Source organism: Streptomyces sp. NPDC048270 (assembly GCF_040652335.1).
In the GTDB taxonomy this organism is placed as follows: Bacteria; Actinomycetota; Actinomycetes; order Streptomycetales; family Streptomycetaceae; genus Streptomyces.
The window spans coordinates 1-107,872 of the sequence record NZ_JBEZLV010000007.1; the positions used below are offsets into that span (position 1 = coordinate 1).

Genomic DNA, 107,872 nt, shown 5'->3' on the forward strand with positions numbered 1-107,872 from the left:
CCCGCCGCGCCCCCCCCCCCCCCCGCCCCGCTGGACGCCGCCCGGTCCCCGGGGGCGCCCGGGCGGCCGGCGGCCGGCCTGGCCGCCCCCCCCCCCCCCCCCGGCGGTGGGGGTGCGTTACCGGAAGACACCCCCGGAGGGACTGACCGGGGAGGTCGGCCGGTCAGACCCGGCCGCGGAGCGGGCGGCGACGGCGCAGCACGTGCGCACCGGCGCCGAGGGCCGCCGCGCCGACGAGGCTCGCGCCGATGGCGGTCTCGGCGGTGGACGGGCCGAGGGACCCGCCGATGCCGCCCTGCGAGGGACGGCCCTCGAGGATCCTGAAGCGGGCCGTGGCGACCAGGCTGTTGTCGTTGCACTTGACCGACAGCGTGTGGTTGCCGGGCGAGGCGTGGTTGAAGATCCGGACGGTGGCGAAGCCGATGGACCCCGCGGACAGGTTGGCCGGCGGAAAATTGCCGTGCGAGGTGACGGTGCCGCCGTGCCCGCAGCCCGACGCGCTCACCTGCATCGTGGAGCCCTGGTGCACGGCGAACGGGTTGACCGAGACGTTGCTCGGTCCGCCGCCCCCGCCGAGCGGTGGGTTCGCGGAGGCGAGCGGAGTGCTGAGGCCGATCGCGGCGCAGGTTGCCGCCGTCACGGTGAGAGCGCGCAAGACACGCATGGTGGAACCTCCAGCGGGAAGCGCCCCGGAGCGTCGGCCCCGGATGATCGACGAGAACGCCTCCCATCTCGAACCCTCGGGGCGGTCCGCAACCTCCGCATTTCCGCCTTTGGGCCGCCCGGTTGAGCGACACGCCGAAGCAGCGGCGCCGGAACTGACGGATCCGCAGGTCACGACCCGTCAGGCATTTATGTGACGATTACCTGTATGGGCGCACCCCTTCCGGCCCCCTACCGGCCCCCTCCCGGCCGCGGCCACCCGTTCGCCCCTCCCCTCTCGCCGTCCCGCCGGGGCGGCCTTAGCGTGCGTGGAGTAGGGCGTACAGGGGTGGGACAGGATCGCGGGTCGGGACCCCCGCGTCGGGAAGGGAGAACGATGGGCGAGGACGAGACCGGGCAGTCACGCAAGTTCTCACCGTGGGGCGTACTCGCCCTGGTCATGCTCAGCGGCCTCGCGATGGTGCGCAACGGCGTGGACATCGACGACGGGCCGCCCCAGCCCACCGCGGCCTCGGCCGTCGCGGTGACGGCCGACCAGTTGCCGGCGAACCCTCCGCAGGCGCCGGCGGACCTGGAGGTACTGGAGCACTCGTCGGTGCAGCGCATCCGGATCCCCACGATCAACGTGGACGCGCCGGTGATGACGGTCGGGCTGGACGCGGAGGGCTGGATCGACGCCCCGCCGCCGCAGGACCGCAACCTGGCCGGCTGGTACCTCAACGGCATCTCGCCGGGCCAGCGGGGCTCGGCGGTGATCGTGGGGCACGTGGACAACGCGCAGGGCCCGGCGGTCTTCTACGGCCTGGGCTCGGTCAAGCCGGGCAACCACGTCGAGGTGGAGCGGTACGACGGCCGCACGGCGGTGTTCGAGGTGTACGGCGTGGAGGTGTTCTCCAAGGACGCCTTCCCCGGAGCCCGGGTGTACGGGGACACCGGGCACGCGGAACTCCGGGTGATCACGTGCGGCGGGGGCTACTCGAAGTCCCGGGGCTACGAGGGCAACGTGGTGGTCTTCGCCCGGATGGTGGAGACCCGCTGAGCGGAGCCGGACGCCGCCCCGCCGGTCGGGACGTCAGCGGGGCGGCAGCGCGGGCAGGGTCATCCGGTAGCCGCGGGCCAGCAGTTGGGGAAGGTAGGAGCCGATCGCGCGGACGCTCTGCGACCGGTCGCCGCCCGCGTCGTGCGACAGCACGATCACGCCGGGCCCGGCGCCCTCCAGGACCCGGGAGATGATCGTGGTGGTCCCGGGCTCCTTCCAGTCCAGGGTGTCCACGGTCCAGGCGAGCGGTTCCATGCCGAGTTCGGCCCCGATCTCGAAGGCGGCGCGGTTCCACGCCCCGAACGGCGCGCGGAACCACACGGGCGCCTCGCCCACGGTCTGCTGCACGACCTCGCTGGTGCGGCCGATCTCGGAGACGAGGGCGGGCCGGCTGAGCCGGGGGATGAGCGGGTGGGTCCAGGTGTGGTTGCCGATGACATGGCCCTCGTCGGCCATCCGGCGCAGCAGGTCGCGGTTCTCGGTGGCCATCTCCCCGCAGACGAAGAACACGGCGCGCACCCCGTAGCGGGCGAGGGTGTCGAGGATCCCGGGGGTGTAGCGGGGGTCGGGCCCGTCGTCGAAGGTGAGCACCATCGCGTTCCCCGAGGCCGCGCCGGCGGGCAGTTCGAGGATCGGGCGGGTGCGGACGGCCGGCTTGGCGAGGGGCGGCCGGGCGGGGGCCTCGGCGGTCATCGGCCGCAGGCGGTAGGACTTCTCGAGTCTGCCGTCGGGGAGCATCCCGGGGGGTCCCGCCGCGGGCCGGGCGCCCGGCCCGCCCGCGGGGGCGGGGCCGGATCCGGCCCGGGGCGTGCCGCCCTCGCCGCCCGCGTCGATCAGCCCGGCGGCGGCCGCGACTCCGAGGAAGACGGCGGTGCGCAGGAGCACGCGTCGCCCTACTGTCGGCTCGTCATTTTTCATTATTACTACGTATCAACGACCTTGCCGCTGATGTCGAGAGGCGCGGACGCGCCCCGCTCCCCTCACCCGATCAGCCGCGCCTCACCAGGGGGAACGGGAGCGTCTCGCGGATCGTCAGGCCCGTGAGGAACATGACGAGGCGGTCCACGCCGATGCCGAGCCCGCCGGTCGGCGGCATCGCGTACTCGAGGGCGTCCAGGAAGTCGTTGTCGAGCTCCATCGCCTCCGGGTCTCCGCCCGCCGCCAGCAGGGACTGGGCGGTGAGGCGGCGGCGCTGCTCGACGGGGTCGGTCAGCTCCGAGTAGGCGGTGCCCAGTTCGGTGCCGAAGGCCACCAGGTCCCAGCGCTCCGCGAGCCGCGGGTCCTTGCGGTGCTGGCGGGTGAGCGGGGAGACGTCGGTCGGGAAGTCCTTGTAGAAGGTGGGCAGCTTGGTCCGCTCCTCCACCAGCCGCTCGTACATCTCCAGGACCACGTCGCCGCGGGTGTCCTCGGGGGCGTGCGGGACGGATGCCCGGTCGCACAGCCTGCGCAGGACGTGCTCCTCGGTGTCGGCGTCGACCTCCTCGCCGAGAGCCTCGCTGATCGCCCCGTACATCGTCTTGACCGGCCAGGGCCCGGAGATGTCGTGGACGACGAGCTTCCCGTCCGGTCCCGCCTTGTGGGCGACGGGTGAGCCGAAGGCGGCGGTGGCGGCGCCCTGGATCAGCTCGCGGGTGAGGTCGAGCATCACGTCGTAGTCGGCGAAGGCCTGGTAGGCCTCCAGCATCGTGAACTCGGGGTTGTGCTTGTAGGAGACGCCCTCGTTGCGGAAGGTGCGGCCCATCTCGAAGACCTTCTCCATGCCGCCGACGCACAGCCGTTTGAGGTACAGCTCGGGCGCGATGCGCAGGTACAGGTCCAGGTCGTAGGCGTTGATGTGGGTGCGGAAGGGGCGGGCGTTGGCGCCGCCGTGGATCTGCTGGAGCATCGGGGTCTCGACCTCGAGGTAGCCGCGCTCCAGCAGCCCCTGGCGCAGGGCCTGCACCGCGCTGGAGCGGGCCCGTACGACGTCGCGCGCCTCGGGGCTCGCGACGAGGTCGAGGTAGCGGCGCCGGACGCGGGCCTCCGGGTCGGCGAGGCCCTTGCGCTTGTCGGGCAGGGGGCGCAGGCACTTGCCGGTCAGCTGCCAGGAGCGGACGACGAGGGAGGGTTCGCCGCTCCTGCTGGTGCCGACCTCGCCGCTCGCGACCACGTGGTCGCCGAAGTCGACCTGCGAGGTGAAGGAGTCCAGTACCGCGGCCCCCGCCTCGTCGCGGGTGAGCATCAGCTGCATGTCCCCGGACCAGTCGCGCAGGACGGCGAAGACCACGCCGCCGAGGTCGCGTACGACCATCACGCGTCCGGCGAGGGTGGCCTCGTCCCCCGACCGGGTGCCGGGCGGGCGTTCGGGGAGGGTGCTGCGCAGCTCGGCCACGGTGTGGGTGCGCTGGCGGATGCCGACGGGGTAGGGGTCGGTACCGGAGGCCCGGATGCGCTCCATCTTCTCGTGGCGCACGCGCACCTGGTCGGGGAGGCGCTCGGCCCGCGCGGCCGCGGCCTCCTCCCCCACGGCCTCCAGGTTCAGGGAGGCGAGGGAGGGCAGCCCCTCGGTGGTGGCGGGGGCGGTGAGGCCCTTGGGGTGTCCGTTGCCCCACAGGGTGCGCAGGCTCGGCACCGAGACGAAGCCCTCGGCGATGCCGGAGGCGAGGCTGACCCGGGCGAGCGAGCCGGCGTCCTGGTAGCAGAGGAACCGCGGGTACCACTCGGGGCCGTACTTGACGTTCGAGCGGTAGAGGGCCTCCAGCTGCCACCAGCGCGAGAAGAAGAGCAGCAGCTTGCGCCACAGCTTCAGGACGGGGCCGGCGCCGATCCGGCCGCCCTCCTCGAAGGCGGAGCGGAAGACGGCGAAGTTGAGGGAGATCCGGCGCACGCCGAGGCCCGGGGCGGCGGCGCAGAGCTGGGCGACCATGAACTCCATGACCCCGTTGGGGGCGGTGCGGTCGCGGCGCATCAGGTCGAGGGAGATGCCGTCCCTGCCCCACGGGACGAAGGACAGCAGGGCGATCAGCTCCCCTTCGGCGTCGAAGGCCTCGACGAGCAGGCAGTCTCCGTCGGCGGCGTCGCCGAGCCGGTCCAGGGCCATGGAGAAGCCGCGCTCGGTCTCGGTGTCGCGCCACCGGTCGGCCCGGTCCACGATCATCTGCATCTCGTCCTCGGAGAGGGCGGAGTGGCGCCGGATGAGGGTGGTGGCGCCGGTGCGCTGGACGCGGTTGACGGCCTGGCGGGTGACGCGCATGTCGCGGCCGTCGAGGTCGAAGTGCGCGACGTGCAGGATGGCCTCGTCGCCGAGCTGCAGGGCGCTGAGTCCGGAGCGGGCGTAGGCGGTGGCGCCGTCCTCGGAGGCGCCCATGACGGCGGGCTGCCAGCCGTAGCGGCGGGCCACCGCCAGCCAGGCGTCGATGGCGGGGGTCCAGGCGGCGGGATCGCCCACCGGGTCGCCGCTGGCGAGGCAGACGCCGGCTTCGACGCGGTAGGTGACGGCGGCCATGCCGTTGGGGGCGAAGACGACGGCCTTGTCGCGCCGGGTGGCGAAGTAGCCGAGGGAGTCGCCCCGTCCGTAGGCGCCGAGCAGGGCGCGGATGCGCGGCTCCTCGTCCCCGTGCAGGGCGGCGGTCAGGCGCTGGGAGCGGAAGAGCGTCGCGGCGGCGTTCAGCAGGGCGAGGGCGCCGAACAGGCCGAGCAGGAAGTACAGCGGGCGGGGCGGTCGGCCGTCGAACTGGCGGGCGGAGAAGAGGCCGCCGAAGACCTGCTTGGCTGCCCAGTCCAGCCACTGGCCCCTGGGCAGGGTGCCGGGGAAGAGGGCGACGAGGCCCCAGCCGGCGAGCACGGCCGCGAGCAGGCCGAGGCCGAGCACCATCAGGGCGCGCCACAGGGCGCCGGGCCGGGAGGCGGCGTAGAACTCGTTCCGGGCGGCGATCAGCAGTCCCATGGCGGCGACGGCCAGCGCCAGGGAGGTGAAGCCGATCCAGTAGTCGCCGATGGCGATGTCGATGACGTCGTCGAGGATCAGCAGGGCCAGATAGGTGACGACGATCCACCAGGCGACCTTCTTGCGGGTGCCGAGTGCCGCGGCGAGCAGGAAGAGGAAGACGGCGTAGGCGAGGTTGGCGCTGACCGGCACCACGAACAGGTCGAGGAAGCGGACGACGTGTCTCAGCAGGCGCCGCAGCGTCGGGGAGAGCGCCAGCAGGGCACACAGCAGACCGAGCGCTCCGAAGAACGCGCCGAATCCGTCGGGTACCCGGTTCAGGAAGCGGTTCCGGGTTCCGCGCGTCTGCTCCACGGTGGCACTCATGGTTCGCACTGTAGGGAGGGCGGCGGCGGTCCGCGCGGCGAGCCGACTGGCCTCGGGAGGGTGACGGAGCACGTGAACACTGGATTCGAGCGGGGCCCGGACGGTCCGCAGGTGATCCTCGCCGGGGTTGACGGATCGGAGTCCTCGCTGCGGGCGGCGGCCTACGCGGCGGGGCCGGCCCGGCGGCAGAACGCGCTGCGGGCGCTGGTGTACGTCCAGCCGGTGATGCCGGCCGGCGCCGCACCGGGCGCGCCGGTGGCCGACACCACCGGGGAGATCGCGCGAGGCGGCGCCGAGACGCCCCGGAGGCGGGGCGCCCGGAAGCGAGGCGGGGGCCGAGGCGCGGCTACTTCGCCATCGTCAGGCCGTCCTTGGCCGCGCCGCGGCTGAGCACGGCCTCGGTGATGGCGTCCCGGGCCGTCTCGTACTCGCCGTCGCCGGGGTTCTCGGCGAGGGCCGCGGGCAGGTTGACGACCCGGCCGATGGAGAGGTCCATCATCTGCGGGACGAACTCGGCCTTGGCGACCTGCCAGCGCTGTCCCGGGGCGGCCGGCGGGGCGAAGGTGAAGCGGCCGATCGAGCCGTAGTTGCCGCGCATGTCCCGCGCGCCGGAGTAGTTGAACATCTCGCCCGCGACCTGGTCCCCCATGCCGTAGACGATCCACGTCCCGTTGACCTTCTCGTAGGCCTGCGGGATGTGCGCGTGCGTGCCGAGGATCATGTCGATGTCGGGGCGGCCGCCCGTCTGCGAGGCAGTCAGCGCCTTGCCGAGCGAGAGCTGGTTCTCGTCGGGGGCGGTCTGCCACTCCGTGCCCCAGTGGAGGCTGACCAGGACCACGTCGGCGCCCGCCTTCCGGGCCGCCCGCGCGTCCGCGACGATCTTCTCCTGTTCCATCAGGTTGACCGCCCACGGCTGTCCCTGCGGCATCGGGTACCCGTTGGTGTCGTAGGTGTACGCGAGGTGCGCGACCTTGGCGGAGCCGGCCGTGTACGTGGTCACCGCGGCCGCCTCCGCCGCCGTACGGGCCGACCCGGCGTGCTTCAGGCCGACCTTGTCGAAGCGGTCCAGGGTGCGGCGCAGGCCGTCGGCCCCGTCGTCCAGGGTGTGGTTGGAGGCCGTGGAGCAGCCGTCGTAGCCGGTCTCCTTGAGGGCGTCGGCGACGCTCGGCGGGGAGACGAAGGCCGGGTAGCCGGAGAAGGGGCCGCCCTCCTCCCCGTAGATGGTCTCCATGTGGCAGAGGGCCAGGTCGGCGCCGGAGACCACGGGCTTGACGCCGGAGAACATCGGCCGGAAGTCGTGCCCGTCGCCGCCCGCGTCGTTCGCCGCCCGCTGGATGACCGAGGTGTGCGGCAGCACGTCGCCGCTCGCGACCAGCGTGAAGCCCTTGGCCGCCGGGGCCCCGGCGGCGCTGGACGCGGGTCCGCCGGACTCTCCGAGGCGTGCCGTCGCCGGTTCCCCCGCGGCCGAGCAGCCGACGGCGGCCGACAGCAGGAGGGCCGAGAGGAGGGCGGCGGCCTGTCGGGTGCGCTTGGTCATCTCGGGCCCGGCTCTCATTAGTACGACTATCTGATCTCTCGTAATCCACAGAACAAGACGCCGATAGTCAAGGAACGGATCCGTCCGCCCGGCACGCGCCCACCCGATCGGCCGCGTTCCGGCCCGCCCTGCCGTTCGCCGCGCCGTTCGACCGTTCACCGCCCGGCCCGGCCGCCCACCGGATGACCGGGGTGCTTGGGCGCACCGGCCGGACCGGACGGTTCCCGTCGGGCCTCCGTGCAGGTCAGGGTGAAGGCGTCGGCCTCCCCCACGGCCCCCGCACCCCCCGGAAGGAGCCCCTCGTGCCGCTCTCCCCCGCCCTTCGGCGCACCGACCCCGAGACGCTGGCCGAACTCCAGCGCGACCACGGGCGGGCCCTGTTCGGATTCCTGGTCGGCCTCACCGCCGGGGACGCCCAGCGCGCGGAGGACCTCGTGCAGGAGACCCTGGTACGGGTCTGGCAGCACCCGGAGGTCCTCTCGACCGAGCACGAGTCCATGCGGCCCTGGCTGTTCACGGTGGCCCGGCGGCTCGCGATCGACGCGCGGCGCGCCCGCCTGTCACGGCCGCAGGAGGTGGACCCCGAGGGCCTGGAGCACGCGCCCGCTCCCGTGGACGCGGTGGCCGGGTCGGTCACGGCGATCGACGTCCGGCGGGCCGTCGGCTCCCTGGGCCCCGAGCACCGCGCGGTGCTGATGCAGGTGTACTTCCAGGACCGCTCGGTGGCCGAGGCCGCCGCAGAGCTCGGCATCCCGGCCGGGACCGTCAAATCCCGTACGCACTACGCCCTGCGCGCCCTGCGCAAGGACCTCCAGGGGTACGGGTACGGGCTCGGCGCCTGAGCCTGGCCGCGAAGAGAGCGAGTACCGCCTCGAATGCGCGCTAACCGGACAGGAATCGCATGGATTGAGGCATCGATGCGTGCAAGTTGAGTAAACATCCCCCGCCCGGTGAGCCGCTCGGTGAAGGCTCAGGGCTGACGGCGGGACGCTGAACGCGCGGGAGAAGGTGGAACGGTGCAGCCCGAGGGTATGAACGGCACCAGTGACGGCGGGCTCGCGGTGCCCATGGCTTGGCTCTACGCCGAGTACATCGCAGACGAACTGCTGCGCACCGGCCGGCTGATCCCGGTCAGCACCCTGGAGTTCCGGGCCGGGCGGGACACGCTCGCGCTGACGATCTACCTCTCGGACGCGGCCGGGGAGCTGTCCGGGATCCGGGTGGTCTCCCAGCTCGACGAGTGGCTCTCGCTGACGGCGTACGGCCACCCCTGGCGCGACTGGGTGCACACCCGGTTCCTCGCGCTGGGCGAGGAGGCCCGGGAGCGCGGCCGCGCCGAGGAACCGGACCTGGAACTGGCCCGGGCGGCCTGGCGCTGGCTCGACCACACGGAGCTGTTCGCCACCAATCTCGACCCGGGGCGGCACGGCCACGCCGACACCCCGCCGGGACTGGACGAGAACGCGCGGGTGTGGACCCCGGCCTGGCAGCTCGGCCTGCCGCTGGGCCACTTGGCGATGCACCTGTTCTGAGAAGCCACCGAGCACTAGGCCGGACGGCGGGGCCCCGGGGCCTCGGCCGGGTCCGTCACCAGGCCGGTGAAGTCCGCCTCGTTGCGCTCGGCGCGCAGGACGTACCAGCGGGCGATCAGCCACATCACCGGATACACCAGCAGGCCCAGCGCCAGCCACACCAGCGGCCCGGACGCCGCCCGCGGGAGCAGCAGCACCAGCGGCAGCGTCCCGACCGCCAGCGCGAGTCCGGCCAGCGCGCGCATCCCCGCGCGGAGCTGGCTGCGCATGAGGGCCCGTACGTAGGTGGCGCCCAGGGTGGTCTGCTCGGAGATCTCCGAGCGGGCCGGGGTGTGCGCGGGCGGCCGGCGGCGGGTGCCGCGCGGCACCCCGGTGACGATCTCGCGCCGCGGCGGCTGGTGCTGGTCCTCGGGCATGGGGCCGGAGTCTACGCAGGGCCCCGCTATTTGAGGAGGCGCGAGAGCCGCCGGTCCGCGAGCGGCTTCCCGCCGGTCTGGCAGGTGGGGCAGTACTCGAGGGAGGAGTCGGCGAAGGAGACGGAGCGGACGGTGTCCCCGCACACGGGGCACGGCTCCCCGGCCCGGCCGTGCACCCGCAGCCCGCTCTTCTTCTCGGCCTTGAGCTTCCCGGCGGCCACCCCGTGCGCCCGGCCGACGGCCTCGCGCAGGGTGTCCTCGACGGCCGTGTACAGCCGGGTGGTCTGCTCCTCGTCGAAGGAGGCGGCCAGCTTGAAGGGCGAGACCTTGGCGCGGTGCAGGATCTCGTCGCTGTAGGCGTTGCCGATCCCGGCGATGACGCCCTGGTCGCGCAGCACGCCCTTGATCTGGCGGCGCTCCCCCGCCAGCAGCGCGGCGAAGGCGTCCCGGTCGAAGGCCGGGTCGAGGGGATCGGGGCCGAGGCGGGCGATGCCGGGCACCTCGCTCGGATCCCGTACGACGTAGACCGCGAGGCGCTTTTGGGTGCCGGCCTCGGTGAGGTCGAAACCGCTGCCGTCGGTCAGGGCCACGCGCAGCGCGAGCGGCCCCTTGCCGGGGCGGGGCGGCTGCGCGGGCAGGGCGTCCTGCCAGCGCAGCCAGCCGGCCCGGGCCAGGTGGGTGACGAGGTGGAGCTCGCCGATGCGCAGGGCCAGGAACTTGCCGTACCGGGCGGTGGCGCCCGCCGTCTGCCCTTCGAGGGCGGTCAGCGGGGGGTCGTACGTCTTGAGCACGCTCACCGCGAGCGGGTGGACGCGCTCCACCACCCGCCCCGTGAGGTGCTCGTCGAGGTACTCCCGCAGGGCCTCGACCTCGGGCAGCTCCGGCATGGTCCCAGCCTCCTCAGCCCACCACGAACTCGCACCACACGCACTTGCCGCTGCCCCGCGACTCCACGCCCCACACGTCCGCCAGCCGGTCCACCAGCATCAGCCCGCGCCCCGACACCCCGGACTCCCCGGCCTCGCGCCGCCTCGGCAGGGCGCTGGAGCGGTCCTCCACCTCCACCCGCAGGCGCCGTTCGGGGCCGCTCAGCACCCGCAGGGTCACGATCGCCGGGCCGTCCGTGTGCATCAGGGCGTTCACGATCAGCTCGTCCGCGACGAGCTCGATCTCGTCGGACCGCTCCCGCGCACCCCACGCCCGGACCGCCGCCCCGATCATGTGGCGCGCCGCCACCAGGGCCTCCGGGTCGGCCGGCGCCACGTGCTGCTGGAGCCGGCCGCCGCCCTGCGGGCTGTCCGCCACCTGGCGGCGCAGCAGGAGCAGCGCCATGTCGTCGTCCCCGCCACGCTCCTCGACGACCCCGCACAGCCGGTCGGCGAGCAGCGACAGGTCCGCGGGGCCGCTGCGGACCAGGGAGGTGAGCAGCTCGATCCCGTCGTCCAGGTCGGCGCCGGGCTGCTCCACCAGGCCGTCCGTGCACAGCAGAATCGTTTCCCCAGGGTCCAGCTCCACCGTGGTCACCGGATACTCCAGGTGGCCGAACTCCGCCGAGAGGCCCAGCGGCATCCCGCCCCCCACCGGGAGCCTGCGGCAGTCCCCGCCCCGCGTGCGCAGCAGCGGGTCGATGTGGCCCGCGCGGACCAGCTGGAGCACTCCTGTCGACAGGTCGGCCTCCACGTACGTGCACGTCGCGAAGCGGTCGGTGTCCAGTTCGTGCAGGAAGACCGAGGCCCGCGCCATCACGGTGCCCGGCGAGTGGCCCTCGGCGGCGTACGCGCGCAGCACGATCCGCAGCTGGCCCATGACCGCCGCCGCGTGCGTGTCGTGGCCCTGGACGTCCCCGATGACGGCGCCGACCCGCCCGCCGGGCAGCGGGATGACGTCGTACCAGTCGCCGCCGATGTCCTGGCCCATCCGGGCGGAGCGGTACCGGACGGCGATCTCCGCGCCCGGCACCGAGGGGATCCGGCGCGGCAGCATGGCCTGCTGGAGGCCCTCGGCCAGGTCGTGCTCCTGCTCCAGCAGCATGGCCCGCTGAAGGCTCTGCGCGATGCTGCTGCCCAGGGCGACGAGCAGGTTCCGCTCGTCCTGGCTGAAGCCGTCCTTGTCCTGGTAGAGCAGGCCGATCGCGCCGATCGGGCGGGCCTGGGCGATGAGCGGCAGGTAGGCGGCCGCCGAGATCCGCATGTACTCGATCTTCGCCCAGAGGGCGGGGTAGTCCGTGGCGAACTCCTGCGCCGAGTCCAGGAACCGCGGCTGGAGCGAGCGGACGACCTCACTCATCGGGTAGTGCTCGTCCACGCGGGTGTAGCGCGTCCCCGGCACGAAGCTGCCCTGCGGCCCTTCGGCGACGAGGTGGATCCGCCCGGCCTCGACCAGGCCCATCACCATGCCCATCGAGCCGAGCCGTTCCAGGCCGTGGGCGTCGCCGAGCGCGTCGATGACGTCCTGGACGGTCCGGGCGTGGGCGAGGGCGGCCGTGGTGCTCTCGACCACCGAGGTCTGGCGGCGCCGCGCCTCGTCGAGGCCGAGGCGCTCCGCCGAGTGGCTGAGCTCGTCGGTGGCGTCCCGGACTATGCCGATGATCCGGTAGGGGCGCCCGTCGGGGCCGCGCATGACGCGGCCCTGCGTGTGCGTCCAGCGCAGCCTGCCGTCGTGGCAGCGGATGCGGAAGTAGGCACCGTAGCTGTCCTCGCTGCTCTTGAGGGCGCTGGAGACGAGTGCGTCCAGCCGGGTGGCCTCGACGGCCGGCACCCGCGGCGACAGGGATTCGGGCCGGCCGTCGTACTCGTGGGGGGCCGTGTCGAACACGTCCAGTGCCGCCGCGTCCAGGTGCATGAGGCCGGTGACCAGGTCCCAGTCGAAACTGCCCATGCGGTTCAGTGCCAGCGACCGGTCCGGGTGCGCGGGCCAGTCGTCCGGCAGCGATACGGAGCTCGGCACCGGTCCACCATGACACATGGGCCGGTCAGGCGCTCTCCAGCGAGTAGCCGGGGTCGGAGGGCGACACCTGCTCCCCGTCCGGGACGGCATAGGGGTCGGAGGGGTCGGACGGCTCGACGGGATCAGCGGGGCCGAAGGGGTCGTAGGGATCGCCCAGGTCCTCCGTCCCGTCGGAGGGGACGTCCGACGGCAGGTCGTTCGGGTCCTCGGGCGGCAGGTCGGACGGCGGGTCCTGCGGTGCGGCCGGGTCCGACGGCGGCAGGCCCGGGTTCTGCCGCGGCCCGTCGCCCGGAGCGGACGGCGTGGAGGGGGTGCTCGGCGCATCCGGCGGGCAGTCGGTGGCCGCGGGGCCCGGAACGCCCGGCCTGCCGTCGCGGGGCGCCGGCGGGGCGGTGCGGGCGAGGCTGTTGCGGGCGGGGCTCGGACAGGGGTCGGCGGGTGTGGTGCCGGGCGGGGTGACGGGCCCCTCGGGGATGCCGTCGGCCGGGTCGAACGGGGGCATCACCTGCGGGGTCCGGTCCTGGGCCCCGTCGTCGCCCCGCTTGCGCTCGATCCAGGTGTTGTCGGCGATGTTGACGATGACCAGGTTGTTGATCACGTGGGGGGTGGGCTCGATGACGACCACCTGATTGGGCTGGTAGCCGTTCCACGGGTCGCCCTTGTGCACCGGGGAGCCCTTGGGGGCGCGGGGCGACAGGAGCGGATTGCCGCAGGCGCAGCGGACCCGGGGCATGCCGTGCTCGTCGACGAGGACGGCGGTGCCGGCCTGGAGCACGGACTGGAAGCTGTCGGCGGCGCCGTCGCGGAAGCCGTGGCTGGTGACCCGGGTGTCGGCGCGGAGCACGACGGGGGTGAGGCCGCGAAGGAAGTCGGGGATCTTCGCCTGTTCGATGTCGGAGGCCTCGGCGAAGGCGCGGGCCTTGGCGGCGTCCTCGGTCAGGTAGCGGACCTGCTGTTCCACGTCGCAGCTGCCGAGCCGCTGGGTGCCGCCGTAGAGCCCGGGAGTCGCCGCGTTGACCGTGCGGATGCCCTGTCCGGTCGGGTTGGGCAGCGGGGGCTGCACGGGGGCGGACTCGGCGGTGGCCGAGGAGGCGGTGAAGGGGGCGGGGCCCGCGGAGGCCACGGGCTGGAGGTAGAGGTCCTTGCTCTCGGCTCCCGCGGTCCCGCGCTTCTCCTCGGAGCCGCCGCAGCCCGCGGCGAACAGGCCGAGGGCGGCCAACAGAGCGGCGCCGGCCGGTGCATGACGACGCGGCGCCTGACGAGGTGTCGGAGGTGTCGGTGCGTGCACGTTGATCTCCCTTTTCGCCCCGGTTGCTCCCTCTTGTCTGCCCCATGCGCGCGGGAGCCGCAACCGGAGCACTTCTTGAACATGTTCAACGAACCCCGTAGAGTCGCCCTTGCGAGTTGAACACGTTCAACGCATTCGGAGGGAGTCCGTCGTGACGGTACTGGTGAACGTGATCGTCATCTTGGGCATGCTCTACGTGGTTCCGGCCGGCCTGCGCCTGATCGACCCGGCCGGGCTCCGCCGGACCGCCCGCCTGTGGTCGCTGCCCGCCGCCCTCGGGGCGGTGAGCCTGTGGCTGCCGCGGGGCGGGGCCGCCACCGCCCTGGCCGCACTCTACGCGGCGGCCTGCCTGGCCCTCGCCGCCCGCGCCCCGGCCGCCCTCCTGCGGGGCGGGACGCCCGGCCCCGCCGAGGTCGCCGTGGCGACCGCGCTGGCCTCGCCGGCCGTCGCCGGGACCGCCCTGGTCGCCGAGCGGGCCGGCCACCGGCTCTTCGGCTTCGACCTCGACATCCTGGCGCTGACCGTGCCGCACTTCCACTTCGCCGGATTCACGGCCGCCCTGGTGGCCGGGCTGGTGTGCCGGGCCGCGGCGCCGGGGCCGGGCGCCCGCTGGGCCGCGTACAGCGTCCCGGCCGGCACCCTGCTCGTCCTCCTCGGCTACTTCGTCGACGACTGGGCCGAGCTGGCCGGCGCGGTGGTCCTGACCGGCGGGATGTGGGCGGTGGCCCTGACGACCTGGCGGGAGATCCGCCCCGCCGGGCGCGACCGGACCACCCGCGCCCTGCTCGCCGTCTCGGCAGCGGTCCTGGGGGCCACCATGCTGCTCGCCCTGTGGTGGGCGGCCGGCGAGGCCACCGGGATCCCGCACCCCACCCTGACCTGGATGGCCGCGACCCACGGCCTCGGGAACGCCCTCGGATTCGCCCTCTGCTCGGTGCTGGCCTGGCGCCGGCTGACCGCGGACCACCCGCCCACCGCGGGCCGCTCGCGCACCGCCGAGCACCCGCGGGCCGCAGACCACCCGCAGACCGCCCGACAGGAGACCACGCCATGACCCGCCTCATCAGCGCCGGCCGGGACGCCCTCAGCTACCCCGACCGGGGTGCGACGGCCCGCCGCCCGCTGCCCGCCGGCTACCACCACCTGCACCACCGCACCCGGGTCGGGCGCGGGCGGGCCGCCTTCGAGGCCGCCGGCGTCGCGGTGACCACCTTCCAGGCCCACCGGACCTCCGGAATGCTGGTGCGGGCGGACGCCGGAGCCGTCCGCCCCGGCAGCCGCGTGGTGGTCGGGATCGGGCTCGGACCGCTGCGGATCAGCGCCCCGTGCGAGGTGATCTGGACGGCGTACGAGCCCGCCCGGGTGGGCTTCGCCTACGGGACGCTGGCCGGCCACCCCGAGAGCGGGGAGGAGTCCTTCGTCGTGGACATGGACGCCGACGGCACGGTGTGGTTCACCGTGACCGCCTCCAGTCGCCCGGCCTGCTGGTACACCCGGCTCGCGGGCCCGGTGGTCCCCGTCCTGCAGCGGAGCTACGCCCGCTGGCTCGGCCGCCACGTGCGCAGGCTGGCCGCCGCCGCCTGACCGGGCCGATACTGGAGGCGATGGACTGGTTCACAGCGCCGGGGTACTGGCTCGGCCGGCTGGTCTTCCAGCGGGCCCTGGCCGGTGTCTACCTCTTCGCCTTCGTGGGGGCCGCCCTGCAGTTCCGGGCCCTGATCGGAGCGCGGGGCATGCTGCCCGTGCCGCGCTACGTGCGGTACGTGCCCTTCCGGCGCGCCCCCAGCCTGTTCCAACTACGCTATTCCGACCGGCTCTTCGCCGGGTGCGCCTGGACCGGGGCGCTGCTGGCGGCGGCGCTGGCCGCAGGGGCCGGGGACCGGGTGCCGCTGGCCGTCGCCATGGCGATGTGGGCGCTGCTGTGGCTGCTCTACCTCTCCATCGTGAACGTGGGGCAGACCTGGTACTCCTTCGGCTGGGAGTCCCTGCTGCTGGAGGTGGGCTTCCTCGCCGTCTTCCTGGGCAACGCGCGGACCGGGCCGCCGGTGCTGGTGCTCTGGCTGCTGCGCTGGGTGCTGTTCCGGGTGGAGTTCGGAGCCGGGCTGATCAAGATCCGCGGCGACTCCTGCTGGCGCAAGCTCACCTGCCTCTACTACCACCACGAGACGCAGCCGATGCCCGGGCCGCTGAGCTGGTTCTTCCACCATCTGCCCCGGCCGTTGCACCGGGTGGAGTGCGCGGCCAACCACGTGACCCAACTGGCCGTCCCCGTGCTGCTCTTCACCCCGCAGCCGGTGGCCTCGTACGCCGCCGGGGCGATCGTGGCGACGCAGCTGTGGCTGGTGCTGTCCGGCAACTTCGCCTGGCTGAACTGGCTGACGATCACCCTGGCGCTGTCGGCCGTCGACTTCACCGGGCTCGCGGGCGCGCCCCCGGCCGCCGCCTCGCGGGCGGCGCCGGTCTGGTTCGCGGTGCTGGTCTGCGCCGTGACCGTGCTGGTGCTGGTGCTCAGCCGCCATCCGGTGCTGAACATGATCTCGCGCCGGCAGGTGATGAACCGCTCCTTCGACTCGCTCCACCTGGTGAACACCTACGGCGCGTTCGGCACGGTGGGCCGGATCCGCGAGGAGGTGGTGGTCGAGGGCACCGCCGACCGCGTGCCGCACGCGGACGGGGACTGGCGGGAGTACGGGTTCAGGGGGAAGCCGGGGGAACCGCGCGGGGTGCCGCGCCAGTTCGCCCCGTACCACCTGCGCCTGGACTGGCTGATGTGGTTCGCGGCCCTCTCCCCCGGCTATGCGCGGGACTGGTTCGGGCCGTTCGTGGAGCGGCTGCTGGCGGGCGACCGGGACACACTGCGGCTCCTGCGGCACAACCCCTTCCCTGACGCCCCGCCGCGCTATGTCCGCGCCCTGCTGTACCGCTACCGGTTCACCACCTGGCGGGAGCTGCGCGAGACGGGTGCGTGGTGGCACCGCACCCTGGTGCGCGAGTACCTGCCGCCCACCCGTCTCGCCGACGCCGCCCGGTCAGAGCCCGAGTAGCGCCGCTTCCCGCGCCGCGTCGATACCGGGAGACGGGCGGTCGGAGCGCTGCGGGGCCTGACCGCCGAGCGAGCGGAGCCACGCCCAGGTGTCGGCCACGGTCTCCTCCACCGGGCGGCACTTCAGGCCGGCGGCCAGGGCCTTGGAGACGTCCCCGGCGTGCATGTAGTCGTGCGGCTCGCCCGTACCCGTCCAGATCGGAAGCTCCGTCCACGGCTGGACGCCGGCCTCCGCGATCACGGCCGGGTCGGTCCAGCGCAGTTCGGCCGCGCCGCCGGTGGCGGTGGCGCAGGCTTCCAGGAGGCTTGCCATCGTGGCGTGCCCGGCCGGGGAGACCACGTTGAACGCGCCGTGGTGTCCGGCGGTCGCCGCGTCGAGGGTCCAGCGCGCGAGGTCGCGCACGTCGATGTACTGGAGCGGCAGGTCCCGCGGCCCGGGGGCGAGGACCGGCCCGCCGCGGGCGGTGCGGTTCAGCCACCAGGGCAGCCGGCCGACGTTCTCGTACGGGCCGAGGATCAGGCCTGCGCGCGCCAGCAGGGCGCGGTCGCCGAAGGCGTCGAGGACGGCGAGCTCGGCGCCGCGCTTGTCCTCGGCGTAGGCGGTGGACTCGGCGTCGGGCGAGCCTTCCACCAGGGGGCCCTCCTCGCCGGTTCCGGCCGGGGAGGGGTAGGTGTACACGGACCGGCTGGAGACGTACGCGTACCGGCCGACCCTGTCGCGCAGCAGGCGGGCGCTGTCGCGTACGGCGGTGGGGGCGCCGCCCCACGTGTCGACGACGAGGTCCCATTCCCCTTCGGCCAGGGCGTCCAGGCCGCCGGGGGCGGTGCGGTCCCCGTGCAGGGCCGAGGTGCCCGGCGGGGGCGCGTGGTGGCCCCGGTGGAAGACGGTCACCTCCCAGCCCCGGTCGAGGGCGTCCTCGGTGATCGCGCGTCCGACGAATTCGGTCCCGCCCAGCATCAGCAGCTTCATGTCCCTCAGCCTGCCCGGGCCGCCGGAGCCGCGGAAGTCATGATCGCCCTCAGCGATGACGCTCACGGCGTAGGCGGTTCGGGAACCCCGGGGCTGCCGGCAGGCGCCCCCGGTGCGGGTGGGCACGGGGGCGCGCGTACCGCTCTTGCGGGCTAGTCGATGCCGGGCAGGATGTGCGCCTCCGCCAGGTCGTCCTCGTACCCCGCCAGCCTGATCGGGGCGGACCGCGCCCAGACCTCAAGGCTTCCGAGCTCGTCGTTCCGCGGTTTGGCCCGCGTCCCCGTCCGCTCCAGCAACGTCGGTTCGGGCTTCGTCGTTTCAGTCACCGCGCACTCCTCTGTGTCGCGTAACCCGGCTGGCGTGCCGCGCCGGGCTGGGAGGAAAGGGTTTCCGGACGCGGTGGCGCCTTGGTGGAGCGTGGCCCGGGTGGGGCCTTCTGATGCCCCAGGTTACACATATGAGCGGGCCCCCGCTCGATAGAAAGGCAAAAACCACGTCGCCCTCTTGTTTTCGCCGCGAGTTCAGCAAGTCGTCGGCCCGCGGGTGCGACAAGCATGGTCCGCTCGAGCCCGGATGCGCGCGGGGGCGAGGGAGGGAGCGGCGGTGGCGAGGTCCGCGGTGCGGGGGTTCGAAGTGCCCCACGTCTCGAGTGTTCCGGAGCTGATGGATCTTCTGCACGCCTGCCGCGGCGGCCGCGGACTGCGGACCGCGGCCCTGCTGCGGCGCGCCCGCCCGTCCGACAAGGAGCTCCAGATCGCGGGGCTGGTACTGGATCTCGGCGAGCTGCTCCGTCCGGGTGACGCAGCGTCCCCGTGCGATCACGATGTGGCGGAAGCTGTCCGTCCGTTGCTCGGTGAGCGGGTCGCCCGGCTGATCCGCCTGCACGCGCGGGCCGGGGACGGGAACGGGTCCGGCGCCCTGGCGGCGGCCGGCCCGGACGGCGAGGCCGCGGCCACCCTGCGCCAGACCCACGACGGCGCGCTGGCGCCGGGACCGGAGGCGGGCGTGCTGGCGGACTGGCAGCCGGTGCTGGAACTGGTCGCGGCAGGGGCCTACCGGGCCGCGACCGGGCGGCCCTTCCCACCCCGGACGTGACCGGCCCCCTCGGTGTGCCGAGGGGGCCGGTCGACGGGGTGAGGGGATGCGGGGGCCACTGCCCCCGGGTGGCTACCAGTTCGCGGGGGCGTAATCCTTGAGGAAGACGCCGAACAGGTCTTCGCCCGCCTCGCCGCGGACGACGGGGTCGTAGACCCGGGCCGCGCCGTCGATCAGGTCGAGAGGGGCGTGGAAACCCTCCTCGGCGAGGCGCAGCTTGTCGAAGTGCGGGCGCTCGTCGGTGATCCAGCCGGTGTCGACCGAGGTCATCAGGATGCGGTCGGTCTGGAACATCTCCTGGCCGCTGGTCCGCGTCACCATGTTCATCGCGGCCTTGGCGGCATTGGTGTTCGGGTGGCCCGCACCCTTGTAGCCACGGCTGAAGACGCCCTCCATCGCCGAGACGTTCACGACGTAGGCACGCCCGCTGGACGCCTTCCGGGCGGCCTCGGCCATGGCCGGCCGGAGCGCGCTGATCAGGATGAAGGGCGACGTGTAGTTGCACAGCTGGGTCTCGAGCAGCTCCACCGGGGAGATCTGGTCGATGGTCTGCACCCAGGTGTTGCTCTCGACGACGTCGGGCAGCAGGCCGCCCGCGTCGATGGCGGTTCCGGCGAGGTGCCGCTCCAGGCTGGCGTTGCCCGCCACCAGGGCGAGGTCGGCGACCTTCTGCGCCTCGAGGCCGCTGACACCGACGGGCAGCGCCGCCAAGCCGTCGACCGCACCGGAGTTGAAGGCGCCGATGACGTGGTGGGCGGGGAGCTCGCCGGCCGGCAGCGGGGCACCCTCCCCCTCGACCAGGGCGGCGTACGCGGTGGGCAGGCGGCGCACGGTCTGCGTCGCGTTGTTGATCAGGATGTCCAGCGGGCCGGCCCCGGCCACCTGGTCGGCGAGCTCGACGGCCTGGCCCGGGTCGCGCAGGTCGATGCCGACGACCTCCAGGCGGTGGATCCAGTCCGCCGAGTCCTCCATCGCCTTGAAGCGGCGGATGGCGTCCTTGGGGAAGCGGGTGGTGATCGTGGTGTGGGCGCCGTCGCGCAGCAGCCGCAGCGCGATGTACATGCCGATCTTGGCCCGGCCGCCGGTGAGCAGCGCACGCTTGCCGGTGAGGTCGGCGCGGGCCTCCCGCCTGGTCCGGTTCTCGGCGGCGCACGGCGGGCAGAGCTGGTGGTAGAAGTAGTCGACCTCGACGTACCGCGTCTTGCAGATGTAGCAGGAGCGCGGGCGCTGGAGTATCCCGGCGATCCGGCCGGCCTCCGTGACCGAGGAGGGCAGGATGCCTTCGGTCTCGTCGTCGATGCGCTCGGCGGAGCCGGTGGCGGTGGCCTCGGTGACGGCCCTGTCGTTGGCGGTCTTGGCGGCGCGGCGCTCCTGGCGGCGGCGCTGCTTGACCGTGCGGTAGAGACCGGCGGTCGCGCGGCGTACGGTGATCGCGTCGGGGTGGTCGACGTCGAGCTTGTCCAGCTCGTCGAGCACACTGAGGCAGAGGGCCAGCCGCTCGGGGTCGATGCCGGGTCCGTATGCGTGCCCCTGGTCCTGGCTGTCTTCGGTCACCGTCATGGCCGCTGCCGTTCCTTGATCACTCGTCCGCATCCGCCTGCTGCGGAAGTCCTCAAAAGGGAAACTGTACGGATCGGACGCGCCGGGGTCCAAACCCGGTGCCGCGTACGTGACTCAGCGCGATCGCGGCGCGACTCTGCGCACCCGCCGGGCTCGTTCGCGCGCAGACTCGGGTACTCCCGTACTACGCCGGGAGTATGACTCGTGACCGCCCGTGGGCTGAGGAATAGCGAAGTCGGGTCGGGCATTGTGGACTTCATGAGTGCACTGGCGCTGTCGGTCCTGCTCTGTCTCGTGTCCGCCCTGGCGTACGCGGGCGGCGCGATCGTCCAGGAGCGGGTCGCGGCGACCACGCCGGACCGCCCGTACGCACCGCTGCGGCGGGGCGGCTGGTGGGTCGCGGTGGGGCTCAACGGACTCGGCGCCCTGCTGCACGTCGCGGCCCTCGCCTACGGGCCGCTGAGCCTGGTCCAGCCGCTGGGCGCGCTGACCATCGTCTTCGCCCTCCCGATGGCGGCCGTGTTCGTACGGCGCCGGGCGGGCGCGGCGGCCTGGCGCGGTGCGGTGCTGGCCACCGCGGGCCTGGCCGGCCTGCTGGCCCTGACCGGCGGCGACGGCCGGGCGGAGCCCTCCCTCGCGGGCGGTGAGCGCGGCCTGCTGCTCGCGGTGACCGGGGCGGCGGTGGCGGCGCTGTTCGCGGCCTCGCACCGGATGCACCAGGCGGTGCTGCGCAGTGTGCTCATGGCCGCGGCGGCCGGCACCTCCTTCGGCATGGCCTCGGTGTTCACCAAGTCGGTGGCCGAGGGCTTCACCGGGGGGTCGCCGGGCGGCGCCCGGTGGCCCGACCTCGCGGCGATAGCGCTGCTGGCCTGCGGCGGGCTGCTGCTCTCGCAGGCGGCCTACCGGGGTGCCGGGCTGACCGCGCCGCTGGCCACGGTGACCGTGGTCAATCCCGTGGTCGCGGCGACGGTCGGCATCTCGCTCTTCGACGAGGGCTTCCGGTACGGGGCGGCCGGCACGGCGGCGGCGCTGGCCAGCGCCGTGCTGGCGGCGGCCGGGCTGGTCCTGCTCACCGCCGTGCCCCCGCACGCGCGGGGGTCAGATGTCGACCCCGTGGGCGCGGAGGTACTTCAACGGGTCGATGTCGGTGCCGTAGCCGGCGCCCGTGCGCATCTCGAAGTGCAGGTGCGGTCCGCTGGAGTTGCCGGTCGAGCCGGACCGGCCGATCCGCTGCCCTCCGGACACCTGCTGGCCGGCCTTGACGCCGAGCGCCGACAGGTGGGCGTACTGGGAGAAGCGGCCGTCGGTGTGCCTGATGACGACCTGGTAGCCGTACGCACCGGCCCAGCCGGCGGAGACGACCTGGCCGGCTCCGACGGACTTGACGGCGGTGCCGGTCGCCACCGGGAAGTCGACCCCCGTGTGGTAGCCGCTGGACCAGGAGGAGCCCGCGACGCGGTAGGCGGTGCCGAGGCCGGCGTCGACGGGGGCGGAGTAGCCCCCGGAGACCGGCTTCTGCTGCGCTGAGGCCGGCTGCTGGGCGGGCTTCTCGGCGGGTTGGGCGGCGGGCTTCTCGGCCTGCTTCCCCGGCGGCTTCGCGGCCGGCTTCTGAGCGGGCTCGACGGGCTTCTCCGCCGCCGGCTCCACGGGCTTGACCGGCTCGGCCGTGCGCGGCGGCTTCTCCGGGTTCTGGGCGGGCGGCGCGGCGGTGATCCGCAGGGTGAGCCGCTGCCCCGGGAAGATCAGGTTCGGGTTGCCGCCCACGGTGGCGCGGTTGGTCTCGTACAGCGCCTGCCAGCCGCCCTCGACGTGCTGCTCGGTGGCGATGGCCGAGAGCGAGTCGCCGGGCGCGACGACGTACGGGTTCGGCAGGACGGACGTCCCGGTGGGGCGGGGCGCGGCGGCCGGCTGCCCGGTCGCCGCCTTGGCCTGCTGCGGCAGGATCTGCTTCGGGGTCTGGGGCTGGGTCTGCTGCTGCGCCTGCTTCCCCGGCGCGACGGCGGGGGCCGGGCCGCTGCGGCTGAGGCCGGCCTTCTTCCCGCACTGGGGCCAGGCCTGCGGCCCCTGGCCCTTGAGGACCTTCTCCGCGACCGCGATCTGCTGGTCCTTGGTGGCCAGGTCGGCGCGGGGGGCGTAGGCGGCGCCGCCGAAGGCCCGCCAGGTGCTCTGGCTGAACTGGAGGCCGCCGTAGTAGCCGTTGCCGGTGTTGATGCGCCAGTTGCCGGTGGACTCGCAGGCGGCGACCTTGTTCCAGGTGTCCACGGACGCGGCCTGCGCGGTTCCGGCGCCGATGAACGGGAGCGCGATCCCGGCGCCACCGGCGGTGACGACGAGCGAGGCCCGGTTGATGCTGCTCGGCTGATACCGGCGGTGCCGGCCCCGTACACCCATGGGAGCCCCCCAGGAAGACATCAGGAACCGCACAACCTAACGTGCCGTTCAGAGCATGACAAGGGGCGCAACGGGGCGCTCCCCAGCGGAAATTGACGCTGATTCGGCCGGCGGCGCCGCGCCGGGCGGCAGCCCGGAGGTAGCGTCGGCCGTCCCCGCACACCGAAGCACTCAGGAGCGCAGCGATGAGCACCAGCAAGGCCCACATCGGCGTCACCGGACTCGCGGTGATGGGCGGCAACCTCGCCCGCAACTTCGCCCGCAACGGATTCACCGTGGCCGTCCACAACCGCACCGCCGCGAAGACCCGTGCGCTGGTGGAGGAGTTCGGCCACGAGGGCGCCTTCGTGGCGGCCGAATCCGCCAAGGAGTTCGTCGACGCGCTGGAGCGCCCCCGCCGCATCGTCGTCATGGTGAAGGCCGGCGATCCGACCGATGCGGTGATCCGCGCGTTCACCCCGCTCCTGGAGGAGGGCGACGTCGTCATCGACGGCGGCAACGCGCACTTCCAGGACACTCGGCGCCGCGAGAGGGAACTGCGCGAGCGGGGCATCCACTTCGTGGGCGTGGGCATCTCGGGCGGCGAGGAGGGCGCGCTGCTCGGCCCGAGCATCATGCCCGGCGGCTCACAGGAGTCGTACGCGTCGCTCGGCCCGCTGCTGGAGAAGATCGCCGCGAAGGCCGCGGACGGCACGCCGTGCACCTCGCACATGGGACCGGACGGCGCCGGACACTTCGTCAAGATGGTGCACAACGGCATCGAGTACGCCGACATGCAGCTGATCGCCGAGGCCTACCACCTGCTGCGCGAGGTCGCGGGCTACTCCCCGGCGCGGATCGCGGAGACCTTCCGGGCCTGGAACCGGGGACGCCTGGACTCGTACCTGATCGAGATCACGGCGGAGGTGCTCGCGCACGCGGACGCCTCGACGGGCCGGCCCTTCGTGGACGTGGTGGCCGACGCCGCCGAGCAGAAGGGCACCGGCCGCTGGACCGTGCAGACCGCCCTGGACCTCGGGGTGCCGGTGTCGGGGATCGCCGAGGCGGTCTTCGCCCGATCGGTCTCGGGCCACACCGCTCTGCGCACCGCCGCCCGCGGGCTCGCGGGCCCGGCGGCCGCGGCCCTGTCCCCGCAGGAGGCCGACGCGTTCGCCGCCCGGGTGGAGCAGGCCCTGTACGCCTCGAAGATCGTCTCCTACACCCAGGGCTTCCACCAGATCCGGGCCGGCAGCGAGGAGTACGGCTGGGGCGTGGACCTGGGCGCCGTGGCCTCGCTGTGGCGCGGCGGCTGCATCATCCGGGCGGCGTTCCTGGACCGGATCCGGACCGCCTACGACACGCAGCCCGCGCTGGCGAGCCTGCTGGCGGACCCGGGGTTCGCGGACGAGATCGGCGCGGCCCAGCAGGACTGGCGGGACGTCGTGGTGGCGGCGGTGCGCCACGGCATCCCGGTGCCCGCGTTCTCCGCCTCGCTGGCGTACTACGACGCGCTGCGCGCGCAGCGGCTGCCCGCCGCCCTCACGCAGGGGCAGCGCGACTTCTTCGGGGCGCACACCTACCGTCGCACCGACCGCGAGGGCTCGTACCACACCCTCTGGAGCGGTGACCGCTCCGAGGTCCGGACGGGCTGAGGCCGGTCAGCTCCAGGGCCCGGGCTGCGGCACCGGTGCGGGCCCGGGCGGCGGGGGCACCGGGTCCGGCTCCGGGACGGGGCCGGGCACGGGCGGCGCCGGGCGCGGCATCGGGGCGGGGTCCGGGAAGGGGGTGGGGTCCGGATTCGGCTCGGGCTCGGGGACGGGCGGCTGCGTCTCTTCTGCTTTTCGCACCATGCAGCCCATTTTCCCGCGATCACGCGAGGAATGCCCTGCGACGCCTTCCGGGCCGCCCGCATCTCCGCCGGGCTACGCCGCCCCCTCCAGCCGCAGGCCCGCCGCCAGGCCCGGGGCCGGGCTGGACAGGACCGGGATCCGCGTCGTGGCGAGGTCCGCGGCGCTGGCCATGGAGGCCTGGGCCAGCACGATGACGTCCGTGTCGCGGACGGCGTCGGCGGCTTCGGCCACGCGGGCCAGGTACCCGGCGGTGTCACCCGCCTCGAAGCGCTCCCAGGCCCCGTCCACCAGGTGCCCGCGGATCTCCGTCGGCCGCCCGCCCGCCTCCTCGGCCAGCAGCTCCGCGGTCGGCGCGAGCGTCGACTCCACCGTGGCCAGTACGGCGATCCGCGCGCCGGTGCGCACAGCGGCGGCCGCCATCGGCCGGTCCACGCGCAGCACCGGCGCGCCGAGCGCGGGCGCCAGGGCCTCGGCGGCCGCCCCGATCGTCGAGCAGGTGACCAGTACGGGCCCGGGCCCGGCCGCGGCGAGTACCTCCAGCACGGCCGGAGCCGCCGCCCGCGGCCCTTCGGCGCGGGCCCGGGCGAGCAGCTCCGGAGCGACCAGGTGGCGCAGGACCGCCCCCGGGTGGTTCCGGTCCCGCAGCGCGTCGAAGACGGGGACGTGCGCGGGCGAGGTGTGCAGCAGCACGAGCCCGGGGCCGGTCACCACGAGGAGCGGTCAGTGTCCAGCCGGGCCTTGGCCGCCGCCACCGCCTCGGCCGGAGCCTGCGGCGCCTCGTCGGGGTGTTTGGCCGCCCAGGCCGCCGCGTACGGGCACAGCGGCACCACGGGCACGCCTTCGGCGGCGGCGATCCCGTAGAAGGTCCTGACCAGCCCGCCGGCGATGCCCCGGCCCTCGTGGCCCGGCTCGACGACGGTGTGCACCGCCACCAGGGCGTGGGGCGGCTCGGCGAGCACGAAGTAGGCGATGTACCCGACCACCGTCCCGTCCTCGGCCGCCAGCAGCCGTCCGGCCTTGCGCTCGTCCTCGAACTCGACCGCCACGATCCGACTCCTCTCAGACAGCCACCGCGTGGGGGCTGCGCTCCTGATCCGTGCCCGGCACCGGGGCGGAGGCGTCCGCGCCCAGCTCGACGATCCGGTTGTCCGCGTCCACGTGCACGACCCGGGGTGTGAGCACCCGCGCCTCGGCGTCCTCGACCTGCGCGTAGCTGATGAGGATGACCAGGTCTCCGGGGTGCACCAGGTGGGCGGCGGCGCCGTTGATGCCGATGACCCCGGACCCGCGCTCCCCCTCGATGACATAGGTCTCGAGCCGAGCCCCGTTGGTGACGTCCACGATGTGGACGAGCTCCCCGGGCAGCAGATCGGCCGCGTCCAGCAGATCGGCGTCGATGGTCACGGACCCGACGTAGTGCAGATCGGCCTGGGTGACCGTGGCCCGGTGGATCTTCGACTTGAACATGGTGCGAAGCATGAATTAACTCCCGGAATGTCTGCTCCCTGCCCGCTTTCTGCAGGTCAGGGGCGGTCTCACTCTACACTGACACGCCTTAGATCGAAGATTAAAAGGACCATCGATCCCCGTCGGCGAGAAGGCTCCCTGCCTGGGCATCCGTGCGGGCCAGGCTGCTGTGGCGCCTCCGACCAGGCGTCGAATCGGACAGCCACTTCAACATATTCGGGGACCGGTGCCGACCAGATGCCGACTTACCTGACGATTCATCAGGCACGCCAGGGATACCGGACAACTCGCTGCGCGGACCCGGGCGCCGAAGGCAGAAACTTGATCGCCGTGGTTACGGACGAACCGGGGGTCCCGGTGGGGTGGTCCGGGACTCGGACGAGGCCCGCTTGCTCGGGAACCGGAGCCTGCACCAAGGCCTCGTCTTCTCTTACCCCAAGTCGCCGACGCCGCCTCTCTGATCAAGGAGGTCGCGTCCCTTCTCAGCGTCCAGCCAGAACAGCAAGTAGCGTTGCGTGCAGCCCGTCAGGCGCGTGCGACGGACACCGGACGACATCACCCTGAGACCGCAGGACACACTGATGCCATGGTCGAGATGAGCCCCGGGCAGGCACGCAAGTTTTGGAAGGCGTTGATGGACAACGCCTCCGCGCTGATTGCCGACGCCCACACCCTGGTGGCCGCCGGCTCACACGGGCGGGCGCGATCTCTCACCGTCCTGGCGCAGGAAGAGCTCGGGAAAGCGCTCTGGGTCTACGACGTCTTCCAGGACGCCTGGAGTCAGGGCGATGAGGCGCCACGCAGAGTGGATGCGCTGGCCACGTATGGCCGCAGCCACACGAAGAAGTACCTCGAGGCTGTCGTCTTCGGCGATGAGCTCGCGGCATTCTGGGGTGACTACAGCCGCGTGCGCGCGATGGGATCCGACGTGCCGTGGGAGGAGGCCCACCAGCAGCGGCAGGCGGAAGCCGAGAGCGCGGCGCGCGAGGCCAACCTCGCCAAGCAGCGAGGCTTCTACGTTGACCGCGATGACGACGGAGCCATCCTGTCTCCGCCGGCCATTCCGGCCGGGACGACGGCAAACGACCTGCAGACTGCGGCCCAGGTGATCGAGATGCTACTCATCCAGGATCACAGCCGTATGAAGTTCGATGCTGTGACTCCTTACGACAGCACCCACCAGCAGCAGTTCCGCCTGCTGCCCGTCTCCCATCCAGAGGACTGGGCCGCCGCCTCCGGAGCACCCGATCGGGAGGCGGAGCACGGTGGCCGCCAGTAGGGCTCAGCGGGCTCGGGGCGTCAGAGGTGACTCAACGGGCCGCTCCGCGTGCCGAAGGTCCCCGAACGTCGCGCCGCCGACCTGCAGCTGTTCTTGCATTGCGGACGACGCGGCGAGAGCTGACTCCGACTGGAGGCGTGGAGGGCAGCGCGGGGGAGGGCCGAATTCGAGCCGGCTCGGATGGTCCTGGGCTTCGTCCGACCCAAGGGCCGGCTACGTCTGCGCAAGACGGTGGCCAACGCGGGCGTCCTGAAGCTCGGGCACATGAGCCTCGAGGACGACTGGTCGAGAGTGCTTACCTCTTCAGGAGGGCGCAGTCAGTTTGCCGTGCATCCCCGCCAGGACGACTCCCACCCTCCACGGAAGCGAAGCAGAGCAATCCACGATCAGAGGCCCGCATCCCAGGGGCGTCTGCGCGCGAGGTGGAGGTGGGCGAGGTCCTGATGAAGCCACTCGTATGCGTAATCGATGGCTGGCGTGTCCCGGAATACCTGGGGTTCCGACTCGACAACTGCCGTGTACGGGCGACTCCAGCTTCCATTTTCGAGAGGCCGCACGACTCGCGTTCCCAGGTCGAATTTAGGCTGGTACGTTTGGAGGTCATCAGCCGTGACAAGGCGCAGATTGACTCGATTGGCGTGCTGGACTCGCGGTTCCAATCGGACGTGAAGAGTAGGGGCCTGATCGTACCCGGATGCACGGGAAGCCAGAAGGTTTCCATCGATACAGACTGGCATGATGCTGGCAAGGCCAAGATTCGGACGCAAGGCGGGAAACCACTGCTCAACCAAACATGTATAGATTTCCAGAGCAGCAGTCAAAACTTGCTCTGTCAGCAGCCGGAGCCGGACAGGACTGTAATGCTCCCATATCCAGTCGACGTACATCCGATCACAGTCGGGCAGTTCGTAGGGACGGTGAATCGAGCCGTCAGACCTTACCCATCGGCCTCCATCCAATTGATCGGCCAGGCGGATCAGCTCCTCCCCGGTGGTGTCCACCCCTTTGATGGTGGAGCGGATCGGCGGGACCGTTGGCTTGAACCGCCTCAGGTGCTGACGCAAGGCTCCGAGGACCTGCTCTGCCGGTAGAGGAGTGTGGTTGGTTGCGTATTGACCGAGGAGGGCTTTCCCGATCGCCCAGGTTCGCTCGGCGTCATAAGACGGACAGTCAGAAACTCTCAGAACCTGGGCCTCACACACCCAGTCCAATGCACTTTCAATTTGCGTCAGAGGCCATTGCCAGGGCCATGCACCATAGTCGACGGCGACGGTTCCGTGAAAGGTCCGGACAGGGGTGACCCGCCGATCCTCGTTCTCCCGCGCATATCGCTTCGTGAAGGGAACGCTCAGTGCGGGAACGGCGCCCTCATCTCTCTGCAACAGTTGTGCTGACAGAGTCGGACCGTCGAGCTGGGCATCAACAACCAAGTCCAACGGCCGATAACCGAACATTCGGTGAGAGACCGGCTGCAGCGCAGCCATCCACGCTTCCCAGGTCCCCTTCAACCTCTGAGCAGCGGCGTCTGAGGCAACGTGCGGCGCATTGGGATCCCCGCGTGGGAAAGGGATCGCCTCGCGCACCACCCACGCAGCCACACCAGGGTAGGACGCGACCAGCGGAGCTACCAGTTCCTGTGTCTGCTCCCAGCTGCATGATGCAACAGCAAGAGCGAGCGCGTAGCGCCACTTTCCCAACAGAGTAGGGTCGCCCAGTGTTCCGCTAGGTACCCAACCCCGGAGGGCAGCCTGGCCGGCGAAGTACTGCTCCAAGACCGGCAGGGCGAAGGCCAGGCAACGTCCCTGACGGACGACCAGCCGAGTGTCCAGGAGGGCATCAGCAACACCTTCATCTCCAACGTCAGCCACTAGGGCCCGCCCGCCCCCCGACACGGTTGCTGCGGCAAGGCGAAGGAGGTAGTGCCGCACCTCGCCCTCAGGTCCACGGGCCCGACGGATGGCTGTCCTCGCCAGCGCCTCCAGGAAAGCGACCGACTGGTTGGGTAGTTGCTCATCGTTTCGGCTCAGTTCAGCAGCGATGAGGGCAAAAAGCGGACGGCGTAGCGCGTCACGCACCTCAGCTGTGGTTTGCCTTACTACCCCGGCCTGTCCACCCAGCTGACCGATAAGTACCGCAGCTTCATCGTGGGTGAGAAGCGGAGCAACTCGGCGTTCCTGCTCGTAGAGATCCAGTCCGGGACGTGTGGTCGCCAGCACCCGCCACTCCGGGTTGACTGCGGTCAGTGTCCGGGCTTGCACCAGCAGCTGGTAGCCACGAGCGAGGCCAGGTTCATCGAGTCCATCAAGGACCACACTGACCGCGTGCGTCTTTGGATCCCCGACACGAAGTGCAGCTGCCGTTACGGCTTTGCTGAGGCTCTCGTGAACCTGGCCGGCAGTGAGGTAGACGGGCAGGGGCGCTGCACTGTCAACGCGCGCAGCATCAATGTCGGCGAGATGGTATCTCTCCGCGATGAGGGACTTTCCAGACCCGTAGTCTCCTTCGATCACGAACGTGCCATGCCGCGGGAGAACGGCCATACCACGCTGAGGGGCCCCGATCAGCGGGTTCCCGGCGAAATTGAGAGCCATGGCCGGTGGAACCCCGGCCGCCACCCAGCGGTTGACCATGCGCTCCTGACTGCACTGGAACATCGCTTCGAGGTCAGGCCGCTCGAGGCGTTGCCGAAACGGCGCCAAGCTGGCGTGGTCAATCCGCTTTGACCGATTCCAACCGACGGGCTCGGGCAGCCCAAGCCACTCCGCCCACCGAGGGCCGTGCTGTCCGACCATCGCTCTGCCCACTATGCCCACAATCTCCGAGTACAGGGCTTTGAGGGCTCCTTGGGAGATATCGGGGCGAGTCAGCTCCCCGAGCGCCGCAGCGTAGCGCAACTCGATGTCGCCACGGCGCGGCAGGGTCCTGACACGGATGAGCTTGAGAAATACGGCGACGGCCTCTGGATCGGCTCCAAGCCGGACGGCAACGCGGCTCAGGCATCCTCTGTCGTGTGCGCCTTCCCCGCGTGCCAGCAGTCTGAGCAGCGGATCCTTCGCGCTGATATCACCCTCTAGAGCCGCAGTCAGCTGGTACGTAAGGGAGTGGTCGTTCAAGGTTTGATGGGTACGCCACAGGCTCTCCAGCGGGCCTTTGTCCAAAACGTCCGCCAGCCTCCATGGAGACGGGTCATCGCGTGTCTTCACCTGCTGGAAGTCCCACAGAAGGCCAGCCCCAGGGCCACGCCGAGCGACTGTCACATCCTCAATGTGCTCGCACGTCACGTGCTGCACGGGAGCGCCTGCGAGCATCTCCAGCACGACCCCAACGGCTACGTGAGTTTGGTACTCGTAACGTTTTGCAGTCTGTGAGCCCGTGTCATCCGGAGCCTCGACCTCAATCGGATCCGCCATGTGCTCTCAGCTCCTCCGACCAGTGCGACAGGCAAGCCCAACCCAAGTTCAAAACGGAAGCTTACTGTCGCTCTGACAGCCTTGAGGTCGTCCTGCCGGGGAACCCGCTCAGTCATCCTCAGCTGGCGGCTGATGGATGGCAGCTCGCAGAGTGATCTGCCAGATCTCCAGGTTGCGAGAGTTGAAGAGGGTGCCCATCTTGCGGCCGTAGACGCAGGGGTGCCGCCCGCCGTTCACCCGATGGATCACGAACACTGTGCCGAGGCGATGCAGAAAGAGTTCGACAGCGCCCCGCCGTCGGTGAACGGCGGGCTGGACACCCCCGACAACCATCTCGATCAACCCGTCGGCGACGAGAACATCGACCCGGCAATCTAGCGGCCTTCCCAGGGCGACGAACCGCCAGTGCCCGAGCCAGGGTTCCACGTCCAGCCCGAGCACTATCCGTGGTACGCCTACGACGAGGCAGGCAACCAGACGACAGCCTCTTGGCCGTCCGCCCACCCCGGCCAGGACGCCGTAGGCCCTCGCGAGTACACCGGCACAACGATCACGCGCGCGGGCAGGATGCACTACGAGCACGACGCATTGGGTCGTGTCACCCTGCGCCGGCGAACCCACCTGTCCGGCAAACCGAACACCTGGCGCTACGAGTGGGACGCCGAGGATCGCTTGCGTGCGGTGACCACCCCCGACGGCGCTGTATGGCGCTACACGTACGACGCCCTCGGCCGCCGCACTTCCAAGCAGCGCCTCGCCGCCGACGGCACGACGGTCCTCGAACAAGTCACGTTCACCTGGGACGGCGCAACCCTGTGCGAACAGACGACAGAATCGCCGGACCTCGCCCATTCGATAGTCCTCACCTGGGACCACAAGGGCCTACAGCCCCTCACCCAACGAGAACGCCTCCTGGACCGCGAAACACCACAAGAGGTCATAAACACCCGCTTCTTCACCATCATCACCGACCTGGTGGGCGCCCCCACAGAACTGCTCGACGAGTCCGGCGAACTGGCCTGGCGCACCCGCACCACCCTGTGGGGCACCACGACCTGGGCGTCCACCAGCACGGCGTACACCCCACTTCGCTTCCCAGGCCAGTACTTCGACCCGGAATCGGGCCTCCACTACAACCACTTCCGCCACTACGAACCCGAGACCGCCCGGTATCTGAGCCATGACCCGCTGGGCCTCACCCCGGCGCCCAACCCTGTGGCGTATGTCCCCAATCCCCACGCGTGGGTCGACCCCATGGGGCTGGCAGGCTGCCCGGCCTTCACCCCGGGAGAAACGCTGGGGGACGTGAACAATGTTCCCGGATGGATACCCAAGTCCATTCCGGAAGAGTCCATGGCAGTCCTCCGGGACAGGAAAGAATACGGCATCGGCTGGTGGGGCGGGCCGGAGCCATACCATGGGCCGAGGTGGTTCACCGAGCCATTCGCGAATGACGGACGGAACAACGGCTACATACTCCCCACCCGCGACCCCTCGGGTAATCCGATCACCTATCAGGAACATGGCACCTACCCATCACCGGACAATCCCAAGCCAGGCGGTGAGCGCTGGGTGTTCGGCAACGATGGATCCGCCTACTACACTCCAACTCACTATCAGACATACATTGTGGCCGACAGCCCCAGATGGGTGAATTGATGAAGGAAGAGACGTCAGCTATCCATATCGCACCGTGGATGCATGTCATCACGCCAGGCGGTAGCGTACCTGTCGATGAACTCCTGCCCGCATCAGGCAGCGTGTACGTAGCCCGTCTCAACGGTCAGGAAATGCCCGACGAGGTGTCGGCGTTCCACCACTTCTCGGAGGTACTCAAATTCCCTGATTACTTTGGATGGAACTGGAACGCCTTCTACGATTGCGTGCGTGACCTTAATTGGCTTTCGGCAGAATATCGCATCCTCGTCATCGAATCCGCCGAGAGCGCCCTTTCGGAGGACAGCGAAGCCCGCGGAATCTTCTTCGGATGCCTGTGGCGCGCTGGTCAGCGGTGGTCCTACACCAAGCGACCCGAAGGCGTGACACTCACGAAACTCTCCGTCATCCTGTCATGCGACAAGGATTCCGTATCCACCCTTGCGAATCAACTGGAAGAATGGCAGGAACAGCCCAATTGGTGAGCTGACCCAGTCCGCCACCTACAGCCATCGTCTAGCATCAGCGATACCCAAGAGCGGCTGCCAATTTGGCATCAGAGAAGTCGGAACGCCCGGAGGAAGGCGTGAGCGAGTCGAAACACGGGCTGCTCTTCACCGAAGGAGTGACTGCGGCGCGGCTGAAACGGGATCTGGGCCAAGAGCTGTCCCGCACATGCTGGTCACAGGTGGGTGGGGACGTGCGTTCGTGTCATTGGGTGTCCATCTCGGCACCCTGGCGCCTACGGAGCGGAGTGCGTGGCCCAGGCCCCCGGTGAGGATGTGGGGGTGTCGCCGCCGCGCCCGGGGTCAGCGCCCTGCGCACGACGGGCAGGGGGGAGGGTCAGTGGCCCGCGGCTGTTTTCACCGCCGCGACGGCCGTGCCGATCAACGCGTCGATGGCGCCGGCCAGGAGGGCGAAGGCCGTACCGCCGCCCATGCGGATGCCGCCGTAGCAGCCCCACGCGAACAGGGTGGCGACGTTGACCCCGGCGGCCGTGAGCAGGGCCGTCCGCAGGCTCATCGCTCCCGTCGCCGAGACGCCGATCAGTACGAGCGGGCCCACCGCGGACAGCAGCAGCGGGCTGCTGACGAAGAGCATCGCGCGCAGTTCCCGCCCCCGTGCGAGGGCGCCGTGCATCACCCGGTGGGCCTGCTGATCGGCCACCAGCGCCGCCAGCCACAGGCCCACCGAGGCGGTCAGGACCGTCGCGGCGGCGCCGAGGACGTCCGCGTGTTCACTGGCCGCCAGTCCGATGACGACGGAGATCATGGTGATCGTCGCGTACAGCCGTTCCTTGAGATGGGCGGCGGCCGTCTCCGCTCCCGCCCCGGCCGCCCCGGCCTCCTGGTGTTCCGTCACAGGTTCTTTGTGCCCGCGCCGTTCCGGGTGTGGCCGCCGTGCGTTCGCCGACGCGCCTGGTCTTCACTCGTCCGCAGCAGCCCGTACCTCCCGTGCCGGGGCCGCCGCGTCAGGTCCGCTTCGCCGCCAGGAACCTCCGCAGCCTCGTCAGCGGCCATGTGTTGACGACGTCGTCCTTGGTCAGCCAGCCCCGCTGGGCCGTCGCCACCCCGTAGCGCATGTACGGCAGGTGGGTGGTGGCGTGGGCGTCGGAGTTCACGGCGAACTTCACGCCGTAGCGCCTCGCGCGCAGGACGTCCTCGTCGCACAGGTCGAGCCGCTCGGGGTGCGCGTTGATCTCCAGCACGGTGCCCGTGCGCGCGCAGGCCTCGAAGACGGCGTCGAAGTCGGCGTCGATGCCCGGGCGTTTGCCGATCCGGCGCGTGGTGGGGTGGCCGATCACGGCGACGTACGGGTTCTCGCAGGCGCGGACCAGGCGGCGGGTGAGCTCCTGCCGGCTCTGGTTGAAGTGGGAGTGGACGGAGGCCACGCACAGGTCGAAGTCCGCGAGGAACTCGTCGGGCCAGTCCAGGGTGCCGTCCGGGCCGATGTTGAGTTCCGTGCCGTGCAGCAGCCGCATCCCGTGGTGCGCGCCGTCCAGTGCGCGGACCCGCTCGCGCTGGGCGAGGATCTTCTCGCTGGTCATGCGCTGCATGGACAGGTTCGGGGCGTGGTCGGTGACCGCGTAGTACGCGTAGCCGCGGGCGGCAGCGGCGGCGGCCATGTCCTCCAGCGGGGCCAGCCCGTCGGTGAGGTCGGTGTGGGTGTGCAGATCGCCGCGGATGTCCTTCTCCGTGAGCAGCTCGGGGAGTTCGCCGCGCAGCCCGGCCGCGATCTCGCCGCGGTCCTCGCGCAGGGTCGGCGGTATCCAGGGCAGCCCGAGCCTGGCGTACACCGCCTCCTCCGTCTCGGAGGTGATGCTCTCGCCGCTCTCGGCGTCGAAGAGCCCGTACTCGGAGAGCTTGAGGCCCTGGCGCACCGCCAGTTCGCGCGTGCGGATGTTGTGCGCCTTGGAGCCGGTGAAGTACTGCAGTCCGGCGCCCCAGGAGGCCGGCGGAAGGACCCGCAGGTCCACCTGGAGACCGGTGACCGTCCGCACCGAGGTCTTCTTCGACCCGTGCGCGATCACCTCGGCCGTCTGCGGGTGGGCGGTGAGGGCGTCCATGAACGGGGCCGACCGGCGGGCCGCCACCAGGATGTCGACGTCGCCGATCGTCTCCCGCATCCGGCGCAGGGAGCCCGCGTACGCGCACCGGACGCAGCCGCGGACCTCCGAGAGCTCGGCGACGAGCTGCTCGGCCACGTCCAGGGCCGCGCTGACGAGGATCCGCCCCTCGCCGGCCTTCTGCAGTACCGCGATGCCGTGCAGGATGTTGTCCTCGGTCCGCTCGCCGAAGCCCTTCAGGTCGCGCAGCCGCTCCTGCCCTATGGCCTCGACCAGCTGGTCGACCGAGCCGATGCCCAGCTCCTCGTACAGCAGCATGGCCTTGCGGGGGCCGAGCCCGGGAATCGCGACCAGCTCGCGCACCCCGGGCGGCACGGCCGCCCGGGCCTCGTCGACGACCGGCATCCGGCCGGTGCGCAGGTACTCGAGGATCTTGTCGGCCACCGACCTGCCGACGTTCGGGATCTCGCGCAGGCCCTCGGCGTCGAGTGCCGAGACGTCCCGCGGGTGGCCCCCCACGGCGCGGGCGGCCTTCTCGTAGGCGCGCGCCTTGAAGGCCTCCCCGCCTCGGATCGCGATGAGCTCGGCGTACTCCCGCAGCAGCGCCTCGACCTCGTCGTTGGCTCGGGCCATGTCTCCAGGGTGCCCCCGCGCCCCCCGGGTGGGCACGCCGGGGCCGGCGCTCCCCGGTTCACCCGTAACCGATCGGACACCGCCGGGGTTGGCAGAGAGGCCTTCGAGGGGCTGCCGATCCGAAGGAAGCGTGTATGGCGCAGGAGCACACGACGTCCCTCCGGCTGCGCCTCCGGTACCGGTTCGACCATCTGGTGGCGGGGGGAACCGCCGCGCTGATCGGCTGGCTGGGCCTGGCCTGCCTGGCCGTGGTGGTCCCGGCGAGCACGGTCCTGGTGTGGTCCGACCGGTCGGCGCCGGCCACCCTCTCCGGCCGGCTGACCGCGGTGTGGGTGAGCGTCGGGCAGACGCTCAAGATCGGGGGCGCGGTCGGCTCCCCCGTCTACGTCCTGGCCTCGGTGGCGCTCGCGCTCGTCGCCCTGCTGTTCGTGTCGACGCTGGTCAGCCTGATCACCACCGGCATCAACCGGCGGATCATGTCGCTGCGCCTCGGCCACTCCACCGTGCTGGAAGCGGGGCACACGGTCGTCCTGGGCTGGTCCGACCAGATCTTCCCGGTGGCCGGGGAGCTGGTGGCCGCCAACGCCAACCAGCGCCGCTCCGCCATCGCCGTCCTCGCCCCGAAGGACAAGGTGGAGATGGAGGACGAGATCTCCACGCGGGTCACGGACCGGGGCAGGACCCGTGTCATCTGCCGCAACGGCAGCACCACCGACCCCGCCGAACTGGCAAGGGTGAGCCCGCAGACGGCGAAGGCCGTGCTCGTGCTGCCGCCGGGCGGGCAGAGCGGCGACGCCCACGTGGTGAAGACCCTGCTCGCCCTCAACGCGGCCGTACCCGAGGCCGGCCGTGGCGCGGTGGTGGTGGCCGCCGTCCGGGACAGCCGCCACCACGCCACCGCCAGGCTGGCCGCCGGGCCGGCCGGGCACGTCCTGTGCGTCGACGACATCACCGCCCGGCTCCTCGTCCAGACCGCCCGCCAGCCGGGTCTGTCCCTCGTCTACCAGGAACTGCTGGACTTCGCGGGCGACGAGTTCTACACCGCCCCCGCCGGCGGGCTCGCCGGGCGCACCTTCGGCGAGGCCCTGCTGTCGTTCGCCACGTCCTCCGTGATCGGTCTGCTGCGCGCCGACGGAGGCGTTGCCCTCAATCCGCTGCCGGGCACCACGATCGGTTCGGGCGACCGGATCATCGTCATCTCCCGGGACGACGACACCGCCCTGCCGGCGGACGTGTCCGCGTTCGTGGACGAGGAGGCGATCGTTACGGCCCCGCCCGGGTCCGCCCTGGCCGAGCGGCTGCTCCTGCTCGGCTGGAACCGCCGGGCCCCGTTCGTCGTGGATCAGCTCGACCAGTACGTGAGCCCCGGAAGCACCCTCGACGTGGTGGCTCTCGACGACGGTGACGGGCGCGGCCGCACCACGGCGACCCGGCGCAACCTCGACGTCGTCTTCCACGGCGGCGACATCACCGATCCCCGCGTCCTGGCCAAGCTGGACGTGCCGTCGTACGACAGCGTGATCGTCATCGGTGAGGCGGATCCGGGGGCCGCGGGTACGGCCGCGGCCGGCGGCCCCTTCGAGGCCTGCGACGCCGAGGAGTCGCTGGCGGACGACAGGACGCTGGTCGCCCTGCTGCACCTGCGGGCCATCGCGGAGGCCGCTCAGCGGGAACTCGTCCTGACCACCGAGATGTCCGACGACGGCAACCGGCTCCTCGCGCCCGCCCGGGAGGGCGCCGACTTCATCGTCAGCGGCCGACTGATCAGTCTCCTGATGACGCAGATCTCGGAGAGCCGCTACCTCGCCGACGTCTTCGAGGAGCTGTTCGACGCGGAGGGCAGCGAGTTCCACCTCAAGCCGGCCTCGGACTACGTCCGGGCCGGCCGTGAGGTCCCCTTCGCCACCCTCGTGGAGTCGGCGCGCCGCCGCGGTGAGAGCGCGGTCGGCTACCGGCTGCGCGCCCGGGCCGGGTCGGGCCCCGGCCACGGGCTGCGGATCAACCCCGACAAGCGGGAACGGGTCCGGCTCACCGCGGAGGACTGGGTGATCGTGCTCGCCGAAAGCTGACGGCGGCGACGGTGGCGGCGGTGGCGGTGGCGGCGGTGGCGGTGGCGGTGGCGGCCGCCGCCACGGCCGCTCACAGCGCCAGGTGGACCTCCAGGGCGGTCCGCACCGCGGATTCCAGGGCTCCTTCGATCCACGCGGGCTTGATCGAGGTGTGGCACCCGGCGAAGTGCAGGTTCCCCTCGGACGCGCGGACGTGCGGGAACAGTTCGGTGTGCTGGCCGGGCAGCAGCACGGAGGCCTCACCGTAGGCGTACGGGTCCCGCATCCAGGACTGGGTGCGGCCGACGCCGGTGTAGAACACCTCGATCCGCTGCCCGAACACCTCCTGGACACCGGCCAGGGCGCGCGGGTAGCGCTCCTCGTCGTCCAGCGAGTCCCACTTCAGGGCGTCGTCCGACCAGCTGTAGGAGGCGAGGACCACACCGCCGGCGCTGCCCTCGACCGGGTAGGAGGGCTGGAACATGAAGCGGTTGGGGTTGTCGGTGGCCGAACCGCCGCCGATGACACCGGCCGCCTCCGGCTGGTCGCGGGTGACGGGGCGGCAGGCGGCGTAGTGGGCGCGCTGCGCGTCGGAGATCCGGCCCTTGGGCACCGAGGGGTGGGCGCCCAGCAGGCCCCCGGCCTCCGGGGTCTGCGCCGTCTGGTACTTGCGGTACAGGCCGGGCTGTACCGCCTCCAGTTCGCGCTTCCAGTCCGCCTCGTCGAACTCCCACCAGCGGCGGCTGAATTCGAGCAGCACCTTGGTGGCGGCGTCGTAGTGCAGTTCGGTGACCGCGCGCCGCTTGCCGTACGAGAGGGCCGGCGTGACCGGGATGTGGCGCAGTCCGGAGAAGGGCACGGTGATGATGGCGGTGTCGGCGGTGAAGGTCTCGCGGCGCACCGGGCTGCCGCCGCGGCCCTCGGAGACGGTGTCGACGGTGACCTTGCCCTCGCCGTGGGTGATCCGGGTGGCGCGGCGGTCCAGCCGTACCAGGTCCTTGACCCGGGCGTAGAGCGCGTCGGCCAGGGTGGCGGTGCCGTCGGGCAGTTCGAAGAAGGCGGTGTCGGGGCTGATCAGCGAGGCCCCGATGAAGCTGTGCACGAAGGCGAGGTGCAGCCGGGAGGTGAGGTTCTCGACCGTTCCGATCAGGTCGACGGTCCGCTCGTCGAGCTCCGCCACCTCGGTCAGGTAGCGGTACATCGACATGTGGCCGTAGCGCTGGATCACGCGGGCCCAGCCCTCGACGAGCTCCCTGTCCTTCTTGCCCTCGATCTCCTTGCGCACGGGGGCGAAGGCGCCCCGCACGATCTGCGCGGCGGGCACGGACTCGTAGGCCGCCGGGACGCCGAAGGAGCGGTTGAGCGCCTGCGGGCTGCGGGCGTAGTCCGCCCGGCGCACACGGAGGCCGTTGACGAAGATCCACGTGCGGTAGGCGGGGCGGCCGGCCCCGTCCACGTCCACCAGGTGGAAGCGCCTGCGCTTGAGGCCGAGGCTGTCGATCAGCCCGGTGACCAGCGGGTGGCTGTCGGGAATGCGCATGGCGCCGGCCTCGGCGTACTGCTTGGGGTCCGCGAAGGGTGCGGCGGCCTTCTCGTGGCCGCCGGTGCGGAAGGTCTTGATGCGGCCGCCGACCCGGTTGGCGTTGGCCTCGACGACGGTGACCCGGTGCCCGGCCTCGCGCAGCAGGTGGGCGGCGGTGAGCCCGGCCGGCCCGGCGCCGACGACCAGCACGTTCTTGCCGGGGCGGCGGGACCGGGGCAGGCCGTTCTTCAGGAGGATGTCCGCGTAACGGGGCACCAGGGGCTGGTCTTCGTCGTCCCGGACGAGGATGGCCCGGGCGATGGTCAGGCAGGTCTCCCAGTCGGGGCGGGCGGAGCCGGACGGTGCCTGGGGGGTCCCGGCGGAGGCGGCCGCGACCGAGAGCGCACCGGCTCCGGCGACCGCGGCCGCGCCGGCGATGACGGTACGCCGGGAGGGGCGGCGGGCGGGCGCCGGTGCGCCCTCGGCCGGGGAACCGGGGGTGGGGGGCGGGTCGATGATCATGGGGCAACTCTTGCGGCCCGCCCGAGGCCCGAGCACCGAAAAGCGGCCGGGCGGGGAACAACCACCCGGACGTGGGGCGCGGACCGGCCGGCGCTGACGAACGGGGATTCGTACGGGGAAAGGATGGCGCCACCCCTCCGCCGGTCCCCCGCCGGTCCCCCGCCGGTCCCCCGCCGCTCCCGCGCCGCCCGTGGCACGCCGCGCCCCACCGCCCCGCCCGTCATCCGCCCGACGCGAAGCCCTTCCCGGTGCGGTCGAGCGGGTCCGCGGGCAGCCCGAGGAACAGGGAGCGCAGTGTGTCCCAGGCGGCGAGACGGCTGAAGTCGGGGCTCTCCAGGATCTCCTGCCGGTCCGTCAGGAAGGGGTTGGGCAGCAGTACGGTCATCATCTGTTCGTCCCGGCCGTTGAAGAGCCGCACGCCCCAGCTGACGGGGGCGCCGTCCGCACCGATGCGCCGGTAGAGCTCCGCGCGGGAGCAGCGGCGGATGCGGCCCAGTTCGGGCCCGGAGCCGGTGTGTTCTCCGATGCACAGGTGGAAGTGCCAGGCACCGAAGTCGACGGTGGCGTAGCCGTCGTTCATGGTGATGCCGGTCGGGGCGCAGGGGGCTCCGACCTCCCAGGCGGCTCCCTCGATGACGGGTCCGAAGTGGATCTGCTGCCAGTGGTCGGTGAAGAGCGTGCTGACGAGGTCGAGGAGGGCGGCCTCGTCGGTGGGCAGGGGCCAGACGTGCTGGGTGCCGCCGTCGGGGGTCTCGACGACGGCCGGAAGGGTGCTGGTCATGCGGATGTCTCCTCACGGTTGCGGTGGTCGCGGATGTTTCGCCGATTGAGGACGCAGTCGCCGCACGTGCCCGCCCCGGGCACGCGGTAGTAGAGGCAGCAGCTGCGCCGGCTGAGCCGGACCGTCCCGTCCGGGGCCGTCTCGTACGTTCCGGCGCCGGCCAGCGGGGGCCGGCCGAGCAGGCCGAGGACGAGCGGGGTGGCCGGGTGCGGGGCGTGCGGGGCCCTCGCGAGCAGGACGCGGAGGGCTCCGACGAGGGCGGAGGCGGCGTTGCCCCGCAGGGTCTGCGGGGACACCCCGTACACCTCGCGCACGGCGTCGGACAGCGGCCGCAGGTTCCGTACGGCGACGGTGTCGTGCAGGGCGGCGGCCGGACCGTCCGGCAGCGTGCGCACCTCGGGCAGCCAGAGCTCGACGGGACCGGCGGGTGCCTGGCGCCACCACAGCAGCGGGGGGCTCAGGTCGGGGACGCGGCCGGTCAGCGCCGAGCAGGCGAGAGCGACGGACCACAGGCGCGACGCCGTCCCCAGGTGCAGGGTGGACGCGGCCACGCGCCGCCGGTCGGTGCCGAGCCGGCCGGCCACCGCGTCCACGTAGCCCTTCAGGGCCGCGCGATCGGTGTACAGGTCGGTCATCGGCCGGAAGGCGGCGCCGTCCGGCCGCGGGCCCGCGGCCACCGCGAAGTACGGGCCGATGGCGGCGGCCTCGGCCAGGGTCCCGGGGGTCACCACGCGCGCACCTCCCGGGTCAGCTCGTGGAAGCTGCGGGGACGCACGACGCCCCGCGGCCCGTGCAGGGTGAGCCCGGCCCCGCCGTCGGCCCTGACCTGCGCCTGCTCACCGCGTCCCGGTCCGTGTACGGCCAGTCCCTCGCGGGCCAGGGCCCGCTCCAGCAGGGGCAGCAGCTCCGGCGGGGCGTCCACCGTCACGCTCCCCCGCGAGGGGCGGCGCAGGCCGAAGCTTCCGGAGCGAGGATCGAACGCCAGGTGGTCGGCGTCGAAGGCCGCGCCGACCGCGCCGGTGCGGATCAGGTCCTCGGGCGCCCCGGCGTGCACCCGGGAGTCGCGGTCGACCAGCCACACGGCGTCGGCGACCCGCAGGGCCAGCTCCAGGTCGTGGGTGCTGACCACGACCGTCAGGCCCCGGTCCCGGGCGAGGTCGCGCAGCAGCACCGTCAGCGCCACCCGCGAGGGGACGTCGAGGAACGCGGTGGGCTCGTCGAGCAGCACCACCTCGGGCTCCTGGGCCAGGGCCCGGGCGGTCAGGACGCGCTGGCGCTCGCCGTCGGACAGTTCGGCGGCGGGCCGCTCGGCGAGGTGGTCCGCCCCCACCGCTTCCAGCGCCCAGCGGACGGCCGCGTGGTCGGCCGGTGCGAGGCGGCCGGTGAAGCCGGTGTGCGGATGGCGGCCGAGCCCGACGAGCTCCCGCACCGACAGCAGCCCGGCGTCGATGCGGTCGGTGAGGACGACGGCCAGCCGCCGCGCGAGGGCCGCGGGCGGCTCGTGCGCGATGCCGGCCCCGCCCAGCCGGATCCGGCCGGCCAGCGGCGGCAGGAGTCCGCACAGGGTCCGCAGCAGGGTGGACTTGCCCGCGCCGTTGGGGCCGAGCAGTACGGTCAGTTCACCGGCCCGGGCTTCGAGGTCGAGGCCCGACAGCACGGTGCGCCGGGCGCCGCGCCCCGTCAGGGACCGGGTGCGGTGGCCGACGGCCAGCTCCTCGGTGGTCAGGCCGCTCGCGGGGAGACCGCCGGGGGTCCGGCGGGACGCGGCGGCGGCCCGGGTGGTCGGTGGCGTCATGCGGTCACCCCTTGTACCCCGCGGCGGCTGCGGATCAGGAAGGCGATGACGACCGGGGCGCCGAACAGCGAGGTGATGGCATTGAGCGGCAACACGGCGTCCATGCCCGGTGGTTGGCTGAGCAGCGCACAGGCCAGGGCCAGGAAGGCACCCGCGAGCATCGAGGCCGGTATGAGGGCGCGGTGGTCGGAGGTTCCCAGGGCGACCCGGGTCAGATGCGGTACGGCCAGCCCGAGGAAGGCGACCGGGCCGCAGAACGCGGTCGCGGCCCCGGCCAGCAGGGAGGTGCCGAGCAGGGCGAGATCGCGGCTGCGCCGGACGTTGAGGCCCATGGTGCGGGCGTAGTCCTCGCCGAGCAGCAGCGCGTTGAGGCGTTTGGCCGTCAGCAGCGCGGTCAGCAGGCCCGCGCCGATCACGGGGAGCATCACCGCCAGGTCGGGCCAGGTCGTGGCGCTGAAGCTGCCCAGTCCCCACAGTACGAACTGCTGGGCGCGTTCGGGCTGTGCGTACACCAGCATCACGCTCACTACGGCGGTGGCCGCCGAGCCGATCATCACACCGATGACCAGCAGGGTCACGGCGGACCGCACCCAGCGCGACAGCAGCAGCACGAGGGCGAGCACGCAGCCGGCGCCGAGGGACGCGGCCAGCACCACGCCGAGGCGCCCCAGGCCCGCCAGGTTCCCGGTGAAGCCGCCCGCCACCCCGCCGGTGCTGACGACCACCGCGGCCACGCCCATGCTCGCGCCCGAACTCACCCCGAGGGAGAACGGATCGGCCAGCGCGTTGCGGAACAGGGTCTGCATCTGTACGCCGGCGACCGCGAGCGCGGCTCCGACGGCGGTGGCGGTCAGGGCGCGCGGCAGCCGCACCTCTTGGACGATCACGGCCCAGCGCGGGTCGCCGCCGCCCGCGCCGGACAGGACCCGGACCACCTCGGCGACCGGTACCCGGTACGAGCCGGTGGCGATGGTGAGGACGAACAGGGCGGCCGTGCCGGCCGCGAGCGCCGCGAAGACGGCGGCGCGCCGTCGTCGCGGCGTCGTACGCGGTTCCCGTGTGCTCACGCCTTCGGCACCTTGGCGTAGAAGGTGAAGGCGTGGTCCTGGGACTCGTCGGGGTGGAGGAGGGCGTAGAGGTCCGCGAGGACCAGGTCGGGGCGCAGGACCCCGCGCTCGAAGTAGTCGTTGCCGCCCTCGGGGCCGAGCGCCTTGGTGTTCGTCCAGACCTCGCCGCCGGTGACGGCCTTCAGCTCGCCGTAGCGGCGGTCGGCCTTCACGGCGTCGCCCGTGGACGCCCACTTCTCGCCGACCAGCCACAGCGGCGCGTCGCCGCCCTTGGCGTAGACGGCTTCGAAGGTGAGCTGGAGGTTTCCGGTGCCGGGGTCCTCGGCCCAGGGGTACGTGCCGCCCGCGTCCTTGATCAGCTTGCCGGCGTAGCCGCCGCCGGGGGCCATGTTCCAGGTGCCCTGGTACATGGTGCCCGGCAGCACCTGGACCGGCCGGCCCGCCGAGACCGCCGCGGCGGCCTTGGCGGCGACCTTCCCGTAGTCGCCCTCGACCGTGTCGAACACCTCGGCGGCGCGCTTCTCCGCCCCGGTGAGCGCGGCCATGGCCTTGACCCACTCGGCCCTGCCGAGGGGGCTCGGCTCCAGCCACTCGGCATTGGCGACGACGGCGATGCCGGCCTGGCGCAGCTTGGGGTACTGGGGGTCGTCGGTGCCCTGGGTCATCAGCACGTCAGGCTTGGCGCCGATGACCGACTCGGCGTTGAGCGTGCGGTCCTTGGCGTACTCGACGACCTTGCCCGCCCGGACCCGCTCGCGGACCTCGGCCGAGCTGATGTGCTTGGCGCCCGCCACTCCGGTCAGTACGTCGAGGGTGCCGGTCTCGGTCAGCAGCGGCAGGTGGGTGGTGGAGGCGGAGTACAGGCTCTTGACCGGGACGGACAGCTGCTGGGCGAAGGCCAGCTCTGCGTCGAGAACCGGCTTCGGGGCACCGCACTTGACCAGCACGTACGACTCGGGCTTGGCCTTCGGATAGGGCTCGTTGACCGTGAGCACCTGGTAGCTCTTCTCGTACCGCAGGGAGAAGTTCTTGGCGTGCCGCACGGTCGACTTGACCGGGAAGTAGTCCTTCTCCGGGTCGAAGTCGGTGATGCAGCCGGCGCTTTCGCCCCCGGCCGCTCCGGCGGTCCCCGATCGGGCCGGATCGCCGCCGCAGGCGGTGAGCGCCAGGGCGAGCCAGGGCGCGAGCAGCGTCGCGAGGACGGCGGACGGGCGGCGGGCGGGCAGGGGTGGTCGTACGGGCACGGGAGCTCCTGGAGGCGTGCGTCGGACGCGCACCGGAAACCACCGGGGCGCGCGGAGGGGAGGGCGGGGCGGAAAGAGGGAATTCCGGGGCTGGGAAGGGTTCTTCAGCGCCCGGACGGAAGCGCGGGGCCGGGGGCCGGGACGGCCTGCCGGCGCGGTCGGCCGAACCTGACGGGTCCGGCGAACCCGACGGGTCCGGCGAACCAAACGGGTCCGGCGAACGAAACGGGTCCGGCGAACCGGCTGGGGAGACCGGACGCGCAACGGCGGGCCGGGCCGGCGGGGCGGCCGGGCCGGCCCTCACGGGCAGCGGGCGGCGCAGGGGTCACACAAGCACGCGGGCACACGAGTGCCACCGTCCTCTCTCGGGGAAATCCGCCCCGGGGCATCGAGGTGCGACGGCGTGAGTCTCCTGACTCGGGATCGGCGCTTCTCCGGCCTTCCCGCCCGGTCGGGCGGTGGCATCGGCGGAGTCGCTCCCCCTTCACAGTGGCGGTACCGTGCCGGATTTACACCGGCTTCCTCGTTCCGCCGTCGCTTGACGGCCGAAGCATCCCAGACCGGCGCGCCCTCCCGCCAGTCCCTCAACTGCGCCTCGAGCGGGGGACGTCGCCGGCCACCCCGTCGGGGCAGGGCGCGGCGCGGCAAGATATCAGCCCTTCGGGGACTTGCCCGGATGTTTATCCAATGGTGATGGTCCTGCCGACAGGCCACCACCCGTGGCACTAGCGTCCCGTGACACCCCGGGAATGCGGGTGTGCAACGCACGGCGCGTGCGGACCCTCCGGCCCCGCTGCCCCTCCCGGCCCACGGACCTAGGAGGCACTGTGCTGTCATTCGGGCGGCGTTCCGTCAGCAGGTTTTCGGTCGCCACGAGATACACGATCGGCAGCGGCTTCGTCATCACCGCACTCGCCGTCACGCTGATCGCGCTGCTGATCCCCGTGGAGAGGTTCGGCACGCAGGCCTCGGCCTCGGCCGCACGCCCGGCCGCCGAGGACGACGGCGCCGGGATCATGAGTACGCCGTACGGGCCGCTGACCCCCACGGACCGGGACTTCGTGCGCAAGGTACGGCTCGCCGGCCTGTGGGAGCTGCCCGCCGGACGGCAGGCCCAGCAGCGCGGCACGCGCGGCACCGTGCGCACCGCCGGCGAACACCTCGTGGAGGGCCACACCGAGCTCGACCGGCAGGTGATCCAGGTGGGCCAGGCCCTCGGGGTCGACCTGCCCAACCAGCCGTCCGAGCAGCAGCGGGGATGGCTGGGCCAGCTGACCCGCGCCCAAGGGGACGAGTACGAGCGGCTGTTCATCCAGCTGCTGCGCCGAGCGCACGGAAAGGTGTTCGCCCTGCTGGCCCAAGTACGGGCGCAGACCCGCAACTCCATGGTCCGCACCCTGGCCACGTCCGCCAACGCCACGGTCCTGGACCACATCACGGTCCTCGAGGACAGCGGGCTGGTCGACTTCGACGCGCTCAACGTCCCCGACGGGACCCCTGCTCCGTCCGATGTCCGATCGACGAAGTGAAGTGAAGTGATCGCATGAGTGAAAAGGGCCATAAACGCCCCCGGTTGACGAACAAGCTGCTGGCCGTGGTCTCCGCGCTGGTCCTGGGCGGCGGCGGGGTCGCCGTCGTGGCGGGCAGCGCGAACGCGGGCCAGGAGGGCCGCCTCGACTCGGCCGGGGCCGCGCAGGTGACCGACACCATCGACTGCCCCGACGTCGGTGACCGGCTGACCTCCGTACCCGACCAGGCCCGGGCCGAGGTCGACGAGGGCCTCGGCGACCTGGACGTCCAGGTCGCCGACGCCTACCGGCGGCTCGCCGCGGGCGAGGCCCGGGGCGAGGAGCTCATGGGCGGGCTCAAACAGCAGCGCGAGCAGACCATCGGCCGCATGTCCGACGCGATAGCCCGCTCCGCGGCCCGTCCGGAGGAGCTGAAGGACCTGAGCGGCTGCGAGGTGAAGCAGGCCGCCGCGGAGGACGACGCGGGGGCCGGCGCCCAGGCGGCCGACGCGGGCGCCGCCCGGAGCACCGGCGGCAAGGGCGGCCCGGCACGCAGCGACTTCGTCGCCATCGGCAAGGTACGGCCGAACGTCCGCACTCCCGCGGCCTCGGCCGGGGCGTCCACGGGGTCCTTCAGCTCGCAGTGCGGACGCAACGAGAACGGCCACTTCAACCCCGACAACGTGATCGTCGCCCCCGGCGTCTCCAACGGCGCCCACCACATGCACGACTACGTGGGCAACGAGTCCACCGACGCCTTCTCCACCAACGACAGCCTCGCCGCCTCCGGCACCACCTGCGGCAACGGCGATCTGTCCAGCTACTACTGGCCGGTGCTGCGGCTGCGCGACGGCAAGGCGGAGCGGGACGCGCAGGCGCCGGGCGGCGGCCAGGACGCGAACGTGGGCACGATCCTGCGGCCCAAGCAGGTGTCGATCACCTTCAAGGGCAGCCCGGCCGGCAAGGTCAAGGCCATGCCCCGCTTCCTGCGGATCATCACCGGCGACGCCAAGGCCTTCACCAACGGCACGGCCAACGCCAACGCCTCGTGGAGCTGCACCGGATTCGAGAACCGCCAGTTGAAGGACAAGTACCCGATCTGCCCCAAGGGCAGCGACGTGGTGCGCACCTTCACCTTCCAGAGCTGCTGGGACGGGCGCAACACCGACAGTGCCAACCACCGCACGCACGTGGCGTTCGCGAACCGCGACGGCCGCTGCCCCAGGGGCTTCAGCGCGATTCCGCAGCTGGTGCAGCGGATCACGTACGGGGTCGCCCCCGGTGCGCGGTTCGCCGTGGACAGCTTCCCCGAGCAGCTCCACAAACCGGTGACCGATCACGGCGACTTCATCAACGTGATGAACAACGGCCTGATGAACACCGCGGTGGACTGCATCAACAGGGGGCGCACCTGCCGCTGACGCAGCGGTTCCACGAACTCCCGGACGGGGTGCGGCTCCTCCCCCATCGCACCGCGCCCCGTCCGGGAAGGGTGTTGGCCCGAAGCCGACTTCGGGCCAACGCCGCACACGTGTGCCCAGCCGGCCCCCGACCCCGACCCCGACCCCGACCCTGCGAGGAGTGCCATGTCCGCCTCTCGTGCATCCGATGACGACCCGGAGCATCCGGCCGCCCCCTCCGACGGAGAACTGACCCGGCGGCTCAGGAGGGGATACGGCACGGGCACCGCCGACGCCGCCGTGTGCGACCTCCTCTACCGGCGCCACCGGCGGGCCGCCCTCGCGTACGCGCGCACCTGCTGCCGGACCCCGCAGGACGCCGAGGACCTCGTCTCGGAGGCCTTCGCCCGGACCCTGCAGGCCGTCCGCTCCGGGTCGGGTCCGCAGGGGCCGTGGCGCGCGTACCTGCTGGCCGTCGTCCGCCACACGGCCATGCAGTGGCGCGACGGCGACGGCAGGACGCTCCTGACCCCGGACTTCGACACCTGGTGCCAGCAGGCGGCGGCCGGCGGCGACCCGCAGCGCCGGCTGCTGGCGGGTGAGGACCGGCGGCTGCTGGCCCGTTCCTTCCAGACCCTGCCCGCCCGCTGGCAGGCGGTCCTGTGGCACACCCTCGTCGAGGAGGACCCGCCCCACGAGATCGCGGCGCAGCTGGGCATCACCCCGAGTGCGGTCACCTCGTTGGCCTTCCGGGCCCGGGAGGGGCTGCGCGAGGCGTACCTGCTCGCCCATCTGGACACCGTGCCCGAGGGGCGGTGCGGCCACTTCAGCCACATGCTCGGCTCGGCGGTCCGGCGCGCCGGTACGCGGCAGCCGCGCGCCCTCGCCCGCCATCTGGCGGGGTGCGAGGACTGCGCACGGTCGTACGAGGAGCTGCTGGACCTCAACTCGGCGATGCGCGGGGCGGTGCCCGCCGCCTCGTGAGCGCCGGCCGGCCCGGCCCCCGTGGTTCCGGGGCCGGGCCGGCCGGCGCTCTTGTTCCTCCGCTGTCTCACAGCCCGTTGACGCGGGCCATCCGTCCGACGACCAGCGGGGTGAAGTCCGCCGTGACCACGCGCGCCGTCCTGCGCCCCACCTGCGAGTGCCGGCGCCGTACCTGGGCCATCAGCCGGCGGCTGCGCAGGGCCATCTCCAGTTCGAACCGGGTGCGGGGGTCGCGCAGTCCGGGCCCGAAGAGCTTCTCCAGCTGCCGCATGCGGTAGCGCACGGTCTGCGGGTGCACGCTCAGGGCCTTCGCGGCCTCGGGTGCGCCGCCGCCCTCCAACCAGGCCAGGAGGGTCACCTCCAGCCGCTCGCTCTGGCGCGGGGTCAGGTCCGCCAGCGGCCGGAGCCAGCGGGCGGCCAGCGCATGGGCCAGGGGCTCGTCCTGGAGCAGCAGCAGGGTCGAGAGGTGGTCGTCGACGAAGACGGGGCGGGCGTCCAGGCCCGCGCGGGCGGGTGTCAGCGCGAGCAGGCGCAGGGCCCAGCGCAGCGAGGACGCGGTGTCCCGGAGCGGTACCGCGTGGCCGACGGCCGCGAAGCGGCCGCGCAGCGGGAGTTCGAGCGGGGCCCGGGTATCGGGATCGGGGCTCGGGACCAGCAGGCAGGGGCGGCCCGCGAACGTCCCGGCGAGGGCGTCGTCGAGTACGGTCGCCAGCTGCTGCGCCTCCCCGGGCGCGGCCGGCGCGATGGCCCGTACGGCCACCGGGAGGGGCCAGCCGGCCGCCTCGGCGAGCTCGGCGAGGGAGGTGTCGGAGGGGGCCCGGTCGTCGGTGAGGGAATTGAAGAGGTCCTGTCGCGCACGGTCGGCGCCGGGCCCGAGGGGTTGCTGCCTGCCGTGGTGTCCGCCGTCCTGGGCGTCCTCCTGCCGGTCGCGGTGGCCGTCGTGCGGGCCGTCGCGGTGGTCGTCGCGGTCGTCGTGCTCGTGGTCGCGGTGGCGGTCGCGGTGGTCGTGGCGGTGGCGGTCGCGGTGGTCGTCGCGGTGGTCGTCGTGGTCCCTTCCCGCCACGACCTCCAGGGCCGCGTGCCGGTGCCCCAGATCCGTGTCGGCGGGCGTGTCGGCAGCCTGCCGCGGGTGTGGGGCCTGTTCCCTGCTCGGGGGGCAGCCGCGGGTGTCGCGGTAGCCGAGCGCGGTGAGAAGGGCTTCTTCCACCCGCTGTCTGAGCAGTTCGTCGTCGATGGCATCGTTGTCATCGACAAGGGCGGAAAATTCCGGAATTCCATGCAGAAGCTCCTCCACTATCTCGGCGGCCAAAGCGGGGAGTTCCCGTCGAAGGACGCGGGTCCACTCGCCGCGGGGGCGGGACCAGATGCGGTTCAGAAGTTCGCACATCGTTTCCTCGTTCGTGCCGGGGTGAGGCCTGTCCGGTAGCGGAGGACAGGCCCGCCGAGGTTGCCTCTCGCGTCAACATCCGTGCCTGACAAGAGAGTTGTGACCCCTCGTACTCCCTCCTGGAGGGGTCCGACCCCATTCGGTCCCGCGGTTTTGCCGTGATTTTGCCGTCGGGGACGCGTAGGCGGCGGGCGGCGCGGTGGCCAGTCGCAACCTCCGCTGGAGGGGAATCTTCCGGTGTTGTTCGATGCCCCGGAGACGCGGTCGCGAGAAATTATCACGTTTCGATAAATCCTGTGGAGGCGCCGTGTGGCTCCACGATGCTTCTGCACTCCGGCCCTAGCTCCTCGGCCGGCGCGGGAATTTCACAGCGCTGCCGGGCACGAGCGACAACGACCCCCGGGTACCGAGCGCCAGGTGGATCGCTCGGGGCCCAGGCGCACAGGAGATCTGGATGCCCCTGTCTCAGCCGTACCTACGCCGCTCGCACCGGGCCCGCCGCAGGAGTCGTCATCCGGCGACGGCCCCGGCCGCCCTCGCGGCACTCGCCTCCCTCGTCGTGGTGGTCCGCGCGGACGCCCTGACCCGTCTGTGGGACTTCCTCGACTTCGGGGCGGGCGTACTCTCGCTCGTCTCGCTCACCGCCACCGTCCTGTGGGGGCTGGCGGCCACCGACCGGGTGCTGCTCGGACCGGGCCACCGGCTGCTCGCCCAAGGCGCGCACCGCGGACTGGCCGTGGCCGGCCTGGGCTTCCTGGCCCTGCACGTATGGGTCAAGGTCGCCGAGGCGCAGACGACCGCGGCCGCCGCGGTGCTGCCCTTCGCGGACGCCGAGCGGCCCTTCCTGATCGGGCTCGGCACGCTGGCCGGCTACCTCTTCGTGACCGTGGCGGTCTCCGGAGCGGTGCGCAGCGTGTTCGCGACCAAGAGCCGCTCCCTGTGGTGGCGGGCCCTGCACTTCGGCGCCTATCCGGCCTGGGGCGCCTCCCTGGTGCACGGGCTCAAGGCGGGCCGCCCGGGCGGTGCGTGGGTGACCACGGCGTACGCGCTCTGCCTGATCGGCGTCGTCGGGGTACTGGTGTTCCGGGTGAAGTCGCGGGCGCGCGACGGCCGTTCGCGTCCGGCCGCCGTGCCGGGACCGCGTCCGGGGGCGGGCCCGGGTGCGGGCTCCGGGTCCCGCCGCGGCGTCGCATCGGCCCCGGGCGGCGGCTCGGGCGCCGGCGGCGGAACGCGTCCGCTCGCGCCGAGCGGGCGGCCGCCGCTGCCGCGGCCGGGCCCCCGGTCCTATGCCACGGCCGGCCGGAGAACGCGCATGTACGGCGAGCAGCCGGCCGCAGCGGAGCGGTGGCTGTGAGCGGCGAGCCGCGCCCCGGCCTCGGCTGTGTGGGCGCCCCCCGGCTGCTGGCCGGGCTCGACCGGATCGCCCGGCTCGACCGCTCGGCCCATCTCACGGCGCACGGCACGCTGCCCCGCTACCGCCCGGACGAGCTCATCGGCCTGGCCGACGACATCGACCTGAGGGGCCGCGGCGGGGCGGGCTTCCCGTTCGCACGGAAACTGCGGGCCGTGATCCGCTCGGCTCGGGGGCGGGACGCGCCCACGGCCGTGGTCGTCAACGGCAGTGAGGGCGAGCCGAGTTGCCTCAAGGACACCGCGCTCCTGCTGCACGCCCCGCATCTGGTGCTCGACGGGGCCCTGCTGGCCGCGGCCGCCCTCGGCGCCGACGACGTCGTGGTGGCCGTCACCCGGGAGGACGTGGAGCAGTCGGTGCGCGACGCCGTGGCCGAACGCGGCCCGGCCGGGCGCCGGGTGCGGGTGACGCGGCTTCCCGAGCGCTTCGTCACCGGGGAGGGGACGGCCCTCGTCAGCGGCCTGAACGGCGGAGCCGTGCTGCCGTCCGGCCAGAAGGTGCGCACCAGCGAGCGGGGCCTGGGCGGCGTGCCCACCCTGCTGTCGAACACCGAGACCTACGCCCAGCTCGGCGTCGCCGCACGGCTGGGCGCGCAGGAGTACCGCTCCGCCGGCCTGCCGGCCGAGCCGGGCACGGTGCTGCTGACCGTGGCCGGGTCCACGGTGGTGGAGACGCCGACCGGCGCCTCGCTCGCGTACGTCCTGGAGCTGTGCGGTACGGACCCCGGGCAGGGCGTCCTGGTCGGCGGCTACCACGGCAGGTGGCTGGACCCGGTGGCCGCGCGTTCGGCGCTGGTGTCACGGCAGTCGCTGGCCTCCCTCGGCGCGGTGCTGGGGGCGGGGGCGGTGCTGCCGCTGCCCGAGGACACCTGCCCGGCCGGTGAGGTCGCGCGGGTGACCCGGTGGATGGCGAAGGAGTCGGCGGGCCAGTGCGGGCCCTGCGTACGGGGGTTGCCCGCGCTGGCCGACGTACTGGACGACGTCCTGCGCGGCGGGGGCGGGGCGGCCCTCGAAGCGGTCGAGGCGCGCATGACGGGGGTCCGGGGACGCGGTGCGTGCAGCCATCCCGACGGGACCTCGCACTTCGTCGCCTCGGCGCTGGCCGCCTTCCCCGAAGAGTTCCACGACCACGCCTTCGGCAGCGGGTGCGGCCGGCGGGTGCTGGGCGCGCTGCCGCTGCCGCGTGACGAGAGTCCCGAACGGCTCGTCGTGGACTGGACGCTGTGCAAGGGGCACGGGCTGTGCGTGGATGTCCTCCCCGATGTCGTACGGCTCGACGCGGACGGCTATCCGGCCAAGGCGTCCATGCCGGTGCCCGCGCGGCTGCGGCCGAAGGCCCTGCGGGCGGTCCGGCGCTGCCCGGCGCTCGCGCTGCGCATCCAGGACTGAGCCGCGCACGTGTGCGGCCCGTCCCCCGGTTCATTTCTTGGCGCGATCCGATAAATTCCCCGGGAATTGCGACTGCGCCCCTCACGGCCCCGTATCAATTACGGCAGGGACGAACGGAAATCACTGGACCGGACCTGAAGGAGAGATCGTGAAGAAAATGCGTCGTGAGATATTCGCCGGATCGGCGGCGGTCGCGGTACTGCTGCTGACCGCCGGCTGCGGACTCTCCGAGAAACCGCCGGGGCAGGGGAATGCGGTACAGCCGGCGGGTGACAGCAAGAAGATCGGGTCCGTGTACGGGGCGGACGGCGCGGACGGCGCGTACGGGGCGGGCTCGGGTGCGGATCCCGCCTATGGGGACGGCGGCTCCGGGGCCGATCCGGCGGGGGCCGCGGGGAAGAGCGGTCCGGCCGGGCAGCTGAAGGTGGCCGAGGTCGCGGGGCTGGGCAGCGCGGTCACCGACAGCGAGGGCTTCACGCTCTACCGGTTCGACAAGGACACGCCCAAGCCCCCCAAGTCCGCCTGCGAAGGGGACTGCGCCACGGCGTGGCCCGTCGTCGCAGCCGACGACGTCACCGCAGGTCAGGGGATCGACGCAGGTCTGCTCGGCTCGGTCGCCCGGGCCGACGGCACCCGGCAGCTGACCCTGGCCGGCTGGCCCGTGTACCGCTACGCGAAGGACACCAAGCCGGGGGACGCGCTCGGTGAGGGCGTCGGCGGAACCTGGCACGCGCTGGGAGCGGACGGGAAGCCGGCCGCCGCGGCGAAGGCGCCGGCGCAGGGCGCGGGAGCGGAGCCGGACGCCGGGGCCGGCGGCGGGGCCGAGCTGTCCGTCGCGCAGAATCCGATGCTCGGCGGCATCCTCGCGGACGCGGAGGGGCGCACGCTCTACCGATTCGACAAGGACAGCGCCTGGCCGATGAAAATCGGCTGCCTCGATGCCTGCCTGGACACCTGGAAGCCCGCCGAGCCGGTGGACAAGTCGAAGCTGTCGGGAATTGCCGCCGAACTGGTCGGCTCCGTGAAGCGCCCCGACGGTTCGGAACAATTGACGATCGACTGCTGGCCGGCTTATACGTTCACCGGGGACAAGGAGCCCGGAGACATCACCGGGCACAACAAGCAGGGCCTCTGGTTCGCCATGACCGACAAGGGAAAGAAGGCGAAGGCGGCGCACTAGGAAAGGCCCTTCGGACCGTGGTGCCCGGCCCCCTCCCACCCGGGCACCACGGCCCGCTCCCCCGTCAGCCCGTGAGGAAGCGAGAGCAGCCATGCCGTCGCCGTCAACCGCCCTCCCGCACCGCCGTGTTCCGCGTGCCGCAGTCCTGGCGGCCGCCGCCCTGTGCGCGGTGCTGTCGGCCGGCGGCTGCGCCGCACACCCCGGCTCCTCGCACGGGGCGCGGGCGCAGGAGAGCCGGGAGCCGTCCGCCTCGATCGAGGAGATCGCCTCCGCCGTCGGCTGCACCGCCCAGGTGGACGTCCAGGCGGACGAGTTGCGCGAGGGCGGCTGCCAGACCGGTGAGGGCGCCTTCCGCATGGTCACCTTCGCCGCCGACGAGGGGCAGCGGTCCTGGCTGGCCGAGGCCCGGATGTACGGCGGCACCTACCTGGTGGGGAGCGGCTGGGTGGTCACCGCGCCGTCGGCACAGGCCCTGACCGACCTGCGCGGCCGGATCGGCGGCGCCCTCGAATCCGGTACGCCCCACGGCGGCGGCCACCACTGACCGATCCGGCCGCGCACACCGGCGGCGTGTCGGCCAGTTGTCCGGATATCGGCTCGTTCGTGAGACGCACATGCCCCGACCTTCGGGATGATTCGCCCCGCCTCCGCATACAACAAGGTGAGCGGGTAAGCGACTTCACCGAAAGGATCGGCAACCCGTGCGCATGAAACGCCTCGCACCGCTGCTCGCCACCGCCGGACTCATCGCGTCCACCGTGCCCCTGCTGACCGCGGCCCAGGCCTCGGCCGCGCCGGCGCCGGCGTACCTGAACCAGAAGCCCTCCTGGCACCGGTGCAGCCCGGACCAGCCGGCCTCGTACGAGTGCGCCACCCTCAAGGTGCCGCTCGACTACCGGCGCCCCCAGGGCTCCACGATCGACCTCGCGATATCCCGGGTGAAGAGCGAGAACCCCGCCAAGCGGCACGGCGTCATGCTGCTCAACCCCGGCGGCCCGGGCGGCGGCGGGCTCGACCTGCCGCTGGCCATGGGCGAGATGATGTCCAAGGACGTACGGGACCAGTACGACCTCATCGGCTTCGATCCGCGCGGCGTCGGGGCCAGCAGCCCGATCAGCTGCGGGCTCACCGACACCGAGCAGAACTTCGACCGGCCGTACCGGCCCGAGACCTACTCCTCCGACGTGACGTGGGCGCGTACGGTCGCCGACAAGTGCCGTGAGAAGGCCGGCGCCGTCCTGCCGCACATCACCACCCGCAACACGGCCCGCGACATGGACACGATCCGCGCGGTGCTGGGCGAGCGCAAGCTCTCCTACCTGGGCTACTCGTACGGGACCTACCTCGGCGCGGTCTACTCGCAGATGTTCCCGGACCGGACCGACCGCTTCGTGCTGGACAGCGGCGTGGACCCGCAGCGGATCTGGCGCGGCATGATCCAGGTGTGGGCGACCGAGGCCGAGCCCGCCTTCGCGCGGTGGACGGGCTGGGCGGCCGAGCGTTCGGCCGAGTACGGGCTCGGCGACACCCCGAAGGCCGTGTCCGACACCTTCTGGGGCCTGGTGGAGCGCGCCGACCGGGAGCCGATCGACTTCGAGGGGCAGAAGGTCGACGGGGACCTGATCCGGTCCGCGCGCGGGGTGTTCTTCTACCCGGCGCAGGCCACCCCGCTGATCGCGGCGCTCAAGGCGGCGGCCGAGGGCGCCCCCCGGCCGGCCGGGCCGTCCACGGCCGACCTGAAGCGGCTGCTCACCGGTGGGCGGGCGGCGGCCGAGCCCGCGTCGGACAACGGCACCGCGGTGTTCTGGGCCGTGGTGTGCGGGGACACGGGCAGCTGGCCCCGCTACACCGAGCAGTACGAGCGGGACGCGGCGAAGGACAAGGTGAAGTACCCGCTGTACGGGGACTTCGCGTCCAACATCAAGCCGTGCGCCTTCTGGGACCGGCCGGTCGAGGCGGCCACGCCGATGAAGAAGCAGGCGAACGTGCTGACGGTCCAGAACGAGTGGGACTCGCAGACCCCGCTGACCAGCGGCGAGGGCATGCACCGCGCGCTCAAGGGCTCGCGGATGGTGCTGGTGGCCGGCGGTGAGGGCCACGGTGTGTACCTCACCGACCCCACCTCCTGCGCCGACGCCCAGGTCAGCGCGTACCTGACGACGGGCCGGCTGCCCGCCGAGGACGTGACCTGCCAGAGCCCGGCGGCCGCCGCCGGCCAGCGCGAGTCCGCGGCGCCGTCCAAGCAGCTGCCGATCCCGGCCGGCCCCGGCCGGTTCTGACCCGCTCCATGACGGCGGCCTGACCGCTACCGCTTGAGGGACGCCTCCGCGGCCGCCTTGATACGGCGTCCGAACGCGGGGGCGTCCTTGGGTGCGGCGCTCACGGCGAAGCCGACGAGCAGCTTGCCGAGGCCGTGGCCCGCGAGGGTGTTGAAGATCCGGACCCGGGTGCGGCCGCCCGGGAGGGCCTCGAGGTCGTAGCCGCCCTCCGCGGTGACCAGGTTCCGGCTCTGCTCCGTCCAGCGGATGAGGTGCGGCGGGTCGAAGCCGACGATGCGGAACTCGCGGCCGGTCTTCATCCCGGCGTCCTTGACGGTGCTGCGGAAGACCGTGCCGAGCGCGGTCCGGCCCTCGGGCGACTTGGTGATCTGCTGGACCCGCGGGCTGAAGTCCGGGTCGTTGTGGCCGTCGGCGAGGTAGTCGAAGACCTCCTCGACCGGGCGGTCGATCTCGACGCGCGCCTCGAACTGTCCGGACATGTCGGCTCCTCGCTCCGGGCTCCCGGTCTCGTGGCCCATGCTCCCAGACCCCCCTCCCGGCCGCACGCCGCCGGGGGTGTCAGGGGTGCGTCAAGAGCGGCCCCGCCCCCGTATGGAACCCGTCAAAGCGGCTCAGCGCCGGTGTGAAGAGGGGGTTGTCTCGTTATCGGCCGATCGCTCGGCCGATACGTCTCTTCCCTCTTCACTCAGGAGCTCGCGATGGCCGATCTGGCCTTCGTCGTCACCACGATCGCGGTGTTCGCGCTCGTGGCTCTCGTCGCCCGGGGGGTGACCAAGCTGTGAGCGCCGAGAACATCGTCGGCCTGGTGGTGGCCGTCTCCCTGCTGGGATACCTCGTCCTCGCCCTCGTGTACCCGGAGAGGTTCTGAGCGCCGACATGAGCCCCGTCACCGCTGGCGTGCTCCAGCTCCTCGCGCTGATCGCCTCGCTCGCGCTGGCCTACCGTCCCCTGGGCGACCACATGGCCCGCGTGTACTCCTCCGAGAAGCACTACAGGCCGGAGAAGTGGATCTACAAGGCCATCGGCGCCGACCCCGGCGCCGAGATGCGCTGGCCCGCCTACCTGCGCGCCGTCCTCGCCTTCTGCGCGGTAGGCGTCCTCTTCCTCTACGCCCTCCAGCGGGCGCAGGGGATCCTGCCCGGCTCGCTCGGGTTCTCCGCGATCGACCCGGACCAGGCCTTCAACACCGCCGCCTCCTTCGTGGCCAACACCAACTGGCAGTCGTACGCCGGCGAGCAGGCCATGGGCCACGTCGTGCAGACCGGCGGCCTGGCGGTGCAGAACTTCGTCTCCGCCGCCGTCGGCATGGCCGTCGCCGTCGCCCTGGTACGGGGCTTCGCGCGCTCCCGCACCGGTGAGCTGGGCAACTTCTGGGCCGACCTGGTCCGCGGCACCGTCCGCGTGCTGCTGCCGATCTCCGTGATCGGCGCGGTCGTCCTGGTCGCGTGCGGCGCGATCCAGAACTTCGCCGGCATCCACGAGGTCGGCCAGTTCATGGGCGGCACCCAGCAGTGGAACGGCGGCGCGGTCGCCTCGCAGGAGGTCATCAAGGAGCTGGGCACGAACGGCGGCGGCTACTTCAACGCCAACTCCGCGCACCCCTTCGAGAACCCGGGCCCCTTCTCCAACCTCTTCGAGGTCTTCCTGATCCTGCTCATCCCGTTCGCACTGACCCGCACCTTCGGCACGATGGTCGGCAGCGTGAGGCAGGGCTACGCGATCCTCGCCACGATGGCCGCCCTCTGGATCGGCTTCACCGCGCTGATGATGTGGACCGAGTTCGCCCACCACGGCCCGGTCTTCGACGTCTCGGGCGGGGCGATGGAGGGCAAGGAGACCCGCTTCGGCATCGGCGCCTCGGCCGTCTTCTCGGTCGCGACCACGCTCACCTCGACCGGCGCGGTCAACTCCTTCCACTCCTCGTACACGGGACTGGGCGGCGGGATCCAGCTGCTGGGCATGCAGCTCGGCGAGATCGCGCCCGGCGGCGTGGGCTCCGGGCTCTACGGCATGCTGGTCATGGCGGTCATCGCCGTGTTCATCGCCGGGCTGATGGTCGGCCGCACGCCCGAATACCTGGGCAAGAAGATCGGCACCCGCGAGATCAAGTTCGCGGCCTGCTACCTCCTCGTCACCCCGGCGCTGGTGCTGGGCTTCACCGCCGCGGCGATGGCCCTGGACACCCCGGCGAACTCGATGGCGAACACCGGCGCGCACGGCTTCTCGGAGATCCTCTACGCCTATACGTCGGGCGCCAACAACAACGGCTCCGCCTTCGCGGGCCTGAACGCCGACACCCAGTGGTTCAACTCGACCATCGGCATCGCCATGCTGCTGGGCCGCTTCCTGCCGATGGTGTTCGTCCTGGCGCTGGCCGGCTCGCTCGCCGGGCAGCAGCCCGTCCCCGCCACGGCGGGAACCCTGCGCACCGACAAGCCGCTCTACGCCGGCCTGCTCGTCGGCACCATCCTGATCATCACCGGTCTGACCTACTTCCCCGCCCTCGCGCTGGGGCCGCTCGCCGAAGGGCTCGCGTCATGAGCACCATCACCCCCACCCGCGCGCCGCACGAAGCCGTCCCGGCGGGCCACGAGCCGGCCGGGCGGGTCGGCGGCGGTCTCTTCGACCCGAAGCAGCTGCTGAGGTCCTTCCCCGACGCGGTCCGCAAGCTGGACCCGCGCGTCATGGTCAAGTCGCCGGTCATGTTCGTGGTCCTGATCGGCTCGGTCGTCACGACGGTCCTGGCGGCCAAGGACCCGGCGGACTGGTTCGGCTGGGCCATCACCGCCTGGCTGTGGCTGACCACGGTCTTCGCCAACCTCGCGGAAGCCGTCGCCGAAGGCCGCGGCAAGGCCCAGGCCGACACCCTGCGCAAGGCCAAGACCGACTCCGTCGCCCGCCGCCTCGGCAAGGACGGCACGAGCGAGGAGCGGGTGCCCGGCACCGGGCTGAGGATCGGCGACCTGGTGGTCTGCGAGGCCGGCGACGTCGTCCCCGGCGACGGTGACGTCGTCGAAGGCGTCGCGTCGGTGGACGAGTCCGCGATCACGGGCGAGTCCGCGCCGGTCATCCGGGAGTCCGGCGGCGACCGCTCCGCGGTCACCGGCGGCACGAAGGTGCTGTCCGACCGGATCGTCATCAAGATAACCACCAAGCCCGGCGAGACCTTCATCGACCGCATGATCGCCCTCGTCGAGGGCGCGGCCCGGCAGAAGACCCCCAACGAGATCGCCCTCAACATCCTCCTGGCGTCCCTCACGATCGTCTTCCTGCTGGCCGTGGTGACCCTCCAGCCGTTCGCCGTCTACGCGGGCGCCGAGCAGTCCATGATCGTGCTCGCCGCCCTGCTGGTCTGCCTGATCCCCACCACGATCGGCGCGCTGCTGTCCGCCATCGGCATCGCGGGCATGGACCGCCTGGTCCAGCGCAACGTCCTGGCCATGTCCGGCCGAGCGGTCGAGGCCGCCGGCGACGTGTCGACGCTGCTGCTCGACAAGACCGGCACCATCACCCTCGGCAACCGCCAGGCCTGCGCGTTCGTGCCGGTCGAGGGCACCACCGCCGCCGAGCTCGCCGACGCGGCCCAGCTCTCCTCCCTCGCCGACGAGACCCCCGAGGGCCGCTCCGTCGTGGTCCTCGCGAAGGAGGAGTACGGCCTGCGCGAACGCCGCCAGGGCGAACTGGCCCACGCCGCCTGGGTGCCCTTCACCGCACAGACCCGCATGTCGGGCGTCGACGTGGACGGCACGCGGACCCGCAAGGGAGCGGCCGGTTCGGTCATCGCCTGGGTCACCGGACAGGGCGGGCGGGTCTCGGACGACGCCGGCCTCCTCGCGAGCCGCATCTCCGAGGAGGGCGGTACGCCTCTGCTGGTCGCCGTGCACGACGAGCGGGGCGCCCGGGTCCTGGGGGTGATCCACCTCAAGGACGTCGTCAAGGAGGGCATGCGCGAGCGGTTCGACGAGCTGCGCCGCATGGGCATCAAGACCGTCATGATCACCGGTGACAACCCGCTGACGGCCAAGGCGATCGCGCGGGAGGCCGGTGTCGACGACTTCCTCGCCGAGGCCACGCCCGAGGACAAGATGGCCCTCATCAAGCGGGAGCAGGCCGGCGGCAAGCTCGTCGCGATGACCGGCGACGGTACGAACGACGCGCCCGCCCTCGCACAGGCGGACGTCGGCGTGGCGATGAACACCGGCACCTCGGCCGCCAAGGAGGCCGGGAACATGGTGGACCTGGACTCCGACCCCACCAAGCTCATCGAGATCGTCGAGATCGGCAAGCAGCTCCTCATCACCCGGGGCGCACTCACGACCTTCTCCATCGCCAACGACGTCGCGAAGTACTTCGCGATCATCCCCGCCATGTTCGCGGTGGTGTACCCCGGTCTGGACAGGCTGAACATCATGGGCCTGTCCTCCCCGCACTCCGCGATCCTCTCCGCGGTCGTCTTCAACGCGCTCGTCATCATCGCGCTGGTGCCGCTCGCCCTCCGGGGCGTCCGCTACCGGCCCACCAGCGCCGACAGGATGCTCCGCCGCAACCTCGGGATCTACGGACTGGGCGGCCTCATCGCCCCCTTCATCGGCATCAAGATCATCGACATGCTCATCTCCCTCATCCCCGGAATCGGCTGAGACGACCATGAACAACTCCGTCAGCAACACCGCCCGCCTGCTCGGTGCCGGACTGCGGGCCCTGCTCGTCCTCACCGTGATCTGCGGGATCGTCTACCCGCTCGCCGTCACCGGGATCGCCCAGGCCCTCTTCCCCCACCAGGCCAACGGCTCCGAGATCAAGGACGACAGCGGCCGGGTCGTCGGCTCGTCCCTCATCGGGCAGACCTACCACCTCCCGAAGCAGAACCCCGGCGACCCGCAGGAGGCCGCCGCACCGGACCTCAGGTGGTTCCAGCCGCGCCCCTCGGGCGGCCTCGGATCCAACAGCGTCAACACGCAGTACTCGCTGCTCCTCTCCGGTGCCACCAACCGCTCCGCCGACAACGGCGCCGTCCATGGAACGTGCACCGAGGACGCGCCGGAAGGCACCCTCTGCGCCCAGGTCACCCGCGCCAAGGAGGCCGTGGTCGCCGACAACTCCACGGCCGGCCACCGGGTGAGGCCCGAGGACGTGCCGGCCGACGCCGTCACCTCCTCCGGATCGGGCCTGGACCCCGACATCTCCCCCGCCTACGCCGAGCTCCAGATCCGCCGGGTCGCCGAGCGCAACGGCCTCGACGTACAGCGGGTCGAGAGGCTCGTCGCGGACCACACCACCGGCCGCACCCTCGGCTTCATGGGCGAACCCCGCGTCAACGTCCTCGAGCTCAACACCGCGCTCAAGGCCCTGGCCAGGAGCTGACGTTCCATGGCGGAGACAGGGTGCGCGCCATGGACCGCGTGCCCTGTCAGCCGGCTCCCGCCCCCCGCTCGCGCCACCAGTCCACGGTCGCCCCGACCTGCTCGTCGAGGGGGGTGGCCCGCACCGCGAAGGACGCCTCATAGGCGCTGGAGTCGACCACGAACGGCCGGTCGAACTGGTAGCGGACCTCCTTCAGTTCACGGAGCAGCGGGGAGAAGAGCGCCGCCGCGCCCAGCACGGCCGACGGCAGCCTGCGCACCGCGACCGGCGCCGTTCCCGCCTGCGCCGCCAGGCGGCCGACCATCTCCCGCACCGACCGCGCGGGCCCGGTCGGGACGTGCCAGGCCCGTCCCCAGGCCCGCTCCTCGCCCGCGACCTCGGCCAGCGCCCGGGCCGCGTCGGGGAGATAGGTCCAGCTGTGCGGGGCGTCCGGATCCCCCAGCACGGAGACCGGTTTGCCGCGCAGCAGCGGCGGTACCACCCGTGCGGCCAGGTGGCCGCCCTCGGTGACGCCGGGCCCGAAGAAGTCCGAGGCCCGCACCTCCACCGCCCTGATGCGGCCCTGCTCGTGCAGCCGCCGCGCCTGCTCCCAGGCCGCCGCGCGCACCCGCCCCTTGGCGCCGGTCGCCGCGAGCGGCAGCTCCTCGGTCATCGGGCGGTCCACCGGGCCGTACCCGTAGAGGTTGCCCAGCATGACCAGTACGGCCCCGGTGGCCTCGGCCGCGGCGCACAACGACGCGGCCAGGGGCGGCCATTGGTCCGCCCAGCGGTGGTAGGGCGGAGCGGCGCAGCCGTAGAGCGCGACCGCACCCTCCGCGGCCCCGATCAGCTGCTCGGGGTCCTTCGCGTCCAGCGCGATGTGCTCGATACCCGGTTCCGGGCTGCCGCCCGACCTGGTGACGACCCGTACCGCATGGCCCTGTTGGGCCAGCAGCCGCGCGGTGGCGGCGCCGGCGGGTCCGAAACCTACGACGACATGAGAGCTCACCCCCGCACACTAGCGCGAGCGGTGCCCGGCGCGCCCCCGGCCCCGCCCGCCCCGGGCCCCGGCGGGCGGCTCAGCCCTCCGCGATCTCCGTACGGACCTGCCGCGCCGCCTCGACGAGGTGCTCCAGGGAGGCCCTGGTCTCGGGCCAGCCGCGGGTCTTCAGCCCGCAGTCGGGGTTGACCCACAGCCGTTCGGCCGGGATGGCCCCAAGTCCCCTGCGCAGCAGCTCCGCGGCCTCCCCGGCGGAGGGGATCCGCGGGGAGTGGATGTCCCAGACGCCCGGGCCGACCTCGCGCGGGTAGCCGGCGCCGGCGAGCTCGTCGGCCACCCGCATGTGGGAGCGCGCGGCCTCCAGGCTGATGACGTCGGCGTCGAGTTCCTCGATGGCCTCGACGATGTCGCCGAACTCGGCGTAGCACATGTGGGTGTGGATCTGGGTGTCCGGCCGGACCCCGCTGGTGGTGAGGCGGAAGGACTCGGTCGCCCAGGCCAGGTAGGCGGCGTGGTCGGCCGCCCGGAGCGGCAGGGTCTCGCGCAGGGCGGGCTCGTCGACCTGGATCACCGAGGTACCCGCCGCCTCCAGGTCGTCGACCTCGTCGCGCAGGGCGAGCGCGACCTGCCGGGCGGTGTCGCCCAGCGGCTGGTCGTCGCGTACGAAGGACCAGGCGAGCATGGTCACCGGGCCGGTCAGCATGCCCTTGACCGGCTTGGCCGTCCGGGACTGCGCGTACGCCGTCCACCGCACGGTCATCGGCTCGGGGCGGGAGATGTCCCCGGCCAGGACCGGCGGGCGCACGTAGCGCGTGCCGTAGGACTGGACCCAGCCGTGCTGGGTGGCCAGGTATCCGGTGAGCTGCTCCGCGAAGTACTGGACCATGTCGTTGCGTTCGGGCTCGCCGTGCACGAGGACGTCGATGCCGGTCTTCTCCTGGAAGGCGATGACCTCGCGGATCTCGGCCTCGATGCGGCCGTCGTAGCCGTCGGCGTCCAGGCGGCCGGCGCGCAGGTCGGCGCGGGCGGTGCGCAGTTCGGCGGTCTGCGGGAAGGAGCCGATGGTCGTCGTGGGCAGCAGCGGCAGCCCCAGGTGGGCCCGCTGGGCCGCCGCGCGCCGGTCGTAGGGCTGGGAGCGGCGGCCGTCGCTGTCGGTGACGGCCGCGGTCCGGGCCCGTACGGCCGGATCGCGGGTGATCGCGGAGTTCGCCCGGGAGGCCAGGTCGGCGCGGTTGGCGGCGAGTTCGGCCGCGATGGCGCCGGTGCCCGAGGCGAGGCCCCGGGCGAGGGTGGTGATCTCGGTGGTCTTCTGGCGGGCGAAGGCCAGCCAGCGGCGGATCTGCGGGTCGATGTCCCGTTCGGCGCCCGCGTCCAGCGGTACGTGGAGGAGGGAGCAGGAGGCGGCGACGTCGACGCGGTCGGCGAGGCCGAGCAGGGTGGCGAGGGTGGTGAGGGACTTCTCGTGGTCGTTGATCCAGATGTTGCGGCCGTCGACCACGCCCGCGACCAGGCGCTTGCCGGGCAGTCCGCCGGCCGCCGCGAGGTCGTCGAGGTTGGCGGCGGCCCGCTCGGTGAAGTCGAGGGCGAGTCCTTCGACGGGTGCCTTGGCCAGCACGGGCAGGGCCTCGCCGAGCCGGTCGAAGTACGTGGCGACCAGCAGCTGGGGGCGCTGGGTCCGGGGCAGGCCGCCGAGCTCGCGGTAGGCCCGGGCGGCGGTGCCCAGTTCGGCCGGGGTGCGGTCCTGCACCAGGGCCGGCTCGTCCAGCTGGACCCATTCGGCGCCGGCCGCGCGCAGGTCTGCGAGGACCTGCGCGTACACGGGCAGCAGCCGGTCGAGCAGCGTGATCGGCCGGAAGTCCTCGGCCACCCCGGGGGCGGGCTTGGCGAGCAGGAGGTAGGTGACGGGGCCGACCAGGACCGGGCGGGCCCCGAGGCCCAGGGCCAGGGCCTCCCGCAGTGCGGCGACCTGCCGGGTGGAGTCGGCGGTGAACCGGGTGTCGGGCCCGAGTTCGGGCACCAGGTAGTGGTAGTTGGTGTCGAACCACTTGGTCATCTCCAGCGGCGCCGCGTCCTGGGTGCCGCGGGCCATGGCGAAGTATCCGTCGAGGGCGTCGGCATCGAACGCGGCGCGGTGGCGGTCGGGGACGGCGCCGAGCATGACGCTGGTGTCGAGGACGTGGTCGTAGTACGAGAAGTCGCCGGTGGGGACCTCGGTGATGCCGGCGCCGGCCAGTTGGAGCCAGTTCGCCCGGCGCAGGTGCGCGGCGGTCTCGTGGAGGGCTTCGGCGCTGACGCGGCCCTTCCAGTAGCCCTCGACGGCCTTCTTCAGTTCACGGTTCGGCCCCTGGCGGGGGTAGCCGTACACGGTGGCTTCCACGGCGGCGGCTGCGGACTCGGTTGTCACGGAACTCTCCTTCGCGAGCTTGTCTCCATGAGTCCCGGTGGCGGGACGTGGGGCGCGAAGGGGTCACGGACCGGACGGTCCGCCGGGGCGCGCTGCGCCGCCGTGACCGTCCGAGATCTGTTCGCCGACCCGCCCACGAGGTCACCGGGATGTCCGCGCACGGCTGTGCGTGCGCGGGCAACGGGCAGGTCTTCGGACTTGCGGGCACGTCTGCCCTTCGGGCAGACACCTAGTGGCCGTCGCTTCCCAGACCCGTCCGGGCCCAGTGCGTATGACGGCGGTCGTTCCCGCTCACCGCTGCGGGGCAGTCCCGGATTCCCACCGGGTTCCCTCTTACGACGCATCCCGCCTGGCGGACGGGGCGAACCAGCTGCTGCCGATCAGCGTAGGCGCAGGTTCTGGAGGAGCGGTACAGCGGCCCGCATGCCGGACGGTGACGTGGGCCACGCCGGGGCCCGCCCCGTGCCCGCCACCCCCCGCCCCTCCTCCCGTCAGCGCCGGTCGTACGTGTGGAAGCCGCGGCCGCTCTTGCGGCCCAGCAGCCCCGCCTGGACCATCCGCCGCAGCAGCGGGGGCGGTGCGTAGAGGGGTTCCTTGAACTCCTCGTACAGCGACTGCGCGATGGCCGCGACCGTGTCCAGTCCGATCAGGTCGGCGAGCTTGAGCGGGCCCATGGGGTGGGCGCAGCCCAGTTCCATGCCGGCGTCGACGTCGGCGGCGCTCGCGAAGCCGGACTCGGCCATCCGGACGGCCGAGAGCAGGTACGGGACGAGCAGGGCGTTGACGACGAAGCCGGCCCGGTCCTGGGAGCGGATGGCGGTCTTGCCCAGGCTGTCGCGGGCGAAGGCCTCCACCCGCTCGGCGGTCTCGCGGGTGGTGTGCAGGGAGGAGACGATCTCGACCAGCGGCAGGACGGGTACGGGGTTGAAGAAGTGCAGGCCCACGACGCGGTCCGCGCGGCCGGTGGCCATCGCGAGGCGCATGACGGGGAGGGCGGAGGTGTTCGTCGCGAGGACCGCGGCCGGATCCTCGACGATCTTGTCGAGGGCCGTGAAGACCTCCTCCTTGACCTCCGGGTTCTCCACGACGGCCTCGATGACGAGCTGCCGGTCGGCGAGGTCGTCGAGGCTGCCCGAGAAGACGAGCCGGGCGAGGGCGTCCTCGGCGGTGAGCCGGTCCAGTTTGCCGCGCTGGACGGCGCGTTCGAGGGACACGGCCACGCGTTCGCGGGCGGCGCGGGCCCCGGTGGCGTCGGCCTCGTAGACCACGGTGTCGAGGCCGGCGCGGGCGCAGACCTCGGCGATCCCGGCGCCCATCTGGCCGCCGCCGACGATGCCGACCCGGCGGATGCCTCCCTCGGCGGGTGCGGGAACGGGTGCGGGGATCGGGACCGCGGTGCTCATGAGCGGGCCTCCGGACGGACCAGGTGGCGGATGTACGCGTCGGGGGTGAAGAAGGCGGGCAGCTCCCGCTCGAACACGGTGCGCTCGAAGACGGCGCGGGCCTCGGCGACCAGGGCTTGCGGCTGCTCCTCGGCGAGCGCCGCGCAGGCGGCGTCGAGGAGTGTGCGTACGGCCGCCTGGTCCGTGCTGCGGTGGCGCAGCCACTGCCAGAGCTGCACGCGGGCGATCTCCGCGGTGGCCGCGTCCTCCATCAGCCCGTCGAGGGCGACGGCTCCGGTGCCGCGCAGCCAGGCGTCGAAGTACCGCAGGGCGACGCGGACGTTGGCGCGGACGCCTTCGGGGGTGGGCGGGCCGCCGCTGCGCCGGACCGACAGCAGTGCGGCGGCGGTGACGTGGACGTCCTGGCGCAGGCGCTCGAGCTGGTGCGGCCGGTCTGCGAGCACTCTGTCGAACACCTCGCGGCAGAGGGGGACGAGTCCGGGGTGGGCGACCGACGAGCCGTCGAAACCGTCCTCGGCTTCGCGCTCCTTGTCGAGGCGGACCCTGGCGAGGGCCGCGGTGTTCGCCCCGGCGTCCTTGCCGGGCACCTGGGCGGCCATGCCGCCGATGGCGTGCGCGCCGCGCCTGTGGCAGGTGCGGACGAGGAGTTCGGTGTACGCCCGCAGGAAGGGGGCGGTCATGGTGACCTTCGCCCGGTCGGGCAGCCGGAAGTCCGTGCGGTGGCCGAAGGTCTTGACGAGGCTGGAGAGGTAGTCCCAGCGGCCCGCGTGCAGTCCGGCGCTGTGCTCGCGCAGCTCGTAGAGGATCTCCTCCATCTCGAAGGCCGCGGTGACCGTCTCGATCAGGACGGTGGCGCGGACGGTGCCGCGCGGGATGCCGAGGAGTTCCTGGGCCGTCAGGAAGACGTCGTTCCACAGGCGTGCCTCGTACCGGTTCTCCAGCTTGGGCAGGGAGAAGTACGGGCCGCGGCCGGCGTCGATCTGCCGCTGGGCGCAGTGGAAGAAGTAGAGGCCGAAGTCGACCAGCGGGGCCGGGACGGGACGGCCGTCGATCCGCAGGTGCTGCTCGGTCAGGTGCCAACCCCGCGGCCGGACCATGATCGTGGCCGGCCGGTCGCCGAGGCGGTACTCCTTGCCGTCGGGCGTGGTGAAGTCGATCCGGCGCTCGATCGCGTCGAGCAGGTTCAGCTGCCCGCCGATGACGTTCTCCCAGGTGGGGGAGGTGGCGTCCGCGAAGTCGGCCATCCACACCCGGGCTCCGGAGTTCAGGGCGCGCACCGTCGTGCGGCGGTCCGGGGGCCCGGTGATCTCCACCCGGCGGTCGAGGAGGCCCGGGGCGGGCGGTGCGACGCGCCAGTCGGGGTCCTCGCGGACCGCGGTGGTGGCGCGGGAGAAGTCGAGGGGGTCGCCGGAGACGAGCCGGTCGGTCCGCCGGCGGCGTTCGGCGAGCACCTCCGGGCGGCGGCCGGCGAAGGCCGTGTGGAGCGCGCCGACGAAGTCCAGGGCGGCGGGGGTGAGGATCTCGTCGAAGCGGTGGCCCGGTGCGCCGAGCACGTGGACGCGGCCGGTGAGTTCGGTGGTGGTCATACGGGTCTCCTCGGCGGGAGCTGCGGACGGGAGGGAAGGGCGTCCCGGGCGCGGGGACGGCGGCGGTGTGCCTGCCGCCGACCCCACCGCGCGGGGCGGGCCTCAGTGGAACTGCTCCTCCTCCGTGGAGCCGGCGAGCGCCGTGGTCGAGGAGGCGGGGTTGACGGCGGTCGCGACCAGGTCGAAGTAGCCGGTACCGACCTCGCGCTGGTGCCTGACGGCGGTGAACCCGTGCTCCTGGGCGGCGAACTCGCGTTCCTGCAGGTCCACGTAGGCCGTCATGCCGTGCTCCGCGTAGCCGCGGGCGAGGTCGAACATGCCGTGGTTGAGGGAGTGGAAGCCGGCCAGGGTGATGAACTGGAAGCGGTAGCCCATCGCGCCCAGCTCCCGCTGGAACTTGGCGATCTGGTCGTCGTCCAGCGCCGCCTTCCAGTTGAAGGAGGGCGAGCAGTTGTAGGCGAGCATCCGGTCCGGGTACCGCTCGTGGATCGCCTCGGCGAACTCGCGGGCCTGGGCGAGGTCCGGGGTGCCGGTCTCGACCCAGATCAGGTCGGCGTACGGGGCGTAGGCGAGGCCGCGGGCGATGACCGGGGCCATGCCGCCCCGGACGTGGTGGAAGCCCTCGGCGGTGCGCTCGCCCGTGCAGAACTCGGCGTCGCGCTCGTCCACGTCGCTGGTCAGCAGGGTCGCGGCCAGGGCGTCGGTACGGGCGATGACCAGGGTCGGGGTGTCCGCGATATCGGCCGCCAGCCGGGCCGCGTTCAGGGTGCGGATGTGCTGCGAGGTGGGGACGAGGACCTTGCCGCCGAGGTGGCCGCACTTCTTCTCGGAGGCGAGCTGGTCCTCGTAGTGGATGCCGGCCGCACCGGCCGCGATCATCGCCTTGGTCAGCTCGAAGGCGTTCAGCGGTCCGCCGAAACCGGCCTCCGCGTCCGCCACGATCGGGGCGAGCCAGTCGGTCGTGTCCGTGCCGCCCTCGGCGGTGGCGATCTGGTCGGCGCGCAGCAGCGCGTTGTTGATCCGCCGGACCACCTGGGGAACGGAGTTGACGGGGTAGAGGCTCTGGTCGGGGTAGGTGTGCCCGGCCTGGTTGGCGTCGGCGGCGACCTGCCAGCCGGACAGGTAGATCGCCTGGAGCCCGGCCCGCACCTGCTGGACGGCCTGGCCGCCGGTGAGCGCGCCGAGCGCGTGGACGTAGTCCCGCTCGTGCAGCTGCCGCCACAGCCGCTCGGCGCCGCGCCGGGCCAGGGTGTGCTCCTCGCGGACGCTGCCGGAGAGCCGGACCACGTCCTCGGCACCGTAGGTCCGCTCGATGCCCGCCCAGCGGGGGTCGGTGGCCCAGCGCTGTTCGAGCTGCCGGGCCGCTGCCGCCGTGTTCGCCTCTGCCATGACCGCCACCGTCTCCATGAGTCACTTGTCCGCACTGGCACCACGTGCCGAGGTAAGGGGGGTACGGCCCGAGACCGGTCTCAACTCCCCCGGTTCCGCTGGCCGCAGGACCGACTCTGACAGTGGCACCGAGTGCCATCAAGGAGGGACGAATGCCAAGTTCTGCGAATCTTCCGAGCGTTTCTGCCACGTTTGCGAACGACCGCGGCGGCCGGATCCCCCGTAGGGTTGCGGCGTCCCGGCCACACGAAGGGGGAGCGCGGTGGGCAAGACGTACGCGGGGGCGCGGCTGCGGCGCCTGCGCGAGGAACGGCGGATGAGCCAGGCCGAGCTGGCCCGCGTCCTCGCGATCTCGCCGAGCTACCTCAACCAGATGGAACACGACTCGCGGCCGCTCACGGTGCCCGTACTGCTGCGGCTGACCGAGGCGTTCGGCGTCGATCCCGGCTTCTTCTCGGAGCGGGACACCAGCCGCCTGCTGGCCGACCTCCGCGAGGCCCTCGCCGGGGAGGTCGCGGAGGCCCGGGTGTCCCCGTCGGACCTGGCGGAGCTGGCCGGCCGGATGCCCGCCGTCGCCGGGGTGCTGGTGGACCTCGGCCGGCGCGCCCAGCTGCTCGCCGAGCGGCTCGCCGGGGACGGGGACGGCCGGGAGGGCGCGGCGCAGGGCCCGCGCTCGCCGCACGAGGAGATCCGCGAGTTCTTCTACCGGCGGCAGAACTACCTGCACGACAGCGATCTCGCCGCCGAAACGCTGGCCCGCGAGATCGGGATCAGGCCGGGGGACGTGCTGCGCGCCCTGTCGGTGCGGCTCCTGGACCGGCACGGGGTGCGCCTCGCGGCCGATTCGGACCGGCTGCACCACTACGACGCCGGATCCCGCGTCCTGCACGTGTCCAGCCGGCTGCGGCCGGGCCAGCAGGCCTTCCGGATGGCCACCCAGCTGGCGCTGCTGGAGCACGGGGAGGAGCTCGACCGGCTGGCGGCCGAGGACTTCGCGCCGGGCTCGCCCGCCCACGCCCTGGCCCGGATCGGGATCGCCAACCACTTCGCCGCCGCGCTGATCCTCCCGTACCGGGCCTTCCACACGGCCGCCGAGGAGTTCCGCTACGACATCGAGCGGCTCTGCGACCACTTCGGCCTCGGCTACGAGACCGTCTGCCACCGGCTGAGCACCCTGCAACGGCCCGGGCTGCGCGGGGTGCCCTTCTCCTTCGTGCGGGTGGACCGGGCCGGCAACATGTCCAAGCGGCAGTCCGCGACCGGATTCCACTTCTCCCGCACGGGCGGCACCTGCCCGCTGTGGAACGTGTACGAGGCCTTCGCCGCGCCCGGCCGCATCCACGTCCAGGTCGCCGCCATGCCCGACGGACAGCGCCACCTCTGGACCGCCCGGGCCGTCACCCGCCACCGCGGCGGGTGGGGCGAGCCCGGCAAGACCTTCGCCATCGGCCTCGGCTGCGAGATCCGGCACGCCTCCCGCCTCGTCTACTCCGACGGGCTCGACCTCGGCAGGACCTCCGCCGATACGCCGATCGGGATGGGCTGCCGCCTGTGCGAGCGCCTCGACTGCCCGCAGCGGGCCGTCCCGCCCCTCGGCCGGGCGCTCGCCGTCGACGAGAACAGCAGCAGCTTCGTGCCGTACCCGGTCGCGGCCGAACGCGCCTGAGCCGGCGGCGGTCCGGCGGAGCGGGCCGGCGCCGCAAAGCGACGCCCGGCCGGGCCCGCCCGGTCCCGGTCCTGGCCGGGCGGGCGGGCGACCGGCCGGGCGGGCGACCGGCCGGAGTCTAGGGCCGGGCGACGGGAACGTTGCTGGTGACGGCGCCGTCCGTGCCGGAGACCGTGACCGCGTGACGGACCCCGTCCGGCCCGAGGACCACGGCCAGCCAGGCACTGCCGCCGCCCTCCTGGGCGACCACGCGCAGGCTCTCCACCTTGCCGCCCTCCACCGCCCCGGCCGCCTTGTCGGCCGCCTGCCCGATGGCCAGCGACGGCAGGGGCGCGGGGGCCGTCTTCCCCGAGCCGCGGGAACCCTCTTCCCCGGCGCGCGGGTTCGGGGCCGCCTCCCTCATCTCCTTCAGGACCTTGAGGTCCTTCAGGTCCTTGGGGTGCTTGCGGTTCTCGGGGCCGAAGGCGCGGTCGCCGTCCTCGCCCCCGCCCGCCGGGCCGCGCCGCATCCCGCCCTCGCGGTCGGCCTCGGCCCAGGCGAAGCGGGGTCCGGACATCCGCTCGTGGTGGTGCTCGTGCACCGCCACGGCCACCGCCGTACCGCCGACGATCACCACGGCCGCGCCCAGCGCCGCCCACCGGGCGCCCTTGCGCCGGGGCACCAGACGCCCCAGGTCCACACGCTTGCGCGGGCCGGGCTGCGGGGCGGCCTCCGGCCGCGTGGGCTGCTCGGGCTGCTCGGACGGCGGGAAGGATTCAGACATACCTGGGCTCCTCATACACAACCGGGCACGGCACCCGGCTCGTTGCAGAGCATGCTGAGCGGATGCTGAAGCCCACCTGAAGCCGGCTGAAGACCTCTTCAGCCTGCCGCGGACCGGGCCTGAGACCCTGGTCGGCATGCGCGTACTGGTGGTGGAGGACGAACGGCGGCTGGCCGTGGCCCTGCAGCGGGGGCTCCAATCGGAGGGGTTCTCGGTGGACGTGGCCCACGACGGGCTGCAAGGACTGTGGATGGCCACCGAGCACGACTACGACCTGATCGTGCTCGACATCATGCTGCCCGGCCTGAACGGCTACCGGGTCTGCTCCCGGCTGCGCGCCGCCGGGAACGAGTCGGGGATCCTGATGCTGACGGCGAAGGACGGCGAGTACGACGAGGCGGAGGCCCTGGACACCGGCGCCGACGACTTCCTGTCCAAGCCCTTCTCCTACCTCGTCCTGGTCGCCCGGCTGCGCGCACTGGCCCGGCGCACGGGCCGCCGCGGCCCGCAGGTGATGCACTTCGGCGACCTGGTGCTGGATCCGGCCCGGCACGCCTGCTCCCGCGGCGAGACCGAGATACGGCTGACGGCCCGGGAGTTCGCGGTACTGGAGTACCTGGCCCGGCGCCCCGGCGAGGTCGTGCCCAAACGGGAGATCCTGGAGCAGGTCTGGGACATCGCCTTCGCCGGCGACCCCAACGTGGTCGAGGTCCACATCAGCGCAGTGCGCCGCAAGATCGACGCGCCGTTCGGCCGCGCCGCGCTGGAGACCGTACGCGGCGCGGGCTACCGGCTGGCGGCCGACGGTGGCTGAGCCCGCACTCCCCCGGCGCTTCCGCCGCCCGCGCGCCCCGCTGGGGGCGGGAAGGCTGGTGCGCCTGCTCCGGCGCTCTCCCCTGCGCCGCCTCGTGCCCACCACCGTCCGGGCGCGCGCCACCGCCGGCGCCGTGCTGGTCGTCGCCGCCGCCCTGACCCTGGCCTCCTTCGCCCTCCTGGGACTGCTGGAGGCCAACCTGCTGCGCAACGCCGAGCGCGACGCCGCGCGGCAGGCCGAGACGATCGCCCGGCTCGCGGCCACCGGGGATCTCGACAAGACGCGGCCGAACCTGCACGGCGTCGAGTTCTTCCAGGTGGTCAACGCCCGCGGCCGGGTGCTGCGCGCCCATCCGAACCTCGCCGGGGAGTTCCCGCTCGCCCCCGTCCCGCCGCGGCCCGGGAAGGAGTCCCGGACCTGGCAGGCCGGCCCGCTCGGCGGCGAGCACCGCCAGCGGGTCGTCCAGGTCACCACGCAGACCCCGCAGGGCATGGTCACCGTGTTCGTGGGCACCTCGCTGCGCGACGTGGACGCGGCCGACGACACCACGGCCGCCGCCCTCGCGGTCGGCGGCCCGCTGCTCCTGGCCACCGTCGCCTTCGTCACCTGGCGGGTCACCGGCCGGGCGCTCGGGCCGGTCGAGGCGATCCGCGCCGAGGTCGCCGGGATCAGCGACCGGGACCTGCACCGGCGGGTCCCCGTACCGCCCACGCACGACGAGGTCGCCCGCCTGGCGCAGACGATGAACACCACCCTGGACCGGCTGGAGTCCGCCGGCATCCGCCAGCGCCGGTTCATCGCCGATGCCTCGCACGAACTGCGCAGCCCCATCACGGTGCTGCGCACCCAGCTGGAGGTGGCCCTGGCCGTCCGGGACCCGGAGCTGTGGCCGGAACTGATCGGCGGCGCGCTCCAGGACATCGAACGGCTCCAGCAGCTCTCCTCCGACCTGCTGCTGCTCGCCCGGATCGACGCCGCCCAGCCGATGGCGTCGGCCCGGCTGGACCTGGGCGCCGTGGTCCGGGGCGCCGTGGAGGCCCGCCTCGGGGACCGGGTCCCGGTGCACACGGAGCTGGCGGACGGCGTCCGGGTGGAGGGCAGCGAGCTGTGGCTGGCCCGGGTGGTCACCAACCTGCTCGACAACGCCCAGCGGTTCGCCGTCCGGCGGGTGGACCTCGTCCTCGCCGCCGGCGGCCCCGGCGGACGGACCGCCGTGCTGGAGGTGACCGACGACGGCCCCGGAATCCCGCCCGGCGACCGGGAACGGGTCTTCGAGCGCTTCACCCGCCTCGACGACGCCCGCAGCCGCGACCACGGCGGGGCCGGCCTGGGCCTCGCCATAGCCCGGGACCTGGCCGCACACCACGGCGGCACCCTCACCGCCGAGGACTCCCCGAGGGGAGCCCGGCTGGTGGTGCGGCTGCCGGTGGCGGAAGGGGATCAGCCCAGCAGGGCGTAGACCGTGGAGGCGGTGGCGGCGGGCTCCGCCGCACCCTCGGGGGTCATGGTGATGTCGGCGAAGGCCATCCGCCGGCCCAGTTTGGTCACCCGTACGTGGATCAGCACGTCGGCGCCGGTCACGGGGCGCTGGAAGCTCGTCGACTGCTGGACGGTGGTCATGGGCCCGTACGCGCCGCGCGCGCTGGAGATCGCGATGACGGTCGCGGTGTCGGCGGCGGCCATCAGGGCCTGGCCCGAGAGCCCGCCGCCGTCCCGGGCCAGGGCCTCGGACCAGGGCAGCCGCAGGACGGCGTGCCGCTCGCCGGTCTCCTGGACGCTCAGGCCCAGGGCGAGCACCCAGGGGGCGAAGTTGTCGGCGAGGATCTTGTCTGCGTCTGCGGGGGAGAACGTCACCGGGCGATTGTGGCGGCCCGGCCGGACCGCCACAATCCCCTGTCGGTTTTCGGTCAGAGGGTGGCGGCGAGTTCCGTGCCCTGGCGGATGGCCCGCTTGGCGTCGAGTTCGGCGGCCACGTCGGCGCCGCCGATCAGGTGCGCCTCGACACCGGCCGCGCGCAGCGCCTCGTACAGGTCGCGGCGCGGCTCCTGCCCGGTGCACAGGACGACGGTGTCGGCGGGTACGAGGCGCTGCTCGCCGTCGACGGTGATGTGCAGGCCCTCGTCGTCGATCCGCTCGTACGAGGCCCCGGCGACGGAGACCACCCCGCGGTGCTTGAGCTCCGCCCGGTGGATCCAGCCGGTGGTGGTGCCGAGGCCGGCGCCGACCTTGGTCGTCTTGCGCTGGAGCAGGTGGACCTGGCGCGGCGGTGCGGGGCGCTCGGCGGGGGTGAGCCCGCCGGGGCCGGTGTACGCCGTGTCCACGCCCCAGTGGCGGAAGTAGACGGCCGGGTCCTGGGAGGCGCCCTCGCCGCTGTCGGTGAGGTACTCGGCGACGTCGAAGCCGATGCCGCCCGCGCCGACGACGGCGACGCGCCCGCCGACGGGCGCGCCGTCCCGCAGCACGTCGAGGTAGGTGACGACGCTGGGGTGGTCCACGCCCTCGATCGCGGGGGTGCGGGGGGTGACCCCGGTGGCGACGACGACCTCGTCGTAGCCCCGGAGGGCCTCCACGTCGGCACGGGTGTTCAGGCGGACGTCCACGCCGCTGTCCACGAGCTGGGTGCCGTAGTAGCGGATGGTCTCCTCGAACTCCTCCTTGCCGGGGATGCGGCGGGCGATGTCGAGCTGGCCGCCGAGGTGGCCGGAGGCCTCGAAGAGGGTGACGGCGTGGCCTCGGCCGGCGGCGGAGACCGCACAGGCGAGTCCGGCCGGGCCGGCGCCGACGACCGCGACGCGCTTCTTCAGCCGGGTGGGGGCGAGGACCAGCTCGGTCTCGTGGCAGGCGCGCGGGTTGACCAGGCAGCTGGTGATCTTGCCGCTGAAGGTGTGGTCGAGGCAGGCCTGGTTGCAGCCGATGCAGGTGTTGATGGTCTCGGAGCGGCCGGCCGCGGCCTTGGCGACGAAGTCGGCGTCGGCGAGGAAGGGGCGGGCCAGGGAGACCAGGTCGGCGCGGCCGTCGGCGAGCAGTTCCTCGGCGATCTCGGGGGTGTTGATGCGGTTGCTGGTGACCAGGGGGACGGACACCGCGCCCATCAGCCGCTTGGTGACCCAGGTGTAGGCGCCGCGCGGCACGGAGGTGGCGATGGTGGGGATGCGGGCCTCGTGCCAGCCGATGCCGGTGTTGATGATGGTGGCGCCGGCCGCCTCGACCTCCTTGGCGAGGTGGACGACCTCGTCGAGGGTGGAGCCGCCGGGGATCAGGTCGAGCATGGAGAGGCGGTAGATGACGATGAAGTCCTCGCCGACGGCCTCGCGGGTGCGGCGGACGATCTCCAGCGGGAAGCGGACGCGGTTCTCGTAGGCGCCGCCCCAGCGGTCGGTGCGCTTGTTGGTGGCGGCGGCGATGAACTCGTTGATCAGGTAGCCCTCGGAGCCCATGATCTCGACGCCGTCGTAGCCCGCGAGCTTGGCGAGGCGGGCGGCCCGGACGAAGTCCTCGACGGTGCGCTCGACCTCGATGTCGCTGAGCTCGTTGGGGACGAAGGGGCTGATGGGGGCCTGGAGGGCGCTGGGGGCGACGAGGTCCTTGTGGTAGGCGTAGCGGCCGAAGTGGAGGATCTGCATGGCGATCTTCCCGCCCTCGGCGTGCACCGTCTCGGTGATCACCCGGTGCTCGGCGGCCTCCTCCTCGGTGGTGAGGCGGGAGCCGCCCTCGAAGGGGCGGCCGGCGTCGTTCGGGGCGATGCCGCCGGTGACGATCAGGCCGGCGCCGCCGCGGGCCCGCTCGGCGTAGAAGGCGGCGAGGCGCTCGAAGCCGCCCGCGTGCTCCTCGAGGCCGGTGTGCATCGACCCCATGATCACTCGGTTGGGCAGAGTGGTGAAGCCGAGGTCCAGGGGGCTCAGCAGGTGCGGGTACCGGGACATGGGGGCGCCTCCTCGCGCGGGGGTGATGACCCAGTTCTAGCGAGGGGAGGCCGGTTTTGCAACTAGGTGCAAAACCAAGGGGACCCTCACCGGCCCCGGGATTCCCGGAGCCGGCGGGCCCGTCGGCCACAGCCTGTGGCGCAGTTCACGCCGCGGCGGCGCGCGCCCGGGGGCGCGTCAGTGGATGACCCGGAAGCTCCGCCAGGACAGGCTGTCGGGCGCCGTCACGTTGGAGAGGGTCGTGGCCACGTAGGTGCCGTCGGCCCGGTCGACCTTTCCGCAGTCCTCCGTCCGGTACAGCACGATGTCGACGAGGGTGTTGTTCTCCACGTGGGTCGCCCCCTTCGGGATGCCGATCTTGTGGCAGCCCCGGACGAGGGTGTTGGAGTAGCTCAGCTCGATCGGCGAGTCGTGGCCGCGGAAGCTGAGCATGCCTACGGTGCTCCGGCCCAGGCCCGAGCAGGCGGTGGCGGTCAGCAGCAGCGCCGCGACCCCCACGATGGTGCTGATCCGTCGGCTGTGGGACATGGCGCGGTCCTCGTCTGTGCGGTGGCGGCGGTTCCTGCCCAACAGCTTTGCCCCGCGGAGCGCGGGAGGCTTGCGTTGCTCGGCCGACCGGATGAACGGGGGTGGAGCCGGGCCCGGCGGGGGCCGGGACGGACGACCGGGCGCGGGCCCGGCTCCACGGGCCTCAGCCGCGGCGCAGGCGGACCGTGAGGATCTGGAACGGGCGCAGGGTGAGGGCGACCGCGCCGTCGGGAGTGGGCGCGCCGACCGCCGACCCCGCCAGGGGGCGCTCGAGGAGGTCGCTCTCGACCGCCTCCGCCACCGGGAAGCCCGCCGCGAGGACGGCCTTGGCGCGGCCGCCGCGGGACTCGTAGAGGCGGACGATCACGTCGCCGCCGCGGTCCTCGGCGAGCTTGACCGCCTCGACGACCACCGCGTCGTTGTCCACGGCCAGCAGCGGGGCGACCGGGCCCGCGCCGCTGACCACCCGCTCCGGCAGGTTGAGCGCGTGCCCCTCGCGGACGGCGTCGCCGATCTCCGCACCCGGCGCCAGCGAGAACCGCAGGGTGTGGGCGCCCTGGTCGGTCTCCGGGTCGGGATAGCGCGGCGCGCGCAGGAGGGAGAGGCGGATCGTGGTGGTCTGGCCGCCGTCGGCCCGTACGTCGCGGGTCACGTCGTACCCGTAGGTGGACTCGTTGAGCAGGGCGGCCCCCCAGCCCGGCTCCTGCGCGTGGATCCAGCGGTGGGCGCAGATCTCGAACTTGGCGGCCTCCCAGGAGGTGTTGGTGTGGGTGGCCCGGTAGACGTGCCCGAACTGGGTCTCCGAGGCCGTCCGTTCGGCCTTCACGTCCAGCGGGAAGGCCGCCTTGAGGAACTTCTCCGTCTCGTGCCAGTCCACGTCGGTGACGATGTCGAGGGTCTTGGCCCCGGACCTCAGGGTGAGCGACTGGACGGCCGTCGAGGAGCCGAAGGAGCGGGTGATGCGGACCGTGGCGGCCGACGGGCCGCTCTCGGCGACCTCCATGGCGTCCAGGGCGACCAGGTCGGTGACCTTGTTGCGGTAGAACGCGTCGATGTCCCAGGCGTCCCACATGTTCGGGAAGTCGGGGTGGATCTGGAGCAGGTTCGCCGCGCCGCCCGGCGCGACCGCCTCGCGGTCCGCCTCGAGGTCGTAGGCGGAGACGACCAGCCCGCGGCCGTCGATCTCCACCAGCAGCCGGCCGTTGGCCAGGACGTGGCCGCCACCGTGCCGCTCCTCCACCGTGACCGGCTGCCCCGCCTCGGCCGGGACCCCCGCGCCGCCGGCCGGGACGCCGCGCCGGGCGTGCGGTGCGCAGTTGAAGACCAGGGCCTGCCCGCCCTCCCCGGCCAGGGCCGTCTGCGCGGCCAGGGTGATCCCCTCCAGCTCCGCGCGCACCGTCCGGTAGGTCTGGCGCGCCTCGCGGTGCACCCAGGCGATGGAGGAGCCGGGCAGGATGTCGTGGAACTGGTGCAGCAGCACCGTCTTCCAGATCCGCTCGAGGTCCTCGTACGGGTAGGCGTACCCCGCCGCGCGGACCGCGGCGGTCGCCGCCCACAGCTCGGCCTCGCGCAGCAGCGACTCGCTGTGCCGGTTGCCCTGCTTGGTCTTGGCCTGGGAGGTGTAGGTGCCGCGGTGCAGCTCCAGGTAGAGCTCGCCGGCCCAGACGGGCGCGTCCGGGTACTCGGCGTGGGCCTTCTCGAAGAAGGCGTCCGGCCGCTCGACCTCGACCCGGGGGGAGCCTTCGAGGTTCCGCTGGCGCTGGGCGCGGGCCAGGTGCTCGCGGGTGGGGCCGCCCCCGCCGTCGCCCCACCCGAAGGGCACCAGCGAGCGCGAGCCGCGGCCCTTCTCCTGGTAGTTGCGTGCGGCGTGCGCCAGCTGGGCGCCCCCGAGGTCGGAGTTGTAGGTGTCGACGGGCGGGAAGTGGGTGAAGACGCGGGTGCCGTCGATGCCCTCCCACCAGAAGGTGTGGTGGGGGAACTTGTTGACCTGGGACCAGCAGATCTTCTGGGTCAGGAACCAGGTGGAGCCGGAGAGCCTGACGATCTGCGGCATCGCGGCGGTGTAGCCGAAGGAGTCGGGCAGCCAGACGTTGCGGGTCTCGATTCCGAACTCGTCGAGGAAGAACTTCTTGCCGTAGAGGAACTGGCGGGCCATGGCCTCCCCGCCGACCATGTTGGTGTCGGACTCCACCCACATCCCGCCGACCGGCACGAACTGCCCGTCGGCGATCTTCTTCTTGATCCTCTCGAAGAGCTCGGGCCGGTAGGTCTTGATCCAGTCCAGCTGCTGGGCCTGCGACATGGCGAACACGAACTCGGGGTGCTCGTCCATCAGGTTGACCACGTTGGAGGAGGTGCGGGCGACCTTGCGCACCGTCTCGCGCAGCGGCCACAGCCAGGCGGAGTCGATGTGGGAGTGCCCGACCGCGCTGATCCGGTGCGCGGAGGCGTGGGCGGGGGCGGCGAGCACGCCGGTCAGGCACGCGCGGGCGGCGGCCGCGGTGCCGGGCACGTCGCCGAGGTCCACCGCGTCCAGCGCCGCGTCGACGGCGCGCAGGATCGCGTACCGCCGGGCGTCCTCGGTGTCCAGCTGGGTCATCAGGTCGTGCAGGACCTCCAGGTCCTGGACCAGTTCCCACACCTCGGTCTCGAACACGGCGAGGTCCATCCGGGCGAGCCGGTAGAGCGGCCGGTCGCCGCTGGTCAGCCGGTCGCCCTCGTACGTGGCCGTGTGCTCGACGAGGACCGGGTTGGAGGCGGCCTCGACGTACCACTCCACGCGCTCGCCGCCCTGGGCCCGGTCGGCGACGCGCACCCAGTCGTTGTACGGGTTCAGTGCCTTGACCTCGCTCCCGTCGGCCCGGTGGACCAGTCCCTCGCACTGGAAGCCGGGCATCATCCGGTCGAAGCCCAGGTCGAGGACGGCCTCGACCGTACGGCCGGCCCAGTCGGCCGGGACGCTGCCGGTGACCTTGAACCAGGTGGTGCCCCAGGCCGGGCCCCAGGCCGCACCGATGGCGCAGGGCTCGTACCCCGCCGCCAGGCCCTCGGCGACGGGGACCGGCTCGTCCGGGGCCTCCCAGCGCGCGAGGGTCAGCGGGACGGGGCGGGAGTGCACGGCGGGCTTGATGCGCTCCTTGAGGACCCGGCGGAGGCGGTGTTCGGTGATGCTGCGGTCGTCGTGCATGACGGCTGCTCCAGGAGGGAGAGGGGTCGGGACACGGGAGGGCGGGGTGCGCGGAGGGTGCGGTGCGCGGAAGGGTGCGGTGCGCGGGCGGCGGTTCAGGCCTTGACGGCTCCCTCTCCGACGCCCTTGAAGAAGAAACGCTGGAGGGCGAAGAACAGGAGCATCATCGGGATGAGCGCGGCCATGGCGCCGGCGGCGATGAGCCGCTGGTCGTTGACGGTGGTGGCGCCGGCCAGGGTCTTCAGTCCGAGCTGGAGGGTGTAGTGCTCGCTGTCGGTGAGGACCAGCAGGGGCCACAGGAAGTCGTCCCAGGCACCCATGAAGCTGGTGATGCACACGACGGCCAGGGCCCCCTTGGCGGCGGGGAGGAACACCCGGGTGAAGCGGGTCCATTCGTCCGCCCCGTCCAGGACCGCGGCTTCCTCCAGCTCCCTGGGCACGGCCAGGAAGGCCGCCCGCATGATCATGATGTTGAGGACGGAGACGGCGCCGGGCAGCCAGACGCCGATGAGGGTGTCGACCAGGCCCATCTCGCGGACCGTGAGGAACATCGAGATCATCACCGACTCGAAGGGGAACATCAGGGTCGCCACGAGCACGGTGAAGACGGCCTTGCGGCCCTTCCAGCCGGGCCGGGACAGGGCGTAGCCGCCCATCGCCCCGAAGAGCACGTTCGAGGTGACCGCGAGGGCGGCCACGACGAGGGTGTTGCCGACGTACTGGAGCAGCGGGAACGACTCGGCGACCCGCACGTAGTTGTCGAGGGTGGGCTGCGAGGGCAGTACGCCGTCGTACACGTTCTCCGTGCGGCCGCGGATCGAGGTCAGGAACTGCCAGACGATCGGGCCCAGCATGATCACGAGCATCAGGGCCAGCGTGACGTACCGGCCGGCGAGTCCGGCCCAGTGGCGCCTCAACTCTCGTCTCCCTTCGACAGGCGGCGGCCCAGCAGGCTGAAGACCAGCGTCAGCAGGAAGAGCAGGATCGAGAGCGCGGAGGCGTAGCCGGTCTCGCCGGAGAAGCCGAGGCCGACCTGCCGGATGAGGAAGGGCAGGGTACGGGCGCCGCCGCCGGGGCCGCCGCTCTCGCCGCCGAGGATGTAGATCTCGGTGAAGACGCGCAGCGCCGAGATGGCGGAGAGGGTGCCGACCAGCAGCATCATCGGCTTGACCTGGGGGACGGTGATGCTGAAGAAGCGGCGGACGGCGCCGGCTCCGTCGAGGGCGGCCGCCTCATAGAGGGAGGCGGGGACGTTCCCGAGGGCCGCGAGGTAGAAGACCATGTAGTAGCCGAGCCCCTTCCACACGGTCACGATCATCGCGGAGACCAGCAGCATGGTGCTGTCGGTCAGGAACGGGACCGGTTCGGAGACGATGCTCAGCTTCCGGAAGACGGTGTTGACCAGGCCGTCGCTGCGCAGCACCCACTGCCAGATGAGCCCGACGACCACGGCGGAGGCGATCACGGGGGTGTAGAAGGCGGAGCGGAAGAAGCCGATGCCGGGGACCTTCGTCCGGACGAGGACGGCGAGGGCCAGCGGCAGGAGGACCAGGCAGGGCACGACGACGGCGAGGTAGAGCACGCTGTTGGCGGCCGCGGTCCAGAAGTCGGGATCGGCGAAGGCGCGGGTGTAGTTGTCGAAGCCGACGAACGAGCCGCCGCGCAGGATCTGGGAGTCGGTGAGGGAGAGGATGACGGTGTTGACGAACGGCCAGAGGCTGAACAGCACCACCATCAGCAGGCCGGGGGCGAGGAAGAGGTACGGGGTCCACCAGGCGCGCAGGCGCACCGCGGTCCCGGCCTCCTCGGCCCGCTTTCCCCGCCCTGCCCGCTCGCCCCGCCTGGCCCGCTTCCCCCGCGCGCTCCGCTCGGCCCGCTTCCCCCGCGCGCCCCGCCCGGCCCGCTGCCCCCGCGCGCTCCGCTCGCCCCGCCCGGCGCCCTTCTCCCGCACGGCGTCCTCCTCCCGGCCGGCGTCCTCCTCCCGCCCGGCCGGCAGCACGCGGGTCACTGGCGGGCCGCGGCGGCGAGCAGCTTGTTGGCCTCCTCCTGGGCCTTCCTGACCGCCGTCCGGGGGTCCTGTTCGCCCTGGATGGCCTTCTGCATCTCCCGTACGACGGCGTCGCCCACCTGACTGGTCCACTGGACGGGGGTGTTGGCGTCGAGCTCGGCGGTCTTCAGCTGCTCGGCGCCGATCGCACGGGCGAGGGTCTCGGCGTCCGTGCCGTCGCCCCGGTCCGCGAAGTACGGGTCCGCGAGGCCCCGGGCGTTCGACGGGTAGATGGTCGCCTTCTTGGAGAACGCCACCTGGTTGGGCCCGTTGGTGACCCACTTGGCGAACTCGGCGGCCGCGTCGAGGTGCTTGGTGTCCTTCTTGATGCCGAGGGACTGGGCGTAGATGCCGATGTGGCCGAGGGTGCCGGTGACGGCTCCCGCGACGTGGGTCTTCGCGTAGACCTGGGGCGCGTTCTGCTTGATGTCCTTGACGAACCCCGGCGAGCCGGGGCCGAAGACGAGCTTCCCGCCGCCGTAGAGCTGGTTGATGTCATCGGACTTGAGGAGCGACTCCTTGGGCATCGCGCCCTTGGCGTACAGGTCCTTCATCCGTTCCACCCAGGCGACGGCCCGGTCGGTGTCGAAGGTGAACCGCTCCCCCCGCGCGTCGAGGATCGGGACGCCCATCTTCTGCCAGTCACCCGGCAGCCGGCCCTTGGGATCGGCCATGAAGGCGGCGGTGCGGCCGCCCGAGGTGGTCGCGATCCGCTCGGCGTAGTCGAAGAACTGCTCCACGCTGGTGGGCGGCTTGGCCGGGTCCAGGCCGGCCTTCTCGAAGAGCTCCTTGTTGTACGTGAGGATCTCCGGGGTCACGTACCAGGGGTAGGCGTACACGCCGTCGCCCTTGCCGGGGAGCTTGAACTGCTCCCAGGCGCCCGGCACGTACTCCGCGGCCAGCGCTCCGTCGAGTCTGGCGACGTCGGCCAGCATCCCCCGGTCGCCGAGGAGCTGGAAGGAGTCGGTGGACAGGTTGACCACGTCCGGCAGGGCTCCGGCCTGGGCGTCGGCGACGAGCTTCTCGTTGTAGCCGTCGCCCGGTACGTCCTCCCACTTGACCTTCACCTCGGGGTACTCGGCCTCGAAGCCGTCGATGACGCCCTGGACGTAGGCCGTGAAGACGGGCTTCAGCTGCAGGGTGCGGAAGGTGATCTCACCCGCCACTCTGCCCGTCTTCTCGGCCTCCTCCACCTCCCCCGAAGAGCCGCTCATTCCGCAGGCGCCGGTCGACAGGAGGGCGCCGGCCACCAGCACGGCAACGGCCGTACGGGTCGGGTTGGAACGGGTCATCGTCGCCGCCTTCGCAGAAGTCCGGCCTCATTGCCGGAGGCGGTGCCCACGGTCGTCGGGAACCAAGTCCTCGTCAATGAGGCAGGGGGCCCGCTGGCCGGTGGAGGCCTGGTCCGCAAGGCCCCGACCTGGGTCCACCGGCCCCGGAGGACCTCCGCCGCGCCCGGCTCGAGCTGGACTAATGCGCTTTAGTACAAAGGCAGTCGACCGTGGTATCGATTCGATAACGAAGCCGACTCTGCTGCTCGATCTGACGCTTTGTCGCCGGTTCGCGAGGCGCCGCACTAATGCGGTTTACCTCATCGGGTACTCGGCCTTCTCCGCGAGCCTGCCGTCCTTGAAGCAGAAGCGGAGCACGGTTTCCTTGCCGTTCCCGGGGTCGGCGCTGGACACGTACCAGGCGCAGGTGCTGCCCTCGGGCTCGGCCGGGCCGCCCTCCTTCAGCGCGCCCTTGACGAAGGAGTCGCCCGAGGGGAGCTTGGCGCGCACCTCGCCCTCCGCGTCGCCGGCCTTCACCGCCGCGTAGACCTCGGGGTCGATCAGGGTCTGGTCGGCCATGTCGAGGAACCTGCCCACGCCGAAGACCGCCAGCACGGCGAGGCCGATGCCCAGCACCAGAGCCACCCCGCAGCCGATCAGACAACCCTTGCGCTGTGCCACGCCCGTTCCTCCGTGTCGCTCGTGTCCGGCGGCGGTCGCCTGGACACTCCGACCTTCGCAAGGGGCGGGGGCCCGGGGCTGTCCTCGAAAGTCGCCGGCTGCCGCGACGATCGTCGTTCGAGGTCAGACCCCCGTCACCGCGCCAGGTCCCCGGGGTCCGTGTTGGCCCCGCAGAGCAGGACGGCGACCCGCTCGCCGAGCGGCTCCCGGGCTGCGCGCTGGGCCGCGAGGGCGGTGGCCGCGCCCGCCTCCACCACGATCCGGTGCTCCTCCCAGAGCGCCCGCCGGGCGTCCGTGATCGCCGTGTCCGGGACGAGGACCGAGGTGACGGACCCGTCCTGGGCGGCGGCCAGGGCGTCCGCCGAGACCCGGGTGGCCCCCAGCGAGTCGGCGGCCACCGAGTCCACCGCCACGTCGACCGGACGGCCCGCGGCCAGGGCGGCGTTCAGGGCGCGGCAGTTCTCCGGCTCGGCCGCCACCACCCGCACGCCGTGCTCGCGCGCGGCGGTGGCGATGCCGGCGAACAGCCCGCCGCCGCCGACCGCGACGACCACCGTGTCCAGGCCGGGCAGCCCGGCCCGGATCTCGTCGAGCAGGGTGCCGGCGCCCGCGGCGATGAGCGGATGGTCGTAGGCGTGGCTGCTCAGGGCCCCGCTGACGGCGGCGAACTCCTGGCAGGCGGCGAGGGCCTCGGCGTACCGGTCGCCGACGAGCCGCACCTCGGCCCCGTACCCGCGCAGCCGTTCCACCTTCACCCGGGGGGCGTTGACGGGCAGGAACACGGTGGCGGGCACGTCCTGGCCGCGGGCCGCCCAGGCGCAGGCGAGCCCCGCGTTGCCGCCGGAGGCGATGGTGACCCCGGCGGACGGGAGGGTGCCGGCCCGGTGGTGGGCGGCGAGGAAGTTGCGCGCGCCGCGGGCCTTGAAGGAGCCGGTGTGCTGGAGGTGTTCCAGGGCGTACCAGACCCCGTCGGACGCGGGAGCCACGGCGACGGGCCGTACCGATCCGGCGATGCGGTCGGCGGCGGCGCGTACGGCGGCGTAGTCGAGCTGCTGTTCCATGGCAGGTCTCCCCCTCAGGTGGTGGGTCGGATGGCGGGCCGGGCGGCTTCGATCAGCTGGCGCAGGGCGCCGTAGTACACCTCGTGGTCCGTCAGGGGCGGCAGCACCTCGGCCAGTCCGGCGCAGAGCACGGGGAACCGCTCGGGGTCGAGAGCGGCGAGGGCCGCCCGGGAGGCGGCGGTGGCCCCGGCCGGATCCCGGTGGTCCACGAAGGCCGCGCTGCCCAGGGTGAGCAGGTACATGCGGCGGTAGACGGTCATCGCTTCGGCTGCCGTCATGCCGACGGCCACGCTGTCCGCGAGGGCGGGCTCGACGAGCCGGGCGAGCAGCTGCCGCCCGAGCCAGGGGCGGCCTCCGCGCAGGACGAGCAGTCCGGGGTGGGCGGTGAGCAGCCGGTACAGCGCACCGAACCGCTCCTCGCAGGCCTGGCCCCAGTCGGTGCCGGCGGGGATGTCGGGCAGCTGCGCGGCCAGGTGTTCGGTGCACAGGTCCAGCAGTCCGGCGAGGTCGGCGCAGCGGCGCTGGACGGTGGCGTGGGAGACGCCGAGCCGGTCGGCCAGGGCCCGGAAGCTCAGGGCAGCCGGCCCCTCCTCGTCGAGGAGGCGCAGGGCGGCGACGGCGATCGCTTCGGGGGTGGCCCGGTCCAGGGCGGCTGATCTCCTCGGCATGAGATACACCGTAACATACGACGTATCACACCGATCCGGCTCGCCTACCCACCCCTTTGGTGTGACATCGATTGCGGCCATATTGCTGGTCAATGGCGGATATCAGCCGACTTTCGTTGACAGCGGGTAGTCACCTCGCTGCACTGGGCGCACGACTGCCCCCCATGTCAAGGAGACTCCGTGCCGCCTCGCCTGCGCGCCTCGCTCCCCTGTCTCACCGCGGCCGCCCTGCTCGCCTTGGCGCTCTCCCCCGCCCCCGCGGGGGCCGAGCCCACGGCGACCTCGGACACCCCCCTCGCCCTCACCCCTCCCATGGGCTGGAACAACTGGGCGCACTACATGTGCGACATCGACGAGGCCACGGTGGTGGCGAACGCGGACGCCCTCGTGTCCACCGGTCTCGCCGCCAAGGGCTACGACACGGTGACCGTCGACGACTGCTGGATGACCAAGGCCCGCGACGCACGGGGCGCGCTGGTCGTGGACACGGAGAAGTTCCCGCACGGCATGGCCTGGCTCGGCGACTACCTGCACGCCAAGGGCCTGAAGTTCGGCATCTACCAGGACGCCGGCTCGCTCACCTGCGAGAAGTATCCGGGCAGCGGAGCGCCGCAGGGCGGTGGCGCGGACCACTACGCGCAGGACGCCCGGCAGTTCGCCTCCTGGAAGGTGGACTACGTCAAGATGGACGGCTGCAACCTGTGGGTGCCGGAGGGCAAGACGAAGGAGCAGGCCTACCGGGACGCCTACAACTCCGTCGCCGCGGCCCTGCGCGCGAGCGGCCGGGACATGGTGCTGTCGGCCTCCGCCCCCGCCTACTTCCAGCAGGGCGAGTGGGGCGGCTCCGACTGGCACAAGGTCCTCGGCTGGGTCGGCGAGACCGGCCAGCTGTGGCGCGAGGGCCGGGACATCAAGGTCTACCAGCCCGCCGCCCCGGCGACCTCCCGGTGGAGCTCGGTCCTGGGCAACTACGGGTACAACCGCTGGCTGGGCCGGTACGCGGGCCCCGGAAACTGGAACGACCCCGACTTCCTGATCGCGGGCGCTCCCGGCCTCAGCGCGGCCGAGGGCCGCAGCCAGGTCGCCCTCTGGGCCATGATGGCGGCCCCGTTCATCCTGTCCTCGGACGTCTCCCAGCTCACCCCCGAGGGCCTCGCCGCCCTCGGGAACACCCGGATGATCGCCCTCGACCAGGACCCCATGGGCCGTCAGGGCGCGGTGGTCTCCTCCAACGCCACCTTCGAGATCCTGGTCCGGCCGCTCGCGAACGGCGACCGGGCGGTGGCCGTGCTCAACCGCTCCGGCGCCGCGCGCGACATCAACGTGCCGCTCGACGAGATCGGGCTGCCGTCCTGCACGGCGGACGCGCTGGACCTGTGGAGCGGGGAGCGCCGGGAGGTCTCCGAGACGCTGACCGGCCGGGTCGGCGCCCACGACACCGGGGTCTGGCGGCTCACCCCGCGCGGCTGCGGCGAGGCCGTGCCGACCGGGCAGATCGTCGGTGACGGCGCCAAGTGCGCCGACGGGGCCAACACCACCGGTGTCGGCGCGGTCGTGCTCGGCACCTGCACCGGGGCCCCCGACCAGCGGTGGACCCTGGGACGCGACGCGAGCCTGCGGATGGCCGGCGAGTGCCTGTCGGCGGGCGAGGACGGCCTGGTGGAGCTGGCGGACTGCGCGCCCGCCGAGGAGCGGCAGCCCGGCCAGAGCTGGGCGCACCGGCGCGACGGGGCCCTCGTCGAGGAGGCGAGCGGCATGTGCCTGACGGCGCCCGCCGCGGCCGCCACCCCGGACGCCCCGGCCGAGCGGCTGCGGCTGGCCCCGTGCGGCGGCCACCGGGTCGACCAGGCCTGGGCCCTCCCGGTCTGACGGCGCCGAGGATGACGCAGCCGAAGCACACGCCACCGCCCGCCCCCGAGCCCCCCGGGCCCCTGTCCGAGCCCGAGCCCTTGACCGGCTCCCTGCCCGAGCCCCCGCGCTCGGCCGGACCCCCGACCGAAACCGGGTCCTGGGCCGACTCCCCGTCCGGAGCCGGGGCCCGGCCCGGGACCTCGGCCGACTCCCCGACCGAAACCGGGGCCCGGCCCGGGACCTCGGCCGGATCCGCGTCCGGAGCCGGGGCGTTTCGCGGGCCTCGGTCCGCGGGGCGGTCCCGGCGCGCGGTCCTTCCGCGGCCCGTCGCGCTCGCCGCCGTCCCGACGGTGCTCCTCGCCCTGCTCGGCGCCGCGGCCGCGCCGGGCGCCGCGTCTCCCGCACGGGCCGACGCGCCGGCCGGCCTCCGGGCCGGGCCGTGGGCCCGTCCGCCCGCGCCCGCGCCGGCCGCCGCGCCGCGGCCCGCGAGCTTCGACACCGCGCCCGCGCGGGCCGCCCTGGAGCGGCTGCTGCCGCGCCACGCAGGGCAGTTCACCCTGCTGCCCGGCACGGCAGCCGCCGCCGACACCTTCACCGTCTCCGGTACGCCGGGCGCGATCACCGTGCGCGGCAGCACCGGGGCCACCCTGCTGACCGGAGTCGGCTGGTACCTCCAGCACGTCGCCGGGGCGGACATCGGCTGGCCCGGCGACAGCATCGGCATGCTGCCCGCGCAGCTGCCCGGCGTCCCGGAGCCGGTCACCCGCAGTGCGCTGGTGCCCCACCGGTACGCCCTCAACGACACCGACGACGGCTACTCCGGCCCGTACCGGACCTTCGAGGAGCACCAGCGGCAGATCGACCTGCTCGCCCTGCACGGCATCAACGAGGTGTTCGTGCAGGCCGGCGCCGAGTACCCGTACTACCGGGCGCTCCAGGGCTTCGGCTACTCCGCCGAGGAGCTGCGGCAGTGGGTGCCCGGGCCCGGGCACCAGAGCTGGTGGCTGCTGCAGAATTTGAGCGGCTTCGGCGGACCGGTCACGGAACGGCTCATGCGGGAGCGCGCCCAGCTGGGCGGGCGGATCGCGGAGCAGCTGCGCGGGCTGGGCATGACCCCGGTGCTGCCGGGCTACTTCGGCACCGTGCCGCCGGAGTTCGCCGCCCGGAACCCGGGGTCCGCCACCGTGCCGCAGGGCGACTGGGCGGGCTTCGACCGGCCGGACTGGCTGGACCCGGCGTCCGCGGCGTTCGGGAAGCTGGCCGCCGCGTACTACGCGGAGCAGCGCGCGGTGTTCGGGGACAGCACGATGTACCGGATGAGCCCGCTGCACGAGGGCGGCCAGACGGGCGCGGTGGACGTGAAGTCCGCCGCGGGGGCCATCCAGGACGCCCTGCACGCCGCCCATCCCGGCGCGCTGTGGGCGGTGCTGGGCTGGCAGGACGATCCGACCGCGGAGCTCCTCGCCGGGGTGGACACCTCGAAGCTGCTGATCCTGGACGGGCTCTCGGACCGGTACAACCGCCTGGACCGGGAGGCCCGTTGGGGCGGCGTCCCGTACGCGATGGGCACCATCTACAACTTCGGCGGGCACACCACGATCGGCGCGAACACCTCCGTGTGGCTCGAGCGGTTCGGGCCCTGGCGGACCAAGACCGACAGCGCGCTCACCGGCATCGCCTACCTGCCGGAGGCCACCGGGACCAACCCGGCCGCCTTCGACCTCTTCACCGACCTGGCCTGGGAGCCGGGGCCGGTGGACCACCGGCAGTGGTTCGCCGACTTCGCGGCCCGCCGCTACGGCCGGCCCGACGCCGCGGCCGCCGCGGCCTGGGAGGAGCTGCGCAAGGGGCCGTACAGCACCTCGTCGGGCCTGTGGTCGGAGTCCCAGGACAGCCTGTTCACCGCCCGACCCAGCCTCACGGCGGCCGGAGCGGCGTACTGGAGCCCCAAGTCCATGCGCTACCCGGCCGGTTCGGTCCGGCGCGCACTGGACCACCTGCTCCGGGTGGATCCGCGGCTGCGCGGCTCCAGCGCCTACCGCTTCGACCTGGTGGACACCGCCCGGCAGGCGCTCGCCAACCACTCGCGGGTGCTGCTCCCGAAGATCAAGGCGGCGTACGAGGCCAAGGACCTGGCCCGTTTCCGTGCGCTGACCGCCGAATGGCGCGACGGGGAGCGCAGGCTGGACGCCCTCACCGGCTCCGACCCGAACTTCCTGCTCGGCGGCTGGCTCGCCGGGGCGCGCGCGCAGGGCGCCGACACGGCGGAGCAGGACCGGTACGAGTACGACGCACGCTCGATCCTGAGCGTGTGGGGGCGCCGCAGCACGAGCGAGGGCGGCTTCCTTCACGATTACGCGAACCGTGAATGGAGCGGCCTGGTCTCGGAGTTGTACGCGCCCCGGTGGGACGCCTACTTCGACTCGCTGGAGGAGGCCCTGGTCGGGGGGACCGCGCCGCGGGCCATCGACTGGCACGCCTTCGAGGAGGACTGGGCCCGGCGGACCACCCGCCATCCGGTCCGGCCCAGCGGGGACCCGCACGCCCTCGCCACCGGGATCGCCGCGTTCCTCCCGGCGGTGAGCTGACCACACCACCCCACGGGTGACGGTCGCCCCGTCCGGCGGCCGTCACCCTCCCGTGGGAATCTCGGTCCTCGTGCGAGGGAGAACCCACCCGGCCGGGCACCGCGCGGGAGCGGCACTCGGTTCACTGGCCCGGAAACCACCAGGGGCGGCCACCGGAGCGATCCGGCGGTCGCCCCTTCCGACGCCATGACGGCATGACGCCCCCAGGAGCACCCCGGACATGCCCGAGACCGAGCACGAGCAGCCCCCGCGGGAACGGCCGCAGGAGGAACGGGCGCAGCCGGAACGGCCGCAGGAGGAACGGGCGCAGCCGGAACGGCCGCAGGAGGAGCGGGCGCAGCCGGCGGTGGGCCGCCCCGATCTGCGGGAGCTGCTCATAGCCGGGGTCGTGGAGCTGCGCAAGCGCGGGGAGCTGGCCACCCGCCGGGCGGACGCGGGCCACGAGAACCACCTGGAGGCCATGGCCCGGCGCGCCGCCGAGCGCGTCGCCGCCGAAGGCCGCCCCTGTGCTTCACCTGACCGGGCCCGGTGAGCGCGTGGCCGAGGTGCTGCTCCGGCCGGCCGACGGGCGGGAGCCCCGCGGCGGGAGCGCGCGGCGGGGGACGCGCAGCGGGCGGGAGCGCGGCACACTGGGCCTGTGACAGCGGATCCGGTGCGTCGGCAGCGGATGCTCGGCGCGCTCGGCGGGGTGGTGGCGGCCGCCGCGGGACTGGCCGCGGCCGAGCTCGCCGCGGCCGCCGTCCGCCCCGAGTCCTCCCCCGTCACCGCGGTCGGCGCGGCCGCGGTCGACGTGACGCCCACGGCCGTGCGGGAGTGGGCGATCCGGCAGTTCGGCGCCGCCGACAAGCTGGTGCTGACGCTCGGCATCCTCGCCGTCCTGGCCGCGGTCGCCGCCGCGGCCGGGATGCTGGCCGTGCGCCGCCTCCCCGCCGGGACGGCCGTCGCGGGCGCCTTCGGACTGCTGGGGGCGGCGGCCGCGCTCGGCCGGCCCGAGGCGGGCTGGCGGGACGCCCTGCCGGCGCTCGCCGCCGGAGTGACAGCGGCCGGGGTGCTGTGGCTGCTGGTGACCGCGATCCGGCGGCCCCGCCCGGGGTCGGCGCCCGGCGGCGCCTTGGCGCTGGACCGCCGCGGCTTCGGCCGGCTGGTCGCCGCCACCCTGGCCGTCTCGGCCGGGGCCGCGCTCGCCGGGCGGCGCCTCGGCGCCTACGGCTCCGCCGGCGCGACCGCCTCCCGGGCCCGCTTCCGGCTCCCCCGGCCCGCCGTGCCGGCGCCGCCGGTGCCCGCCGGCGCCGACCTGCGGGTGCCCGGGGTCTCCCCCTTCCTCACCCCCAACCGGGACTTCTACCGCGTGGACACCGCCCTGGTGGTGCCGCGCGTCGACGCCGGCGCCTGGCGGCTGCGCATCCACGGGGAGGGCGTGGCCAGACCGCTGGCCCTCGATCTGCGGGAGCTGCTCGCCCGTCCCCTGGTCGAGCACGACAACACCCTCACCTGTGTGTCCAACGAGATCGGGGGCCCGTACGCGGGCAACGCCCGCTGGCTCGGCGTCAACCTCGCCGACCTGCTCCGCGAGGCGGGGGTCCGGCCTCCGTCCGCGGGCGGGCCCGCGGACCAGCTGGTGGCGCGCTCGGTGGACGGCATGACGATCGGCACGCCCGTCGAGACCGTCATGGACGGCCGGGCAGCGCTGCTGGCCGTGGGGATGAACGGGGAGCCGCTGCCCTTCGCGCACGGGTTCCCGGTCCGGATGGTCGTTCCGGGCCTGTACGGGTACGTCTCCGCCTGCAAGTGGCTGCGCGAGCTGCGCCTGACCACCTTCGACGCGTACGACGCCTACTGGGTGCGCCGGGCCTGGGCGGCGCGGGCCCCCGTCAAGACGCAGTCGCGGATCGACACCCCGCGGTCGTTCGCGCGGCTCGCGCCGGGCCCGGTGGCGGTCGCCGGAGTGGCGTGGGCTCAGCACCGGGGCATCGAGCGGGTCGAGGTGCGGGTGGACGGCGGCCCCTGGCAGGAGGCGCGGCTCGGGGCGGCGGACGGGGTCGACACCTGGCGGCAGTGGGTGTGGCGGTGGGAGGCGGCCGCGGGCTCGCACACCCTCCAGGTGCGCGCCACGGACGGGACCGGCGCCGTGCAGACCGGGGAACGCGTGGGGACGCTGCCCGACGGGGCGACCGGCCGGCACGCCGTGACCGTACGCGTCGCGCCCGGGTCCTGACGGCGCCGCCGGTAGATTGACGCGACCATCGGGGCATCTCTCCCCTGTCGTCCCGCTTGCCTTGCCCCGTCCCGTACGTCAGGAGCCGGCGCCGTGGAGCTGACCAGTACGTCGTTCCTCGTCACACTGATCGTCCTCACGGTGCTCGCCGTGCTCGCCGCCCTGCTCCTGTGGAACAGGCTCCCGGGGCCGGGGTGGGTGCGGTGGCCGGTCCGGCTGCTGATGATCGGGCTGTGCCAGCTCACCGCCATCTGCGTGGTCGCCACCTGGATCAACGGCAGCTACGGGCTCTACGCCTCCTGGGACGACCTGCTCGGCACCGATGCGGGGCAGGAGGCCGACTCCGTCACCGGGCCGCCGGTGGGCCGGGCCAGGTTCACTCCGAACGGCGACGGCACCCGGACCGCCTTCTTCCGCGGCTCCCACTCCAAGCTGGCCGGCCAGGTCGTCGTGTGGACTCCCCCGGAGTACAGCGCGCCGGGCGCGGACCGTACCCGCTTCCCGGTGCTGATGCTGCTGCACGGCTACCCGGGCACCCCGCGCACCTGGATCGACCTCGGGGACATGCCGGGCGCGCTGAGCCAGATGGTGCAGCTGGGCGCCGCCCACCCCTTCATCCTGGTGATCCCGGAGATCTATCCGGGCGGGGTGAACACCGACTGCAGCAACACCCCGGACCGCAAGATCGCCGACTGGCTGGCGCGGGACGTGCCGGACCTGGTCGCGCGGAACTTCCGTACGCTGCCCTTCCCGGCCGGATGGGGCCTGATGGGCGTCTCCACCGGGGCCTTCTGCGCGGCCAAGCTGCCGCTGCAGTACCCCGAGGTGTTCCGGGCGGGCGCGGCCCTGGACCCCGATCCGCTGACCGGCGACCCCGAGGTGCTGCCCGACGCGGCCCTGCGCGAGCGCAACAGTCCGATGTGGCTGGTCGCGCACACGAAGCGGGCGGACGTCGGGCTGTTCCTGGCCACCTCGGCGCAGGACAAGGACAGCCCGCCGCAGCAGCTGGACGCCTTCACCCAGGCCGCGGCGGGCAGCGGAGTCCGGGTCAAGACCCTCGTCCGGCCGGCCGGCGGCCACAACTTCCAGACGTGGATCGGGATGTATCCGGACGCGCTGGGCTGGCTGAGCACCGAGTTGTCGCCGCCGGGGCCGGGTTAGGCCTTCCGCCGGATCACGCCGGGCGGATCACGCCCGGGCGGCACGGGTGAGGCGGACCGGGAGTGCCTCCACGCTGTTGCCGATGAAGCTGCGCTGGTGCGGGAGTTCGCTCTCGGGGACCGCGAGCTCCAGGTCGGGGAAGCGGGCGAAGAGCCGTTCCAGGGCGATGGTGGCCTCCAGGCGGGCGAGCGGGGCGCCCACGCAGTAGTGGGCTCCGTGCCCGAAGGACAGGTTGCGGGCGGCGGTGGGGCGGGTGAGGTCGAAGCGGTCGGCGTCCGGTCCGTGGAAGGCCCCGTCCCGGCCGGCCGCGGTGTAGCCGGCGAGGACGGGGGTGCCCCGCGGGATCACGGTTCCGCCGAGGGTCAGGTCGCGGGTGGGGTAGCGGAACGGGAACCAGCTGATGGGACCGTCCCAGCGCAGGGTCTCGTCCACCACGTCCGACCAGGTGGCCTTCCCTTCGCGGACGAGGGCGAGCTGGTCGCGGTGGGTGCACAGCGCGCGCACCGCGTTGCTGATGAGGTTGAGGGTGGTCTCGTGGCCCGCGATGAGCATCAGCCGCATGGTGCCCGTGAGCTCGGCCTCGCTGAGCCGGTCGCCGTCTCCCTCGCGGGCGGCGATCAGGGCGCTGGTGAGGTCCTCGCCGGGATCCGCCCGGCGGGCGGCCGCGATGGTGCCGATCAGTGCGACCAGTTCGCGTACGGCGGCCGCCACCTCGGCCGGTGAGGTGTCGGTGGAGACGATCACCGTGTTGGACAGGTGGTGCAGCCGGCCCCGGTGCTCGGGATCCACGCCGAGCAGCTCGCAGATGACGCTCATCGGCAGGGGCAGGGCGACGTGCGTGCGCAGGTCGGCCGTGCCGTCGGGGGACGCGGCCGCGGCCCGCTCCAGGTCGTCGAGGAGTCCGGCGGTGAGCTCCTCGATGCGCGGGCGGAGCCGTTCCACCTGGCGGGCCGTGAAGGCCCTGCCGACCAGTGCGCGCAGCCGGCGGTGGTCGGCCTCGTCGGCGGTGTGCATGCCCTGGGCGTTGGCGAAGACCCGCAGCGGCCAGTCCGGGGGGATGGTGCCGTCGTGCAGGGCCGGGCAGTGCCGGCCGTCCTTGGCCACGTCGGGGTGGGCGAGGAACTCCTTGAGCGCCTCGTGGCCCAGGACGACCGCGCCCGGCACCCCGCCGGGCAGGACGACCTCCGCGACGGCGCCCCGGGCGCGCAGCCGGGCGTTGAGGGCGTGCGGGCAGCCGCCGGCGGGGTCGATCACGTACGGGGGGTCCGAGGCGTGCGGGGGGTCCGAGGCGTGCGGGGCGGACGAGAGGGGGGACGACAAGCCGCTTCTCCTGACCTGGGAACGGGATGCGGTCAACAGTGCGGCCTGGCAGGCCGGTTGGACAAGGCCGCCGCCGGGGCGGGACCGCCCCGCCGCGTCTCAGAACCAGGTGAGGGTGAGCGCGAAGGAGGTCCCGGCGCCGGCTCCGGTGGAGTCGGTCGCGGTGGCGGTGACCTGGAGGGTGCCGGCCGCCCAGGGCTTGCCGGTGATGCGTCCGGTGCCGCCGTCCAGGGTCAGCCCCCAGGGCAGGCCGGTGGCGGCGTAGCGGACGGGGGGCTTTCCGCCGGTGGCGGTGAGCTGGATGGTGCAGGACTGGTTGAACTTGCAGGTCTGGGGCCCGGGGTTGGCGAGCTTCAGGTCGCCGGGTGTGGGAGTCGGGGTGGGCGTGGGGGTGGGCGTGGGGGTGGGCGTGGGGGTGGGGGTCGGCGTCGGCGTCGGCGTGCCGACGCATCCCGGGGCGGCCTCCGGAGGCAGGGGTATCCGCCAGATCTGGGTGTCGTTCTCGGACCCGACGAGCAGGTTCGCGCAGTCGGCGTACGTCACCGTCTCGCCCTGCGACTGGGCGGGCAGGGTCACGTCCGCGAGCTTGGCCCCCGAGGTGTCGTACACCGAGGCCGTGTTGGCGCCCAGCGGCCCGCCGCTGCGCAGGGCGTACGAGGCCCCCGTCGGCGAGAACGCCCCGTCGGTGGCGAACACCGGGCCCGGCCGGACCGCGGTGAGGGTGTTGACCTGCCCGGTCACCGGCGGCAACGGGGCCTGGTACAGCTGCCCGGCCGCTCCGATGAGCTTGCTGGCGATGTAGAGCCTGCCGGTGGCGGGGTCGGCGAGCAGGGACTCGGCGTCGTGCCTGCCGTCGGCGTAGGCGAAGCGGTAGGTCACCGGCGTGACGGTGGCGTTGGCGAGCTGCTCGGGTTCGGCGAAGGAGTGCACGGCGATCTCCGCGCGGCCGCTGAAGTTGTCCCCGATGTCGCCGACGAGGATCGTCGGGCCGCCCGCGGCGTCCTTGCCGATCGCCAGGCCCTCCCAGTCGGTGTTGCCGGCGCCCGCGACGGTGAGCGTGGCCACCAGCCGGCCGGTGGCGGCGGTGCAGTCGATCGCGAAGACCTGGTTGGTGTTGCCGCTGTCGTTGACGGCGTACAGGACGCCGGGGTGGCGGCGGCTCGCGGCGAGGCCGCTCTGTTCCGCCAGGCCGCCGGGGAGGGTGCACTTCTTCTCCGGCGCGAGGCTGTCGGCGGCCGCCGCGGGGGGCGCGGTGAAGGCGGCCGAGGGGGAGGCGCCGGCGCTGGTCATCCAGGCGACGGCGGGCAGGATCGTGGCGAGGGCCGCGGTCGCGAGGGCGGCGGCCCGGTGGGGTGTGAGGACTGGGGACATGCTCACAATGTGATGGGACATCAGTCGGTGGCACCAGGCCGCATCGTCTCCCGTTCGAGCATCGTTCAATGCCGGGACGGCATGGCCCGGTCAGCGCACCGGCTCGCGCACGGGGGCCTTGTGGCCGGCGTGCGCGATGAAGGCGCGGGCCGCGCGGCTCAGCGGGCGCCGGGCGTGCGCGATGCCCACGGGGCGCAGCAGGGGCGGTGTGAAGGAGCGGATCTCGGCCCGGCTGCCGAAGGCTCTCAGCACCACGTCGCGGTACCAGATGAGGGATCCGCGGCCGTCGGTCACGCCCGTCACCCAGGCGAGCCGCTCGTCGACCTCCAGGGAGGGCACCGGCCGCACGCCGAGGCAGCTGAACATGGCCTCCATCTCGGTGCGCCGGCCGGTCCCCGGGGTGGGCAGCACCATCGGCAGTCCGTCCAGCATGCGGAACGGCAGCGGGTGGGGAAGCCGGGAGCCGAGCGGCGAGATCAGCACCACCTCGCGCTCCTGGATGAAGTGGGTGGCGAGCTCCTTGTCGATGGGCAGGTCGACCAGGCCCAACTCGGATCGCCCTTGGTTGAGTTCCTGGACGAGGGCCTCCCGGCTGTCGTGCTGCTGGAGCCGCACGTCGACGCCGGGGTGCCGCTCGGTGAAGGCCGTGACCAGGTCGGCGGCCAGGTCGAGGGCCAGGGTGGGCGTGGTGACGAGGCCGAGAGCGGACCGGGCGTTCTTGCCGTGCGGGGTCCCTATGTCGTCTATGGCCTCCACCGCGTTGAGCACGGTGCGGGCCAGCCGGACGACCCGGGCCCCCTCCGGCGTGAGGTCCACCCCCCTTCCCCGCCGTGCCAGGAGTTCCACTCCCAGATCGCGTTCCATGGCCTGGACGGCCCGGGACAGGGCGGACTGGGCGACGAAGACGGAGGCGGCGGCGCCGGTGATGGAGCGGCAGTCGGCGACGGCGACGAGGTAGCGCAGCTGTGCGAGTGTGGGCGTCATGACCGGACGGTAACCGCGTGAGGCTGTACCTGTAAGGGCCGTCGGGTGAACAACCACGGCTGCACGGCGCGGCGTTCATGCCCGGTCGGCGGTGAGGCATGCCGGTACGGCATGTCCGCGCGCAGGCGGCGCGGCGGGCCGCGCGGCGGGGCCGGCGCGATGGTGCGGCCATCGCCCCAGGCCACCGGCTCGGCGGGGGCGCGCCGCGGGTCCTCCCGGGGTGCGTACGGGGTGCTCCGATCGGGCTGATAACGCGAAGCACCGTATTCCACATGTCTGTTGACAGTGCGGGACCACCACCGCACGATGCATCGCGGCGTGAGGGTGTTTGACCACTGTTCAAGCCCGCCCCACCGGTGGCGGGCCGCCCGGCCGACGTGCGAGACCGCCGCACCCCCGTTCTCACTTTCTTCCGTTCTTCCGCTCTGTACTGCGCCATGTCACACAGCATTGGAAGAGGAGCGCCCGTGACCCCCCATCCCCCGCAGTCCTCCGCCGCCCGCGACCTGGTCGTCGCGGTGACCCCGTTCGAGGAACCCCATCCGCGGATCGTGACCGCCGCCGAGCGCGCCGGCGCCCTCGGGCTGCTCGACCTCGGGCGGGACCCGGCCGCCGCGCGGCGCGCGTTCGCCGAGCTGGCCCGCCGGCTCGGCGCCGGGGGCGGCGGGGGTGGGGGCGGGGGCGAGGACGGGGTCGAGGCCGCCGGCGGCCGCTCGAGCGGCGCGGGCAGCGGCGGCCGGTACGGGGTACGGGTGCCCGCGGGCTGCCCGCTCGGCCCCGGGGAACTGCCCCCCGCGGTGGACACCGTGCTGCTCGCCGACCCCGCCCACCACACCCCGGAGCAGGTGGCCGCCTGGGCCGCGGCGCCCGGCGGGCCGCGGGTGTGGGCCGAGGTCACCAGCCGCACCGAGGCCGCGCGCGCCGTGGCCGCCGGGGCCGTGGCACTCGTCGCCAAGGGCCACGAGGCCGGCGGCCGGGTGGGCGGCGCCACCACCTTCGTGCTGCTCCAGCAGCTCCTCGCCGGCCCCGGCGCCGGGGTGCCCGTGCGGGCCTGCGGCGGAATCGGGCCGCACACGGCCGCCGCGGCCGTCGCGGGCGGGGCCGCGGGCGTGCTGCTCGACGTACAACTCGCGCTGACCGCCGAGGGCGAGAACGGCCTGCCCTGCGAAGTGGTCGCGGCGCTCCGGGCGATGGACGGCTCCGAGACCCGGCTGACCGACGGGCACCGGGTCTTCGCGCGCCCCGACCTGACCCCGCCCGAGGGGCCGGTGGCCGGCCTGCTCGGCGCCCGGGACCTGCGCTCGCAGCTGCTGCCCGTCGGCCAGGACGGGGCCTGCGCGGCCCGGCTGGCCGCCCGGCACCGGACCGCCGGCGGGGTGATCCAGGCGGTCCGGGCGGCCGTCCGCGGACACCTGGCCGCTGCCGTACGGGCCCGGCCGCTCGCCCGGCCGCTCCCCGTCGCCCAGGGCCCGATGACCCGGGTGAGCGACCAGGCGGCCTTCGCCGAGGCGGTGGCCGTCGCGGGCGGGGTCCCGTACCTGGCGCTCGCCGTCATGGAGGGCCCGGACGTGCGCAGGCTGCTGGCCGAGAGCGCCGAGCGGCTCGGGGACCGCCCGTGGGGCGTGGGCCTGCTCGGCTTCGCCCCGGCCGAGCTGCGGCGGGAGCAGCTGGCCGCCGTGGCCGAGGCCCGGCCCCCGTACGCGATCATCGCGGGCGGCACCCCGGCCCAGGCGGCCCCGCTGGAGGCGGCCGGCATCCGGACCCATCTGCACGTGCCCTCGCCCGGGCTGCTGGAGCGGTATCTCGCGGAGGATGCGCGGCGGTTCGTGTTCGAGGGGCTGGAGTGCGGCGGGCACGTCGGGCCGCGCGCCTCGTTCCCGCTGTGGGAGGAGCAGATCGAGCTGCTGCTGTCCTGCCCCGAACCCGAAGCCCTGGACGTGCTGTTCGCGGGCGGGATCCACGACGCGCGCTCGGCCGCGATGGCGGTGGCGGCCGCCGCCCCGCTGGCGGAACGCGGCGCCCGGGTGGGCGTGCTGATGGGCACCGCCTACCTGTTCACCGAGGAGGCGGTGGCGGCGGGCGCGGTGGTGCGGGGCTTCCAGCAGGCGGCCCTGGACTGCGAGCGCACCGTGCTGCTGCACACCGCGCCCGGCCACGCGACGCGCTGCGCGGCGACCCCGTACGCCGACACCTTCGAGGCGGTCCGCCGCCGCCTCGCCGAGAGCGGCACCGAGCCGCGCCTGGTGTGGGAGGAGCTGGAGGGCCTCAACCTGGGCCGCCTGCGCATCGCCAGCAAGGGCCTGCGCCGGGCCCTGCCGGACGGCGCCGCCGGTTCGGCCGGGGCCGCTTCGGCCGGGGCCGGTTCGGCCGCGGCCGGGAGCGCGGGCTCCGTGCTGGAGGCCGTGTCCGAGGAGCAGCAGTACGACGAGGGGCTGTTCATGCTCGGGCAGGCCGCGACCCTGCGGTCGGGGACCACCACCGTCGCCGCACTGCACGCGCAGGTCACGGACGGGGCGAGCGGGCTGCTGGAGCGCAGGGCCGCGGAGTTCGCCGAGGCCGCCGCCGAGCCGGCGTCGGCCGCGGATCCGCTCGACATCGCCATCGTCGGGATGGCCTGCGCCTACCCGGGCGCCCCCGACCTCGCCGCCTACTGGGCACGGATCCTGGCCGGGGCGGACGCGGTGACCGAGGTGCCGGCCGACCGCTGGGACCCGGAGCTGTACTACGACCCCGACCCGGCCCGCGCCGGTGAGCGCACCCCGTCCCGCTGGGGCGGCTTCCTCGGCCCCGTGCCGTTCGACGCCCTCGCGCACGGCATCCCGCCCGCCTCCCTGAACGGGATCGAACCGGTCCAGCTGCTGGCCCTGGAGATCTCCGCGCGGGCCCTGGGCGACGCCGGGTACGGCAAGGGCCGGGAGTTCGACCGGACGCGGACCTCCGTGGTCTTCGGCGCGGAGGCCGGCACCGAACTGGCGGGCGCCTACGGTCTGCGCGCCCTGCACCCCGCCTACCTGGGCGAGCTGCCGCCCGAACTGGACGGGCAGCTGCCGCGGCTCACCGAGGACTCCTTCCCCGGGATCCTCGCCAACGTGATCGCGGGCCGGGTCGCCAACCGCCTCGACCTCGGTGGCGCGAACTGCACGGTGGACGCGGCCTGCGCCTCCTCGCTGGCCGCCCTGGACCTGGCCTGCCGCCAACTGCGCGACCAGGACAGCGACATGGTCATCTGCGGCGGAGCGGACGTGCACAACGGCATCAACGACTACCTGATGTTCGCCTCCGTGCGCGCCCTCTCCCCCAGCGGCCGCTGCCGGCCCTTCGACGCGGAAGCCGACGGGATCGCGCTCGGAGAGGGCGTGGGCGCCCTGGTGCTCAAGCGGCTCGCGGACGCGGAGCGGGACGGCGACCGGGTGTACGCGGTGATCAAGGCGGTCGGCGCCTCCAGCGACGGCCGGTCCCTCGGCCTGACCGCGCCCCGGCCCGAAGGCCAGCGGCGGGCGCTGGAGCGGGCCTACGCCCGGGCGGGCGTCTCCCCCGGCGAGGTGGGGCTGGTCGAGGCGCACGGCACCGGCACGGTCGTCGGCGACAGTACCGAACTGGCCGTCCTGAGCGAGCTGTTCACCGCGCACGGGGCCGCCGCGGGCTCGTGCGCGCTGGGCTCGGTGAAATCGCAGCTCGGCCACACCAAGTGCGCGGCCGGGCTGGCCGGGCTGATCAAGGCCGCCCGGGCGGTCCACACGGGAGTGCGGCCGCCGACCCTGCACATCGACACGCCGAACCCGGCCTGGCGGCCGGAGACCAGCCCCTTCAGCTTCGATGCCGAGGCGCGGCCCTGGGCGGTGCCCCCGGAGCGGCGGATCGCCGGAGTGAGCGCCTTCGGCTTCGGCGGGACCAACTACCACGCGGTGCTGGCCGGTTACCCGGGCTCCGACGAACCGCTCCACGGCCTGGAGGAATGGCCCGCCGAGCTGTTCTGCTTCCGCGGCGAGGACCGGCGGGCGGCGGGCCGGGCGATGGCGCGGCTCGCCGCCCGGCTGGAGGAGAACGACGCGGCCGGCCGGCCGTGGGCCCTGCGCGACCTCGCGGCGGAGACCGCGGCCGCCGGATCCGGCCCGGTCCGCGTCGCGGTCGTCGCCACCGGCCCGGACGAGCTGGCGGCCCGGCTGGAGCACGCCCGGGCCTTCACTCCGGGCGAGGGGGTCCACGTACGGGAGGAGTCGGCGGATCCGGGCCGGGTCGCGTTCCTCTTCCCCGGCCAGGGCAGCCAACGCCCGGGCATGCTCGGTGAGTTGTTCATGGCTTTCCCCGGGCTGCGGGCCCTGCTGGACGAGGCGCCGGCCCCGGTGGTCTCGGCCGTGTTCCCGCCGGCGGCGTTCACCGCCGAGGGGCGGACGGCGCAGCGGGCGGCCGTCACCGACACCCGGGTGGCCCAGCCCGCCCTCGGGCTGGCCGGAGCGGCGGCCCACCGGCTGCTGACCGGCCTCGGCGTCCGGCCGGACTGCGCGGCCGGGCACTCGTACGGGGAGCTCACCGCACTGTGGGCGGCAGGGGTCTACGACACGCCCGGCCTGCTGCGGCTGAGCGCGCGCCGGGCCGAGGCGATCCTCGCCGCCGCCGGAGCGGATCCGGGGTCGATGGCGGCGGTGTCGGCAGCCCCCGAGGAGGTACGCGAGATCGCCGCACGGGCCGGGTGCGCGGTGGCGAACCACAACGCGCCCCGGCAGTGCGTGGTCTCGGGGCCGACCGCAGCGGTGGCGGCGGCGGTGGCGGCGCTGCGGGAGGCGGGCCTGTCGGCCGAACCGCTGCCCGTGGCCTGCGCGTTCCACAGCGAGGTCGTCGCGGGAGCGGCGCCCGCGCTCGCCGCGGAACTGGCGCGCACGGCCGTGTCCGCGCCCGGTATTCCCGTCTGGTCGAACGCGACGGCCGCTCCCTATCCGGCCTCCGCCGAGGAGGTACGCGGCCTTGCCGCACGCCAGGTCGCGGAGCCGGTCCGGTTCGTGGAGCAGGTGGAGGCGATGTACGCGGCCGGTGTCCGCACCTTCGTGGAAGCGGGGCCCGGCCGGGTCCTGTCGGGGCTCACGGCCCGGATCCTGGGCGAGCGGCCGCACACGGTGGTCCCGCTGGACGTCCCGGGCGAGCACGGCCTGGTCCGGCTCGTCACGGCGCTGGCCGAACTCGCCGCCGCGGGCCTGCCGGTGGATCCCGAGGCGCTGTTCCGCGGCCGGACCTCCGCCCTGCCCGACCGCGCTCCGCGCCGGCCGGGCTGGCTGGTGGACGGCCACCTGGTGCGCACCGCCGACGGCGCACCGGTGGCCGGGGGCCTGCGACCGGCCCTGCGGGTGGCCCCGGCTCCCGCGGCGGCGCCGGCCGCCGACCGGCGCGAGGAGGCGGTGCTGGAGTACCTCCGCGGCACGCGCGAGCTGGTGGAGGCGCAGCGGGAGGTGCTGCTGGGCTACCTGGGCGCCCCGGGGGGCGCGCCCCGCGCGGCCGCCCGGCCGGATGCGGCGGAGCCGTGGGCGGCGGAGCGGCCGGTCCTGGCGCCGGTCGCCGGCACCGACCCCTGGCCCGGGGCCGGCGACCCGGTCGCGGGCCGCAGCGGCGGCCCGCTGCCGGCGCAGGCGGCGGGAGAGCGGGCGGCCCGGACTCCGGAGGAGGTCATGGAGGCGGTCCTGGAGATCGTCCACACCCGGACCGGATACCCCAGGGACATGCTCGACCCGGGGCTGGACCTGGAGGCGGACCTGTCCATCGACTCCATCAAGCGGGTCGAGATCATCGGCGCCCTGGCCGACCGGATCGGGCTGCCCCGGGACCCGGGCGGGTCGGCCGAGTCCGCGGTCGAGGAGCTGTCCCGCATCAAGACCCTGCGCGGGATCGTGGACTGGGTCACCGCCCACAGCGCGGAACCGGAACCGGCAGTGGCGGCGGTGGCGGCAGCAGGAGCGGCGCCGCCATCCCGGGAAAGGGCGGAACCGGAAGCGGGACCGGCCTCGGAGCGGGTCGCGGTCGCGGTCGCCGTCCCGGTGCCGGCCGCGGCCCCGGCCGCCGTCCCGGCCTCGGAGCCGGCCGCCGTCCCGGCCTCGGTGCCGGTCGCGGTGCCTGTCGCCCGGCTGCGCGTGGACACCGTCCCCCTGCCGGTGCCCGGCGGGGACCCGCGGACCCTGCGCGACCTGCGGATCGGGGTCGTCCAGGACGGGCAGGGCCTCGCCCCGGCGCTCTGCGCGGCCCTGCGGTCCTGCGGAGCCGAGCCCCGGACGCTCACCGAGGCCGGACCCGGGTTCGACGGGATCGTCGACCTGACCGCCCTGCGGACCGGCGCCGAGCCCGTCCTCCCCCAGGTCTTCCCCGGGCTGCGGCACGCCCTGACCGGCGGGACGCCCCGGCTGCTGCTCGTCACCGCGTCCGGCGCCCCCGGCGCCGGTCTGCACGGCTTCGCGCGCGGCGCCGCCCTCGAGTTCCCCGGCTCGCTGGTCCGCGCCGTGGACGTCCACCCCAAGGAGGCCGCCGAGCAGATCGCCGCGCAGCTCCTCGCCGAACTGAGCTGCGGGGCGGCCTCCGACGGCCCGGCCTCGGTCGGCTACACGGCGGAGGGGGCGCGTGTCACCCGGCGCCCCGTGCCCGCGCCGCTCGCCGCGTCCGGGGACGGCCTCCCGCTCGGCCCGGACTCCGTGGTCCTGCTCACCGGCGGGGCCCGCGGGATCACCGCCCGGACCGCACTCGCGCTGGCCCGGGCCACCGGCTGCCACGTGGAGCTCCTCGGCCGCACCCCCCAACCCCCGGCGGAACCCGACCTGTTCGGGCAGGCCACCGACCGGGTGGCGCTGCGGGCCGCGCTGATCGCCACGGGGCTGCGCACACCCGCCGAGATCGAGGCGGCGGCCTCGCGGATCCTCGCCGAACGCGAGGTACGGGGCACGCTGGCGGCCCTGGCCACGGCCGCGGCCTCGGTCCGCTACCACTGCGCCGACGTCACGGACGAGGCGGCGGTACGGGCCGTGGTGGCCGGTGTGCGCGCCCGGCACGGCCGGCTGGACGGCATCGTCCACGGCGCCGGGGTCCTGCGCGACGGCCTGCTGCGCGACAAGCAGCCGGCGGACTTCACCGAGGTGTTCACCACCAAGGTGGCCGGGGCCCGGCACCTGGCCGCCGCGGCCGCCGAGCACGGGTCGGGGCCCGCGCCCCGGTTCCTGGCCCTGTTCGGGAGCGTCGCCGGCGTCTACGGGAACCGGGGCCAGTGCGACTACGGAGCGGCCAACGACGCCCTCGACGGCCTGGCGCGCACCTGGGCGGAGTCCTTCCCGGGCCGGGTGCTGTCCGTGGACTGGGGCCCCTGGGCGGCGGAGGCGGGCGGGATGGTCACCCCCGAGCTGGAGCGCGCCTACGCCCGGCGCGGCATCCCGCTCATCGCTCCCGAGTCGGGCACCGCCGCGTTCCTGGCCGAACTGGAGCACGGGAGCGACGTACAGGTGGTCCTGATGGCGGAAGGCGGCCACGATGGTGAGTGAGCGGCAGCGGCGCGGCCCGCGGCCCGACGACGCGGCGATCGTCGGGATGGGCGCGGTGTTCCCCGGCGCCGGCGATCTGGCCGCCTACCGGCGCAATCTGCTCGCCGGCACGGACTCCATCGGCGACGTCCCGCCCGGGCGCTGGGACCCCGAGGTGTACTACGATCCGGCGGCCGCCGGCGGACCGGCGGCGGGCGACCGGTTCTACTGCCGGCGCGGCGGGTTCGTCGACGGCCTCGCCGCCTTCGACCCGACCCGGTTCGGGATCATGCCGGCCGCCGTGGAGGGGGCCGAGCCCGACCAGATGCTGGCCCTGCACGCGACGGCCGAGGCCATCGCGGACGCGGGCGGCGAGGACCGCCTGCCGGCCGACCGGTCCCGGATCGGGGTGGTGCTGGGGCGCGGCGGGTTCATGGGCGTGGCCACCGCACGGCTGGACCAACGGGTGCGCACGGCACACCAGTTGGCGCAGACCCTGCGGGAGCTCGCGCCCGAGCTCGGCGAGCGGCGGATCGCCGAGGTGCGCTCCGCCTTCCAGGAGGCGCTGGGCCCGGAGCGCCCGGACGCCTCGATCGGCCTGGTACCGAGCTTCACGGCCGCCCGGACGGCGAACCGGCTGGACTTCCGCGGCCCCGCCTATACCCTGGACGCGGCCTGCGCCTCCTCGCTGCTGGCGGTGGACCAGGCGGTGGGCCTGCTCGCGGGCGGGCGCTGCGACGCGGTGGTCGCCGGGGCCGTGCACCACTGCCACATCGCGACGCTGTGGAGCGTGTTCACGCAGCTGCGGGCACTGAGCCCGAGCGAGCGGATCCGGCCCTTCGACCGGCGGGCCGACGGGACCCTGCTCTCCGAGGGCACCGGGGTGGTGCTGCTCAAGCGGCTCGCGGACGCGGAGCGGGACGGCGATCGCGTGTACGCGGTGATCCGCGGTACGGGGGTGGCCGGCGACGGCCGGGCGGCGAGCCTGATGAGCCCCCTGGTCGCCGGTCAGGTACGGGCCCTGGAGCGGGCCTGGCGGGAGGCCGGGCTGGATCCGCGGGCCCCGGGCGCGCTGGGCCTGCTGGAGGCGCACGGTACGGGGACGCCCGTCGGGGACGCGGCCGAACTCGACACCCTGGCCCAGGTGTTCGGCCCGCCCGCGGCCGGGCGGCCGGGGATCGGCTTCGGCTCCGTGAAGTCGATGCTCGGGCACACCATGCAGGCCTCCGGCATGGCCGGACTCATCAAGGCGGCCCTCGCCGTGCACGAGGGGGTGCTGCCGCCGACGCTGCACCTGGAGGAGCCGCACGCGGACCTGGCCGCGACGCGGATGCGGCCGGTGACCGCGGCGGAGCCGTGGGAGCGCGGGCCGGAGCCCCGCCGGGCCGGGGTCAACGCGTTCGGCTTCGGCGGCATCAACGCGCACGTGGTGCTGGAGGAGGCGCCGGGAGCCGCCCGCCCGGCGGCCCCGCGGGGCGTCGTCGGCCGGGCGGGCCGCCGGTTCCTGCCCGTGGGGGCCCCGGCCGCGCCGGTGGGGGCGCCCGCGCGGGGCGGCGTACTCCTGCTGGCCGGGGACAGCGCGGCGGAACTGTCGGCCCTGCTGGCGGCCGGCCCGCCGGTGTCCGGGGGCGAAGGCCCGTGCCGGCTGGCGGTGTTCGGGCCGACCCCCCAGCGGCTCGCACTGGCCGCGAAGGTCGTGGCGCGGGGGCGGGCCTGGCGGGGGCGCGGCGACGTGTGGTTCACGCCGGAACCGCTGGGCGGCCGGACGGCCTTCCTGTTCCCGGGCCTGGAACCGGAGTTCGCCCCCGTGGTCGACGATGTCGCGGAGCGCCTGGGTGCCCCGCCGCCCCGGCTCACGCGGGGCGCGTCCCTGGTGGAGCGGGCCGTGGACGCCATCGCCACGGGCCGGTTCTTCGCCCGGGTGCTGCCCGGGCTCGGCATCGGGGCCGATGTGCTGGCGGGCCACAGCCTGGGCGAGTGGGCGGCGATGGTGGCCGCCGGCATGTATCCCCAGGAGGCGGCCGACACCTTCCTGGCCTCGCTGCGGCCGGGTGACCTGCGGGTCCCGGACCTCGTGTACGCGGCGCTGGGCTGTGGCGCGCCGCGGGCGGAGGCCGCCCTGCACGGCCTGGACGCGGTGGTGGTCAGCCACGACAACTGCCCCCACCAGTCGGTGGTCTGCGGGGAGCCGGGCCAAGTGTCCGTCGCGATCGCGCGGTTGCGCGGCGAGGGTGTGCTCGGTCAGGAGCTGCCGTTCCGCTCCGGCTTCCACACGCCCATGTGGGAGCCGTACCTCGGCCAGGTCCGCGCCGCCTTCGCGCGGCTGCCGCTGCGGGCGGGGACCCTTCCGGTGTGGTCGGCCACCACGTGCGCGCCGTTCCCCGCGGAGCCCGGGGAGGTGAGGGAGCTGGTGGTACGCCACCTCCTGGAGCCGGTCCGCTTCCGCGAGCTGACACTGCGGCTGTACGAGGAGGAGGGCGTGCGCGGCTTCGTCACGCTGGGGCCGGGCAGTCTGCCGGGATTCGTCGAGGACACCCTGCGCAACCGCCCCCACCTGTCGGTCTCCACCTCCTCCCCCCGGCTCACGGGGCTGGCGGCACTACGCCGCACCTGCGCAGCCCTCTGGGCAGAGGGCCACGCCCCCCGCTGGGACCTCCTGACGGACCCGGAGGCCGCGGGCCCGGCGGAGGCCGGTTCGGGCCCGGCGGAGGCCCGTTCGGGCCCGGCGGCGGCCGGTTCGGGCTGGGCAGGAGCCAGTTCGGGCCCGGCGGAAGCCGGCTCCGGACCGGCCGAAGCCGGCACTGGCTGGGCAGAAGCCGGCACTGGCTGGGCAGAAGCCGGTTCCGGCCCGGCGGGAACCGGTACGGGCCCGGCAGACGCCGGGTCCAGCTCGGCGGAAACCGGTACGGGCCCGGCAGACGCCGGGTCCAGCTCGGCGGAAACCGGTACGGGCCCGGCAGACGCCGGGTCCAGCTCGGCGGAAACCGGTACGGGCCCGGCAGACGCCGGGTCCAGCTCGGCGGAAACCGGTACGGGC

At 73.4% G+C, this 107,872-nt stretch carries 79 protein-coding genes, 3 pseudogenes and 2 riboswitches; of the genes and pseudogenes, 37 read left to right on the plus strand and 45 right to left on the minus strand.

Annotation, left to right across the window (positions count from 1 at the left end):
• Window positions 1-163: 163 nt before the first annotated feature.
• Window positions 164-664 (minus strand): hypothetical protein, encoded by a 501-nt coding sequence (locus tag AB0D66_RS08950; RefSeq protein ID WP_362298887.1) that lies wholly within the window; start codon window positions 662-664, stop codon window positions 164-166.
• A 375-nt stretch (window positions 665-1,039) separates the two neighbouring features.
• Here AB0D66_RS08950 and AB0D66_RS08955 point away from each other — a divergent pair, with 375 nt between their 5' ends.
• The gene (locus tag AB0D66_RS08955) at window positions 1,040-1,702 is read left to right on the plus strand and encodes a class F sortase (protein ID WP_362298890.1); all 663 of its coding nucleotides are present in this window, start codon (window positions 1,040-1,042) and stop codon (window positions 1,700-1,702) included.
• 33 nt (window positions 1,703-1,735) lie between these two features.
• Here the strand turns inward: AB0D66_RS08955 and AB0D66_RS08960 are convergent, their stop codons facing one another.
• Window positions 1,736-2,620, minus strand: coding sequence for a polysaccharide deacetylase family protein (locus tag AB0D66_RS08960; protein WP_362298893.1), 885 nt, complete (start codon window positions 2,618-2,620; stop codon window positions 1,736-1,738).
• A gap of 70 nt (window positions 2,621-2,690) precedes the next feature.
• On the minus strand, window positions 2,691-5,993 hold the full coding sequence (gene lysX / locus AB0D66_RS08965; RefSeq protein WP_362298896.1) for a bifunctional lysylphosphatidylglycerol synthetase/lysine--tRNA ligase LysX: 3,303 nt from the start codon (window positions 5,991-5,993) through the stop codon (window positions 2,691-2,693).
• Window positions 5,994-6,053: 60 nt separating this feature from the next.
• Here lysX and AB0D66_RS08970 point away from each other — a divergent pair.
• Window positions 6,054-6,278: pseudogene (locus AB0D66_RS08970) on the plus strand (universal stress protein); the annotation flags it as partial.
• A gap of 61 nt (window positions 6,279-6,339) precedes the next feature.
• Here the strand turns inward: AB0D66_RS08970 and AB0D66_RS08975 are convergent.
• Window positions 6,340-7,530 carry a CapA family protein gene (locus tag AB0D66_RS08975; protein WP_362298899.1) on the minus strand — a complete coding sequence of 397 codons (1,191 nt, stop codon included), beginning with the start codon at window positions 7,528-7,530 and terminating at the stop codon, window positions 6,340-6,342.
• Window positions 7,531-7,832: 302 nt separating this feature from the next.
• On the opposite strand from AB0D66_RS08975, the gene AB0D66_RS08980 reads away from it, so the two are divergent.
• Both AB0D66_RS08980 and AB0D66_RS08985 read left to right on the plus strand, forming a co-directional pair.
• Window positions 7,833-8,372 (plus strand): sigma-70 family RNA polymerase sigma factor, encoded by a 540-nt coding sequence (locus tag AB0D66_RS08980; RefSeq protein WP_362298901.1) that lies wholly within the window; start codon window positions 7,833-7,835, stop codon window positions 8,370-8,372.
• A 189-nt stretch (window positions 8,373-8,561) separates the two neighbouring features.
• The gene (locus tag AB0D66_RS08985) at window positions 8,562-9,062 is read left to right on the plus strand and encodes a hypothetical protein (protein WP_355416818.1); all 501 of its coding nucleotides are present in this window, start codon (window positions 8,562-8,564) and stop codon (window positions 9,060-9,062) included.
• Between the two features lie 14 nt (window positions 9,063-9,076).
• On the opposite strand, the gene AB0D66_RS08990 is transcribed toward AB0D66_RS08985, so the two are convergent.
• From AB0D66_RS08990 to AB0D66_RS09005, 4 genes are read right to left on the minus strand one after another with little or no spacing between them, the layout of a single operon-like run.
• Window positions 9,077-9,478, minus strand: a complete 402-nt coding sequence (locus AB0D66_RS08990; RefSeq protein ID WP_362298905.1) for a hypothetical protein — start codon at window positions 9,476-9,478, stop codon at window positions 9,077-9,079.
• A 26-nt stretch (window positions 9,479-9,504) separates the two neighbouring features.
• Window positions 9,505-10,365, minus strand: a complete 861-nt coding sequence (locus AB0D66_RS08995) for a DNA-formamidopyrimidine glycosylase family protein (protein ID WP_362298908.1) — start codon at window positions 10,363-10,365, stop codon at window positions 9,505-9,507.
• Between the two features lie 13 nt (window positions 10,366-10,378).
• Window positions 10,379-12,442 (minus strand): SpoIIE family protein phosphatase, encoded by a 2,064-nt coding sequence (locus AB0D66_RS09000; RefSeq protein ID WP_362298910.1) that lies wholly within the window; start codon window positions 12,440-12,442, stop codon window positions 10,379-10,381.
• Between the two features lie 7 nt (window positions 12,443-12,449).
• Complete coding sequence (locus AB0D66_RS09005; RefSeq protein ID WP_362298913.1) at window positions 12,450-13,643, minus strand: DUF6777 domain-containing protein; 1,194 nt, start codon at window positions 13,641-13,643, stop codon at window positions 12,450-12,452.
• Window positions 13,644-13,863: 220 nt separating this feature from the next.
• Between AB0D66_RS09005 and AB0D66_RS09010 the strand changes: the two genes are divergently transcribed.
• The 3 genes from AB0D66_RS09010 to AB0D66_RS09020 are packed head-to-tail and all read left to right on the plus strand — an operon-like array spanning window position 13,864 to window position 16,756.
• A complete protein-coding gene (locus AB0D66_RS09010) occupies window positions 13,864-14,766 on the plus strand; it encodes a YndJ family protein (protein WP_362298916.1) in 903 nt (300 codons plus the stop codon).
• Entirely contained in the window at window positions 14,763-15,296 is a 534-nt protein-coding gene (locus AB0D66_RS09015; RefSeq protein ID WP_362298919.1) for a DUF1990 domain-containing protein, read from the plus strand. Before AB0D66_RS09010 ends, AB0D66_RS09015 begins: the two co-directional genes overlap by 4 nt.
• A gap of 20 nt (window positions 15,297-15,316) precedes the next feature.
• Window positions 15,317-16,756 carry a lipase maturation factor family protein gene (locus tag AB0D66_RS09020; RefSeq protein ID WP_362298922.1) on the plus strand — a complete coding sequence of 480 codons (1,440 nt, stop codon included), beginning with the start codon at window positions 15,317-15,319 and terminating at the stop codon, window positions 16,754-16,756.
• On the opposite strand, the gene AB0D66_RS09025 is transcribed toward AB0D66_RS09020, so the two are convergent.
• Both AB0D66_RS09025 and AB0D66_RS09030 read right to left on the minus strand, forming a co-directional pair.
• Window positions 16,742-17,725 carry an NAD-dependent epimerase/dehydratase family protein gene (locus tag AB0D66_RS09025; protein WP_362299315.1) on the minus strand — a complete coding sequence of 328 codons (984 nt, stop codon included), beginning with the start codon at window positions 17,723-17,725 and terminating at the stop codon, window positions 16,742-16,744. The two genes, AB0D66_RS09020 and AB0D66_RS09025, sit on opposite strands and share 15 nt — an antisense overlap.
• Before the next feature lie 152 nt (window positions 17,726-17,877).
• On the minus strand, window positions 17,878-18,051 hold the full coding sequence (locus AB0D66_RS09030; protein ID WP_362299340.1) for a hypothetical protein: 174 nt from the start codon (window positions 18,049-18,051) through the stop codon (window positions 17,878-17,880).
• Window positions 18,052-18,388: 337 nt separating this feature from the next.
• On the opposite strand from AB0D66_RS09030, the gene AB0D66_RS09035 reads away from it, so the two are divergent.
• Window positions 18,389-18,820: a hypothetical protein gene (locus AB0D66_RS09035; protein WP_362298925.1), complete on the plus strand. Its 432-nt coding sequence runs from the start codon at window positions 18,389-18,391 to the stop codon at window positions 18,818-18,820.
• Between the two features lie 72 nt (window positions 18,821-18,892).
• Here AB0D66_RS09035 and AB0D66_RS09040 read toward each other — a convergent pair whose 3' ends face one another.
• Window positions 18,893-20,380, minus strand: coding sequence for an SDR family NAD(P)-dependent oxidoreductase (locus tag AB0D66_RS09040; RefSeq protein ID WP_362298928.1), 1,488 nt, complete (start codon window positions 20,378-20,380; stop codon window positions 18,893-18,895).
• Between the two features lie 258 nt (window positions 20,381-20,638).
• Here AB0D66_RS09040 and AB0D66_RS09045 point away from each other — a divergent pair.
• A pseudogene (locus tag AB0D66_RS09045) lies at window positions 20,639-21,454 on the plus strand (DMT family transporter); the annotation flags it as partial.
• Between the two features lie 24 nt (window positions 21,455-21,478).
• Here AB0D66_RS09045 and AB0D66_RS09050 read toward each other — a convergent pair.
• A complete protein-coding gene (locus AB0D66_RS09050; protein ID WP_362298931.1) occupies window positions 21,479-22,771 on the minus strand; it encodes a transglycosylase family protein in 1,293 nt (430 codons plus the stop codon).
• Window positions 22,772-22,956: 185 nt separating this feature from the next.
• On the opposite strand from AB0D66_RS09050, the gene gndA reads away from it, so the two are divergent.
• Window positions 22,957-24,402: an NADP-dependent phosphogluconate dehydrogenase gene (gene gndA, locus AB0D66_RS09055; protein ID WP_362298935.1), complete on the plus strand. Its 1,446-nt coding sequence runs from the start codon at window positions 22,957-22,959 to the stop codon at window positions 24,400-24,402.
• Window positions 24,403-24,672: 270 nt separating this feature from the next.
• On the opposite strand, the gene AB0D66_RS09060 is transcribed toward gndA, so the two are convergent.
• From AB0D66_RS09060 to panD, 3 genes are read right to left on the minus strand one after another with little or no spacing between them, the layout of a single operon-like run.
• Window positions 24,673-25,311, minus strand: a complete 639-nt coding sequence (locus AB0D66_RS09060) for an aspartate/glutamate racemase family protein (RefSeq protein ID WP_362298939.1) — start codon at window positions 25,309-25,311, stop codon at window positions 24,673-24,675.
• Complete coding sequence (locus tag AB0D66_RS09065; protein WP_362299317.1) at window positions 25,305-25,667, minus strand: GNAT family N-acetyltransferase; 363 nt, start codon at window positions 25,665-25,667, stop codon at window positions 25,305-25,307. Before AB0D66_RS09065 ends, AB0D66_RS09060 begins: the two co-directional genes overlap by 7 nt.
• Entirely contained in the window at window positions 25,660-26,079 is a 420-nt protein-coding gene (gene panD, locus AB0D66_RS09070) for an aspartate 1-decarboxylase (protein WP_362298942.1), read from the minus strand. The genes AB0D66_RS09065 and panD overlap by 8 nt, the downstream gene beginning before the upstream one ends.
• A gap of 574 nt (window positions 26,080-26,653) precedes the next feature.
• On the opposite strand from panD, the gene AB0D66_RS09075 reads away from it, so the two are divergent.
• A complete protein-coding gene (locus tag AB0D66_RS09075) occupies window positions 26,654-27,346 on the plus strand; it encodes an AbiV family abortive infection protein (RefSeq protein WP_362298945.1) in 693 nt (230 codons plus the stop codon).
• Between the two features lie 386 nt (window positions 27,347-27,732).
• Here the strand turns inward: AB0D66_RS09075 and AB0D66_RS09080 are convergent, their stop codons facing one another.
• Window positions 27,733-30,756, minus strand: coding sequence for a dsDNA nuclease domain-containing protein (locus tag AB0D66_RS09080; protein ID WP_362298948.1), 3,024 nt, complete (start codon window positions 30,754-30,756; stop codon window positions 27,733-27,735).
• A 240-nt stretch (window positions 30,757-30,996) separates the two neighbouring features.
• Here AB0D66_RS09080 and AB0D66_RS09085 point away from each other — a divergent pair, with 240 nt between their 5' ends.
• The 3 genes and pseudogenes from AB0D66_RS09085 to AB0D66_RS09095 all read left to right on the plus strand — a co-directional run bounded on the left by AB0D66_RS09085 (window position 30,997) and on the right by AB0D66_RS09095 (window position 32,897).
• Window positions 30,997-31,134, plus strand: coding sequence for a hypothetical protein (locus AB0D66_RS09085; protein WP_362298951.1), 138 nt, complete (start codon window positions 30,997-30,999; stop codon window positions 31,132-31,134).
• Window positions 31,135-31,206: 72 nt separating this feature from the next.
• Window positions 31,207-32,415 (plus strand): annotated as a pseudogene (locus AB0D66_RS09090) (RHS repeat-associated core domain-containing protein); the annotation flags it as partial.
• Window positions 32,415-32,897, plus strand: a complete 483-nt coding sequence (locus AB0D66_RS09095) for a barstar family protein (protein ID WP_362298953.1) — start codon at window positions 32,415-32,417, stop codon at window positions 32,895-32,897. The pseudogene AB0D66_RS09090 and the gene AB0D66_RS09095, both read left to right, overlap by 1 nt.
• A gap of 358 nt (window positions 32,898-33,255) precedes the next feature.
• Here the strand turns inward: AB0D66_RS09095 and AB0D66_RS09100 are convergent, their stop codons facing one another.
• Window positions 33,256-33,774: a hypothetical protein gene (locus AB0D66_RS09100; protein ID WP_362298956.1), complete on the minus strand. Its 519-nt coding sequence runs from the start codon at window positions 33,772-33,774 to the stop codon at window positions 33,256-33,258.
• Window positions 33,775-33,883: 109 nt separating this feature from the next.
• Window positions 33,884-35,611, minus strand: coding sequence for a DNA polymerase/3'-5' exonuclease PolX (polX, locus tag AB0D66_RS09105; protein ID WP_362298959.1), 1,728 nt, complete (start codon window positions 35,609-35,611; stop codon window positions 33,884-33,886).
• Between the two features lie 134 nt (window positions 35,612-35,745).
• Here polX and AB0D66_RS09110 point away from each other — a divergent pair, with 134 nt between their 5' ends.
• Window positions 35,746-37,680: an NAD-binding lipoprotein gene (locus tag AB0D66_RS09110; protein ID WP_362298962.1), complete on the plus strand. Its 1,935-nt coding sequence runs from the start codon at window positions 35,746-35,748 to the stop codon at window positions 37,678-37,680.
• Between the two features lie 70 nt (window positions 37,681-37,750).
• Here AB0D66_RS09110 and AB0D66_RS09115 read toward each other — a convergent pair whose 3' ends face one another.
• The 6 genes from AB0D66_RS09115 to AB0D66_RS09140 all read right to left on the minus strand — a co-directional run bounded on the left by AB0D66_RS09115 (window position 37,751) and on the right by AB0D66_RS09140 (window position 44,590).
• The gene (locus tag AB0D66_RS09115; RefSeq protein ID WP_362298965.1) at window positions 37,751-39,703 is read right to left on the minus strand and encodes an FAD-dependent oxidoreductase; all 1,953 of its coding nucleotides are present in this window, start codon (window positions 39,701-39,703) and stop codon (window positions 37,751-37,753) included.
• A gap of 220 nt (window positions 39,704-39,923) precedes the next feature.
• Window positions 39,924-40,484, minus strand: coding sequence for a hypothetical protein (locus AB0D66_RS09120; RefSeq protein WP_362298968.1), 561 nt, complete (start codon window positions 40,482-40,484; stop codon window positions 39,924-39,926).
• Window positions 40,481-41,215 carry a (2Fe-2S)-binding protein gene (locus tag AB0D66_RS09125; protein ID WP_362298971.1) on the minus strand — a complete coding sequence of 245 codons (735 nt, stop codon included), beginning with the start codon at window positions 41,213-41,215 and terminating at the stop codon, window positions 40,481-40,483. Before AB0D66_RS09125 ends, AB0D66_RS09120 begins: the two co-directional genes overlap by 4 nt.
• On the minus strand, window positions 41,209-42,279 hold the full coding sequence (locus tag AB0D66_RS09130; protein ID WP_362298974.1) for an ABC transporter ATP-binding protein: 1,071 nt from the start codon (window positions 42,277-42,279) through the stop codon (window positions 41,209-41,211). Before AB0D66_RS09130 ends, AB0D66_RS09125 begins: the two co-directional genes overlap by 7 nt.
• On the minus strand, window positions 42,276-43,346 hold the full coding sequence (locus AB0D66_RS09135; protein ID WP_362298977.1) for an iron ABC transporter permease: 1,071 nt from the start codon (window positions 43,344-43,346) through the stop codon (window positions 42,276-42,278). Before AB0D66_RS09135 ends, AB0D66_RS09130 begins: the two co-directional genes overlap by 4 nt.
• Entirely contained in the window at window positions 43,343-44,590 is a 1,248-nt protein-coding gene (locus AB0D66_RS09140; protein ID WP_362298980.1) for an ABC transporter substrate-binding protein, read from the minus strand. The genes AB0D66_RS09135 and AB0D66_RS09140 overlap by 4 nt, the downstream gene beginning before the upstream one ends.
• Window positions 44,591-44,995: 405 nt before the next feature.
• Window positions 44,996-45,118, minus strand: a riboswitch (cobalamin riboswitch).
• 299 nt (window positions 45,119-45,417) lie between these two features.
• On the opposite strand from AB0D66_RS09140, the gene AB0D66_RS09145 reads away from it, so the two are divergent.
• From AB0D66_RS09145 to AB0D66_RS09155, 3 genes are all read left to right on the plus strand, one after another.
• Window positions 45,418-46,119: a DUF4142 domain-containing protein gene (locus AB0D66_RS09145; protein WP_362298983.1), complete on the plus strand. Its 702-nt coding sequence runs from the start codon at window positions 45,418-45,420 to the stop codon at window positions 46,117-46,119.
• Between the two features lie 14 nt (window positions 46,120-46,133).
• On the plus strand, window positions 46,134-47,519 hold the full coding sequence (locus AB0D66_RS09150; RefSeq protein ID WP_362298985.1) for a DUF1996 domain-containing protein: 1,386 nt from the start codon (window positions 46,134-46,136) through the stop codon (window positions 47,517-47,519).
• A 165-nt stretch (window positions 47,520-47,684) separates the two neighbouring features.
• Complete coding sequence (locus tag AB0D66_RS09155) at window positions 47,685-48,482, plus strand: sigma-70 family RNA polymerase sigma factor (protein WP_362298987.1); 798 nt, start codon at window positions 47,685-47,687, stop codon at window positions 48,480-48,482.
• Between the two features lie 67 nt (window positions 48,483-48,549).
• On the opposite strand, the gene AB0D66_RS09160 is transcribed toward AB0D66_RS09155, so the two are convergent.
• Window positions 48,550-49,869: a helix-turn-helix domain-containing protein gene (locus AB0D66_RS09160; protein WP_362298990.1), complete on the minus strand. Its 1,320-nt coding sequence runs from the start codon at window positions 49,867-49,869 to the stop codon at window positions 48,550-48,552.
• A 454-nt stretch (window positions 49,870-50,323) separates the two neighbouring features.
• Here AB0D66_RS09160 and AB0D66_RS09165 point away from each other — a divergent pair, with 454 nt between their 5' ends.
• The 5 genes from AB0D66_RS09165 to AB0D66_RS09185 all read left to right on the plus strand — a co-directional run bounded on the left by AB0D66_RS09165 (window position 50,324) and on the right by AB0D66_RS09185 (window position 56,127).
• Window positions 50,324-51,223 carry a hypothetical protein gene (locus AB0D66_RS09165; RefSeq protein ID WP_362298994.1) on the plus strand — a complete coding sequence of 300 codons (900 nt, stop codon included), beginning with the start codon at window positions 50,324-50,326 and terminating at the stop codon, window positions 51,221-51,223.
• Window positions 51,220-52,668, plus strand: coding sequence for an NADH-ubiquinone oxidoreductase-F iron-sulfur binding region domain-containing protein (locus AB0D66_RS09170; protein ID WP_362298997.1), 1,449 nt, complete (start codon window positions 51,220-51,222; stop codon window positions 52,666-52,668). Before AB0D66_RS09165 ends, AB0D66_RS09170 begins: the two co-directional genes overlap by 4 nt.
• Before the next feature lie 157 nt (window positions 52,669-52,825).
• A complete protein-coding gene (locus AB0D66_RS09175; RefSeq protein ID WP_362298999.1) occupies window positions 52,826-53,848 on the plus strand; it encodes an SCO0930 family lipoprotein in 1,023 nt (340 codons plus the stop codon).
• 91 nt (window positions 53,849-53,939) lie between these two features.
• Window positions 53,940-54,392 carry a hypothetical protein gene (locus AB0D66_RS09180; RefSeq protein WP_362299002.1) on the plus strand — a complete coding sequence of 151 codons (453 nt, stop codon included), beginning with the start codon at window positions 53,940-53,942 and terminating at the stop codon, window positions 54,390-54,392.
• Window positions 54,393-54,555: 163 nt separating this feature from the next.
• Window positions 54,556-56,127, plus strand: coding sequence for an alpha/beta hydrolase (locus tag AB0D66_RS09185; protein ID WP_362299320.1), 1,572 nt, complete (start codon window positions 54,556-54,558; stop codon window positions 56,125-56,127).
• A gap of 26 nt (window positions 56,128-56,153) precedes the next feature.
• On the opposite strand, the gene AB0D66_RS09190 is transcribed toward AB0D66_RS09185, so the two are convergent.
• Entirely contained in the window at window positions 56,154-56,606 is a 453-nt protein-coding gene (locus AB0D66_RS09190) for an SRPBCC family protein (protein ID WP_362299005.1), read from the minus strand.
• 299 nt (window positions 56,607-56,905) lie between these two features.
• Here AB0D66_RS09190 and kdpF point away from each other — a divergent pair, with 299 nt between their 5' ends.
• From kdpF to AB0D66_RS09210, 4 genes are read left to right on the plus strand one after another with little or no spacing between them, the layout of a single operon-like run.
• Complete coding sequence (gene kdpF, locus AB0D66_RS09195) at window positions 56,906-56,995, plus strand: K(+)-transporting ATPase subunit F (protein ID WP_362299008.1); 90 nt, start codon at window positions 56,906-56,908, stop codon at window positions 56,993-56,995.
• An 8-nt stretch (window positions 56,996-57,003) separates the two neighbouring features.
• Window positions 57,004-58,668, plus strand: coding sequence for a potassium-transporting ATPase subunit KdpA (kdpA, locus tag AB0D66_RS09200; protein ID WP_362299011.1), 1,665 nt, complete (start codon window positions 57,004-57,006; stop codon window positions 58,666-58,668).
• The gene (kdpB, locus tag AB0D66_RS09205; protein WP_362299014.1) at window positions 58,665-60,767 is read left to right on the plus strand and encodes a potassium-transporting ATPase subunit KdpB; all 2,103 of its coding nucleotides are present in this window, start codon (window positions 58,665-58,667) and stop codon (window positions 60,765-60,767) included. The genes kdpA and kdpB overlap by 4 nt, the downstream gene beginning before the upstream one ends.
• A 7-nt stretch (window positions 60,768-60,774) precedes the next feature.
• Window positions 60,775-61,491 carry a potassium-transporting ATPase subunit C gene (locus tag AB0D66_RS09210; RefSeq protein WP_362299017.1) on the plus strand — a complete coding sequence of 239 codons (717 nt, stop codon included), beginning with the start codon at window positions 60,775-60,777 and terminating at the stop codon, window positions 61,489-61,491.
• 46 nt (window positions 61,492-61,537) lie between these two features.
• On the opposite strand, the gene AB0D66_RS09215 is transcribed toward AB0D66_RS09210, so the two are convergent.
• The 5 genes from AB0D66_RS09215 to aceA form a co-directional block, all read right to left on the minus strand.
• Window positions 61,538-62,479: an NAD-dependent epimerase/dehydratase family protein gene (locus AB0D66_RS09215; protein ID WP_362299020.1), complete on the minus strand. Its 942-nt coding sequence runs from the start codon at window positions 62,477-62,479 to the stop codon at window positions 61,538-61,540.
• A 70-nt stretch (window positions 62,480-62,549) separates the two neighbouring features.
• Window positions 62,550-64,874, minus strand: coding sequence for a 5-methyltetrahydropteroyltriglutamate--homocysteine S-methyltransferase (metE, locus tag AB0D66_RS09220; RefSeq protein WP_362299023.1), 2,325 nt, complete (start codon window positions 64,872-64,874; stop codon window positions 62,550-62,552).
• 165 nt (window positions 64,875-65,039) lie between these two features.
• A riboswitch (cobalamin riboswitch) is annotated at window positions 65,040-65,260 on the minus strand.
• A gap of 105 nt (window positions 65,261-65,365) precedes the next feature.
• Complete coding sequence (locus AB0D66_RS09225; RefSeq protein ID WP_362299026.1) at window positions 65,366-66,277, minus strand: 3-hydroxybutyryl-CoA dehydrogenase; 912 nt, start codon at window positions 66,275-66,277, stop codon at window positions 65,366-65,368.
• On the minus strand, window positions 66,274-67,863 hold the full coding sequence (gene aceB, locus AB0D66_RS09230) for a malate synthase A (RefSeq protein ID WP_362299029.1): 1,590 nt from the start codon (window positions 67,861-67,863) through the stop codon (window positions 66,274-66,276). The genes AB0D66_RS09225 and aceB overlap by 4 nt, the downstream gene beginning before the upstream one ends.
• A 102-nt stretch (window positions 67,864-67,965) precedes the next feature.
• On the minus strand, window positions 67,966-69,252 hold the full coding sequence (gene aceA / locus AB0D66_RS09235; RefSeq protein ID WP_362299032.1) for an isocitrate lyase: 1,287 nt from the start codon (window positions 69,250-69,252) through the stop codon (window positions 67,966-67,968).
• 262 nt (window positions 69,253-69,514) lie between these two features.
• Between aceA and AB0D66_RS09240 the strand changes: the two genes are divergently transcribed.
• Entirely contained in the window at window positions 69,515-70,918 is a 1,404-nt protein-coding gene (locus AB0D66_RS09240) for a short-chain fatty acyl-CoA regulator family protein (RefSeq protein WP_362299036.1), read from the plus strand.
• A 118-nt stretch (window positions 70,919-71,036) separates the two neighbouring features.
• On the opposite strand, the gene AB0D66_RS09245 is transcribed toward AB0D66_RS09240, so the two are convergent.
• Window positions 71,037-71,681 (minus strand): hypothetical protein, encoded by a 645-nt coding sequence (locus AB0D66_RS09245; protein ID WP_362299039.1) that lies wholly within the window; start codon window positions 71,679-71,681, stop codon window positions 71,037-71,039.
• 136 nt (window positions 71,682-71,817) lie between these two features.
• On the opposite strand from AB0D66_RS09245, the gene AB0D66_RS09250 reads away from it, so the two are divergent.
• Window positions 71,818-72,495: a response regulator transcription factor gene (locus tag AB0D66_RS09250; protein WP_362299042.1), complete on the plus strand. Its 678-nt coding sequence runs from the start codon at window positions 71,818-71,820 to the stop codon at window positions 72,493-72,495.
• A gap of 82 nt (window positions 72,496-72,577) precedes the next feature.
• Window positions 72,578-73,954, plus strand: coding sequence for an ATP-binding protein (locus tag AB0D66_RS09255; RefSeq protein ID WP_362299322.1), 1,377 nt, complete (start codon window positions 72,578-72,580; stop codon window positions 73,952-73,954).
• On the opposite strand, the gene AB0D66_RS09260 is transcribed toward AB0D66_RS09255, so the two are convergent.
• The 10 genes from AB0D66_RS09260 to AB0D66_RS09305 form a co-directional block, all read right to left on the minus strand.
• Window positions 73,936-74,349: a PaaI family thioesterase gene (locus AB0D66_RS09260; protein ID WP_362299045.1), complete on the minus strand. Its 414-nt coding sequence runs from the start codon at window positions 74,347-74,349 to the stop codon at window positions 73,936-73,938. The two genes, AB0D66_RS09255 and AB0D66_RS09260, sit on opposite strands and share 19 nt — an antisense overlap.
• A 53-nt stretch (window positions 74,350-74,402) precedes the next feature.
• Window positions 74,403-76,418 carry an NADPH-dependent 2,4-dienoyl-CoA reductase gene (locus tag AB0D66_RS09265; RefSeq protein ID WP_362299048.1) on the minus strand — a complete coding sequence of 672 codons (2,016 nt, stop codon included), beginning with the start codon at window positions 76,416-76,418 and terminating at the stop codon, window positions 74,403-74,405.
• 177 nt (window positions 76,419-76,595) lie between these two features.
• Window positions 76,596-76,946, minus strand: a complete 351-nt coding sequence (locus tag AB0D66_RS09270; protein WP_362299051.1) for a hypothetical protein — start codon at window positions 76,944-76,946, stop codon at window positions 76,596-76,598.
• 163 nt (window positions 76,947-77,109) lie between these two features.
• Window positions 77,110-80,133 (minus strand): glycoside hydrolase family 38 C-terminal domain-containing protein, encoded by a 3,024-nt coding sequence (locus AB0D66_RS09275; protein WP_362299054.1) that lies wholly within the window; start codon window positions 80,131-80,133, stop codon window positions 77,110-77,112.
• A gap of 95 nt (window positions 80,134-80,228) precedes the next feature.
• Complete coding sequence (locus AB0D66_RS09280; RefSeq protein WP_362299325.1) at window positions 80,229-80,999, minus strand: carbohydrate ABC transporter permease; 771 nt, start codon at window positions 80,997-80,999, stop codon at window positions 80,229-80,231.
• A gap of 47 nt (window positions 81,000-81,046) precedes the next feature.
• A complete protein-coding gene (locus AB0D66_RS09285; protein ID WP_362299057.1) occupies window positions 81,047-82,141 on the minus strand; it encodes a sugar ABC transporter permease in 1,095 nt (364 codons plus the stop codon).
• A complete protein-coding gene (locus AB0D66_RS09290) occupies window positions 82,138-83,472 on the minus strand; it encodes a sugar ABC transporter substrate-binding protein (protein ID WP_362299060.1) in 1,335 nt (444 codons plus the stop codon). Before AB0D66_RS09290 ends, AB0D66_RS09285 begins: the two co-directional genes overlap by 4 nt.
• A gap of 294 nt (window positions 83,473-83,766) precedes the next feature.
• A complete protein-coding gene (locus AB0D66_RS09295; protein ID WP_362299063.1) occupies window positions 83,767-84,132 on the minus strand; it encodes a hypothetical protein in 366 nt (121 codons plus the stop codon).
• A 134-nt stretch (window positions 84,133-84,266) separates the two neighbouring features.
• Window positions 84,267-85,193, minus strand: a complete 927-nt coding sequence (locus AB0D66_RS09300; protein WP_362299066.1) for a serine/threonine dehydratase — start codon at window positions 85,191-85,193, stop codon at window positions 84,267-84,269.
• 14 nt (window positions 85,194-85,207) lie between these two features.
• On the minus strand, window positions 85,208-85,861 hold the full coding sequence (locus tag AB0D66_RS09305; protein WP_362299069.1) for a TetR family transcriptional regulator: 654 nt from the start codon (window positions 85,859-85,861) through the stop codon (window positions 85,208-85,210).
• 180 nt (window positions 85,862-86,041) lie between these two features.
• Here AB0D66_RS09305 and AB0D66_RS09310 point away from each other — a divergent pair, with 180 nt between their 5' ends.
• From AB0D66_RS09310 to AB0D66_RS09330, 5 genes are all read left to right on the plus strand, one after another.
• Window positions 86,042-87,730, plus strand: coding sequence for a ricin-type beta-trefoil lectin domain protein (locus AB0D66_RS09310; protein WP_362299072.1), 1,689 nt, complete (start codon window positions 86,042-86,044; stop codon window positions 87,728-87,730).
• Window positions 87,731-87,741: 11 nt separating this feature from the next.
• Window positions 87,742-90,300 (plus strand): alpha-N-acetylglucosaminidase, encoded by a 2,559-nt coding sequence (locus AB0D66_RS09315; protein ID WP_362299075.1) that lies wholly within the window; start codon window positions 87,742-87,744, stop codon window positions 90,298-90,300.
• Window positions 90,301-90,520: 220 nt separating this feature from the next.
• Window positions 90,521-90,832 (plus strand): hypothetical protein, encoded by a 312-nt coding sequence (locus AB0D66_RS09320; RefSeq protein WP_362299078.1) that lies wholly within the window; start codon window positions 90,521-90,523, stop codon window positions 90,830-90,832.
• A gap of 135 nt (window positions 90,833-90,967) precedes the next feature.
• The gene (locus AB0D66_RS09325) at window positions 90,968-92,515 is read left to right on the plus strand and encodes a molybdopterin-dependent oxidoreductase (protein WP_362299328.1); all 1,548 of its coding nucleotides are present in this window, start codon (window positions 90,968-90,970) and stop codon (window positions 92,513-92,515) included.
• A 93-nt stretch (window positions 92,516-92,608) separates the two neighbouring features.
• Window positions 92,609-93,676, plus strand: coding sequence for an alpha/beta hydrolase-fold protein (locus AB0D66_RS09330; protein ID WP_362299081.1), 1,068 nt, complete (start codon window positions 92,609-92,611; stop codon window positions 93,674-93,676).
• 27 nt (window positions 93,677-93,703) lie between these two features.
• Here the strand turns inward: AB0D66_RS09330 and AB0D66_RS09335 are convergent, their stop codons facing one another.
• The 3 genes from AB0D66_RS09335 to AB0D66_RS09345 form a co-directional block, all read right to left on the minus strand.
• The gene (locus AB0D66_RS09335) at window positions 93,704-94,996 is read right to left on the minus strand and encodes a cytochrome P450 (RefSeq protein WP_362299084.1); all 1,293 of its coding nucleotides are present in this window, start codon (window positions 94,994-94,996) and stop codon (window positions 93,704-93,706) included.
• Window positions 94,997-95,095: 99 nt separating this feature from the next.
• Window positions 95,096-96,367, minus strand: coding sequence for an Ig domain-containing protein (locus AB0D66_RS09340; RefSeq protein WP_362299087.1), 1,272 nt, complete (start codon window positions 96,365-96,367; stop codon window positions 95,096-95,098).
• A 90-nt stretch (window positions 96,368-96,457) separates the two neighbouring features.
• Window positions 96,458-97,351, minus strand: a complete 894-nt coding sequence (locus AB0D66_RS09345; RefSeq protein ID WP_362299090.1) for a LysR family transcriptional regulator — start codon at window positions 97,349-97,351, stop codon at window positions 96,458-96,460.
• 467 nt (window positions 97,352-97,818) lie between these two features.
• Here AB0D66_RS09345 and AB0D66_RS09350 point away from each other — a divergent pair, with 467 nt between their 5' ends.
• Window positions 97,819-104,856, plus strand: a complete 7,038-nt coding sequence (locus tag AB0D66_RS09350; protein ID WP_362299093.1) for an SDR family NAD(P)-dependent oxidoreductase — start codon at window positions 97,819-97,821, stop codon at window positions 104,854-104,856.
• Window positions 104,846-107,872: beta-ketoacyl synthase N-terminal-like domain-containing protein (locus tag AB0D66_RS09355; protein WP_362299096.1), on the plus strand; the 3,027-nt coding region annotated here is incomplete at its 3' end. The genes AB0D66_RS09350 and AB0D66_RS09355, both read left to right, overlap by 11 nt.

Excerpts from the sequence above, each read along its gene's own strand:
- AB0D66_RS08950 (WP_362298887.1), bottom strand. The coding sequence starts at position 664 with ATGCGTGTCTTGCGCGCTCTCACCGTGACGGCGGCAACCTGCGCCGCG.
- AB0D66_RS09175 (WP_362298999.1), top strand. The coding sequence starts at position 52,826 with ATGCGTCGTGAGATATTCGCCGGATCGGCGGCGGTCGCGGTACTGCTG.
- AB0D66_RS09320 (WP_362299078.1), top strand. The coding sequence starts at position 90,521 with ATGCCCGAGACCGAGCACGAGCAGCCCCCGCGGGAACGGCCGCAGGAG.
- AB0D66_RS09280 (WP_362299325.1), bottom strand. The coding sequence starts at position 80,999 with ATGCTCGTGATCATGCTGGGCCCGATCGTCTGGCAGTTCCTGACCTCG.
- lysX (WP_362298896.1), bottom strand. The coding sequence starts at position 5,993 with ATGAGTGCCACCGTGGAGCAGACGCGCGGAACCCGGAACCGCTTCCTG.
- AB0D66_RS09040 (WP_362298928.1), bottom strand. The coding sequence starts at position 20,380 with ATGACGGTGACCGAAGACAGCCAGGACCAGGGGCACGCATACGGACCC.
- AB0D66_RS09180 (WP_362299002.1), top strand. The coding sequence starts at position 53,940 with ATGCCGTCGCCGTCAACCGCCCTCCCGCACCGCCGTGTTCCGCGTGCC.
- AB0D66_RS09185 (WP_362299320.1), top strand. The coding sequence starts at position 54,556 with ATGAAACGCCTCGCACCGCTGCTCGCCACCGCCGGACTCATCGCGTCC.
- AB0D66_RS09190 (WP_362299005.1), bottom strand. The coding sequence starts at position 56,606 with ATGTCCGGACAGTTCGAGGCGCGCGTCGAGATCGACCGCCCGGTCGAG.
- AB0D66_RS09035 (WP_362298925.1), top strand. The coding sequence starts at position 18,389 with ATGGATCTTCTGCACGCCTGCCGCGGCGGCCGCGGACTGCGGACCGCG.
- AB0D66_RS09225 (WP_362299026.1), bottom strand. The coding sequence starts at position 66,277 with ATGAGCACCGCGGTCCCGATCCCCGCACCCGTTCCCGCACCCGCCGAG.
- AB0D66_RS09210 (WP_362299017.1), top strand. The coding sequence starts at position 60,775 with ATGAACAACTCCGTCAGCAACACCGCCCGCCTGCTCGGTGCCGGACTG.
- AB0D66_RS09305 (WP_362299069.1), bottom strand. The coding sequence starts at position 85,861 with ATGCCGAGGAGATCAGCCGCCCTGGACCGGGCCACCCCCGAAGCGATC.
- AB0D66_RS09265 (WP_362299048.1), bottom strand. The coding sequence starts at position 76,418 with ATGTCCCGGTACCCGCACCTGCTGAGCCCCCTGGACCTCGGCTTCACC.
- AB0D66_RS09120 (WP_362298968.1), bottom strand. The coding sequence starts at position 40,484 with ATGACCAGCACCCTTCCGGCCGTCGTCGAGACCCCCGACGGCGGCACC.
- AB0D66_RS08995 (WP_362298908.1), bottom strand. The coding sequence starts at position 10,365 with ATGCCGGAGCTGCCCGAGGTCGAGGCCCTGCGGGAGTACCTCGACGAG.
- AB0D66_RS09095 (WP_362298953.1), top strand. The coding sequence starts at position 32,415 with ATGAAGGAAGAGACGTCAGCTATCCATATCGCACCGTGGATGCATGTC.
- AB0D66_RS09325 (WP_362299328.1), top strand. The coding sequence starts at position 90,968 with ATGCTCGGCGCGCTCGGCGGGGTGGTGGCGGCCGCCGCGGGACTGGCC.
- AB0D66_RS09340 (WP_362299087.1), bottom strand. The coding sequence starts at position 96,367 with ATGTCCCCAGTCCTCACACCCCACCGGGCCGCCGCCCTCGCGACCGCG.
- AB0D66_RS09015 (WP_362298919.1), top strand. The coding sequence starts at position 14,763 with ATGACCCGCCTCATCAGCGCCGGCCGGGACGCCCTCAGCTACCCCGAC.
- AB0D66_RS09315 (WP_362299075.1), top strand. The coding sequence starts at position 87,742 with ATGACGCAGCCGAAGCACACGCCACCGCCCGCCCCCGAGCCCCCCGGG.
- AB0D66_RS09250 (WP_362299042.1), top strand. The coding sequence starts at position 71,818 with ATGCGCGTACTGGTGGTGGAGGACGAACGGCGGCTGGCCGTGGCCCTG.
- AB0D66_RS09110 (WP_362298962.1), top strand. The coding sequence starts at position 35,746 with ATGGCGCAGGAGCACACGACGTCCCTCCGGCTGCGCCTCCGGTACCGG.
- gndA (WP_362298935.1), top strand. The coding sequence starts at position 22,957 with ATGAGCACCAGCAAGGCCCACATCGGCGTCACCGGACTCGCGGTGATG.
- AB0D66_RS09025 (WP_362299315.1), bottom strand. The coding sequence starts at position 17,725 with ATGAAGCTGCTGATGCTGGGCGGGACCGAATTCGTCGGACGCGCGATC.
- AB0D66_RS09160 (WP_362298990.1), bottom strand. The coding sequence starts at position 49,869 with ATGTGCGAACTTCTGAACCGCATCTGGTCCCGCCCCCGCGGCGAGTGG.
- AB0D66_RS09050 (WP_362298931.1), bottom strand. The coding sequence starts at position 22,771 with ATGGGTGTACGGGGCCGGCACCGCCGGTATCAGCCGAGCAGCATCAAC.
- aceA (WP_362299032.1), bottom strand. The coding sequence starts at position 69,252 with ATGGCAGAGGCGAACACGGCGGCAGCGGCCCGGCAGCTCGAACAGCGC.
- AB0D66_RS09270 (WP_362299051.1), bottom strand. The coding sequence starts at position 76,946 with ATGTCCCACAGCCGACGGATCAGCACCATCGTGGGGGTCGCGGCGCTG.
- AB0D66_RS09000 (WP_362298910.1), bottom strand. The coding sequence starts at position 12,442 with ATGTGTCATGGTGGACCGGTGCCGAGCTCCGTATCGCTGCCGGACGAC.
- AB0D66_RS09130 (WP_362298974.1), bottom strand. The coding sequence starts at position 42,279 with ATGACGCCACCGACCACCCGGGCCGCCGCCGCGTCCCGCCGGACCCCC.
- AB0D66_RS08985 (WP_355416818.1), top strand. The coding sequence starts at position 8,562 with ATGAACGGCACCAGTGACGGCGGGCTCGCGGTGCCCATGGCTTGGCTC.
- AB0D66_RS09075 (WP_362298945.1), top strand. The coding sequence starts at position 26,654 with ATGGTCGAGATGAGCCCCGGGCAGGCACGCAAGTTTTGGAAGGCGTTG.
- AB0D66_RS09275 (WP_362299054.1), bottom strand. The coding sequence starts at position 80,133 with ATGCACGACGACCGCAGCATCACCGAACACCGCCTCCGCCGGGTCCTC.
- AB0D66_RS09085 (WP_362298951.1), top strand. The coding sequence starts at position 30,997 with ATGGATCACGAACACTGTGCCGAGGCGATGCAGAAAGAGTTCGACAGC.
- kdpB (WP_362299014.1), top strand. The coding sequence starts at position 58,665 with ATGAGCACCATCACCCCCACCCGCGCGCCGCACGAAGCCGTCCCGGCG.
- AB0D66_RS09245 (WP_362299039.1), bottom strand. The coding sequence starts at position 71,681 with ATGTCTGAATCCTTCCCGCCGTCCGAGCAGCCCGAGCAGCCCACGCGG.
- polX (WP_362298959.1), bottom strand. The coding sequence starts at position 35,611 with ATGGCCCGAGCCAACGACGAGGTCGAGGCGCTGCTGCGGGAGTACGCC.
- AB0D66_RS08975 (WP_362298899.1), bottom strand. The coding sequence starts at position 7,530 with ATGACCAAGCGCACCCGACAGGCCGCCGCCCTCCTCTCGGCCCTCCTG.
- AB0D66_RS08960 (WP_362298893.1), bottom strand. The coding sequence starts at position 2,620 with ATGAAAAATGACGAGCCGACAGTAGGGCGACGCGTGCTCCTGCGCACC.
- AB0D66_RS09290 (WP_362299060.1), bottom strand. The coding sequence starts at position 83,472 with ATGACCCGTTCCAACCCGACCCGTACGGCCGTTGCCGTGCTGGTGGCC.
- AB0D66_RS09345 (WP_362299090.1), bottom strand. The coding sequence starts at position 97,351 with ATGACGCCCACACTCGCACAGCTGCGCTACCTCGTCGCCGTCGCCGAC.
- AB0D66_RS09020 (WP_362298922.1), top strand. The coding sequence starts at position 15,317 with ATGGACTGGTTCACAGCGCCGGGGTACTGGCTCGGCCGGCTGGTCTTC.
- AB0D66_RS09165 (WP_362298994.1), top strand. The coding sequence starts at position 50,324 with ATGCCCCTGTCTCAGCCGTACCTACGCCGCTCGCACCGGGCCCGCCGC.
- AB0D66_RS08990 (WP_362298905.1), bottom strand. The coding sequence starts at position 9,478 with ATGCCCGAGGACCAGCACCAGCCGCCGCGGCGCGAGATCGTCACCGGG.
- aceB (WP_362299029.1), bottom strand. The coding sequence starts at position 67,863 with ATGACCACCACCGAACTCACCGGCCGCGTCCACGTGCTCGGCGCACCG.
- panD (WP_362298942.1), bottom strand. The coding sequence starts at position 26,079 with ATGCTTCGCACCATGTTCAAGTCGAAGATCCACCGGGCCACGGTCACC.
- AB0D66_RS09080 (WP_362298948.1), bottom strand. The coding sequence starts at position 30,756 with ATGGCGGATCCGATTGAGGTCGAGGCTCCGGATGACACGGGCTCACAG.
- AB0D66_RS09150 (WP_362298985.1), top strand. The coding sequence starts at position 46,134 with ATGAGTGAAAAGGGCCATAAACGCCCCCGGTTGACGAACAAGCTGCTG.
- AB0D66_RS09115 (WP_362298965.1), bottom strand. The coding sequence starts at position 39,703 with ATGATCATCGACCCGCCCCCCACCCCCGGTTCCCCGGCCGAGGGCGCA.
- AB0D66_RS09300 (WP_362299066.1), bottom strand. The coding sequence starts at position 85,193 with ATGGAACAGCAGCTCGACTACGCCGCCGTACGCGCCGCCGCCGACCGC.
- kdpA (WP_362299011.1), top strand. The coding sequence starts at position 57,004 with ATGAGCCCCGTCACCGCTGGCGTGCTCCAGCTCCTCGCGCTGATCGCC.
- AB0D66_RS08955 (WP_362298890.1), top strand. The coding sequence starts at position 1,040 with ATGGGCGAGGACGAGACCGGGCAGTCACGCAAGTTCTCACCGTGGGGC.
- AB0D66_RS09155 (WP_362298987.1), top strand. The coding sequence starts at position 47,685 with ATGTCCGCCTCTCGTGCATCCGATGACGACCCGGAGCATCCGGCCGCC.